Source organism: Streptomyces sp. NPDC041191 (assembly GCF_055591945.1).
This window is the reverse complement of sequence record NZ_JBVIZC010000013.1, coordinates 111,751-209,846: the sequence shown is the minus strand read 5'-3', so window position 1 is coordinate 209,846 and position 98,096 is coordinate 111,751. Positions and strand designations below refer to the sequence as shown.

The 98,096-nt window shown below is 74.6% G+C and carries 85 protein-coding genes and 3 pseudogenes (1 of these 88 running past the window's edge); 42 read left to right on the top strand and 46 right to left on the bottom strand.

What is annotated here, in order from left to right; all coding sequences use genetic code 11:
• Positions 1-86: 86 nt before the first annotated feature.
• Positions 87-338, top strand: a complete 252-nt coding sequence (locus ACZ6AQ_RS25535; protein WP_468762658.1) for a transposase — start codon at positions 87-89, stop codon at positions 336-338.
• On the opposite strand, the gene ACZ6AQ_RS25530 is transcribed toward ACZ6AQ_RS25535, so the two are convergent.
• A complete protein-coding gene (locus ACZ6AQ_RS25530; protein WP_468762656.1) occupies positions 313-2,025 on the bottom strand; it encodes an eCIS core domain-containing protein in 1,713 nt (570 codons plus the stop codon). The genes ACZ6AQ_RS25535 and ACZ6AQ_RS25530 overlap by 26 nt on opposite strands.
• Before the next feature lie 102 nt (positions 2,026-2,127).
• Positions 2,128-2,613, bottom strand: a pseudogene (locus ACZ6AQ_RS25525) (IS5/IS1182 family transposase); the annotation flags it as partial.
• Between the two features lie 271 nt (positions 2,614-2,884).
• Here ACZ6AQ_RS25525 and lepB point away from each other — a divergent pair.
• Entirely contained in the window at positions 2,885-3,493 is a 609-nt protein-coding gene (gene lepB, locus ACZ6AQ_RS25520) for a signal peptidase I (protein ID WP_468762627.1), read from the top strand.
• Positions 3,494-3,540: 47 nt separating this feature from the next.
• Here lepB and ACZ6AQ_RS25515 read toward each other — a convergent pair whose 3' ends face one another.
• Positions 3,541-4,146 (bottom strand): TetR/AcrR family transcriptional regulator, encoded by a 606-nt coding sequence (locus ACZ6AQ_RS25515; RefSeq protein WP_468762625.1) that lies wholly within the window; start codon positions 4,144-4,146, stop codon positions 3,541-3,543.
• Between the two features lie 188 nt (positions 4,147-4,334).
• On the opposite strand from ACZ6AQ_RS25515, the gene ACZ6AQ_RS25510 reads away from it, so the two are divergent.
• From ACZ6AQ_RS25510 to ACZ6AQ_RS25485, 6 genes are all read left to right on the top strand, one after another.
• Positions 4,335-5,015: a DUF6230 family protein gene (locus ACZ6AQ_RS25510; RefSeq protein ID WP_468762623.1), complete on the top strand. Its 681-nt coding sequence runs from the start codon at positions 4,335-4,337 to the stop codon at positions 5,013-5,015.
• 103 nt (positions 5,016-5,118) lie between these two features.
• Entirely contained in the window at positions 5,119-5,613 is a 495-nt protein-coding gene (locus tag ACZ6AQ_RS25505; protein ID WP_468762622.1) for a DUF6114 domain-containing protein, read from the top strand.
• Positions 5,610-6,395 (top strand): DUF6230 family protein, encoded by a 786-nt coding sequence (locus ACZ6AQ_RS25500; protein ID WP_388692404.1) that lies wholly within the window; start codon positions 5,610-5,612, stop codon positions 6,393-6,395. Before ACZ6AQ_RS25505 ends, ACZ6AQ_RS25500 begins: the two co-directional genes overlap by 4 nt.
• Positions 6,389-6,775, top strand: coding sequence for a DUF6114 domain-containing protein (locus ACZ6AQ_RS25495; RefSeq protein WP_468762620.1), 387 nt, complete (start codon positions 6,389-6,391; stop codon positions 6,773-6,775). The genes ACZ6AQ_RS25500 and ACZ6AQ_RS25495 overlap by 7 nt, the downstream gene beginning before the upstream one ends.
• Before the next feature lie 83 nt (positions 6,776-6,858).
• Positions 6,859-7,440 carry a hypothetical protein gene (locus ACZ6AQ_RS25490; RefSeq protein WP_468762618.1) on the top strand — a complete coding sequence of 194 codons (582 nt, stop codon included), beginning with the start codon at positions 6,859-6,861 and terminating at the stop codon, positions 7,438-7,440.
• On the top strand, positions 7,437-8,204 hold the full coding sequence (locus tag ACZ6AQ_RS25485; RefSeq protein WP_468762616.1) for a DUF6230 family protein: 768 nt from the start codon (positions 7,437-7,439) through the stop codon (positions 8,202-8,204). Before ACZ6AQ_RS25490 ends, ACZ6AQ_RS25485 begins: the two co-directional genes overlap by 4 nt.
• Positions 8,205-8,286: 82 nt before the next feature.
• Here the strand turns inward: ACZ6AQ_RS25485 and ACZ6AQ_RS25480 are convergent, their stop codons facing one another.
• Positions 8,287-10,476: an MMPL family transporter gene (locus tag ACZ6AQ_RS25480; protein ID WP_468762614.1), complete on the bottom strand. Its 2,190-nt coding sequence runs from the start codon at positions 10,474-10,476 to the stop codon at positions 8,287-8,289.
• A gap of 305 nt (positions 10,477-10,781) precedes the next feature.
• Positions 10,782-11,273: a MarR family winged helix-turn-helix transcriptional regulator gene (locus tag ACZ6AQ_RS25475; protein ID WP_468762612.1), complete on the bottom strand. Its 492-nt coding sequence runs from the start codon at positions 11,271-11,273 to the stop codon at positions 10,782-10,784.
• Positions 11,274-11,401: 128 nt separating this feature from the next.
• On the opposite strand from ACZ6AQ_RS25475, the gene ACZ6AQ_RS25470 reads away from it, so the two are divergent.
• The 4 genes from ACZ6AQ_RS25470 to ACZ6AQ_RS25455 all read left to right on the top strand — a co-directional run bounded on the left by ACZ6AQ_RS25470 (position 11,402) and on the right by ACZ6AQ_RS25455 (position 16,497).
• On the top strand, positions 11,402-13,018 hold the full coding sequence (locus ACZ6AQ_RS25470) for an SDR family oxidoreductase (RefSeq protein ID WP_468762610.1): 1,617 nt from the start codon (positions 11,402-11,404) through the stop codon (positions 13,016-13,018).
• 217 nt (positions 13,019-13,235) lie between these two features.
• Entirely contained in the window at positions 13,236-14,609 is a 1,374-nt protein-coding gene (locus tag ACZ6AQ_RS25465) for a cryptochrome/photolyase family protein (protein WP_468762608.1), read from the top strand.
• A gap of 188 nt (positions 14,610-14,797) precedes the next feature.
• The gene (locus ACZ6AQ_RS25460) at positions 14,798-15,514 is read left to right on the top strand and encodes a sigma-70 family RNA polymerase sigma factor (protein WP_468762605.1); all 717 of its coding nucleotides are present in this window, start codon (positions 14,798-14,800) and stop codon (positions 15,512-15,514) included.
• 287 nt (positions 15,515-15,801) lie between these two features.
• Entirely contained in the window at positions 15,802-16,497 is a 696-nt protein-coding gene (locus ACZ6AQ_RS25455; RefSeq protein ID WP_468762602.1) for an alpha/beta fold hydrolase, read from the top strand.
• A gap of 33 nt (positions 16,498-16,530) precedes the next feature.
• Here the strand turns inward: ACZ6AQ_RS25455 and ACZ6AQ_RS25450 are convergent, their stop codons facing one another.
• On the bottom strand, positions 16,531-17,574 hold the full coding sequence (locus ACZ6AQ_RS25450) for a MerR family transcriptional regulator (RefSeq protein WP_468762600.1): 1,044 nt from the start codon (positions 17,572-17,574) through the stop codon (positions 16,531-16,533).
• Positions 17,575-17,612: 38 nt separating this feature from the next.
• Positions 17,613-18,335: an adenosylcobinamide amidohydrolase gene (locus tag ACZ6AQ_RS25445; protein WP_468762598.1), complete on the bottom strand. Its 723-nt coding sequence runs from the start codon at positions 18,333-18,335 to the stop codon at positions 17,613-17,615.
• 319 nt (positions 18,336-18,654) lie between these two features.
• Between ACZ6AQ_RS25445 and ACZ6AQ_RS25440 the strand changes: the two genes are divergently transcribed.
• The 3 genes from ACZ6AQ_RS25440 (at position 18,655) to ACZ6AQ_RS25430 (ending at position 22,439) form a co-directional block, all read left to right on the top strand.
• On the top strand, positions 18,655-20,109 hold the full coding sequence (locus ACZ6AQ_RS25440) for an MFS transporter (protein ID WP_468762596.1): 1,455 nt from the start codon (positions 18,655-18,657) through the stop codon (positions 20,107-20,109).
• Between the two features lie 302 nt (positions 20,110-20,411).
• Positions 20,412-21,398, top strand: a complete 987-nt coding sequence (locus ACZ6AQ_RS25435) for an alpha/beta fold hydrolase (RefSeq protein ID WP_468762594.1) — start codon at positions 20,412-20,414, stop codon at positions 21,396-21,398.
• Positions 21,399-21,617: 219 nt separating this feature from the next.
• Positions 21,618-22,439, top strand: coding sequence for a DUF1963 domain-containing protein (locus tag ACZ6AQ_RS25430; RefSeq protein ID WP_468762593.1), 822 nt, complete (start codon positions 21,618-21,620; stop codon positions 22,437-22,439).
• 167 nt (positions 22,440-22,606) lie between these two features.
• Here the strand turns inward: ACZ6AQ_RS25430 and ACZ6AQ_RS25425 are convergent, their stop codons facing one another.
• The 4 genes from ACZ6AQ_RS25425 to ACZ6AQ_RS25410 form a co-directional block, all read right to left on the bottom strand.
• Positions 22,607-23,083 (bottom strand): IS5 family transposase, encoded by a 477-nt coding sequence (locus tag ACZ6AQ_RS25425; RefSeq protein ID WP_468762591.1) that lies wholly within the window; start codon positions 23,081-23,083, stop codon positions 22,607-22,609.
• A gap of 56 nt (positions 23,084-23,139) precedes the next feature.
• Positions 23,140-23,799, bottom strand: coding sequence for a rhomboid family intramembrane serine protease (locus tag ACZ6AQ_RS25420; RefSeq protein WP_468762589.1), 660 nt, complete (start codon positions 23,797-23,799; stop codon positions 23,140-23,142).
• A 435-nt stretch (positions 23,800-24,234) separates the two neighbouring features.
• Positions 24,235-25,401: a serine hydrolase domain-containing protein gene (locus tag ACZ6AQ_RS25415; RefSeq protein WP_468762587.1), complete on the bottom strand. Its 1,167-nt coding sequence runs from the start codon at positions 25,399-25,401 to the stop codon at positions 24,235-24,237.
• A 2-nt stretch (positions 25,402-25,403) separates the two neighbouring features.
• The gene (locus ACZ6AQ_RS25410) at positions 25,404-25,985 is read right to left on the bottom strand and encodes an NADPH-dependent FMN reductase (RefSeq protein WP_468762585.1); all 582 of its coding nucleotides are present in this window, start codon (positions 25,983-25,985) and stop codon (positions 25,404-25,406) included.
• Between the two features lie 102 nt (positions 25,986-26,087).
• Here ACZ6AQ_RS25410 and ACZ6AQ_RS25405 point away from each other — a divergent pair, with 102 nt between their 5' ends.
• Complete coding sequence (locus ACZ6AQ_RS25405) at positions 26,088-26,708, top strand: TetR/AcrR family transcriptional regulator (protein WP_468762583.1); 621 nt, start codon at positions 26,088-26,090, stop codon at positions 26,706-26,708.
• Positions 26,709-27,033: 325 nt separating this feature from the next.
• Here the strand turns inward: ACZ6AQ_RS25405 and ACZ6AQ_RS25400 are convergent, their stop codons facing one another.
• A complete protein-coding gene (locus tag ACZ6AQ_RS25400; RefSeq protein WP_468762581.1) occupies positions 27,034-27,912 on the bottom strand; it encodes an alpha/beta fold hydrolase in 879 nt (292 codons plus the stop codon).
• 137 nt (positions 27,913-28,049) lie between these two features.
• On the opposite strand from ACZ6AQ_RS25400, the gene ACZ6AQ_RS25395 reads away from it, so the two are divergent.
• Positions 28,050-29,987, top strand: coding sequence for a BTAD domain-containing putative transcriptional regulator (locus ACZ6AQ_RS25395; protein WP_468762579.1), 1,938 nt, complete (start codon positions 28,050-28,052; stop codon positions 29,985-29,987).
• A gap of 177 nt (positions 29,988-30,164) precedes the next feature.
• Positions 30,165-30,305: pseudogene (locus ACZ6AQ_RS25390) on the top strand (VOC family protein); the annotation flags it as partial.
• Between the two features lie 272 nt (positions 30,306-30,577).
• On the opposite strand, the gene ACZ6AQ_RS25385 reads toward ACZ6AQ_RS25390, so the two are convergent.
• Positions 30,578-33,034, bottom strand: a complete 2,457-nt coding sequence (locus tag ACZ6AQ_RS25385; RefSeq protein WP_468762577.1) for an ABC transporter permease — start codon at positions 33,032-33,034, stop codon at positions 30,578-30,580.
• Positions 33,028-33,765, bottom strand: coding sequence for an ABC transporter ATP-binding protein (locus ACZ6AQ_RS25380; protein ID WP_468762575.1), 738 nt, complete (start codon positions 33,763-33,765; stop codon positions 33,028-33,030). Before ACZ6AQ_RS25380 ends, ACZ6AQ_RS25385 begins: the two co-directional genes overlap by 7 nt.
• Before the next feature lie 199 nt (positions 33,766-33,964).
• On the opposite strand from ACZ6AQ_RS25380, the gene ACZ6AQ_RS25375 reads away from it, so the two are divergent.
• The 3 genes from ACZ6AQ_RS25375 (at position 33,965) to ACZ6AQ_RS25365 (ending at position 36,499) form a co-directional block, all read left to right on the top strand.
• Positions 33,965-35,236, top strand: coding sequence for a sensor histidine kinase (locus ACZ6AQ_RS25375; protein WP_468762654.1), 1,272 nt, complete (start codon positions 33,965-33,967; stop codon positions 35,234-35,236).
• Positions 35,236-35,868 (top strand): response regulator transcription factor, encoded by a 633-nt coding sequence (locus tag ACZ6AQ_RS25370; RefSeq protein WP_468762573.1) that lies wholly within the window; start codon positions 35,236-35,238, stop codon positions 35,866-35,868. The genes ACZ6AQ_RS25375 and ACZ6AQ_RS25370 overlap by 1 nt, the downstream gene beginning before the upstream one ends.
• Before the next feature lie 223 nt (positions 35,869-36,091).
• A complete protein-coding gene (locus ACZ6AQ_RS25365) occupies positions 36,092-36,499 on the top strand; it encodes an ATP-binding protein (RefSeq protein WP_468762571.1) in 408 nt (135 codons plus the stop codon).
• A 205-nt stretch (positions 36,500-36,704) separates the two neighbouring features.
• Here ACZ6AQ_RS25365 and ACZ6AQ_RS25360 read toward each other — a convergent pair whose 3' ends face one another.
• The 3 genes from ACZ6AQ_RS25360 to ACZ6AQ_RS25350 all read right to left on the bottom strand — a co-directional run bounded on the left by ACZ6AQ_RS25360 (position 36,705) and on the right by ACZ6AQ_RS25350 (position 37,980).
• Positions 36,705-36,878, bottom strand: a complete 174-nt coding sequence (locus tag ACZ6AQ_RS25360; RefSeq protein WP_388692368.1) for a CsbD family protein — start codon at positions 36,876-36,878, stop codon at positions 36,705-36,707.
• A gap of 411 nt (positions 36,879-37,289) precedes the next feature.
• Positions 37,290-37,559, bottom strand: coding sequence for a GlsB/YeaQ/YmgE family stress response membrane protein (locus ACZ6AQ_RS25355; protein ID WP_388692366.1), 270 nt, complete (start codon positions 37,557-37,559; stop codon positions 37,290-37,292).
• A 34-nt stretch (positions 37,560-37,593) separates the two neighbouring features.
• The gene (locus tag ACZ6AQ_RS25350; protein WP_468762569.1) at positions 37,594-37,980 is read right to left on the bottom strand and encodes a zeta toxin family protein; all 387 of its coding nucleotides are present in this window, start codon (positions 37,978-37,980) and stop codon (positions 37,594-37,596) included.
• 401 nt (positions 37,981-38,381) lie between these two features.
• On the opposite strand from ACZ6AQ_RS25350, the gene ACZ6AQ_RS25345 reads away from it, so the two are divergent.
• The 7 genes from ACZ6AQ_RS25345 to ACZ6AQ_RS25315 all read left to right on the top strand — a co-directional run bounded on the left by ACZ6AQ_RS25345 (position 38,382) and on the right by ACZ6AQ_RS25315 (position 44,382).
• The gene (locus ACZ6AQ_RS25345; RefSeq protein WP_468762567.1) at positions 38,382-39,227 is read left to right on the top strand and encodes a HipA family kinase; all 846 of its coding nucleotides are present in this window, start codon (positions 38,382-38,384) and stop codon (positions 39,225-39,227) included.
• Positions 39,224-39,607 (top strand): DUF3037 domain-containing protein, encoded by a 384-nt coding sequence (locus tag ACZ6AQ_RS25340; protein WP_468762565.1) that lies wholly within the window; start codon positions 39,224-39,226, stop codon positions 39,605-39,607. Before ACZ6AQ_RS25345 ends, ACZ6AQ_RS25340 begins: the two co-directional genes overlap by 4 nt.
• Before the next feature lie 179 nt (positions 39,608-39,786).
• Positions 39,787-40,548, top strand: coding sequence for a 3-oxoacyl-ACP reductase FabG (gene fabG / locus ACZ6AQ_RS25335; protein WP_388692316.1), 762 nt, complete (start codon positions 39,787-39,789; stop codon positions 40,546-40,548).
• A 28-nt stretch (positions 40,549-40,576) separates the two neighbouring features.
• Positions 40,577-41,344, top strand: a complete 768-nt coding sequence (locus ACZ6AQ_RS25330; RefSeq protein ID WP_468762563.1) for an SDR family oxidoreductase — start codon at positions 40,577-40,579, stop codon at positions 41,342-41,344.
• Between the two features lie 148 nt (positions 41,345-41,492).
• A complete protein-coding gene (locus ACZ6AQ_RS25325) occupies positions 41,493-43,073 on the top strand; it encodes an ABC transporter substrate-binding protein (protein ID WP_468762561.1) in 1,581 nt (526 codons plus the stop codon).
• Between the two features lie 82 nt (positions 43,074-43,155).
• The gene (gene ung, locus ACZ6AQ_RS25320; RefSeq protein WP_468762559.1) at positions 43,156-43,839 is read left to right on the top strand and encodes a uracil-DNA glycosylase; all 684 of its coding nucleotides are present in this window, start codon (positions 43,156-43,158) and stop codon (positions 43,837-43,839) included.
• Positions 43,840-43,944: 105 nt separating this feature from the next.
• Complete coding sequence (locus ACZ6AQ_RS25315; protein ID WP_388692472.1) at positions 43,945-44,382, top strand: hypothetical protein; 438 nt, start codon at positions 43,945-43,947, stop codon at positions 44,380-44,382.
• 808 nt (positions 44,383-45,190) lie between these two features.
• Here ACZ6AQ_RS25315 and ACZ6AQ_RS25310 read toward each other — a convergent pair.
• Complete coding sequence (locus ACZ6AQ_RS25310; protein ID WP_468762557.1) at positions 45,191-45,718, bottom strand: DinB family protein; 528 nt, start codon at positions 45,716-45,718, stop codon at positions 45,191-45,193.
• 147 nt (positions 45,719-45,865) lie between these two features.
• On the opposite strand from ACZ6AQ_RS25310, the gene ACZ6AQ_RS25305 reads away from it, so the two are divergent.
• Positions 45,866-46,771 (top strand): Gfo/Idh/MocA family protein, encoded by a 906-nt coding sequence (locus ACZ6AQ_RS25305; protein ID WP_468762555.1) that lies wholly within the window; start codon positions 45,866-45,868, stop codon positions 46,769-46,771.
• Between the two features lie 84 nt (positions 46,772-46,855).
• On the opposite strand, the gene ACZ6AQ_RS25300 is transcribed toward ACZ6AQ_RS25305, so the two are convergent.
• Positions 46,856-47,728, bottom strand: a complete 873-nt coding sequence (locus tag ACZ6AQ_RS25300; protein ID WP_468762553.1) for an undecaprenyl-diphosphate phosphatase — start codon at positions 47,726-47,728, stop codon at positions 46,856-46,858.
• A 216-nt stretch (positions 47,729-47,944) separates the two neighbouring features.
• Positions 47,945-48,640 (bottom strand): annotated as a pseudogene (locus ACZ6AQ_RS25295) (TVP38/TMEM64 family protein); the annotation flags it as partial.
• A 341-nt stretch (positions 48,641-48,981) separates the two neighbouring features.
• On the opposite strand from ACZ6AQ_RS25295, the gene ACZ6AQ_RS25290 reads away from it, so the two are divergent.
• The gene (locus tag ACZ6AQ_RS25290) at positions 48,982-49,827 is read left to right on the top strand and encodes a spermidine synthase (protein ID WP_468762551.1); all 846 of its coding nucleotides are present in this window, start codon (positions 48,982-48,984) and stop codon (positions 49,825-49,827) included.
• Here the strand turns inward: ACZ6AQ_RS25290 and ACZ6AQ_RS25285 are convergent.
• Together ACZ6AQ_RS25285 and ACZ6AQ_RS25280 are read right to left on the bottom strand one after the other, a co-directional pair.
• Positions 49,789-51,195, bottom strand: coding sequence for an MFS transporter (locus ACZ6AQ_RS25285; protein WP_468762652.1), 1,407 nt, complete (start codon positions 51,193-51,195; stop codon positions 49,789-49,791). The genes ACZ6AQ_RS25290 and ACZ6AQ_RS25285 overlap by 39 nt on opposite strands.
• 101 nt (positions 51,196-51,296) lie before the next feature.
• Positions 51,297-52,397: a DUF8017 domain-containing protein gene (locus ACZ6AQ_RS25280; RefSeq protein ID WP_468762549.1), complete on the bottom strand. Its 1,101-nt coding sequence runs from the start codon at positions 52,395-52,397 to the stop codon at positions 51,297-51,299.
• A gap of 107 nt (positions 52,398-52,504) precedes the next feature.
• Here ACZ6AQ_RS25280 and ACZ6AQ_RS25275 point away from each other — a divergent pair, with 107 nt between their 5' ends.
• Positions 52,505-52,960: a DUF4442 domain-containing protein gene (locus tag ACZ6AQ_RS25275; protein ID WP_468762547.1), complete on the top strand. Its 456-nt coding sequence runs from the start codon at positions 52,505-52,507 to the stop codon at positions 52,958-52,960.
• 237 nt (positions 52,961-53,197) lie between these two features.
• On the top strand, positions 53,198-53,857 hold the full coding sequence (locus ACZ6AQ_RS25270) for a DedA family protein (protein WP_468762545.1): 660 nt from the start codon (positions 53,198-53,200) through the stop codon (positions 53,855-53,857).
• Positions 53,858-53,954: 97 nt separating this feature from the next.
• Here the strand turns inward: ACZ6AQ_RS25270 and ACZ6AQ_RS25265 are convergent, their stop codons facing one another.
• Positions 53,955-54,482: a gamma carbonic anhydrase family protein gene (locus ACZ6AQ_RS25265; protein ID WP_468762543.1), complete on the bottom strand. Its 528-nt coding sequence runs from the start codon at positions 54,480-54,482 to the stop codon at positions 53,955-53,957.
• 135 nt (positions 54,483-54,617) lie between these two features.
• On the opposite strand from ACZ6AQ_RS25265, the gene ACZ6AQ_RS25260 reads away from it, so the two are divergent.
• Entirely contained in the window at positions 54,618-55,376 is a 759-nt protein-coding gene (locus ACZ6AQ_RS25260) for an acyltransferase (protein ID WP_468762542.1), read from the top strand.
• A gap of 394 nt (positions 55,377-55,770) precedes the next feature.
• Here ACZ6AQ_RS25260 and ACZ6AQ_RS25255 read toward each other — a convergent pair whose 3' ends face one another.
• A complete protein-coding gene (locus ACZ6AQ_RS25255) occupies positions 55,771-56,211 on the bottom strand; it encodes a CoA-binding protein (RefSeq protein WP_468762540.1) in 441 nt (146 codons plus the stop codon).
• A gap of 192 nt (positions 56,212-56,403) precedes the next feature.
• Between ACZ6AQ_RS25255 and ACZ6AQ_RS25250 the strand changes: the two genes are divergently transcribed.
• The 3 genes from ACZ6AQ_RS25250 to ACZ6AQ_RS25240 all read left to right on the top strand — a co-directional run bounded on the left by ACZ6AQ_RS25250 (position 56,404) and on the right by ACZ6AQ_RS25240 (position 61,398).
• Complete coding sequence (locus tag ACZ6AQ_RS25250; RefSeq protein ID WP_468762538.1) at positions 56,404-57,030, top strand: YigZ family protein; 627 nt, start codon at positions 56,404-56,406, stop codon at positions 57,028-57,030.
• 148 nt (positions 57,031-57,178) lie between these two features.
• Complete coding sequence (locus ACZ6AQ_RS25245; protein ID WP_468762536.1) at positions 57,179-58,357, top strand: exonuclease SbcCD subunit D; 1,179 nt, start codon at positions 57,179-57,181, stop codon at positions 58,355-58,357.
• Positions 58,354-61,398: an AAA family ATPase gene (locus ACZ6AQ_RS25240; RefSeq protein WP_468762534.1), complete on the top strand. Its 3,045-nt coding sequence runs from the start codon at positions 58,354-58,356 to the stop codon at positions 61,396-61,398. The genes ACZ6AQ_RS25245 and ACZ6AQ_RS25240 overlap by 4 nt, the downstream gene beginning before the upstream one ends.
• Before the next feature lie 108 nt (positions 61,399-61,506).
• Here ACZ6AQ_RS25240 and ACZ6AQ_RS25235 read toward each other — a convergent pair whose 3' ends face one another.
• Both ACZ6AQ_RS25235 and ACZ6AQ_RS25230 read right to left on the bottom strand, forming a co-directional pair.
• Positions 61,507-63,207: a DUF885 domain-containing protein gene (locus tag ACZ6AQ_RS25235; protein WP_468762532.1), complete on the bottom strand. Its 1,701-nt coding sequence runs from the start codon at positions 63,205-63,207 to the stop codon at positions 61,507-61,509.
• Positions 63,208-63,240: 33 nt separating this feature from the next.
• Positions 63,241-63,750 carry an Lrp/AsnC family transcriptional regulator gene (locus ACZ6AQ_RS25230; RefSeq protein WP_388692256.1) on the bottom strand — a complete coding sequence of 170 codons (510 nt, stop codon included), beginning with the start codon at positions 63,748-63,750 and terminating at the stop codon, positions 63,241-63,243.
• Between the two features lie 60 nt (positions 63,751-63,810).
• Here ACZ6AQ_RS25230 and ACZ6AQ_RS25225 point away from each other — a divergent pair, with 60 nt between their 5' ends.
• Complete coding sequence (locus ACZ6AQ_RS25225; protein ID WP_468762530.1) at positions 63,811-65,028, top strand: trans-sulfuration enzyme family protein; 1,218 nt, start codon at positions 63,811-63,813, stop codon at positions 65,026-65,028.
• On the opposite strand, the gene ACZ6AQ_RS25220 is transcribed toward ACZ6AQ_RS25225, so the two are convergent.
• From ACZ6AQ_RS25220 to ACZ6AQ_RS25195, 6 genes are all read right to left on the bottom strand, one after another.
• Complete coding sequence (locus ACZ6AQ_RS25220; protein ID WP_468762651.1) at positions 64,949-66,352, bottom strand: GNAT family N-acetyltransferase; 1,404 nt, start codon at positions 66,350-66,352, stop codon at positions 64,949-64,951. The genes ACZ6AQ_RS25225 and ACZ6AQ_RS25220 overlap by 80 nt on opposite strands.
• A 98-nt stretch (positions 66,353-66,450) precedes the next feature.
• Entirely contained in the window at positions 66,451-69,168 is a 2,718-nt protein-coding gene (locus ACZ6AQ_RS25215; protein ID WP_468762528.1) for a DUF7824 domain-containing protein, read from the bottom strand.
• Between the two features lie 255 nt (positions 69,169-69,423).
• The gene (locus ACZ6AQ_RS25210) at positions 69,424-71,013 is read right to left on the bottom strand and encodes an alkaline phosphatase D family protein (RefSeq protein ID WP_468762526.1); all 1,590 of its coding nucleotides are present in this window, start codon (positions 71,011-71,013) and stop codon (positions 69,424-69,426) included.
• A 117-nt stretch (positions 71,014-71,130) separates the two neighbouring features.
• Positions 71,131-72,576, bottom strand: coding sequence for a MocR-like pyridoxine biosynthesis transcription factor PdxR (gene pdxR, locus ACZ6AQ_RS25205; protein WP_468762524.1), 1,446 nt, complete (start codon positions 72,574-72,576; stop codon positions 71,131-71,133).
• Positions 72,577-72,661: 85 nt separating this feature from the next.
• Positions 72,662-73,549 carry a tetratricopeptide repeat protein gene (locus tag ACZ6AQ_RS25200; protein ID WP_468762649.1) on the bottom strand — a complete coding sequence of 296 codons (888 nt, stop codon included), beginning with the start codon at positions 73,547-73,549 and terminating at the stop codon, positions 72,662-72,664.
• 326 nt (positions 73,550-73,875) lie between these two features.
• Entirely contained in the window at positions 73,876-74,298 is a 423-nt protein-coding gene (locus ACZ6AQ_RS25195) for a CHAT domain-containing protein (RefSeq protein ID WP_468762647.1), read from the bottom strand.
• Positions 74,299-77,373: 3,075 nt separating this feature from the next.
• Here ACZ6AQ_RS25195 and ACZ6AQ_RS25190 point away from each other — a divergent pair.
• On the top strand, positions 77,374-77,817 hold the full coding sequence (locus ACZ6AQ_RS25190) for a hypothetical protein (RefSeq protein ID WP_468762522.1): 444 nt from the start codon (positions 77,374-77,376) through the stop codon (positions 77,815-77,817).
• On the top strand, positions 77,814-78,722 hold the full coding sequence (locus tag ACZ6AQ_RS25185; protein ID WP_468762520.1) for a hypothetical protein: 909 nt from the start codon (positions 77,814-77,816) through the stop codon (positions 78,720-78,722). The genes ACZ6AQ_RS25190 and ACZ6AQ_RS25185 overlap by 4 nt, the downstream gene beginning before the upstream one ends.
• 1,150 nt (positions 78,723-79,872) lie before the next feature.
• On the opposite strand, the gene ACZ6AQ_RS25180 is transcribed toward ACZ6AQ_RS25185, so the two are convergent.
• Positions 79,873-80,703 carry an alpha/beta fold hydrolase gene (locus ACZ6AQ_RS25180; protein WP_468762518.1) on the bottom strand — a complete coding sequence of 277 codons (831 nt, stop codon included), beginning with the start codon at positions 80,701-80,703 and terminating at the stop codon, positions 79,873-79,875.
• Between the two features lie 213 nt (positions 80,704-80,916).
• Here ACZ6AQ_RS25180 and ACZ6AQ_RS25175 point away from each other — a divergent pair, with 213 nt between their 5' ends.
• The gene (locus ACZ6AQ_RS25175) at positions 80,917-81,837 is read left to right on the top strand and encodes an RNA polymerase sigma-70 factor (protein WP_468762516.1); all 921 of its coding nucleotides are present in this window, start codon (positions 80,917-80,919) and stop codon (positions 81,835-81,837) included.
• 94 nt (positions 81,838-81,931) lie between these two features.
• On the opposite strand, the gene ACZ6AQ_RS25170 is transcribed toward ACZ6AQ_RS25175, so the two are convergent.
• Positions 81,932-82,654, bottom strand: a complete 723-nt coding sequence (locus tag ACZ6AQ_RS25170; RefSeq protein WP_468762514.1) for a S1 family peptidase — start codon at positions 82,652-82,654, stop codon at positions 81,932-81,934.
• Between the two features lie 379 nt (positions 82,655-83,033).
• Entirely contained in the window at positions 83,034-84,824 is a 1,791-nt protein-coding gene (locus ACZ6AQ_RS25165) for an amidase (RefSeq protein ID WP_468762512.1), read from the bottom strand.
• A 316-nt stretch (positions 84,825-85,140) separates the two neighbouring features.
• Here ACZ6AQ_RS25165 and ACZ6AQ_RS25160 point away from each other — a divergent pair, with 316 nt between their 5' ends.
• Positions 85,141-85,881, top strand: coding sequence for a GntR family transcriptional regulator (locus tag ACZ6AQ_RS25160; protein ID WP_468762510.1), 741 nt, complete (start codon positions 85,141-85,143; stop codon positions 85,879-85,881).
• A 59-nt stretch (positions 85,882-85,940) separates the two neighbouring features.
• Here ACZ6AQ_RS25160 and ACZ6AQ_RS25155 read toward each other — a convergent pair whose 3' ends face one another.
• The 4 genes from ACZ6AQ_RS25155 to ACZ6AQ_RS25140 all read right to left on the bottom strand — a co-directional run bounded on the left by ACZ6AQ_RS25155 (position 85,941) and on the right by ACZ6AQ_RS25140 (position 90,355).
• Positions 85,941-87,098, bottom strand: coding sequence for an ROK family transcriptional regulator (locus ACZ6AQ_RS25155; protein ID WP_388692468.1), 1,158 nt, complete (start codon positions 87,096-87,098; stop codon positions 85,941-85,943).
• 325 nt (positions 87,099-87,423) lie between these two features.
• Positions 87,424-87,921 carry a G/U mismatch-specific DNA glycosylase gene (gene mug, locus ACZ6AQ_RS25150; protein WP_468762508.1) on the bottom strand — a complete coding sequence of 166 codons (498 nt, stop codon included), beginning with the start codon at positions 87,919-87,921 and terminating at the stop codon, positions 87,424-87,426.
• Between the two features lie 62 nt (positions 87,922-87,983).
• Complete coding sequence (gene purB, locus ACZ6AQ_RS25145; protein WP_468762506.1) at positions 87,984-89,426, bottom strand: adenylosuccinate lyase; 1,443 nt, start codon at positions 89,424-89,426, stop codon at positions 87,984-87,986.
• A 146-nt stretch (positions 89,427-89,572) separates the two neighbouring features.
• Positions 89,573-90,355: an SGNH/GDSL hydrolase family protein gene (locus ACZ6AQ_RS25140; RefSeq protein ID WP_468762504.1), complete on the bottom strand. Its 783-nt coding sequence runs from the start codon at positions 90,353-90,355 to the stop codon at positions 89,573-89,575.
• A gap of 64 nt (positions 90,356-90,419) precedes the next feature.
• On the opposite strand from ACZ6AQ_RS25140, the gene ACZ6AQ_RS25135 reads away from it, so the two are divergent.
• The gene (locus ACZ6AQ_RS25135; protein WP_468762502.1) at positions 90,420-91,439 is read left to right on the top strand and encodes a maleylpyruvate isomerase N-terminal domain-containing protein; all 1,020 of its coding nucleotides are present in this window, start codon (positions 90,420-90,422) and stop codon (positions 91,437-91,439) included.
• A gap of 59 nt (positions 91,440-91,498) precedes the next feature.
• Here the strand turns inward: ACZ6AQ_RS25135 and ACZ6AQ_RS25130 are convergent, their stop codons facing one another.
• From ACZ6AQ_RS25130 to bioB, 7 genes are all read right to left on the bottom strand, one after another.
• The gene (locus ACZ6AQ_RS25130; protein WP_468762500.1) at positions 91,499-92,518 is read right to left on the bottom strand and encodes a hemolysin family protein; all 1,020 of its coding nucleotides are present in this window, start codon (positions 92,516-92,518) and stop codon (positions 91,499-91,501) included.
• The gene (locus ACZ6AQ_RS25125; protein ID WP_468762498.1) at positions 92,515-93,855 is read right to left on the bottom strand and encodes a hemolysin family protein; all 1,341 of its coding nucleotides are present in this window, start codon (positions 93,853-93,855) and stop codon (positions 92,515-92,517) included. Before ACZ6AQ_RS25125 ends, ACZ6AQ_RS25130 begins: the two co-directional genes overlap by 4 nt.
• A gap of 201 nt (positions 93,856-94,056) precedes the next feature.
• Positions 94,057-94,479, bottom strand: a complete 423-nt coding sequence (locus ACZ6AQ_RS25120; protein ID WP_388692218.1) for a GNAT family N-acetyltransferase — start codon at positions 94,477-94,479, stop codon at positions 94,057-94,059.
• 92 nt (positions 94,480-94,571) lie between these two features.
• Positions 94,572-94,916, bottom strand: coding sequence for a VOC family protein (locus tag ACZ6AQ_RS25115; RefSeq protein WP_388692214.1), 345 nt, complete (start codon positions 94,914-94,916; stop codon positions 94,572-94,574).
• A 143-nt stretch (positions 94,917-95,059) separates the two neighbouring features.
• Positions 95,060-95,776: a dethiobiotin synthase gene (gene bioD / locus ACZ6AQ_RS25110; RefSeq protein ID WP_388692212.1), complete on the bottom strand. Its 717-nt coding sequence runs from the start codon at positions 95,774-95,776 to the stop codon at positions 95,060-95,062.
• A gap of 22 nt (positions 95,777-95,798) precedes the next feature.
• On the bottom strand, positions 95,799-97,079 hold the full coding sequence (locus ACZ6AQ_RS25105; RefSeq protein ID WP_468762496.1) for an adenosylmethionine--8-amino-7-oxononanoate transaminase: 1,281 nt from the start codon (positions 97,077-97,079) through the stop codon (positions 95,799-95,801).
• Positions 97,072-98,096, bottom strand: partial view of a biotin synthase BioB gene (gene bioB, locus ACZ6AQ_RS25100; RefSeq protein ID WP_468762495.1) — the 3' portion only. It continues 328 nt past the right edge of the window; the window shows 1,025 of its 1,353 coding nt (coding positions 329-1,353); its start codon lies off the right edge, out of view; its stop codon occupies positions 97,072-97,074. Before bioB ends, ACZ6AQ_RS25105 begins: the two co-directional genes overlap by 8 nt.

Here is a 98,096-nt window from a genome sequence, read left to right as displayed (position 1 = left end):
CAACACCAACCCCCAACTGCCCTGGTCCTTCCTCACCCACACCGGCCTCACCCTCCACCCGCCAACCCCACCCAACTAACGAAAAGATCAGTAAGTGGACGTTCCGGACCGGGGCGGCCCGGCGGGATGTGCCCGAGCGCTATGGCCCGTGGGCCGCGCTGCATACGCGTTTTCGCAGGTGGTCGGCGGACGGGACGTTCGGCCGGACGCTGCGGGCCGCTCAGACCGAGACCGAACCCTCAGCCGAGTGCAAGGTCACGAAGATGGCCGCCCCCGTTCCGAGCGATCACTCGAACAAGTGGTCAGCCGTCCCTAGAAATTACCGAAATTATCCCTGAAATGTTCCGGCATTTCCTCTCTGTGCTTCTGTGCACTGTCATTGAGGGTTTTTCCTGCGTTTTCGTAGGTCTGCTCCAGGCTCTTTTCGACTTTCTGCTTGACGCGCCCGTATATCACGGGGTGGGTCTCCCTGAGTTCTTCCAGTTTCTGGGCGGCCTTGACGCCCTCGTTGACGACCGATGCGGCTCCGACCGCCGCGGAACCGACCCTGACCGCTGCCCCGAGCCCAGGATTGATAACAGTTGCCAGCACCCCCAGTGTCCCCGATGTCAGGACACTGCCGGCAACCGCCCCCCCTGCGCTCTGCTTGACTCTGTCCATCCCTTCGTTGGCCTGCCTGCTGAATTTCGATCCCCCCTCCTGGCTTCCGTAGGAAGCGGCATCGGCTATGAGTTTTTGCAGTTCGTCCTGTCCGTTGATCATGGCGTAGAGGGCGAACTTTCCGCCTTCCGGGAGGTTGTCGGAAAGTTTCTTCAGCTCTTCCTGTGTCGGAATCTTCATATTGCCTTGAAGTGCGTCGGCCCGGTCTTTAAGTGCTTTTTTCGCTCCCGATTCAAATCCTTCGGCGAATGAGAGATTCTCCGTTTTCTTTTCTATTTTATCTCCCACCGCGCCCAGTATCTTGTCTGCTATTCCCAGCCGACTGGACCCCTGTGGCGAGGTTTCATCAGAATTCCAGTCGCGCCTAGAGGGGCGTTTGGCTATTTTATCGCAGATGGCTGCAGCGAGAGCCTCTGCGCCGGCCTTGTCGTCGCTGTAGGTGAGCACTGTCGCACTCTCCACCATGTCACGCATGACGGCTTTCGCTTCATACCCTATTTCCGCTCCCCTGGAGGGGGTGAGGGGTTTTCCTTCAGAGGCGGCGACGCGTGCAACTATCGAAATTTCGTAGGAGTTGAGGAATGCCTGGACGGCTGCTGCGCTTTCCAGGCTCCGCGGGTCCTGAAGATCTTTCGGATCGTTGAGTTCGATCTTCCGCTGGATCTCTGGAGTCTCGTTGGCGGTGACGTAGGCGCTTGTCTTCGGCTGGATTGATGAGGCGTCCCGCTGAACTGGTGCCGGATTGTTCATGACCCGGTGTGCGTTGGATTCGGCTTCTTTTTCGTAGCGGTCTGACGGGTCACTCACCTTCAGCCCGTTTCCCTGGTCTGTTCCTGCGACGGGGCCTTGGCGTTGTTGAATGACGTGAGTGAGTTCATGGGCGAGGGTGTGCTTGTCTCCTCCGCCGTCGCCGAGGACGATGTTGTTGCCGCTCGTGTAGGCGCGGGCGCCGATTTCGCCCGCAGAAGCGCGGGCGGCGCTGCTGTCGTGGATGCGGACGTCGGAGAAGTCGGCACCGAGGCGGGCTTCCATTTCGTCGCGGAGCGGGGCGTCCATGGGGCGGCCGCTGCCTGCGAGGACGTCGTGGACGGCGGACCGCTGTACAGCGGCGGGTGCCTGTTCGGCGGCGGTCCGTCGGTGTTCGCAGCCGGCGCCGTGCACGTGCTGTTCGGCGGCTTGGTCCTCGCGCTGGACGGGTGGTTGGGCGTAGGGATGTCCGGAGAGCTGGAGCATGTGGAGGACGGCGGCGTTGCCCGCAGTGCGCTGAAGGGCGAGAAGTCCTGCTGGGCTCGTGCGGGCCGATCTGGCAGGCGCCGGGGACTTGAGGCCGTTTGCCTGCTCTTGGTGGTGTTCGTGCTGTGTCAACGGGGCGCCTTTCAGGAAGATGGGACGTGTTCCACGAAACCTGTTCGCAGCGTGTTCCCGACAGGACCGGAAGGGCAGTACTCGGGGCAGTGAGCCTTTTCGGCGTGGGTGCTTCGGGGTGAGGACGGCCGTGGCGGCGACGGAGACGCGGTTCGGGCCGCGGCGGACCCGGCGGAGGATGCGCCGGGACTTCAGCCTTGCGATGCTTCGTTCGACCGGTGCTCGTACCGCTGACAGGGCTCGGCCGATCGTCCGCTGGGCCGTGGTGAGGTCCCGCCCGGGAAGCCGTCCAATCGGTGTGGTCACCCAGGAGCCGGCGCCGGTGCGGGCGCGGTCGGCGAGGGGGCCGTCGAGCAGGAGGCGATCCGGATCCGTCTCCGGCAAGACCCGCGGCGGTCCGGGCGCCCGCCGGGACAGGTGGCCGACGACCGCTGCGGCGTGGGCACGAGCGGTGCCGACGGATATGCCGAAGCCGGCGGCGATCTGCGCGAGTGGGCCATGGCGGCGGAGGTGGTCCGGGCCGTCGAGGGTCCGCCGGTGGGTCGGGAGTTCGCAGCGGCGGTCACCCTCACGGGTGACGATGAGCATGGTGACCCGCTCGACCGGGGCGTGAGGAAGGCCGAGCGACGGCCGGATCAGGACACCGGCACCGCTCCGTCCGGGACGGCCCGTACGGGTGCCGGTCCCCGGGGCGGGCCGGTCGCCCTCCGGGTCGGCTCCCTGGTGGGACCGGTCGTCGTGGTCCCGGACGACCGTGGTCAACAACCCTGAGCGGTACGGTCACAGCCGATCACCGCCCGCCGTCCTACCGTCCGGCCATGACCGAAACCGACCGGCCTTCGTCCTCCGGTCCCCGCCGATGAGCGCGCGCCGGGCGGTCGGAGCCGTCCTCGGGGCCGGGGCCGTGCTCTGCCTCCTCGCGGGCGTCGCCGTCACCGCCCTCGGCATCCGGGTCGACGGCTCCAGCATGGCCCCCACCCTTCACCGGGGGGACCGCGTCCTCGCCGTCCCGGGCTCCGCCGGCGAGGCGCGCCGGTTCGACGTGGTGCTGCTGCGGGCCACCGGGAAGGACGCCCTCCTGGTGAAGCGGGTCGTCGCGCTCCCCGGCGACCGGGTCGCGATCGTCTCCACGCCGGACGAACCCTTCCAGGTCCTCCTCCAGGAGCGGGGCACCGGCCCGGTCCACCGGGTGGTGTCCCCCCGCTGGGCGGCGCAGGCCCGCCGTACGGGCCCCTGCTGCACGGCGGAGGGCACCCGTTCGGCGCGGGCCGAGCTGCGGACCGTGCCCGAGGGGGCGTTCTTCTACCTGGGCGACAACCCCGATCTGTCGGACGACTCGCGGGCGTACGGCTGGGGCCGGATCGACCGGATCGAGGGCCGGGTCGGCGTGCGGGCCCACCCGCTCTCCTCGTCCCCGGGCATCGACGGCCGGCCCGTCCTGGAGGAGTACGGGAGGGCGGTGCCATAGGGGTGTTCCGGAGGCTCCGCCTCCCGGCGCCGGTTCCGCGGCGCGCCCTACGCCGGGGGCACCTTCTCGTGGCCCGTGCTCAGGGCGACCCGGACCACGGTGTCCGCGATCCTGCGGGCCGACGCCTCGGGGGACGAACCGGCCTGGACGATGTGACTGGCGGTCAGCCGGACCGCCGCGTCCACGGCCAGTTCGCGCGCCACCGGGCCGATGCCCGGCCACGCCTCCGCGACGTACGCGTCGACCATGGCGGTGGCCGTGGCGAACGCCGACGCGGACCGGGTCGTGAGGTAGGGGAGGAGCCCGTCCTCGCCGGTGCTGGTCAGCATGGCCTTGATCAGGGGGTTCCGGGCGGCCAGCCGGAGCGTGAAGCCGACGGCGGCCTCGACGGCCGCCCGCAGGTCGTCCCGGTGCGCGTCCAGGCCCGCCTGGATGCCGACGAGGCAGCGTTCCAGCTCGCGCTGGAACAGGGCTTCGCCGACGGCTTCCTTGGAGGCGAACTCCGAGTACAGCGTCTGACGGCTGACGCCGACCGCGCCGGCCAGGTGTGCCATGCGCAGCTTGTCGAAGCCACGGTCCGCGACCGCCTCGTACGCGGCGTCGAGCAGGCGTTCGCGCAGCAGTGTCCGGACCGTCTCCCTGAAGCGTGGCATCGGCCAAGCGTAGTCCAGGGGGAATTCTCCCCAAGATTGTCCGGACTGTTGACACTCGGTACATGACTGTCCAATTCTCGAACACGCAGCCGCAAAGTGTCATCCGTCTCCGACCATCCGGCCGAGGACGCACGGCTGTATTCGCACCCCACCCGCGCGCCGTGCGCGGGACGACGGTTGGAGAGCACATGCAGGAAGAGAGCAGAGGGGTCACCCGCTGGCGCAGATCGGCGTTCCTGGCCCTGCCGGCGACCGTGGCGGTCGCCGCCATGGCCACCGCCATGGTGCAGGGCGCCCTCGCCGCGAACCTCTCGCTGACGAGCGTCCCCTTCACCCTCAGCTCCAAGACGGTGGCCGCGCCGCAGGGCATCGGCGCGGTCATGCACACCATCGACGCGGGCGGGCCCAAGGGCGCCGCGCAGGTCGGCATCGCCAAGGCGGGACTGGACGGCATCTGCGTCCACGCCGTCCAGTCGGTCAACCTCCCGGTGGTGGGCAGCCTCGGCACCTGGTCGCTCAACATCTCCTCGCCGGCCGCGGCCACCCCGCTCACCAGCGACCAGCTCGTCGCGGGCTCCGGGCTCCAGGCGAACAAGCTGATCCTCGACGCCCAGGCGCTCAAGGCGTCCACGGCCACCCTGAACGCGAGCGACGCCACCCCGAACGTCATCGGCGCGGCCGCCGACGGCGCCGGGATCAAGGCCACCGGCATCAACGACGGCACCCCGGGCCAGTTCGGCCTGGACGCCACCGGCGGCCGTACGGACATCAAGAACCTCAACGCCGACGCCAACGGCGCCACGATCGCCGGTGCGATCACCCTGCCGGACCTGGCGATCGGCATCGCCCACGGCGACAAGGGCTGCTGAGCCGGACCGCCCGCGCGGCGGCGCCGCGCACCGGGGCCCCGCGCCTCCCGAAAGGCACGGGGCCCCTCCCCACCCCTCCCCGACCCACCGCTGCGAGGTCCCCATGAGCACCGATCCGCCGTCCGAGCCGACCGAAGGGACCGCCCCGGACGCGCCCCGGCCGCGCGGCGCGCGCGCGGCGTTCCGCACCTGGCGCCGCACCCGGCCGTTCTGGGCGGCCGTCTGGACCGGGACCGGCGGCTTCGTCATCTTCTTCCTGCCGATGGCCCCCCTCGGCAAGATCCTCCAGGTCGGGGTCGGCGGGATCGCGGGCATGGCGGGCGGCGTCGTCCTGATGGCGATGGCCCTGCTCATCCTGCTGATGCCCAGCCAGCGCCACACCGCCGGCGTCCTCGCGGTGATCGCGGGCGTCGCCTCCTTCCCGCTGTCGAACCTCGGCGGCCTCTTCGTCGGCATGGTCCTCTCGGTCCTCGGCGGCTCCATGGCCTTCGGCTGGCTCCCCGAGAAGCCCGCCAAGCGGCGCGGATTCCTCCGCCGCACCCGGACGGCCGACCGAACCCCCGTACCCCCCGTGTCCGTTGGGAGCGGCTCCGCATGAACCACCTCTTCTCCGGCGCCCGTGAGCTCGGCAAGTCCGTGACCCGGATGCGCACGAGCGGTGTCCGCGCCGCCGCCGACTGGAACACCCGGATGCTGGCCGAGGCGGCCGACGGCACCCGCCGCGGCACCCGCTGGGGGCGCGGCGCGTTCGCCCTCGTCCCCTCGGTCCTCGCCGTCGGCGCCCTCGGCACGGCGCTCGCGCAGGGGGCGCTCGCCGCCAACTTCAGCGTCACCGGCGAGCCCTTCACCCTGACCTCCAACGGCGTCCAGGGCAGCGGCTTCGGCGCCATCGTCAACACCCCGGCCGTCGGACGCCCGGACGGCACCACGACCACCAACACCGCCATGGCGCGCGTCGGTTTCGCCAGCGCCGGGCTCGCCGGACTGTGCGGCATCGTCCACCAGAAGATCGCCGGGCTCCCGTACTCGCTGCTCCTGACCGGCGGCCAGAAGGTGACGGCCGCCCCGCCGGCGGACTTCACCACCGACATCGACGCGTCGAACCTCTACATCCAGGCCACCGAACTCCAGGCGTACGGCCCCACCACCCTCCAGAACGCGGTGCTCGGCCAGTCCGCCGACCAGGTCACCGTCGCCGGCAAGCCCCTCACGGGCGCGCTGCCCGGCGGCTTCGGACTCGGCTCGGCGGGCGGCGAGGGCGGCAGCTCCATCAAGCTGCACGGCCTGAACGCCACCGCGTACGACGCCGAGATGGCCGGCGCGCTGGTCCTGCCCGACCTGAAGATCAGGGTCGTCCCCGGATCGGCCACGACGTGCTGAGCCGGGCGAAGGCCGCGTGGGCGTGGTTCGGGGCCTTCCGCCGCACCAGGCCCTTCTGGGGCGGGGTGTGGATGGTCGCCGGGGGCTGGACCGTCCTCAAGTTCTCCCTCAGCTCCCTGCAGCTGATCGTGAGCACGGGCTTCGGGGGGATCGCCGGCTACCTCGTCGGTGGCGGGATGATCCTGTGCGGCCTCATCCCGATGGCGCTGCCCGGCCAGCGGTACACCTTCGGGCTCATCGGCGTGGTCCTCGCGGTCGTCTCCCTCGTCGTCTCCAACCTGGGCGGGTTCCTGGCCGGCATGACGCTCGGCGTCCTCGGCGGCTCCATGATGGTCGGCTGGGGTGCCAAACGCCCGCGCCGCAGGGCGGTGGAGGGGTGACGGCCGGGGAGCGCGCGGTACGGGAGGGACGCGCGGCGCGCCGGACGCGGGGCACGCGCGGAGCGCGCCGCAAGGCCCTCGCGGTGACCACCACCCTGGTCCTGGCGGTCACCACCGCCGTCTGGTCGGGACAGCCGAGCAGCGCCTCGGGGGCCAACGCCGCCGTCGAGCCGATGGGCGTCCCCTTCCTGCCCTCCCCGGACCCGCTGCGCGTCACCATCGACAGCATGGTCGCCGTGTCGATGACGGTCGACAAGAACGTCACCATCCGGCTCTCCGACGGCACGACGCGGACCACCACCAAGTACACGTTCACCAAGCTCAAGATCCGCTCGCACATGAACGTGGTCCAGCGGGCGAACGGCCACACCGTCACCATCGACGTGCCGGGGGAGGGCTCGCTCGGCGGTTACGACAGCGCGGGGAAGCCCGAGACGACGACGATGTGGGGGAACATCACCAACGTCTGCGTCCGCGTCCTCTTCAAGATCTGCGGGGTGCAGGGGCTCCTCGACTTCTTCGGCTCCCTCATCCCGCTGACCGCCGGCGCCGAGGACTTCGCCGGCGACATCTACGCGATCCGGACGGTCGACGACCACGCGGCCCTCGACTCCACCGACAACCCCGTCCACCTCCCCGGAACCATCACGGTGACCACCCCATGAACCCCGAAAGCCGCAGCCCGGAAGAGCACGCCCCCGTTCCGGAGGGGCCCGCGGAGGACGAGCGCGCGCGGGAGGTCTCCGCGCGGGAGGGCCGCACCCACTGGCGCCGGACCCTTGCCGTCGCCGTGCCCGCGCTCCTCGTCGCGGGCGGCGCCGGGACCGCGATGGCGAGCGGCGCCCTCGCCGTCGGCCTCCGGATCCAGGACCGGCCCGTCGACTTCACCACCAGCAGCCTGTACGGGACGCAGTACGGCGCCGCCGTCGTCGACCAGGCCGTCGTCAGGCCCGACGGCTCGGCCGGAACCGTACGGGTGCTCCGCATGGGCTTCGCGGACGGGATGATCAACGGCCTCTGCCTGAGCCAGAAGCAGCAGATCGGGGGAGCCACGTACACCCTGATGCTCACCCTCGGCGACGACAACCCGGGCTCCTGGGAGATCAGGACGAAGAACACCGTCCTCGACCTCAAGAACGCCACCGGCGTCCTCGACATGGACGGGATCGTCGACCTCAACACCAACGGCGCCGACGTGAAGACCGTGAAGGACGCCTCCGGGGCGTACGTGGTCAACCCGCTCGACAGCCCGCAGCACCGCTTCGGCATCCAGGCCCGCTACGCCAAGTTCGACAGGATCGTGGGCACCGCCCAGGACTTCCAGCTCCCGGGCCTCCTCACCACGCCCGGCCTCAAGCTGAGCGTGCGGCCCGGCGCGGTCGCCTGTCCGGCCCCGCCGGCGCCCACCGGGACCCCCGGCACGCCGTGAGCCGGTGCGGGCCGCTCCCCGCCGGCCCCGTCGCGTGCCGGGCCGTGCCCGGACCGGCCGGAGCCCCGCCGGTCCGGCCGGTTCAGCCGTCCTTCCCGGAGGACGCGGCGGGTTCGCGGCCGGGGGCCGGGTCCGCCGGGACGCGGCTGAGCGCACCGGGCCACCACGCCTTCGGACCGAGGTCCCGGACCAGCGCGGGCACCAGGAGCGAACGGACCACCAGGGTGTCGAGCAGGACGCCGAAGGCGACGATGAACGCGATCTGCGCGAGGAACGCCAGCGGGATCACGCCGAGCGCGGCGAAGGTCGCCGCGAGCACCACGCCCGCCGAGGTGATCACGCCGCCGGTGGCGGTCAGGCCGATGCGGACGCCCTCGCGCACCCCGTGGCGCAGCGACTCCTCACGGACCCGGGACATCAGGAAGATGTTGTAGTCCACGCCCAGCGCGACCAGGAAGACGAAACCGTACAGCGGGACGGAGGAGTCCGTTCCGGTGAAGCCGAGGACGTGCTCGAAGACGAGCGCCGAGACACCCAGGGTGGCGGCGAAGTTGAGCGCCACCGTGGCGACGAGGAGCAGCGGCAGCACCAGGGAGCGCAGCAGCGCCACCAGGATGACCAGGATGATCGCCAGGACCACCGGAACGATGAGGGCGCGGTCCCGGGCGGCGGTGCGCTGGGTGTCGTACTGCTGCGCCGTCGAACCGCCCACCAGGGCGTCCGCCCCGGGGACCGCGTGCACGGCGGTACGGAGGCGGGCGAGCGTCTCCCGGGCCGCGTCGCTGTCGGCCGCGTCGGCCAGGGTGGCGTCGATCCGGACCCGGCCGCCGGCCACGAGCGGCTCGCCGGGGGCCGGGCGGCCCGACGCGTCCACCGGGAACGCCGAGTCGACGCCCTCGACGTCCTTCGCGGCGGCGGTCACGCGGGAGGCCGCTCCGGCGTCGGCGATGATCACGGCGGGGTTGCCGGCGCCGCCGGGGAAGTGACGGCCCAGGGTCTCCTGCGCGGCGACGGACGGCGCGTCGTTCACGAAGATCTCGTCGAAGGGCACGCCCCGGGAGTTCAGCGTGGGCGCGAAGGCGGCGCAGGCCAGGAGCCCGACGAGGGTGACCGCCCACACCTTGCGGGGAGCGCGGTCCACCACGGCGGCGATCCGGGTCCAGAGGGCGTGGCCGCCCCCGAGCCTCCTCCCGGTGGTGCCGGTGGGGGCGTCGGGACCCGTGTCCGCGCCTGCGGGGAGGGTCTTCGGGCGGGCCGGCCAGTACGCGGCGCGGCCCGTGAGGACCAGGGCCGCCGGGAGGAAGGTGAGCGCGCCGAGGACCGCGCAGACGATGCCGATGGCGCCGACGGGGCCGAGCGCCCGGTTGTTGGACAGGTCGCTCGCGAGCAGGGCGACGAGCGCCAGGGCGACGGTCGCGGCGCTCGCGACGATCGGTTCGACGGAGCGGCGCAGGGCCTTGCGCATCGCGGCGAACCGGTCGGCGCCGGGGACGGCGAGCTCCTCCCGGTAGCGGGCGGCGAGGAGCAGCGCGTAGTCGGTCGCGGCGCCGATCACCAGGATCGAGAGGATGCCCTGCACCTGTCCGTCCACCCTGACCAGATCGGCGTCGGCGAGCACGTACACGATCGCGCAGGCCAGGCCGAGGGCGAACACCGCGCCCAGGATGATCATCAGGGGCAGCAGGACGCTGCGGTAGACGACGAGCAGGATCAGCAGGACCGCCGCCAGGGCGACGCCGAGCAGGAGCCCGTCGATGCCGGAGAAGGCGTCGGAGAGGTCGGCCTGGGTGGCGGCGGGGCCCGCGAGCCACACGGTCGTTCCCGGGACCGGGGCCGCCGCTTTCCGCACCGTGTCGAGCGCGTCCGGCAGGGCGTCGCCGAGGTCGGGCCGGAGGGGGACGACGGCCCGCAGCGCCTTTCCGTCCTCGGACGCCAGGGCGGGGGAGGACGGTCCGGCGATCCCCGGGCGGCCGGCGAGCGCGGCGAGGGCCCGCGTGGCGTCGGTGGCCGAGCCGGGGGTCAGGGTCCCGCCGTCCTTCGCGGTCCACACCACGATCGCGGGCACGGACTCGGACGCGGAGGTGCGGAACGCCTTCTGCTCCTCGGCGACCCGGGTCGACTCGGCGCTGCGCGGCAGGAAGGCCGCACGGTCGTTGGTGGAGACCTCGCCGAGCCGGCCGGCGAACGGCCCGAGCCCGCCGCCCACGGCGAGCCAGACGACCAGAAGGGCCAGGGGCAGCAGGAAGCGGGTCCGGCGGAGGGCGCGGGGCATCGGGTCTCCGAACTGTTACTCGGCCATGAAGTATCTCAATGATTGAGAGAAGTATGCACGGCCCCGGTGCGGGGCTCACGGACGCCTACCCGGAACGGGCGGTCGCACCCCGGGCGGGACCTCTCGACGGTGCCTTCGGGGGAAGGGGGCCGCGCGGACGCACCGGTCCGGCGGTTCCGCCGCCCGACGGTTCCGGTGACCGAGTGACCGGGTGATCGGCTGATCGGATGACCGGGTGGTCCGGTGGCCGGTCGGCCCGGTGGCCGGTCGGCCCGGCGGTTCCGCCGCGGGTCCTCCCGGCTTCCTCAGCGGCGCGGTACGCGCAGGGCGCCCAGCTCGTCGTTCAGGACGTTCAGGAAGCGCAGGACCACCGCGAGCTCGTCGGCGTCGAACCCCTCCCGCGCCCGGGCGGTCGCCTCCGCGAGGGGCAGGAAGTACCGCCGGGCCGCCGCCCTCGCGCCGTCCTCGTACCGCACGTGCACCACGCGGCGGTCGGAGCTCTCCCGGGTCCTGCGGATGTGCCCGGCCTTCTCCAGCCTGTCCAGGCAGGCCGTCACCGCGCCGGAGGTGAGCCCGAGATGCTTCCGGAGCCGCCCCGGCGTCAGCGGTTCGGGGCTGTCCAGGACGACGGCCAGCGCCTGCACGTCCGTGGGGTGGAGCCCCTGCGCCTGGGCGAAGCCGTGGACGAGACGGTTGATCTCGCCCTGCGTCCGCCGCAGCGCGACGGCGAAGCCGTGCAGGTCGGCGACGGTGCTCTGCGGAGCGGCGGAAACGTCTCGGTCTTCTTCGCGGGCCACGCGTTCAGCCTATAGACCACCCTCTCGCGCATCCGTCCGGGCCGGGACGGGGGAAGAATCGGCGTGGCGCCCGCTTCCCGCGGACGCCGCGGCGAGCCCGCCCCCGGGACGGAACGGAGCACCCCACCATGGCGACGCATCCCAGGGCCACGCCCGGTCCGGACCCCGGTCCGACAGCCGGCCGTGCCCCGGCCCTCTGCCTCGTGACCGGCGCCGGGGGCTACATCGGCGGCCGGCTCGTTCCCGAACTGCTCGACGCGGGCCACCGCGTGCGCTGCCTCGCCCGCACCCCCGCCAACCTCCGGGACCTTCCCTGGGCGGACCGGGTCGAGATCGTCCGGGGCGACGTCACCGACGCCACGACCCTGCGGCCCGCCTTCGAAGGCGTGGAGGTGGCCTACTACCTCGTGCACTCCCTCGGGTCCGGCCGGGACTTCGAGGAGACCGACCGGCACGCGGCCCGCACCTTCGCCGAGGAGGCCCGCGCCGCCGGCGTCCGCCGCATCGTCTACCTGGGCGGCCTCACGCCGAGGGACGTACCCGAGCACGCGCTCTCCCCGCACCTGCGCTCGCGGGCCGAGGTCGGCCGGATCCTGCTCGCCTCCGGCGTCCCCACGGCCGTGCTGCGGGCCGCCGTCGTCATCGGTTCCGGGTCCGCCTCCTTCGAGATGCTCCGCTACCTCACCGAACGCCTCCCCGTGATGCTGACGCCCAGCTGGGTCAGGACCCATGTGCAGCCCATCGCCGTGCGCGACGTGCTGCGGTACCTCGTCGGCAGCGCGGGCCTGCCGGCGGACGTCAACCGCGCCTTCGACATCGGCGGGCCGGACGTCCTCACCTACCGGGACATGATGATCCGGTACGCGAGGGTGGCCGGTCTGCCCCGGCGCCTCATCGTGTCCGTGCCGATGCTCACCCCCCGCCTGTCCAGCCACTGGATCGGCCTCGTCACGCCCGTGCCCGCCGCCCTGGCCCGGCCGCTCGCGGAGTCGCTGCGGTACGAGGTGGTCTGCGCCGAGCACGACATCGCGGAGTACGTCCCGGGCCCGCCGGGCACCCCGATCTCCTTCGACCAGGCCCTCGACCTCGCCCTGCGGCGCGTCCAGGAGGCCGGGGTCACCACGCGCTGGTCCTCCGCCTCCTTCCCCGGAGCCCCCAGCGACCCCCTGCCCACCGACCCCGACTGGGCCGGCGGCAGCCTCTACACCGACGAACGCGAACGGACCGTCGAGGCCGCCCCGGACACCCTCTGGAAGGTCATCGAGGGCATCGGCGGGGAGAACGGCTGGTACTCCTTCCCGTTGGCCTGGGCCGTACGGGGCTGGCTCGACCGGCTCGTCGGCGGAGTGGGACTGCGCCGGGGCCGCCGCGACGCCCAGCGGCTCCGGGTCGGCGACGCGCTCGACTTCTGGCGGGTGGAGGAGATCGAGCACGGGAAACTGCTCCGGCTGCGCGCCGAGATGCGGCTCCCCGGCCTCGCCTGGCTGGAGATGCGCTCCGAACGCGACGAGGAGGGCCGCACCCGCTACCGCCAGCGCGCCCTGTTCCACCCGCGCGGTCTCGCCGGGCAGCTCTACTGGTGGAGCGTGGCACCGTTCCACGCCGTCGTCTTCGGCGGCATGGCGCGGAACATCGCCCGTACGGCGGAGCGCACCGCAGGCGGCGCGTCCGTGCCGCCGCGCGCCGGAGGCGTGCCGGCGCACACCGGAAACGCGCCGGGCGCCGCCGACCCGCCGCGTCCGTGAGCACGTCCGCGCCCCGGTCGTACGGCACGTCCGCGCGCCGACGGGGCGGCGCGTTCCCACTCCGACGGGGCGGCACGTCCCCGCCCCGGCCGCACTGCGCATCCGCGCACCGGCCGGACGGGGAAGACAGGCGGCACACCCGTACGACCGCCCCAGCCCGCCGCGTGCCCGGCCCCGCGTGGGGCCGCCCGGCGGTCGAGCTCCAGGAACAGGCGCCATGACCGTCTCCGTCGTCCTCTTCACCTCCGACCTCCGTTTGCACGACCACCCGCCGCTGCGGGCCGCCGTGGACGAGGCGGACGAGACCGTCCCGCTGTTCGTCCGCGACCCCGCCGTCGACCGGGCCGGGTTCGCCGCTCCCAACCGGCTCGCCTTCCTCGCCGACTGCCTGACCGACCTCGACGCCGGGCTGCGCGAACGCGGCGGCCGGCTCGTGGTGCGCCGCGGCGACACCACGGCCGAAGTGTGCGCGGTGGTACGGCGGTCCGACGCCGACGAGGTCCACATGGCGGCGGACCACTCGGCCTTCGCCCGGGCCCGGGAGGCACGGCTGCGGCACGCCCTGGAGGCGGACGGACGCCGGCTCTACGTGCACGACGCCGTGACCACCGTCGTGCCGCCCGGCGAGGTCACCCCGCAGGGCTCCAACCACTTCGCGGTCTTCACCCCGTACTTCCGGCGCTGGTCCGGCGAACCGCTCCGGTCGCCCCTGGCGGCCCCCCGGACGGTACGGGTGCCCGCCGGCCTCCGCTCCGGGGAGCCGCCGTCGCGCGCCTCCGTCGCGGGCGTGTCCGAGGGCCTGGCGAGGGGCGGGGAGACCGAGGGGCGGCGCAGGCTCGGAGCCTGGCTCTCCCGGCACGCCGACGCCTACGGGACCGGCCACGACGACCTCGCCGGCGACACGACCTCGCGCCTCTCCCCGTACCTCCACTTCGGCGCCGTCTCCGCCACCGAGGCCGTCCACCGGGCCCGGCGCCGGGGCGGTCCGGGCGCCGAGGCGTTCGTACGGCAGCTGTGCTGGCGGGACTTCCACCGCCAGATGCTCGCCGCGCGGCCCCGGGCGGCCACCGAGGACTACCGGCCCCGGCAGGACCGCTGGCGGCGCGGCGAGGAGGCCGAGGCGGACCTGAGGGCCTGGAAGGAGGGCCGGACCGGCTACCCCGTGGTGGACGCGGCCATGCGCCAGCTCGCCCACGAGGGCTGGACGCACAACCGGGGCCGGCTGCTCGCCGCCTCCTTCCTCGCCAAGACGCTCTACCTCGACTGGCGGGAGGGCGCCCGGCACTTCCTCGACCTCCTGGTGGACGGGGACGTCGCCAACAACCAGCTCAACTGGCAGTGGGTGGCGGGGACGGGAGCCGACACCCGGCCCCACCGGGTCCTCAACCCCGTCCTCCAGGGCAAGCGGTACGACCCCGACGGCGTCTACGTCCGCCGCTGGGTCCCGGAACTCGCCGGACTGCCCGGCGCGGCGGCCCACGAGCCCTGGAAGCCGAAGCACCGTGACCGGGTCGCGTACGACTACCCCGCGCCGCTCGTGGACCTCGCCGAAGCCGCCGCCCGCTTCCGGCGCGCGCGGGGCCGGGAGTGAGGGACCGGAAACAGGGGCGTGGAGGGCCGGGACCGGGGTGCGGGGAGGAGAACGGCGGCGGTTCGCACGGCCGTTCCTCCTTCACGCGTGCGATACGACGCACAAACGACGCGAGTTGATCCACTTCGCCGGTCGGCCGGACGCTGAGGGGGCCGGGAGCACGGAGCCCCGGGAGGAGGAGGTCCGCCATGCCCGCAGCCCGCACCGCCGCCGGTCGCCCCGTGTCCGGGGGCACGAGCACCCCCGCCTCCGGGGGCACGAGCCCCTCCGCCCCCGTCTCCCCGGACGGCCCCCCTTCCCCGGGGGCGGGAGCGGGGACCGCCGCCCCTCCCGGCGGAGAAGCCACGCCCGTCCTCCCCTCGGACAGGGAGATCGGCCTCGGGCTCGCCCGGGGCGACGAACACTGCCTCGCCCTCGCCCACCACCGCTGGGCCCGGCTCGTGCACGTCCTGGCCTCCCGGGCCCTGGGCGATCCGCGCGAGGCCGAGGACATCACCCAGCAGGTCTTCCTCGCGGCCTGGCGGGGCCGCGCCGGCTACCACCCCGAGCGCGGTTCCGTACCCGCCTGGCTCGTCGGCATCACCCGGCGGAAGATCGCCGACGCCCTCGGCGCCCGCACCCGCAGGCTCGACCTCGTCGCCGCGGCCGGTGCGGCCCTGCCGGTGTCCGACGGCGTCCGGGAGGGCCCCGAACACGTCCTCGACCGGCTCGTGGTCACCCGCGAACTCGCGCGCCTGCCGCGCGTCCAGCGCGACGTCCTGACCCTCGCCTTCTTCGCGGACCTGACACAGACGCAGATCGCCCGCCTCACCGGCATGCCCCTCGGCACGGTCAAGAGCCACGCGCGCCGGGGCCTGCTGCGGATGCGCCACAGCCTCGCCGTCGCCGGGACCACCGCCGCCTGAACCCGGACCCTTCGGACACTCCGCACCCCCGGCGCCCCGGCCCCGGCACCCGGACCGCCCGGACCCGGGTCCCGGGCCGCGCCCGGCTCCGGTCCCCGAAGCGCCCCCGGGCCCCGCCGCCCGGCGGGCCCGTACCCGACGGCCGGTGGGACCTGGCAGACTGCGGCCCTCACGGTCGCCTCCCCTCGTCATGAGCGGACCGCTCATCCCGGGAAGCGGCAACGACTCCTGGAGGTCCCCATGGCGCAGCGACCCGGACACGCGGCCCACGAGGCCCGCACGAACGGGTGCTCCCCGCCGCCGTCGCGCCGCCGCGCGAGCGGAACGGCCGCGCGGTGAACGGCTGTCGCACCCCGCGCGCCGAGGCCGCGACCCTCCTCGCCCGCAGCGCCCCCGCCACCCCCACGGCGGCCGTCCTGCTGCTCCACGGGGGCCGCGAGGACGGCCCCGAGCCGCCGCCCGCCCTCAACCTCCCCGCGCTGCGCATGCGTCCCTTCGCCACCGCCGTGACCCGCGCCGTGCGGGGCCGGGCCGTGCTGGTCGCCGAGGTCCGCTACCGCCACCGGGGCTGGAACGGCGCGCGCGCCGACGCCGCCAGGGACGCCGAGGTCGCCCTGGCCGGCCTCCGGGAGTGGATCGGCCCCGTGCCCGTCGTGCTCGTCGGCCACTCCATGGGCGGGCGCGCCGCGCTCCGTGCCGCGGGCGACCCCGCCGTACGCGGAGTCGTCGCCCTCGCGCCCTGGTGCCCGTCCGGCGAACCCGTCGACCACCTCGGCGGCCGGCGCCTCTACCTGCTCCACGACGAGACCGACCGCGTCACCTCCGCCCGGGAGTCCTGGGACTTCGTCCGCAGGGCCAGGGCGGCGGGCGCCGACGCCGTGGGCATCCCGATGCCGCTCGGCGGGCACGCCATGCTCCGGGGGGCCGGTCTCTGGCACCGCCGCGCGGCCGAACTCGCGGCGGCGCTGCTCTCGCACGGCTGAGGACCGCCCCGGTGCCGGGGCGCCGCCCGCGCGTCACGCCGGGGAGGGGGCCCGCGTCCCCGCGGGGTGGCGGGAGAGCGCGTCGAGCGCTTCCCGCAGGCCGCCCGGCCGCAGCATCCCCGGCTCCACGGCGCGGCCCGCCCAGCCGGGGCCGGCGAGGAGGACCAGGGGGTGCGTCCGCGCCCCCTTCACGCCGAACGAGCTGCCGGCGACGTGCCGGGCGAGGGCGTGGTGCGCGGTGGAACGCGCCTGCGACCAGAGCACGACGGCGGCCGGGCCCGTGCGCCGTACGGCGGCGTCGAGTGCTTCGGCGGGGACGGCCGCGCCGAACATCCGGTGCGGCAGCCCGCGTTCGGCGAGTCCCGCGGCCAGTGCCTCCAGCGGGAGGGTGTGCTGCTCGCCGGGGACGCAGGCCAGGAGCACCGGCGGTACGGAGGCGACGGGCCCCGGTCCGGCGGGCGCGACCCGCCGGAGCGCGGTCGACACGTGCCAGGACAGCAGGTGCTCCACCTCGACGTAACGGTCCCCGGACGACTCCCACTTGCGCCCCACCGCGTGCAGGGTGGGGGCCATCACCTCCTCCCAGGCGGTGACGAGCCCGTGGTCCGCGACGGCGTCCCGCAGCAGGGCGTCGAGCGCCGGACCGTCCAGCCGGACGGCGGCCCTGGCCAGCCCCCGGCACTCCCGCCGCACGGCGCCGAGCGGCAACCCGTTCCCGGAGCCGGGCCGGCGGACCCGTTCCGCTCCGGGAAGCGGCTCGGCCCGGACGTCCGGCTCTGCATGGGGACGGGGGAGGGGCGCCCCGGACCCGCCGGACCCGCCGGACCGCCCGGTCCCCGTCCTGGCCGCCCGCGCGGTCCGGGCCGCCTCGGCCGGCGGGGCTCCCGAAGCCGTCAGCCGGCACATCTCCTCCAGCATCGCGACGTCCTCCGGCGTCCAGCGCCGGTGCCTCCCGTCCTCGCGGGCGGCGGGGCCGATCCCGTACCGCCGGTCCCACGAGCGCAGGGTGGTCGGCGACACCCCCAGGCGCCGTGCCACCGTTCCGGTCGTGATCCCGTACGCCACCGTGTCGGTCATGCGATCAGGTTACGACGCACAAACGGTGCGAGCGGATCTCAGACGGCGGATCCGGGAAGTCCGGCGGCCAGGGCGGCCGCACAGGCGTCCCGGGTCGCCCGGTGCACGGCGCGGGCCAGCCGCGCGCCCCAGAGCGAACGCGGCCCCGCGAACGGCTCGGCCCCGCTCCCGACCGCCGAGGGGGCGGCCACGCAGACGGCGTCCGTCGGGGTGCCGGAGGCGTCGGCGCCCAGGTCAACCAGGGCCTGGGTCTTCGCCTCGGTGGCGGTGATCACCGCGTTCACGAGGGCGGCGTCCGTGAGCGGCACGGGCAGCGACACGATGATGTTGATGGTCCCGGGGCGCGGGACCGCGACCCCGCCGGTCCCCGGCGCGGCGGCCCAGCCGCGCACCCCGATCCCGGCCGTGACCACGGCGTGCGCGCCGCCGTCCTCCGCGTGGCACCGGTCCGCGACCGGGGCCGCCGTCATGAGGCCCACGCCCGCGCCCGACAGGCCCGCGCCCGCCGCCAGTTCACGGAGGTGGGCGACCGGGTCGAGCCGGTCGTAACCGGGCGGGACCTGGGCGTTGAGCACCCACTCCCGCTCACCGATCCCCCCGCCGAGCACCGCGCTCGACACCATCCGCACCCCGGGCCCGGGGGCCCAGACGAGCAGGGGCCACTCCCGGCCCCGTTCCACGTGGCCGAGCAGGGCGGCGTCGGCGACCGAGGGGCGGGCGGGAAGGGCCGAGGGGCGGGCGGGAGGGGCCGGGGGGAGCACGCCCCACCTTAACGCGGGGCTCTTTCCCACTCGAACGGGTGAACAGCCGTCCGGACCTTCCGGAGCGGCCCCCGGCCCGCGTCGCCCCGTCGTCCGCGTCGGCGGGCCCGGGGAAGAAGTCCGCCGGCCGCCGGGACGCTGGGCCGGCCGGGTGAGCCGACGCCCGGGACGGCCGCGCGCATCCACGGACGGACGGGGCAAAGAAGAGGAATCGGGAACCCATACGCCGGGTACCCGGCTCTCCGCAGGCCGGGGAGGCGCACCAGGCCCGTGTCGCGCGCCGTCCCCCGGGCCGTACCCGAAGGAACGAGGAGCACACGTGGCCCAGGAGAAATCGGCTCAGGCCGCGCCCCAGCAGCGGGAGGAGGGGGACCCGAACCGGTGGAAGGCGCTCGCCGTCTGTCTCGTGGCGGGGTTCATGACCCTGCTCGACGTGTCGATCGTGAACGTCGCGCTGCCCTCCATCCGCACCGGACTCGACACCCCCGAGTCGGACCTGCAGTGGGTGCTCTCCGGGTACGCGCTCGCCTTCGGGCTCCTCCTCATCCCGGCCGGACGGCTGGGCGACGCGCGCGGCAGGCGCAGCGTCTTCATGGCGGGACTCGCGCTGTTCACGCTGGCCTCGGCCTCCTGCGGAGCGGCGCAGACGAGCCTGTGGCTGGTGATCTCGCGGCTGGTGCAGGGGATGGCGGGCGGGCTCCTCTCCCCCCAGATCTCCGCCCTCATCCAGCAGATGTTCCAGGGCCGCGAGCGCGGCAGGGCCTTCGGCATGTTCGGCACCGTCGTCGGCATCTCCACGGCGGTCGGCCCCCTCCTCGGCGGGCTGCTGATCCAGACGGCGGGCGCCGAGGAGGGCTGGCGCTGGGTCTTCTACGTCAACCTCCCGATCGGGATCGTGTGCCTGTTCCTCGCCCGGCGGCTGCTGCCCGACACGCCGGACGCCAAGCCGGTGCGCCTGCGCCGCCTCGACCCGGTCGGCGTCCTGCTCCTCGGGGCCGCCGTGCTCGCCCTGCTGCTGCCCTTCGTCCAGTCGCAGCAGTGGCACGGGAACGCGAAGTACCTGCTCGTCCTCGTCGCCGCCGCGCTGCTCGCGGTCTTCGCCGGGTGGGAACGCCGCTGCGCGCGGGCGGGCGCCGAACCCCTCGTCGACCTGGAACTCCTCCGCGTCCGGTCCTACTGGCTCGGCTCCCTGCTGATCCTGCTGTACTTCGCCGGCTTCACCTCGATCTTCTTCGTCAGCACGCTCTACCTCCAGAGCGGACTGCACTACACCGCGCTCCAGGCCGGACTCGCCATCACCCCCTTCGCCGTGGGATCGGGCGTCTCGGCCGGGATCGGCGGCCGGCTCGTGGACCGCTTCGGCCGGCCGCTCGTGGTCCTCGGCCTGACGATGGTGGCGCTCGGCCTCGCCGGGACGGCGTTCGCGGTGCACCAGGTGCCCGGCAGGGGCGCGGGCTGGGCGATGCTGGCCCCGCTGCTGCTCGCGGGGCTCGGCAGCGGCCTGGTGATCGCCCCGAACCAGACCCTCACCCTCTCCGAGGTGCCGGTACGCCGCGCGGGCAGCGCGGGCGGCACCCTGCAGACCGGCCAGCGGGTCGGTTCGGCGATCGGCATCGCCGCGGTCGGCTCGGTCTTCTTCGCCCAGGTCACCGAGGAGGGCTGGGCCACCGCCTACGACCACGGCCTCCTCGTCTCGATCGCCTTCGTCGTGGCCGCGCTCGTGGTCGCCGTCGCCGACGTGGTGGCGGGACGGCGGTCCGCCGCGCGCGGCTGAGCCGGACGGCCGGGGCGGGGCCGCCGTGTCGTCGCGGAAGCCCGGCGGCAGCGCGCGGCCAGGTCGCGGGGGCGGGTGCCGTGCCGGTTCGCCCGGGAGACGCCGTACTCCTTCGGCCACCGCGACGGCACCTCCGGGACGGGCACGCGCCGGCCGCCGCCTTTCCCGCTCCTCCTCCCCGGTGCCGCTCCACCGCCCCGTTCCCCGAAGTTGCCAGGACGGCAAGGACGATCGCGCCGGACGGGTGCCCCACCGCATGATCGGTGGGCAGCCGCGTCCATCCGCGAACCGAGGAGAAGCCCATGCGACCCGAGCCGACCGCCGGACTCCGCCACCGCACCGTCGAGTCCCCGGCCGGACGCCTGCACCTGGTCGAGCAGGGCACCGGCCCGCTGGTCCTGCTCGTGCACGGCTTCCCCGAGTCCTGGTACTCCTGGCGCCACCAGCTCCCGGCCCTCGCCGCGGCCGGCCACCGGGCGGTGGCGATCGACGTGCGCGGCTACGGCCGCTCCTCCAGGCCGGAGGCGACCGACGCCTACCGGATGCTCGACCTGGTGGAGGACAACCTCGCCGTCGTGCGCGCCCTCGGCGAGGAGAGCGCGGTGGTCGTCGGCCACGACTGGGGCTCCAGCATCGCCGCCGCCTCCGCCCTGCTCCACCCCGGGGTCTTCCGCGCCGTCGGCCTGCTGAGCGTCCCCTACGCGCCGCCCGGCGGCCCGCGTCCCACCGGCGTCTTCGACCGGATCGGCGGCCCCGAGCAGGAGTTCTACGTGTCCTACTTCCAGGAGCCCGGTCGCGCCGAGGCGGAGATCGAGCCCGACGTCCGGGGCTGGCTCGCGGGCTTCTACGCGGCCCTGTCCGCCGACACCATGCCCGCCCCGCACGAGCCCGACCCCCACTTCGTCACCCGCGGCGGCCGGCTGCGCGACCGCTTCCCCGCGGGCGTCCTCCCGGGCTGGCTGGGCGAGGACGATCTCGACGTCTACGCCGGGGAGTTCGAGCGCACGGGGATCACCGGAGCACTCAACCGCTACCGCGCCGTGGACCGCGACTGGGAAGACCTCGCCCCGTACCGCGGGGCCCCGATCGAGCAGCCGTCCCTGTTCGTCGGCGGCGCCCTGGACGCCTCCACCACCTGGATGTCCGACGCCATCGACGCCTACCCCACCACCCTTCCCGGCCTGTCGGCCTCCCACCTCCTGGACGGCTGCGGCCACTGGATCCAGCAGGAGCGCCCCGACGAGGTCAACCGCCTGCTGACCGACTGGCTCGCCACCCTCCGGGGCTGAGGCGGGCGGGCCCGGCGCGGTGCCGCGGCGGCCGTGCGGAGTACGGCGCGCGGGCCGGCCGGGGAGGGAGAACCGTACGGACCCGTCGGCCGCGCCGGGGAGCCCGCCCACGGCGGGTCCGGAAGGTGCGGGAGCAAGGGGCGGGAGCGCCAAATCGCTGTGACCATCCACGGGTTGGCCCCCGCCGGTGCCCGTCCACGAGCCCGTTAGGGTGGCCCGGTGACCGACACGAGCGTGGACAGAGCGAACCGTTTCCGGGCCGAGGCGGCTTCCGGGGGGCTGCCCCCGGAGGAGGTGGAGGAATGGATACGCGGCGCCCTGCCGGCGGTGTACGTCGCGGAGGGCGGCGAGGGCCCCCTCGTGGCCCGGATCGGCGGTGACCCCCTGCTGCCGCACGGCGTGCCGAAGCCGTCCGACCCCTTCGTGGCCTCCGTCGACCTCGCGGCCCTCCCGCCGGACGCGACCGGCCTCCCGCTGCCCGCCGACGGCCACCTGCTCCTCTTCTCCGGCGTCGACGTGCACAGCGTCGGGGGACAGGTGTCCGACGCGGTGCTGTACGTCCCCGCGGGCACCCCGACGGCGCCGGACCCTCTCGCGCACACCCGGCGCGAGCCGTACCGCCCCCGTGAACTGCGGACGGTCTGGTACCAGCCGAGCGCGCGGATGCCGGAGAGTTTCGCTCTCGACAGGTGGGGCGACTTCCCCGAGGACGAGCAGTTCGAACTCGCCGACGAACTCGGCGACGCCTGGGCGCGCGGGGGCGGCCACCGCCCTCCCTGGACCCTGCAGATCGGCGGCCACCCGGTCTCGCCCCAGAACGACCCCGTCCACTACGCCCGTGGTCCCGGGGAGACCGGCCCTGCCGGGCAGGACGGCGCGGCCCCCGGGGAGGGCTTCGGCGACTGGACCCTCCTGGCCACCTGGAGGTGCGGCGACGACGTCACGGAACTGGACTCCGGCGTCGCCCACTGGGTGATCCGCCGCCGGGACCTGGCGGCCCGGCGTTTCGACCGGGTCCACCGCTACGTCGAAATGGCCTGACCGGGCGGGGCGGGAACGGCCGGCCCCCCGGGGCAGTCCTCGCCGTCGAGGAACGCGAAGGCGGGCCATGACGAGAGCGAAGGCGGGTGCGTCACCGGCCTGCCCGGCGGTGAGCACGAAGACCAGCGGTCGGCAGTCGGCATCGGAGGCCGGGTGGATCTTCGTCGTCAGCCCGCCGCGGGACCGGCCGATGTCGTGGTCTGCCGGTTCGCCGGCGGAGGCCCCTTTTGACGGGCCCCAACCGCGTGTTGGTGTGCGCGCACGATGGTGGAGTCCACTGAGACAGCCCAGTTGAGGTCGGCGTCGGCGTCGGCCTGGGCGACCAGCGCGGTGAACACCCGCTCCCACGTGCCGTCGGTGGCGCACATCCGCAGCCGGTTGCAGACGCCTCGCCAGTCACCGTACTTCTCCGGGAGGTGGATCCACGGCGATCCCGTCCGGATCTTCCAGGCGATCGCGTCGATCACTTCTCGGTGATCCCGCCACCGGCCACCCCGCCGTGGTGTCCGATCCGGAAGTAACGGCTCGATTCGCGCCCACTGCGCGGCAGCCAACGGCACACGAAGAACAACGACGGGCGGGGCTGGTTGGAACGGCGGTTCCCGTCGCCGCTCGAAGGGGCGGTGCCAGTGGCCGGTTGCCATTTCCCGCAGGCGGCCGATTCCTGGGGAACTGTCCGGCCGCCAGCCGTCACGCCGAGTCAGGCCGCCAGGGGCGAGCGGGCAGGAGTCGCCCGTCCGACTCCCAGCGCGCTGCCGACAAGAAGGCCCACGCCGTGGTTGTTGGCGAGGAGGCAAAGGACAAGACCTGCGGCGGGGATGAGGAGCGCCACCCGCCGCAGGGCGACGACGCTGCCGCGCGCCGCGTACCAAGTGGCGAGCGCGCCCACGAGGCCGCAGATCGCCACGGAGTCCCCGCCTCCTTGGAGGCTCCAGCCGGCCATGCTCACCGCCTGCGCCGTCACGCCGCTTGTCGTAAAGACCAGCAACGTCCGCCAGGAGCCGAACTGCCGCTCGGCGAGCGGAGCGACAACCGCGAGCGCGGCCAGGTTGAACAGGAGTTGGAACCAGCCCGATGACTGCACCGTCAAAGCGGTCACGGCTCGCCACCACGCACCATGAGGGTGTCGTTCGAGCGCATCGATCATGGAGGGGGCGGCCGTCTGGGCCACGCCGAGCACCACCATGGTGGCCACCAGCCCCGCGGCGGCTCTCGGGACAGGCTGCCGCCACGCCCGCAGCAAGGCCAGGGGAGGATGCATCTCCTCGCAGCCCTCCGTGGCGAGCGTCGCCAGGAGTTGGAGGCCCGACACGATCACGACCACCGCGCACCCATAGAGCAACACACTGTGCATGTTCATGATCGAACCCTGTCAGATGGTGAGCCTGGCCGGGTGCGGTCGGCGACACAAGCCGGGCACGGAGGAGGAGACGATTCGGCGGTCGCGGCCGAGGGGACGGCCGTCAACGGACACTCCCTTCAGTGCGGGTTGGGCAGGTTCTCCACTGCCGCACGCGGATACCGCTCCTGCCCAGCTGCATCGGCACACCAGCGCATGTTTCGGTGTGTGCATCGACGCCGTCATCGAGCGGGTACGAACCCACTGTCAGCTGCCGCCCCTGGACAGCGCCCGTTGTCCCTGACCGGTGCTGCTGGTGGTCGCCGGGCGCTTCGAGCGGACGCCGGGCGGGGAGACGGCGGCACGGTCGGCGGGTACGGCGGCGAAGGAAGCCGTCGGCGGACGCAGTTGATGCCGGAGGCGGGCCGCCTCGATCCGGGCGGCCCGCCCCCGCACTCAGCGCCGCAGCGCCGCGACGCTGCTCGTCACGGCCGCGACCAGCTGCCGGTTCTCGGCGGCGCCCCCGCCCCCGCCGTACGCGAACCGCCGCCGCGTGTAGCTGTACGCGATCCCGCTGTCCGGGTCGGCGAGGGCCTGTGCACCGACCGCCCCGCTGTGGCCGAAGGCCCGGGTGCCCAGGCCCGGATAGCGCTGGTGCTGGGCCTCGAATCCGAGCAGGAAGTGCCCCTCCTCTCCGGTGACCAGGTCCACCCCCGGCGTGTGCGGGGTGGTGAACTCCGCGAGCGTGCCGGCGGTGAGCAGCGGCGGGCGCCCGTCCACCGGCGAGATCGCGGCGGCGTAGAGCTTGGCGAGGCCGCGCGCGGTGCCGACGCTGCCGGATGACGCCGGCCCCTGTGCCCGTACGGACCGGATGCCGGCGAAGTCCGCCAGGTCGGTGGGCGGGTCGGCGTGCAGGTTGAAGGCGATGCCGGTGAGCGAGTCCGGCGCCGGGGCCCGCGCGTCCGCCTGCGCCTGCTGCTCGGGCGGCAGCGGCTGTACGGACAGGTGGCGCGGCTCCTCGGCCTCCGGCAGCCCGAGGTAGAAGTCCAGCCCGTACGGCTCCCGCAACCGCTCGTCGTACAGCCGCTGCAGGCTCTTGCCCGTGACCCGCCGCGCCACCTCACCGATGAGGGCGCCGATGGTGAAGGCGTGGTAGCCGTACCCCTCCTCCGGTGTCCAGTACGGGCGCGCCTCCGCGAGGCGTTCGGCGAGCCGCTGGTCGTCGGCGAGCTCCGCGGTACTGAAGCCCTCCGGGACGCCGATCAGGCCGGCCCGGTGCGAGAGGAGCTCGCGGATGGTGAACCCGCCCTTGCCCTCGGCGGCGAACTCGGGCCAGTAGCGCGCGACCTGCCGGTCCAGCTCCAGCGCGCCGTCCTGCACCAGCAGCGCGGCCAGCAGATGGGCGGCGCCTTTGCCGGACGAGTACAGCGCGAGCAGCGAGTCCCCGGTCACCCCGGGCCCCGTCCAGAGATCGACGACGTCCCGCCCGTGCAGCCGCACGGACAGTTGCGCGCTCAGCCCGGGCTCACCGGCCGCGACGGCGCCGAAGGCGTCCCGTACCGCGCTGAACTCCTCGGCCGCGGTGCCGTGCACCACTGTCGTGCCTGTTGTCGTGATGGTCATCGTCAGGCCCCCGCCGGCTGCCGGTCCGCGGCCTTGGCCACCAGGGCGCCGAGCAGGTCGGACAGCAGCTCGCGGGTGACGGGGTCGGCCAGCCGGCCGGACCCGTCGAAGCGTTCGTGCGAGCGGAAGACCATGACCTCGGGCTTGACGACCGGATCCGAGTTGGTCCACACGAACACCTGCCGCAGCGCCAGCTGGGCCCGTACAGAGCCGAAGGCCGACGGGGACGCGCCGACGATGGCGACCGGCTTGCGGTGCAGCGGCAGGCCCTCGGTGCCGGTCCAGTCGGTGCTGACCCAGTCGACGGCGTTCTTCAGCACGCCGGGTATCGAGTAGTTGAACTCGGGGGTTGCGATCAGCAGGGCATCCGCGGCGGTGATCCGCTCGCGCAGCTCGCGGACGGCGGCGGGGCGCGCGTCCGGGGTGTCCAGGTCCATGTCGTACGGGGGGATGGCGCGCAGCCCGCCGTAGATGTCGACGGCGACACCCTCGGGAGCGAGCTCGGCGGCGGCGCGCAGCAGCGCTGTGTTGTGGGAGCCGGTGCGCAGACTTCCGGAGAGGGCAAGGACGTTGAGGTGATTCACGGCAGGCTGCTCCGTCGGGTCGGTGTCACTCGAACAGAACTGGACTGTACGGCACAGTCCAGTTGTACTCAAGGGTCCACTTCGGCTGCTAGGCTGACTCCGATGAACGAACGCACCCACCCCTCCGGCGACCGCGCCGCCCGCAAACGCGCGGCGATCATCGGCGCCGCGCGCGCACAATTCCTCGAGCACGGCTTCGCTGCCGGCGTCGATCAGATCGCCGCTCAGGCGGGCGTGTCGAAGATGACGGTGTACAACCACTTCGGCAGCAAAGAGGACCTCTTCGCCGACGTGATCGGCGACGCGCTGGAGCAGGCGCTGGGCACCACCGCCGAGGAGATGAGCCGGCAACTGGAGGCCGACGACGGCATCCGCGAGGTCCTGATCGCCACCGCCCGCGGCTGGGTGCAGGGCATCGCCCAGGACGACGTCCTGCGGCTGCGCACCCTGATCGCCGCGGAGACCCGCCGCTTCCCCAGCCTGGGACGCGCCTGGCGCGAACAGGGCCCGGAACGCTTCGCGGAGCCCCTCGGCACCGCGCTGCACGCCACGCCGGAGCTGGAGATCCCCGACCTGGAGGTCGCGATCATCCAGTTCTACGCCCTCGTGCTGTACCCGCACGTCGTCCACAGCACATACGGCGACCGCCTGTCACCGGACCTGACGGAGCGGCTGATCGAGCGGGGCGTGGACATGTTCCTGTCGTACTACCGGGCGGGTTAGGGCCTTTCTCCCGGATCTTGCCGGGACCCGCGCCGCACGGCACGCACCCTCGCTGTACGCCGCTCCCGGACGGGTGGTGCTCCCGCAGGACCGGGGACAGCCCACGCCGAGGCCACGCACCCGTCGTCGCTTCTACGCCACAGTCAGGTCCTACGCCCAGCGGCGCCCGGCACCCGACACCACCCCGTGCCGGCCAACAAGATCCCGAAGAGCGGGAAGGGCGTTGCCGGGTCTTCAAGGGCGTTACCGGATCTTCGCGGACCCGGCACTTCTGCCTGGTGTTCGGGCGCCACGGGGTGCCACACACTGATCCAAACGACAGGCCCTAGCGGAGCAGCAGGTCGCGGATCGCCCCCGTGATCTCGTCGGGCGCCTCCTCGGCCATGAAGTGCCCCGCCCCGGTCAGCCGGTGGTCCAGGTCCGGCGCCCACGCGCGCCAGAGCGCGGCGGCGTCGTAGCCCAGCCGCGCGCCCCAGTCCTGCTGGACGACCGTCACGGGCATGGCCAGCTGGGAACCGGCGTCCAGGTCCGCCTGGTCGTGGGCCGGGTCGATGCCCGCCGAGGCCCGGTAGTCCGCGACGATCGACGGCACGGCCGCGGCGCTCGCCCGCAGGTACGCGGCCCGGACCGGTTCCGGCACGGCCGCCGGGTCCCCGGCCCAGGCGTCGAGGAAGGAGCCGAAGAAGGCGTCCGCGCTGTTGGCGATCATCGTCTCCGGCAGACCCGGCGGCTGCGCCATGAGGAACAGGTGGTAGCCGACCGCCGCCGGGACACCGTGCAGGACGTTCCACATGTCCAGGGTCGGCACGACATCGAGGATGCCCAGGTGGGTGAGGGTCTCGGGATGGTCGAGTCCGGCCCGGAAGGCGACCAGGGCGCCCCGGTCGTGGCCGACCAGGGCGAAGCGCTCGTGACCGAGCGCCGCCGCCAGGGCGACGACGTCGGCGGCCATGGCGCGCTTGGAGTACACCTCGGGGCCGGTGGCCGCCGGCTTGTCGCTGGCGCCGTAGCCGCGCAGGTCGGGACAGATCACCGTGTGCTCGCCGGCGAGCCGCTCGGCGACGTGCCGCCACATCAGGTGGGTCTGCGGAAAGCCGTGCAGCAGCACGACCGGGCTGCCGCCGCCGCCGACGGCGGCGGCCAGTTCCACCCCGTCGGCGCCGGGCAGGCGGACGTGGTCGAAACCGGGGATGGCGAGCGTCATGGAAGGCCCTTTCCTGGGGTCGGAGGACCGGCGGGAGCCGCGGTCCGGGAGCTGACGGGGTCAGCGTGGCCGACGGCGATCAGCAGCCGATCAGCACGCTTCGACGCGGGCGGCCCGCGGAACGGAGGATGGAGGGCATGCGAATCGACGTACTCGGTGCCGTGCGGGCCCTCCACGACGACGGCACCCCGGTCGACCTGGGCGGACCCCGCCACCGTGAGGTGCTCGCCCGGCTCGTCGCCGCCGGGGGACGGATGGTCGCCACCGACACCCTCGTGGACGACCTGTGGGCCGAGCCGCCGGCGCGCGCCGTGGGCGCGTTGCGCACGTTCGTCGCCGCGCTGCGCCGTGCCGTCGAACCCGAGCGGCCGCCCCGCACGCCGCCGCGCGTCCTCGTCACGGAAGGCCCCGGCTACGCGCTGCGCCTGCCGCGTGAGGACGTGGACGTCCACCGGTTCGAGGACGCCCTGGCCCGCGCCCGGCGTACCCCCGAGGCGCCGGCCGGCCTCGACGCGGCCCTCGCGTCCTGGCGCGGCCCCGCCTACGCCGACGTGACCGGCTCCGCGTGGGCCCGGCGCGAACAGGCCCGGCTGGAGGAGCTGAGGCTGGAGGGGGTGGAACTGCGCGCCCGCCTCCTCCTCGACTCCGGTTCGGGAGCCGAGCTGGTCGCCGAGCTGGGCGCCCACGTCACCGAACACCCCTGGCGCGAGCCGGCCTGGGAACTGCTGGCCCGCGCACTGCACCGGGCGGGCCGCCGGGCGGACGCGCTGGCCACCCTGCGCCGCGCCCGCACGATGCTCGCGGACCAGCTCGGGCTCGATCCGGGAGCCGGCCTCCGGCGCCTGGAGACGGACATCCTCCGCGGAGCCACGACACTCCAGCACGCGCGCACCGTCTGGACCGCGGGCGTACGACTCGGCCCCCGCACCACCGTGGAACTGGCGCGCACCCTGGCCCTGGCGGGGGGCGACGCCCTCGTCCACTCGCGGAGCGACCGTCTCGCCGCCGTCCGGGCGGCGGAGCGCACCGGGGACGCCGCCCTGACCGCCCGCGTCATCGGCGCCTACGACGTGCCCGCCCTCTGGAGCCGTGCCGACGACCCCGAGCAGTCCCGCGCCGTCGTCGCGGCGGCCGAGCGTACGCTCACCGCGCTCGGCGCGGACGGCCCCGCCGAACTGCGTGCCCGCCTGCTGGCCGCCGTCGCGGTCGAGAGCCGCAGCGCCGGTCTGTCCGCCGCCGAACGGAGGCGCGCCGAACAGGCGGCGCGCGAGGCCGCGGCGCTGGCCCGGGAGCTGGGCGATCCCGCCCTGCTGGTGTTCGCCCTCAACGGCGTGTTCCTCCAGTCCTTCACCCGGCCCGGACTCGCGGCGGCACGGGACGCGATCGGCTCCGAGATCCTCGCCCTGGCCACCCGGCACGAGCTGCCGGACTTCGTCGTGCTCGGCCGTCTCATCCGCCTGCAATCCGCTTCCGCCGCCGGTGACCTGGACGCCGCGACCGCGCACGCCGGGGCCGCCGAACGGCTCGCCGTCAGCACCGAGGCGTCCCTCGTCCCCGTCCTCACCGGCTGGTTCCGGGCGCGGGCCACGGCCGCCCGCAGTACCGAACCGGGCGGGCCGTCCGCCGCCACGGCCGCGGCGCACTACCGCGCCGCCGAGGACGCCCTCGCCGGGACAGGGGGCATGCCGGGGCTGCACCGGGGCCTGTTCGCCCTCGCCCTCCTGGGCCTTCGCCTGCTGCACGACCGTCCCGCGCCCACCGGTCCCGCCCTCGACTGGGGCCCGTACCACCCCTGGGCGCGGCCCCTGGTGCTGCTCGCCCGAGACCGGGTGGAGGAGGCCCGCGCCGCCCTGATCGCGGCGCCCGAACCGCCCCTCGACCACATGCAGGAGGCCCTCTGGTGCCTGACCGCCCACACCGCCGCCCGTCTCGGTGAGCGCCCGGTCGCCGCCCGCGCGGCGACGGCCCTGCGCCCCGCCCGGGCCGAACACGCGGGCGGGGCGAGCGGGCTGCTGACGCTGGGGCCGGTGGCGCGGTATCTGGCGGAGGCGGAGGCGTGCGCCGGCGAGGGGTGACCGGCGTCGTCCACGACCCCGTTCCCCCACCCCTCCACCCGCTCACCCCCTCGGCCGGGCAACACGGCTTCCGGCCCGGCCGGCGCTCTCGCGGACCGTCTCGCACGGCTCCGTTCGCGGGAAGTCCGGCCGGGACGGTGAAGCCGCCCGCGCCGCCCGGCCCGGTGCGCAGACGGCCGCCCGGGGCGGGTCGGGGCCGCGGTGGAGCGGCTGGTCGAAGCCGGTGCCACCGTGCTGGAGATCAAGGACGAGCCCGCCGTGGGGCTGTACGCCGTGGCCGTGCGGGACCCGGAAGGCAACGAGTTCGACGTGGTCTGAGGGCCGTTGCGGTGGTGCCGGTCGCCACCGTCCGTCCACGGCTGCGACCGGCACGGCCGCCTCGTACCGGGCGGCGATCTCGCCGTAGCACGTAGCACGTAGCACGTAGCACGTAGCACGCAGCACGCAGCACGCGGCGGCGGCGCGGACCGGCCCGGGAGAGGCCGCGGACCTCGCGGCACGGCATCCCGGGCCCCACCGTCAACAGGAAGGGCCCCTCCGCCCGCGGTCCACGAGGTCCGCGGCCGGGCGGCCGGGCGTCGGCACAGCGGTCACTCGCGTGCGCCCGTCGGCTCCGTCGCCCCGCGGCGCAGGGAGAGCGCGGCCGGAACGACCGCCGAGCCCACGGCGAGCACCGCGCAGGCGCCCAGAACCCCCGCGAGCGTTCCCCAGGGGATCTCGATCGACGTCCGCACCGAGAGCAGGCCCAGCGCTCTCCACATGCCCACCAGGTTGAGCCCGGCGACCAGCGCTCCCAGCAGTCCGCCGACCACGACCACCGTCAGCGCCTCGGCGCTCACCAGCCGGAGCACCTGCCCTCTGGTGGCGCCGGCCAGCCGCAGCACGGCAAGCTCGCGGACGCGGTCGGAGGTCGCCATGAGCATCGTGTTGGCCAGCGAGATACCGGTGTAGAGGAGGGCGATCCCGAGGACCAGGAAGAAGCCCGTCCGGGTCGTCCGGCCGGTCTCGGGGTACGCCGCCCGCACCCAGGCGTCCCCGGTGAGGACCTCCCCGCCCGAGGCCCGCACCGCCCGACGCAGATCGGCGGCCACGGTGCCCGCGTCGCCACCGTTCGCGACGCGTACGTCGACCCGGTCGACGGGCGCCGCGAGGGCGTTGCGCGGGGTGACGTAGACGCCGTTGTCGCCGGTGCCGACGGTCATGACCGCGGCGATCTCCAGCGACTTCCTCGTGCCGTCACCGAGCCACACGTCCACCCGCTCGCCCACGGTGTGCTTCTCCCACTCTCCGTTGACGATGATCGAGTCGTCGTCCAGGTCGCGCACCGTCCCCGCCGCGAGCGGGAGACGCGCCGTTGCCGCCAGCGGTCCCGGCTCGACGGCCCTCGCGTCGGACCTGATGAGCGCCACGCCGTCCTCCAGGACGTACACGGCGCTCGACGAGCTCGGCGAGATGTCGGCACCGGACACGGCCCGAAGCCGCCGCAGCGTCGCCCTGTCGAAACCGGCGTCGCCCGGGGGAGTGACCACGAAGTCGGCGGCCGTCCGCTCGCGCACCTCGTCGGCCTTCGCCCCGTCGAGGGTGGCGGTGGCGCCGAGCAGCGAGCCCGCCAGCGCGACCGTGACCAGCACGGGCGCCGCGACGGCGGCGGTGCGGCGGACCCCGGCGGCGGCGTTCTCCCGCACCAGCATCCCCCCGGCGCCCGGCAGTTGGGCCGGCAGCCAGGCGATCGCCCGGGTCAGCGGCCGCACCAGCACCGGCGCGAGCAGCGCGACCGCGGTGATCAGCAGCATCGGGCGGCTCACATAGGTCTTGCGCCGCAGCAGGTCGCCCGGGTCCGTCACCAGCGCCAGGGCCGGCGTCACCGCGGCGGTGATCAGCAGGGCGGCGCAGAACAGCCAACGGACCCGGGTCATCGGGCGGGTGTCGACCGACGCCTCGCGCAGTGCCTCGGTGGGACCGGTGCGCCCGGCCCGCCAGGACGCGGTCAGCACGCCGCAGAGGGCCATGAACAGGCCCGTCCAGAACGCCATGTGGTACGGCCAGGTGTAGTCGCCGATGGTGAACCAGCGGGGCGCGAGGCCCTCGCCGACCGCCCACCCGGCGAGTTCGGGCGCTCCGCGGGAACCGAGCGCACAGCCGGCGGCCGAGGCGAGCACGCCGACCGCGAGCGCCTCGTACACGACCATGCGGCGGATCTGTCCCGGGGTCGCCCCGGCGGTGCGCAGCAGTCCGAACTCGCGGCGTCGCTGGGCCACCGCGAACGCGAAGGTGGAGGCCACCACGAACACCGACACGAACCCGGTGACGCCGCCGGCCGTGCCGAACATGGCGTTCATCGCGGTGAGGGCCTTGACGTCCCGGTCGGGGTCGGCGTCGGCGTACCGGCGCGCGTCCCCGGTGAGGACCCGGACGCCCTCGCTGCCGCGTACCGCCTCGCGCACGGCCGCCGCGTCGGCGTCGACCACCAGCTGGAGGCTGCGCGGCGACAGTTCGGCGGCGCGGGTGCCGGTGTAGAACACGGCGTTCTCGAAGCCGAGCCCGGCCACGGTGCCGACGACGCGCACCGTGCCGCCGTCGGTCCGCAGCCGGGTGCCCGGGCGGGCCCAGTCACCGCTGACGACGACCTCGTCCGCGGCCCGGGGCGCGCGTCCCGCGTCGAGGTGGTACGGCGCGAAGGCCGCCGTGGACCAGGGGTGGCCCACCAGATCGGGGGGCCCGCCCCCGGCCCGCACGGCGAACGACCGGTCCTCGACGACGGTCCCGAGGGCCCGCAGCTTCGCGACGACGTCGCCGGGCACGGCTCGCGGCTGCGCGAGCTTCTGGGTGCGGTCGCCGATCGGGGTGGACACCTCCAGGGTGTCCCGGCCCTTGACGACGACCGGCGCGGCGGCGAACCGCTCGGGTCCCCGGTCGGGAGCGTCCAGCGAGGACGCCAGGGCCAGCCCCATCACGGCGATCAGGGCCACGCCCAGGGAGAGGGCGACGAAACTGCCGACGAAGGTGACCCAGCGCGTGCGCAGGGCAAGCAGCGTGGTGCTCAGCACGGCGCCACCTCGAGCTTGGCCATGCGCGCCGCGATGTCCTCGGCGGAGGCGGCGGTCAGCTCACCGTTGACCCGGCCGTCGACGAGGAAGACGACGCGGTCGGCGTAGGAGGCGGCGACGGGGTCGTGGCTGACCATGATGACCGTCCGGCCGTCCCGATCGACCATGCCGCGCAGCAGGGCCAGCACCTCGCGGCCGGTCCGCGAGTCGAGCGCGCCGGTCGGCTCGTCGCCGAAGAGCACGTCGGGGCGGGTGATCAGGGCGCGGGCCAGGGCGACCCGCTGTTGCTGGCCGCCGGACATCTCCGTCGGCCGGTGCCGGGCCCGGTCGCCGAGTCCGACCTGTTCGAGCACCTCGCGCACCTGTGCCCTCTTCGGGCGGCGGCCCGCCAGCCGCAGGGGCAGGGCCACGTTCTGCTCGGCGGTCAGCGAGGGCAGCAGGTTGAAGGCCTGGAACACGAAGCCGATGCGCCGGCGGCGCAGCAGGGTCAGCCTGGTCTCGCTCAGCGTGGTCAGTTCGGTGTCGCCCACGGTGACCGAGCCCGACGTGGGCCGGTCCAGGCCCGCGGCGCACTGCAGCAGGGTCGACTTGCCGGACCCGGACGGGCCCATCACGGCGGTGAAGGTCCCCCTCGGGAAGGCGAGCGACACCTCGTCGAGGGCGGTGACGGACGTACTGCCCGAGCCGTACCGCCGACTCACGGAGCACAATCGGATGGCGTCGTTGGTCATGTGTCCCCCACCAGTACTTTCCCCTGGGCGTCGTCGGTGCCTCCACTCAACCCGTGAAGCCTCTCGTGACGCAGTACGGCCAGGACGAGACCCGGGGTAGGGCCAGGCATACCTCCGATACGGGCCCCGGGCCGATGGCAGGGGACCGGGGGAGCCCCTTACGGTCGTGCCCATGCACTCTCGGAACGTGTGGCAGGCCATGTCCCGGCCGGGCTTCCTGCTGTCGGCCTGGCCATGGCGCTCCGCCGCGTACCTGCTGACCGGCGCGGTCACCGGCGTCGCCACCCTGGTGGGGATCGTGGTGATGGCCGCGGTCTGCGGTGTGCTCGTCTTCGTCCTGGTGGGGCTGCCGCTGCTCGTCCTGGTCGCCCTCAGCGGGATCCCGGTGGCCGAGGTGGAGCGGCGCAGACTGCGCCTGGTCCACCGCGACCCGGTCTCCGGCCCGCACCAGGTGCCGGCCGCGCCGGGACTGCGGGCCTGGCTGACCACCCGGCTGCGCGAGCAGGCGACCTGGCGGGAGCTCGGCTACACGCTGTTGTTCGCCGGGCTGCTGTGGCCGGTCGACGCCCTGGCGATCACGGTCGCCCTGCTCTGTCCCCTGTCCGTGGTCTCCACCCCGCTGCTGATGGCCACGGTCGGCGACGGCCACGAGGCGAAGGTGCTCAAGCAGTGGACGGTCACCACCTGGCCGGCCGCGTTCGGCGTCGCCGTTCTGGGCCTGCTCCTGATGATCCTCTGCGGGTACGTGCTCGGCGTCACGGCGGGCGCCCGCGCCGAGCTGGCCCGGCTGCTGATCGCCTCCCGCGAGGGAGAGCTCGGCGCCAAGGTGGTCGAACTGGCCCGCTCCCGCGTCCGGTTGGTCGAGGCGTTCGAGGCCGAGCGGCGCCGCATCGAGCGCGATCTGCACGACGGCGCCCAACAGCGTCTCGTGGCCCTCACGATGGCCCTCGGACTGGCCCGCCTCGACACCCCGCCCGGTCCGCTCGCCGACCACCTCGCCAAGGCCCAGGAGGAAGCGGGCCGGGCGCTCGCGGAACTGCGCGAGCTCATCCACGGTATCCACCCCAAGGTCCTCACGGACTACGGTCTTCACACCGCGGTCGCCGATGCCGCCGACCGCTGCGCGATCGACGTCGACGTCGACCTGGAACTGCCGGGCCGGCCGGCCCGGGCCGTCGAGTCCGCCGCGTACTTCGTGGTCTGCGAGGCGCTGGCGAACGTCGCCAAACACAGCGGGGCCGACCGTGCACGGGTGAGCGGCGGTCATCGCGACGGACGCCTGTTCCTCGAAGTGCGGGACGACGGCCGCGGCGGCGCGGACGCCGCGGACGGCAGCGGCCTCACCGGCCTCGCGGACCGGGTGTCCGTCCTGGATGGCAGACTCGCCCTGACCAGTCCGTCGGGCGGACCGACTCTGTTGCGTGTGGAGTTTCCTTGCGAGTTGACCGAAACGGCCGATCGCTCCGCGTAGTGCTGGCCGAAGACAGCGTGCTGCTGCGGGAAGGGCTCATCGGTCTGCTCGGCCGCTGCGGCCACGAGGTGGTGGCGGCCGTCGGGGACGCACGGGCACTGGTCGCGGCGGTCGAGGAGCACGTCCCCGACATCGTGATGACGGACGTACGCATGCCGCCCGGTTTCCAGGACGAGGGCCTGCACGCGGCAGTACGGCTGCGCGCGAAGCGTCCCACCCTCCCGGTCCTGGTCCTCAGCCAGTACGTGCAGCGCACGTACGCCGCCGAACTCCTGGACTCCGGCGACGGATCGGGCGTCGGCTATCTGCTCAAGGACCGAGTGGGCCAGGTCGAGGAGTTCGTGGAAGCGCTGCACAAGGTGGCGGACGGCGGAACGGTGGTCGACCCCGAGGTGGTGCGCCGGCTGCTGCGCCGCCGCCGCGATCCGCTGGAGCGCCTCACCCCGCGCGAACGCGAGGTGCTGGTACTGATCGCCGAAGGCAAGTCCAACGGCGCGATCGCCAAGAAGCTGGTGGTGTCCGAAGCCGCCATCGGCAAGCACATCAGCAACATCCTCACCAAGCTGGACCTGCCCCCGGCGGACGAGACCCACCGCAGGGTCCTTGCCGTCCTCACCTACCTGCGGGCATGAACCGCCGGGGACACCGGGCCCCCGTGCCCGGTTGCCGAGCAGGCCGAGCGGGGCGGCTCCGGACACGGCGGTCACCACGGCTTCGGCGGCGTGATCGGTCTGCCCCGATTCAAGGGTCATTCGGTCGGGTAGCCGCGCTGCGTGAGCGAGAAGGAGGACGGGTCCAGTGGAACGTGATACCGGTGGTGAAAGCGGTGCCCAGCCTCCGGCGGAGGAGGGTCTGGTGCGTGCCGACTACACGCTGGAGGGAGGGGGCAGCCGCATCGCGGCCGCACGTCGCCATGCCGCGGCCTTCCTGGAGAGGATCCGCACCGAGTACGGCCTGCCGGTGTCGCAGCGTGTGCGGGACCTGACCGAGCTGGTCGTCAGCGAACTGGTCACCAACGCCCACAAGTACGCCCTGGGGCCCGTCCTGATGCAGCTGCGCATCGGCGCCGGCGGTGTGGACGTCGTGGTGTGGGACAGCAATCCGGCCGTTCCGGTGGTTCGCGCCGCCGACCCCGGCAGGGTGGGCCAGCACGGTCTGGAGATCATCAAGAAGGTCGCCGAGAAGCTGTCCGTCGAGCGGGACCCGGCCGGCAAGCGCATCACCGCCCGCCTCGCCCTGGCCGACGTCTCCGGCGCGGCGTAGAGACCCCCGTCCGATTCGTTTTTCCACGGTTCCGGCGCACGGTCGGCATCCGCGCGAACGGCGACGAAGCGGCGCCGGGCGGGATCGGCGGGAGGACGAACAGCGCAGCAGGGTCGCCGGGGCGGAACGGTTTCGGCGGAGACCTCGACGAGCGCGCGGAAGGCCCCCACCCGGGGAGAGAGGGTGGGGGCCCGTCCTGCACGGCTCAGTCGGTGAGCGCGTCCTTGATCTTCTCCTTGGCCTCACGGGCGTCGCCCTTGGCCTGGTCGGCGCGGCCCTCCGCGGTCAGCCGCTCGTTGCCGACCGCCCTGCCCGCCGTCTCCTCGACCTTGCCCTTGGCCTGCTCGGCCTTCGCCTGAACCTTCTCGTCCCCGGCCATGACATCCACCTTTCGCTTTGCGGAATCCTCTTCCCGCCGTCCGCCTTACCGCCCGCCGCTCCGGCAAACCTCCGTGTGCACGGCGACCGCACCACTTGAATGAGTGCAGGCCGGCACGTTCTCCCCGCCCCGTCAGAAGTTCGCGGTGCCGACCCGCCGGGACAGGGGCACAGGGGCACAGGGGCACAGGGGAAAGCCGACACCAACCGCAGCGGGTCGCGCTCGGCGAGGCGATGGCCTACGGGCGGGAACGGCCGTCGTTTCCTCGTCAGGCATCCCCGGCGTGCCGAACAAGGCGACGATCCGGCCCCTCCACGGCCGGGGAGAAGAAGGCCCGGGCACGGCGAACGGCTCCGTCCCGGACGAAGGGACGGAGCCGTTTCACAGGTGGTGCGGTTTTCGAGAGACCACTCAGGCGTGTCGTCGGTTGCCGGTGACGAGGCGGTAGAGGGCCAGGAGGATGACGGAGCCGATGATGGCCGCGATCCAGGTGGAGAGGTCGAAGAAGCCGTCGATGGAGTCGACGCCGAAGATGACCTTGCCGAGGAAGCCGCCCAGCAGGCCGCCGGCGATGCCGATCAGGATGGTGATGATGACGCCGCCGGGGTCCTTGCCCGGCATGATCGCCTTCGCGATGAAACCGGCGATGAGGCCGATGAGAATCCACGCGATGATGCCCATGATGCGTCTCCTACCTGCTCGTATAAAGCCTGTGTCAAGAGAGCGTTTGCGCGATCGGAAGGCTTTCAAACCTGCCGTTCCCCATTCTCTGCGCGCGCCGGCGGCGCAGGCGGTCGTCGCCGCCCTGCTCGCCGACGCCGACGGGGCCACCCGCGCCACGGTGCGCTCCCTGCACGACGCTCGCGTCGCGGCGCACCACGAAGACGCTGTGGGCCAGGGGCCCGGCGTCCGGGGCCCCGGCGGCGCGCACGCTGCCGTGGTGGCAGGCGTCGTGGACCGGGACGTCGATCTTCCGGCCCCGGCCGAAGGCTTCGTGCTGCTGGAGGTAGCGGTCCAGCGCGCCCTTGCGGCTCTCGGCCTCGTGGACGGCGACGATGGGCGCCTCCCCCCCCCGGTACCCGGCGGCCAGGAGACGCGCCACGGGTTCCTCCGTCACATCGACGTGTTCCCGCCGGTAGAGGTGGAGCCGCCGTGGGGGAAGCCGGAGGGGAGAGGAAGAAGTTCTCCCCCCTGCTCACCACGCGCTTCGGCACACCTGCGCCTCGACCGTGCCGGAAGCCGGAGAGTTCGTTGTGCCCCTTGCTCGGTGGCTCGGACATTCCTCCCCGGCGATCACCCTCGGTTACTATGCTCACTTCGTGCCGGAGGCCGGCAGTAAGCGGCGCGGCGCCGTCGACGGTCTGCTGGGGGAGCGGGGAGGCCGGCGCGCCGGCCGAAACTCCCCAGCTTCTCCCCAGCCCCGTCGACCGGCGATTCCCGCCTCTCAGCTCCGGAGAAGTCGTCCGTGGATTGCAAGGTTGAAGAGATGGGTGGCTTGAGAAAGTGTTGGAAGAGGTCGTAGCGACCCGCTATGTCACGCCCCTGCGTGAAGGCGGCTCGCTCCCCGGGATCGTCGAGGCCGACGACCTCGGCACGTACGTCGTGAAGTTCACCGGCGCGGGCCAGGGGCGCAAGACCCTGGTCGCCGAGGTCGTCTGCGGGCAGCTCGCCCGCCGGCTCGGGCTGCGGGTGCCGGAACTCGTCGGCGTCCAGCTCGATCCGGTCATCGGGCTCTCCGAACCCGACCAGGAGGTGCAGGAGCTGCTCAAGGCGAGCGGCGGGCTCAACCTGGGCATGGACTTCCTGCCGGGTTCGCTGGGCTTCGATCCGCTGGCGTACGAGGTGGACTCCACCGAGGCGGGGCGGGTCGTCTGGTTCGACGCGGTGATCAACAACGTCGACCGGTCCTGGCGGAACCCGAACATGCTCGTCTGGCACGGCGACCTGTGGCTCATCGACCACGGCGCCACCATGATCTGGCACCACAACTGGCCGGGTGCCGCCGCCTCCGCCGCGAAGGCGTACGACGCCTCCGACCACGCGCTCGCCCCCTTCGGCCCGGACATCGCCGCCGCCGCGGCCGAACTCGCGCCGCTCGTCACCCGCGAACTCCTCGAAGAGGTCACCGCCGACGTGCCCGACGCGTGGCTCGTCGACGAGCCCGGCTTCACCGGTCCGGAGGAGGTGCGCGCCGCCTACGTCGAGGCGCTGCTGCCCCGCGCCGCGACCATCCACGAGCGGATCACGCTCGGGCCGCGCACCGAGAGCCGCCCGCAGCGGCCGCCCGGCTGGCTCGCCGAACGCCTCGTACCCCGGCCGCACCCCACCGAGAAGGACAGCACCACGTGAGCGACCGCGACGTCTTCGAGTACGCGCTGCTGCGCGTGGTGCCGCGGGTCGAGCGCGGCGAGTGCTTCAACGCGGGCGTGGTCGTCTACTGCCGCGCCCGCTCCTTCGTGGCCGCCCGTACGCACCTGGACGAGGCCAAACTGGCCGTGCTCGACCCGGCGGCCGACGTGGCCGGCGTCCGGGCCGCGCTGCGCGCGGTCGAGGGGGTCTGCCTGGGCGGGGACGCCGCCGGCCAGGCCGGGAGCGACGACGCGGGACGCCGTTTCCGCTGGCTGATCGCGCCGCGCTCCACGGTCGTGCAGCCGGGGCCGGTGCACACGGGCCTCACCGCCGATCCCGAGGCCGAGGTGGAACGCCTGCTCGGTCTGCTGGTGCGCTGAGCGCCCGCCCCGGGCCGGGAGTGGCCAGGTGCACCCGGTGGGCCGTTGACACCGGGTGCCAGGGCTTCTAGCGTCTCGTCTGCGGACGATACTAAGCGGTCGCTCATGTGCGGGACGCAGGAGCGGACGTCCGGGCCCGGCCGCCACCAGGGACGATCCAAGGGCGAGGAGAACCAAGCATGTCCACCACCGAGCAGCGCGTAGCCGTCGTCACGGGCGCCGCGCGGGGCATCGGCGCGGCCACCGCGCTCCGCCTCGCGGCCGAGGGCCGCGCCGTCGCCGTACTCGACCTCGACGAGGCGGCCTGCAAGGACACCGTCGAGAAGATCACCGCCGCGGGCGGCACCGCCCTCGCGGTCGGCTGCGACGTCTCCGACGGCGCCCAGGTGGAGGCCGCCGTCGCGCGCGTCGCCGCCGAGCTGGGAGCGCCCACGATCCTCGTCAACAACGCGGGCGTGCTCCGTGACAACCTGCTCTTCAAGATGTCCGAGTCGGACTGGGACCTCGTCATGAACGTGCACCTGAAGGGTGCCTTCCTGATGGCGAAGGCGTGCCAGAAGCACATGGTGGACGCGGGCTTCGGCCGGATCGTCTCCCTCTCCTCCTCCTCGGCGCTCGGCAACCGGGGCCAGGCCAACTACTCGGCCGTCAAGGCCGGTCTGCAGGGCTTCACCAAGACCCTCGCCAAGGAGCTCGGCAAGTTCGGCATCACCGCCAACGCCGTCGCCCCGGGCTTCATCGTCACCGAGATGACCGCGCAGACCGCCGAGCGCGTCGGCATGGGCTTCGAGGAGTTCCAGGCCGCCGCCGCCACCATGATCCCGGTGCAGCGGGTCGGCCGTCCCGAGGACGTCGCCAACGCCATCGCGTTCTTCACGGGCGACGACGCCGGCTTCGTCTCCGGCCAGGTCATGTACGTGGCCGGCGGCCCGCTCAACTGACGGCCGGCCGGAACAGGAGGAGGAGAGCGTGAGTACACGGGAACGGCCGGAGCTGTCCGGCAGGGTCGCCCTCGTCACCGGGGCGAGCCGGGGCATCGGCTACGGCATCGCCGAGGCGCTGGTCGCCCGCGGCGACCGGGTCGTCATCACCGGGCGCGGCGAGGAGGCGCTCAAGGAGGCCGTCGAACGGCTCGGCGCGGACCGGGTGATCGGCGTCCCCGGCAAGGCCCACGACGACGCCCACCGGGCCGCCGCGGTCGAGGCCGCCGTGGACGGCTTCGGCCGGCTGGACTTCCTCGTCAACAACGCGGGGACGAACCCGGTCTTCGGCCCCCTCGCGGACCTCGACCTCGACGTGGCCCGCAAGGTCTTCGAGATCAACGTCCTCTCCGCGCTCGGTTTCGCGCAGCGGAGCTGGCACGCCTGGCAGAAGGAGAACGGCGGGGCGATCGTGAACATCGCCTCGATCGCCGGCGTCTCCGCCTCGCCCTTCATCGGGGCGTACGGGATGAGCAAGGCCGCGATGGTCAACCTGACCCTCCAGCTCGCGCACGAGTTCGCCCCGGTGGTGCGGGTCAACGCGATCGCCCCGGCCGTGGTGAAGACGAAGTTCGCGCAGGCGCTCTACGAGGGCCGCGAGGCGGAGGCGGCCGCCTCGTATCCGCTCGGCCGGCTCGGCGTGCCCGAGGACATCGGCGGCGCGGCGGCCTTCCTCACCTCCTCGCAATCGGAATGGATCACCGGTCAGACGCTCGTCGTCGACGGCGGTATTTTCCTGAACGCCGGAGTCGGCTGACCGATAATCGGACACTTTCCGGAATTCGTGTCCGGATTGGGGCCGGTTCCCCATCGAATGCCTCAAGTGCCCCGTCAGGCTCGAACATTGACCTGGCGGGGCGCTGCGGTATCGTCGGCCGACCCCAGGCTGAACGAGGAGCGTGCACGTGTTCAACCGGACCAGTCTGCAGGCGGCTGCAGCCCTTGTGTCCATATCCCTGATATCCGGATGCGGTGTCTTCTCCGACAGCGAATCCGCAGGGAACCAGAGGATCGTCGTCGGCACGACGAGTTCGCCCTCCACGCTTGATCCAGCCGCATCCTGGGACAACGCGTGGGAAATGTTCCGGAATGTTTTCCAGACACTGGTGAGTTTCCCGACGGGCAGCACCCTTCCGCAGGCGGACGCCGCCGAATGCAAATTCACCGACACCTCCAGCCGGGTCTTCGAGTGCAAGCTCCTGGAGGGCCTGACGTTCTCCAACGGGCACAAGCTGGACGCCAAGGCCGTGCAGTACTCGATCGAGCGCATCCGCACGATCAACCACAAGGGCGGCCCCAACGGCATGCTCGGCTCCCTCGACAAGATCGAGACCGTCGGCGACCGCACGGTCGTCTTCCGGCTCAACAAGCCGGACGCCACCTTCCCGTTCGTCCTGGCCACCCCCGCGATGTCCATCGTGGACCCGGCCGACTACCCGGCCGACCGGCTCCGCGCCAAGGACGGCAAGGTCACCGGATCGGGGCCGTACGTCCTCGACTCGTACTCCGAGCGCAAGACGGCGGAGCTGACCAGGAACCCGACGTACAAGGGCTTCGCCGACCGCAAGAACGGCGGCGTGACCATCAAGTACTTCGAGGAGTCCGAGGCGATGGTCGCCGCGCTCCGGAAGAAGGAGATCGACGCCACCTACCGCGGCCTCACCGCCGAGGAGGTCGTCTCCCTCCAGGACGACAAGCCCGAGAACAAGGGCCTGCAGATCGTCGAGTCGACCGGCGCCGACATCCGCTACCTGGTCTTCAACGCCCAGGACCCCACCGTCGCCAAGCCCGCCGTCCGCAGGGCCATCGCCCAGCTCGTCGACCGCGACGAACTGATCAACCGGGTCTACCAGGGCACCGCGGAGCCCCTGTACTCCATGGTGCCCAAGGGCGTCGCCGCCCACACCACCAAGTTCTTCGACCACTTCGGCGCGCCGAGCGTCGAGAAGGCCACCCAGATCCTCCGCGACGCCGGCATCACCGAACCCGTCCCGCTGACCTTCTGGTACACCACCGACCGGTACGGCTCCTCCACGGCCGCCGAGTTCGCCGAGCTCAAGCGGCAGCTGGAGCGGTCGGGACTCTTCAAGGTCACCCTGCACGGCAAGCCCTGGACGGAGTACCAGGCGGCCTACCAGAAGGGCGAGTACCCCGTCTTCGGCCGCGGCTGGTTCCCCGACTTCCCGGACCCGGACAACTTCGTCGCGCCCTTCGTCGGCAAGGAGAACGCCCTCGGCACGCCCTACCTGAGCCCCCGGATCACCGACGTGCTGCTTCCCCGGTCCCGCCGCGAGAGCGACCGCGCGACCGTCACGGACGAGTTCGTGGCGGCCCAGGAGATCATGGTCCAGGACGTCCGGCTGCTGCCCCTGTGGCAGGGCAAGCTCTACATCGCGGCCGGCGAGGACATCGGCGGCGGCGAGCGCGCCCTCGACCCGCAGACGGTCATGCAGCTCTGGGAGCTGAGCCGACGCGCCAGCTGGTAGGAGAGCCCGCGGGGGGTCACTGTCAGTGGCCCCCGGTAGGTTCGGGGACGTAGACAGGAACGTCCACCGGAGGTTGTTGACCGTGACCGACACCAGCATGCTGCCCGAGTCCTGGCGGGGTGTTCTCGGCGAGGAGCTGCAGAAGCCGTACTTCGCCCGGCTCGCCGAGTTCGTCGAGGAGGAGCGCGCCAAGGGACCGGTCTTCCCCCCGAAGGACGAGGTGTTCGCCGCCCTCGACGCCACCCCGTACGACAAGGTGAAGGTCCTGATCCTCGGTCAGGACCCCTACCACGGCGAGGGCCAGGGCCACGGCCTCTGCTTCTCGGTCCGCCCGGGCGTGAAGACCCCGCCCTCCCTGCGGAACATCTACAAGGAGATGCACGCCGAACTCGGCCTCCCGATCCCGGACAACGGCTACCTGATGCCGTGGGCCGAGCAGGGCGTCCTCCTGCTCAACGCCGTGCTGACCGTCCGCGCCGGCGAGGCGAACTCGCACAAGGGCAAGGGCTGGGAGAAGTTCACGGACGCGGTGATCACCGCCGTCGCCGCGCGCCCGGACCCGGCCGTCTTCGTCCTCTGGGGCAACTACGCGCAGAAGAAGCTGCCGCTCATCGACGAGGAGCGGCACGTGGTGGTGAAGGGGGCCCACCCCTCGCCCCTGTCGGCGAAGAAGTTCTTCGGGTCGCACCCCTTCACGCAGATCAACGAGGCCGTGGCGGCGCAGGGCCACGAGCCGATCGACTGGCGCATCCCGGACCTCGGCTGAGCCTCGGTCCGATCCGGACCGGGTGCGGCTAGCGTCGGTCCTTCCAGTGGTGGTCTTGTGGAGGTCGCGGTGACCGGGCAGCAGCAGGTGTCGGACGACGGGGTCATGACCAGCATCGGGCAGGCCCTGATGCTGCTCCACGGCGGCGACCGCGAGGAGGCCCGCAACCGCTTCACGGCGCTGTGGCAGCGGATCGGCCCGGACGGGGACCCCCTGCACCGCTGCACGCTCGCGCACTACATGGCGGACGCCCAGGACGACCCCGAGACCGAGCTGGCCTGGGACCTGCGGGCGCTGAGCGCGGCCGAGAGCCTCCCGGAGGAGCGGCTCGCTGCCCACGACCCGACGGTCGCCCTCCGGGCGCTGTACCCGTCGCTCCACCTCAACCTGGCCGCCGACTACGTCAAGCTCGGCAGGCCCGACGCCGCCCGCACCCACCTGGACCGGGCACGGGCGGCGTCGGACCACCTGGACGACGACGGTTACGGGAACGGGGTGCGGGCCGCGATCGAGCGTCTGGAACTGCGGCTGCGGGAGGAGTGAGGCGTCGGAACGGGCCGGGCCGCCCCGGACCTTCCCGGAGGCCGCTCCCGGGTCCCTCCGCAGGGCACGGCCCGCCACTCACCGGCCGTACGTCCCGTGCCTCACCGGGCGTACACCCCGTGCCTCACCGGCCGTGGGCGCCGAGGCAGATCCCCGGCCGGTCGCCGCCGGGCCTCCACCCGCCGTACCGGTCGCCCGGAGCGCAGAGACCGGGCAGGGCCGTCCTTCCCGGCAGGGTCGGCAAGCCGTGGAGGTCCGGTGGGTTCATCCGGTCCGGGAGGACCGGCCGGTCCGGGAGGGCCGGCCGGCCCGGAGGGTTCAGCGGGGTCGGCCGGGCCGCCGGACGCGGCTGTTCCCGCTGTCGTGGTACGACGCCGGGGCGGAGCGCCTCCCGGCCCGACGGGGCCGTCGTCCGCGGCTGCCCCCCGGCTGTCGGGGCCGGCCGGGACGCGGCGGGGGACGGGAGAGCGGGGAGCGCCGCTTCTAGGGCCTCGCGGGCCGGGCCCCCGAGGAGCTGCGGTGCCGCGGCCTCGCCCGGGCGTAAGGTCCCCGCCGGGGCGGTGACGGGAGCGGGCGCCGTCGGAGCGGCCACCGAGACGCACCCCGTCAGGGCGGCCACCGCCGCTCCGGCCAGGATCTTCGCTGTGGTTCGGGTTCCATGCACCCGCGCCACTCTGCTGTCCCCGCGGGGACTTCGCGCCCCTACCGGCGGGGAATGCCCCGCACGGGTGAGCCGCCGGACGCCCGCCCTTGACCCGCCCGGCGGTCCCGGAGCGGGAGCCGCGCCGGTACGCGCGGGCCCGTCCCCTCAGTCGCCGGTCGCGCCGTCGATCCGCTCCCGGATCAGGTCCGCGTGGCCGTTGTGACGGGCGTACTCCTCGATCATGTGGAGGTAGATCCACCGGAGGTTGAACTTCTTCCCCGAGCGGTGCTCGCCCGCGCCCAGGTCGTCCAGCTCCCGGCCGGCGGCCAGGGCGCGCGCGTGGGCGATCTCGGCCTGCCAGGCCGCGTGGGCCTCCTCGTAGGTGTCCCCGTCCGCGACGTGGATGTCCCGGTCCTCGTCCTCCTCGGTCATGTAGAGCTCCTCCACGTCCTCGCCGGCCAGGATGCGGCGGAACCAGTGGCGCTCGACCTCGGCCATGTGCCGGGCCAGGCCCAGCAGGCTGAGGCCGGAGGGCGGGACGGAGAGGGTGCGCAGCCGGACATCGTCCAGCCCCTCGCACTTCCCCGCGAGGGTCGCGCGATGGAAGTCGAGCCACTGTTCCAGGGCCTCGCGTTCGCCCGTGGTGGTGCCCGGGGCGACGCGCGGGACGGTTTCGATGTGATCGTTGGTCATGGGGGCATCGTCCTCCACGATCATGGCCGGGGCCAGCGATTTGGGCGGTGCCCGGCCCCGGCCGGCGGACCGGTCCCGCCCGCGTAAGCTGACCGGCGCGAACGGCCCGTACGGCCGGGACCGGCGAACGACGACAAGGGAGAACCCGTGAAGGTTGGCTGCATCGGACTCGGCGACATCGCGCAGAAGGCGTACCTTCCCGTCCTCGCCACCCTTCCCGGCGTCGAACTGCACCTGCAGACCCGTACCCCCGCGACCCTGGAGCGGGTGGCCGACACCCTGCACCTGCCCGCCGGCCGGCGCCACCGCGACCTCGACTCGCTGCTCTCCGCCGGACTCGACGCCGCCTTCGTGCACGCGTCCACCGCCGCCCACGCCGAGATCGCCGAACGGCTCATCGAGGCCGGGGTCCCCACCTACGTCGACAAGCCCCTCGCGTACGAGTACGCCGACTCAGAGCGGATCGTGGAACTGGCCGAGAAGCGCTCGGTCGGCCTCGCCGTCGGCTTCAACCGGCGCCTCGCCCCCGGCTACGCCCAGTGCCTCGACCACCCGCGCGAGTTGATCCTGCTCCAGAAGAACCGGGTCGGTCTGCCCGAGGACCCGCGCACGCTCGTCCTCGACGACTTCATCCACGTCGTCGACACCCTGCGCTTCCTCCTGCCGGGCGAGATCGAGCACGTCGACGTGCGGACCCGGGTCCGCGACGGGCTCATGCACCACGTGGTGCTCCAGCTCTCCGGCGACGGCTTCACCGCCATCGGCATGATGAACCGGATGAACGGCTCCACCGAGGAGATCCTGGAGGTCTCCGGCCAGAACACCAAGCGGCAGGTCCTCAACCTCTCGGACGTCGTCGACCACAAGGGCCAGCCGACCGTGCGCCGGCGCGGGGACTGGGTGCCCGTGGCCCGTCAGCGCGGCATCGAACAGGCGGTGCTCGCCTTCCTCGACGCCGTGCGCGAGGGCCGGGTGCTCAGCGCCCGCGACGCCCTGCTCACCCACGAACTGTGCGAGCGCGTCGTCCGCGAGGCCCTGGTCCAGGCGTCCTGACGAGGACGCCGTTCCGGCCGGGGAGCACGAGCGGGGCGCCCGGCGACGGGGAACGTCGCCGGGCGCCCCGCTCCGGACGGCACGTCAGCCTGCGGACTCGCCCGCGTGCGGGCTCAGGACATCCGCGCCCACCAGCGCGAACAGCAGGATGCCGAGCAGGATGCGATAGATCACGAACGGCATGAAGCTCTTGGTGGTGATGAAACGCATGAACCACGCGATCACCGCGTATCCGACGGCGAAGGCGATGACCGTCGCGAAGATCGTCGGCCCCCAGGAGACGTGCCCCTCGCCCGCGTCCTTCAGCTCGAACACGCCCGAGGCGAGGACCGCCGGGACCGCGAGCAGGAAGGAGTAACGGGCCGCCGCCTCGCGGGTGTAGCCCATGAGGAGGCCGCCGGAGATCGTCGCGCCCGAGCGGGAGACGCCGGGGATCAGGGCCATCGCCTGGCAGACGCCGTAGATCAGGCCGTCCTTCACGCCGAGGTCCTTGAGCGTCTTGCGCTCGGGGGGCACCCGGTGACGGCCGCCGGTCTCGTCCCGGGCGGCCAGCCGGTCCGCGATGCCGAGGACGACGCCCATGACGATCAGGGTGGTGGCGATGAGCCGCAGATCGCGGAACGGGCCCTCGATCTGGTCCTTGAGCGTGATGCCGAGGACGCCGATCGGGATCGAACCGACGATCACCAGCCAGCCCATCCGGGCGTCGTGGTCCGCGCGCATCGACTTGTCGGTGAGGGAACGGAACCAGGCCGAGACGATCCGCGCGATGTCCTCGCGGAAGTAGATGAGGACCGCCGCCTCCGTGCCGATCTGGGTGATCGCGGTGAACGCCGCACCCGGGTCCTGCCATCCGGCGAAGGCCGCGGTGAGGCGGAGGTGCGCGCTGGAGGAGATGGGAAGGAACTCCGTCAGCCCCTGGACGAGTCCGAGGATGAACGATTCGAACCAACTCATGGGGCTAGGGCCGTCCCGTTATGTACGTGTGCGGTCAGAAGGTCGTGCGCAGCGTACCTTCCCCAGGTGACGGGAGCCCGGGTAGGGCGTGTCCGTGAAGTGGCGCTCCGCGGGACGTCCGGGGGCCCGGCCGTCCGGAGTGCCGCGGCCCCGCCCTCGGCGGACGGCGCCCGCCGGTTCCGGCTCGGGTACGGCGTCCGGGACGGGGAGCGGGGCCCGCAGACCGTGCCGTTTGCGCCAGGCCACCACCGCCGCGACGAGCCCCGACACGACGATGAAACCGGCCGGGAGGAGAAAGGCCGGCGAACCGGGCGAACCGGCCTGGGCGCCCGCCACCACGTACGCCGCCGTGTTCGGGACCGTGCCGAGCCCCGTCGCCACGAGGAACGGCACGTACCCCATCCGGGAGACCGCCGCGCAGTAGTTGGCCGCCGCGAACGGCACCCCGGGGAACAGCCGGATCGCCAGCATCGAACGGAACCCGTGCCGGCTCAGCTGCCCGTCCGCCGCCGTCAGCCAGCGGCCCCGCACCAGCGGCCGCAGCGCGTCCTGTCCCAGGTACCGGCCGAGGGTGAACGAGATCCCGGCGCCGAGCACCGTCCCCGCGACCGCCCCCGTCAGGCCGGCGGCCGAGCCGAAGAGCGCGCCCGCCGCCAGGTTCAGGACCGGACGCGGCACGAACGCCGCCGTGCATACTCCGTACGCCAGACCGAAGAGCAGCACCGCGTCCGCGCCGTCCGCCCGTGGCGTCCGGCCCGGGGCCAGCAGGCGCTGCGGCTCGTAGAGCACCACGAGGGCGGCCGCCGTGAGCAGCAGCAGCGCGAGCACCGAGAGGCGCGAACGGGGGGAGAGGAGGACCCGGAAGCCGCGGGCGGCGAGGGAGCCCGGCGGCCGGGAGGCGGGAGCGAGCATTCGGGGAGAGTAACGGACGGGCGCGTAGGGGCGCCGTAATGTGCGTCATGTCCGTCCGGGCCTGACCCCGGAGCACGGAGGCTCCCGGCGCCGGGACGGGCGTGCGGACCGGCGGCGGCACCCCCTCCACGGCCGGCGCCCACCTCGCCGCCGGGTACGAGAAGGGCGTCATCGCGTCCGACGGACGCGGGAACAAGGTGCTCGCCCCGCCGGACCCGCGCCGGACGTGCCCGGGTTGTCCGCCCCGGGGAAGCCGTCGCCGCCGTCCGAAAACGGCCGCCCCCGCCCGCCCGGCCCCCGGACCGTCCGCCCGCCCCGCCCCGCCCCGTCACAATGGGAAGGTGAACGAGCACATCCCCGTCGTACGCGAGGTCGACCACGGCACCGCGCGTCTCATGCCCGACGTGGACCGGGAGCGGGCCTGGCTCCTGACGGTCGACGGCGCGCCCCAGTCGTACGTGGACCTGGACGATCCGGCACACCTGGAGTTCGAGTACGCGCGCCGGCTCGCCCACGTCGTGGACGGCGCGGCGGCGGAGGGCGAGCCGCTGGACGTCCTGCACCTGGGCGGCGGGGCGCTCTCCCTGCCCCGGTACGTCGCCGCCACCCGGCCCGGCTCGCGGCAGGACGTGGTCGAGGCGGACCGGGGGCTGCTCGCGCTGGTCGCGGAGCACCTGCCGCTGTCCGGGGCGTCGGGGATCACGGTGCACGGCGCGGACGCCCGGCGCTGGCTCGAAGCGGCCCCCGCCGCGTCGGTGGACCTGATCGTGGGGGACGTCTTCGGCGGCTCGCGCGTACCCGCCCACCTCACCTCCGTCGAGTACGCGCGCGAGGTCGGGCGCGTCCTGCGGCCCGGCGGCGTCTACGCGGCCAACCTGGCCGACGGCGCGCCCTTCGCCTTCCTCCGCTCCCAGCTCGCCACCTTCGCCACCGTCCTCCCCGAGCTCGCGCTCGTCGCCGAGCCGGGCGTCCTGCGCGGCCGCCGCTTCGGGAACGCCGTCCTGGTCGCCTCCGCCCGCGCGCTCGACACCGCCCGCCTCGCGCGCCGGGCCGCGGCGGACGCGTTCCCCGCGCGCGTGGAGCACGGGGACGCGCTCGCCCGGTTCACCGGGGACGCGGAGCCGGTCCGGGACGCCGGGGCCGTGCCGTCACCCGTTCCCCCCGCGGGTGCCTTCGGCATCGGCTGAGGCCGGCCGCGGGGCCGGGAGGGCGCCCGAGGCGGACACGGGCCCGGGAGCGGACACGGCTCCGGGAGCGGACACGGACCCCGGGGCCGCGCTGCTCCCCGGCGCCTCCCGGGTCTTTCCGGCGTGCGGGCGCCGGGTCAGGTTCCGTACGTCCGGCACGAACAGGACGAGGGCGGTGACGAGGACCATCAGCGCCGCCGCGCCCCACAGCGCCCCGCTCCGGCCGAACGCGCCCTCCGCCGGGCCCGTGAGCGCCGTGGTCAGCGGCAGCAGGGCCGTCGAGCCGAACCAGTCGTAGGCGGAGACCCGGGACAGCTTCTCCTCGGGGATCTCCTGGTGCATCGTCGTCATCCACGAGACCCCGAAGACCTCGATCGCCACGCCGCTCACGAACATCGCGGCCGTCAGACCGGCCGGGGACAGCGGCACCGCGAGCGCCGCCGAGGGCAGCGCGATCGGGAAGACGCACAGCGTCCCCACGAACAGCATCCGGCGCGGCTTCCACCGGGTCATGAGGACCGCGCCGGCGACCGTCCCCACGCCGTACGCGGCGAGCGCGAAGCCCCAGGGGCGCGCGCCGCCCAGCTCCTCCCGGGCGACCATCGGCCCGTACACCGACTCGACCGCGCCGATCAGGCCCACCACCACCGAGAACTGGGCGACGATCGACCACAGCCAGGGCCGGCCGACGAACTCCTGCCAGCCCTCCCGCAGGTCGGAGAGGAGCCCGCCGCCCGGAGCGCGCGCGGGGACGTTCCGCACGTCGAGGAAGGCGCGCAGTCCGCCCGCGACGGCGAAGGCGAGGGCGTCGATCGCGAGGACCCAGCCCGGCCCGACGAAGGCGACGAGCGCGCCGCCGAGCGCGGCGCCGCCGATGGAGGCGCCGTGCATCGCCATCCGGAAGACGGCGAACGCCCGAGCGGCCTGTTCCCCGCCGACGGTGGACAGGAGCATGCCCTCGGCCGCCGGGTTGAAGAACGCCTGGCCGGTGCCGCAGAGCGCGGTGAGCACCATCATCTGCCAGATGCGGGCCTCGCCGGAGAGCACCAGGGCGGCGAAGACGGCCTGCGACACGCAGTTGAGGGCGTTGGCGGCGACCATGACCCGGTGCCGGGGCAGCCGGTCGGCGACGGCGCCGCCGACGAGCAGGAAGAGGACGAGCGGCAGGAAGCGCGCCATCGCCACGAGGCCCACGTCGCCCGCGTCGCCGCCGGACTCGAAGACCGCCCAGGTGGTGGCGATCAGCGCGCCGTGCGTGCCGAGGTTGGTCACGACCGTGGCGGCGGTCAGCAGGAGGTAGTTGCGGCCGGCCCACTCGGGGCGGCGGGAGCGCGGCGGGGTGGAACCGGGGGAGGCGGCGGATGACATCACCCCGGGACTATCCCCGGCCCCTCCCCGAAGTGCCAAACGGATATCGGGGCGGGCCGGGCGCGGTCACCGGGAGGGGCCGTTCCCGGTGACCGCGGTGGTCAGGAGTTCTCGGCGAGCCGGACCGTGGAGAGGATCTTCTGGATCGTGGCGTCCGGCAGCTCGTCGCCGACGCCGTCGGCCGCGTTGAGGATCCAGGTCGAGAAGTCGCCCTTCGCGTTCTTGAACGAGAAGGCGATCGCCTTGCCGTCCGACTCGCACTTGTTGCGCTTCTTGACGTTCGGCGCCGTCGCCGTCGACACGCTGCCGGTCAGGCCGGAGGCCGTCGTGTACGGAACGGCCTTGGTGATCTTGATGGTGTTCTTCGGCATGTGCTGCGCGTAGCCGCCCCACACCCACGTGCCGGCCTCGCTGTACGCGGCCTCTTCGGTGTTCTTGGCGCCCTGGCCGCCCTTGGTGCCGGCCGACGCCAGGCTCCAGCTCTCCTCCCGGCCGTCCTTGTTGGTGTCGTAGGTGCACCACTTGCCCTTGAGGTGGGTGGGCCCCGACATCGTGACGAGCGGGCTGCCGTCGCCCTTCGCCTCGTCCTCCAGGAAGCTGGCCGTCCCGGGCTTCATGACGTCCCATTCCGGCGGGACGTCGAAGAGGGTCCCGTACTTCGGGTTGTGGACGACCTTCCAGCCGGGAATCGTCGGCTGCCGCGCGGCGCCGTCGCGCGGGTTGTCCAGCTCGGTCGACGGGCTCGTGTCGGGCGTCGGCCCCGTGGGGGCGGTGGCCGTCACGGACGGCTTCTTGTCGTCGGCGACCGGCTTCTCGCCGTCGTCCCCGCCGAGCGTGAGGAAGGCGGTGACGCCGGCCGCGACGACCACGGCGGTCGCGGCGGCGATCACCACGAGGGTCTTCCTGTTCCCGCCGGGGCCGCCGGGCTGTCCCGGGCCCGGCATCGCGTACTGCTGCGGCACGGTCGGCTGCTGGTACGGGTTCGGGTACCCCGGCTGCGGGCCGTACGCCTGCTGCGGGTGGCCCGGCGGGACCGGCGGCTGCTGCGCGTAGCCGGGCTGCGTCGGCGGCTGCGGGTACCCGGGCTGGGCCGGCGGCTGCTGGTACGGGTTCGGCTGCTGGTACCCCGGCTGCTGGTAGGGATTCTGACTCTGGTCCTGCGGGTTCTGCTCGCCCCCGGGCGGCTGCTGTCCTGGCCACATGGCCAGTAACCATAGAGGTGCGGCGGCCGTCCGGCCATGTCCGCCCCCGGGCCGGGGGCCCCGGGGGGGATGGCCAAGGCTGCTACTGGCGGGTAACATCGCGGGGCATGAGCGCAGACCAGAAGTCCGTGGGCGAGATGCTCGCCGCCACGGTCCCCATGGCCGGAACCCTGAACCTGGAGTTCCTGGAGACCACCGCCGAGCGCGCCGTCGTGCGCCTGCCGGACCAGCCCGCCTACCACAACCACGTCGGCGGCCCCCACGCCGGAGCGATGTTCACGCTGGCCGAGTCCGCCAGCGGCGCCATCGTGCTCGCCGCCTTCGGCGACCAGCTGACCCGCGCGGTCCCGCTCGCCGTCAGGGCCGAGATCGGCTACCGGAAGCTGGCCATGGGCGTCGTCACGGCCACCGCCACCCTGGGCCGCCCCGCCGCCGAGGTCGTCGCCGAACTCGACGCGGGACAGCGGCCGGAGTTCCCGGTGCGGATCGACATCACCCGCGAGGACGGCGCCGTGACCGGCGAGATGACCGTCGTGTGGACCCTGCGCCCGAACAAGGCCTGACCCGCGCCCCGGCCCGCCGCCCCCGCACCCCTCCGGGTACGGGGGCGGCCGTGTGCCGTACGGCGCCCGGCGCAGGGGCCGGAGGCGGGCCCGGGACCGGGGTCGGAGGCCGCCTGGGCCGGGGCCCGCGCGGTCCGACCGGGTAGGCTGCACCGGCGTGCCCGACGCGGTGCGCGCCGGTGCGGCCCCCGACCACGGGCCTGTCACGGCAGGGCAGTCGAACGGGAGGATGCCGCGTTGCACGTCCAGGAGTGGCTGGAGACGATCCCGCCGATCGCCGTCTACCTCCTCGTGGGGGTGGTGATCGGCCTGGAGAGCCTGGGCATCCCGCTCCCCGGCGAGATCGTCCTCGTCAGCTCGGCGCTGCTCGCCTCGCAGCACGGCGACATCAATCCGTACGTGCTCGGCGCCTGCGCCACCGCCGGTGCCATCATCGGGGACTCGATCGGCTACGCCATCGGCCGCAAGGGCGGCCGGCCGCTGCTCGCCTGGCTGGGGAAGAGGTTCCCGAAGCACTTCAGCGAGGCCAACATCGGACTCGCCGAGAGCTCCTTCCAGAAGTGGGGCATGTGGGCGGTCTTCTTCGGCCGCTTCATCGCCCTCCTGCGCATCTTCGCCGGACCGCTCGCGGGCGTGCTCCACATGCCGTACTGGAAGTTCCTCGTCGCCAACGTCCTCGGCGGCATCCTGTGGGCCGGCGGCACCACGGCCGTCATCTACTCGGTCGGCGTCGTCGCCGAGGCGTGGCTGAAGCGCTTCTCCTGGCTCGGCCTCGTCCTCGCCGTCCTGATCGGCCTCGCCTCGATGCTGCTCGTCAAGAACCGCGCCAAGAAGGCGGCCGCGCAGCGGGCCTCCGCCTCCGAGCCGGAACCGGAGCCCGTCCCGGCGACGGACTGAGCGGTACGGAGGCGCCGTACGGCGAGGAGACGGAGCGGAGGGCGGCACCCCGGCCGGGGTGCCGCCCTCCGCTCCGTCGTTCCCGACCGCGTCCCGCTCAGTCCCCGAACGCCTCCGCGTGGTCCCTGGCGAGGTGCAGGTACATCTCGGCGTTGAGCCGGATGCCCGCCTTCTCCTCCTCGGTCAGCGGACGGCGCACCTTCGCGGGGACGCCCGCGACCAGCGAACCCGGCGGGACCTCCATGCCCTGCGGGACGAGCGCCTGGGCGGCTACCAGCGAACCGGCCCCGATCCGGGCGCCGTTGAGGACCGTGGCGCCCATGCCCACGAGGACGTCGTCCTCGATGACGCAACCGTGCACGGTGGCGTTGTGGCCGATCGTCACCCGGGCGCCGATCGAGACGGGGAAGCCGGGGTCGACGTGGACCGTGCAGTTGTCCTGGACGTTGGAGTCCTCGCCGACTTCGATCGGACCGCAGTCCGCCCGCAGCACCGTGTGGTACCAGACGCTCGCGCGCGCACCGAGGGCGACCTCGCCGAGGACCACCGAGGTCGGGGCGGTGAAGGCGGTCGGATCGATCCGCGGCTCCTTGCCGCCCACACCCCTGATCAACGCCTCTGTCATGATTCCTCGCTCCTGATCGTCGGCCGTCGTGTCGCGCCCGGGTCGCCCCGCGGGCCGCAGCCTATGCCGCGCCCATGACGGACATCACAGCGCCCGGCGCCGAACGGGTCGGCGGGGGCCGACTACCGTGTCCGGGTGCCCAGGAACAGAAACACGTTCTCCTCCCTCGCCGCCTGGCGGCGCCGGGTCGTCGCACACGCCCTCCAGGGCGGCTGGCGCTGGGCGCAGCGGGCCGGGTCCGTCACCGCCGAGCACCCCGGGAGGCTGCGCTTCCGCCGGATCGGCGAGGGCACCCGGCTGGCCTTCCCGCAGGGCACGGTCTTCGGCGAGCGGTGGATCGAGATCGGCGGGTGCTGCATCATCGCCGAGCAGGTCACGCTGACGGCCGGAATGCTGCCGGACCTCGACCTCGGCACGGAGACGGTCCTGACCCTCGGCGACGGGGTCGTCCTCGGCCGGGGCAGCCACGTCATCGCCGACGCGAAGGTGACGATCGGCTCCGACACGTACTGCGGTCCGTACGTCTACATCACCTCGACCAACCACAGCTACGACGACCCGGAGGAGCCGATCGGCCGGCAGTGGCCCCGTTCCGCGCCGGTCTCGGTGGGGCCCGGCTGCTGGCTCGGCACGGGAGCGGTGGTCCTCCCCGGCGCGCGCATCGGCCGGAACGTGGTCGTCGCGGCGGGCGCGGTGGTGCGCGGGGAGGTCCCGGACCACTCGGTCGTGGCCGGCGCCCCGGCGAAGGTGGTCCGCAGGTGGGACCCGGAGAACGGCTGGCAGCCCCCGCTCCGCACCCCCGCCCCGGTCCCGATCCCGGAGGACGTCACCCCCGAACAGCTCGCGGCGCTCGCGGAGTGGGAGATCGCGCAGGCGGGCACGGCGGCGTCCTGACCGGGCCGGACGCGGCCGCGCCCCGGCACGGAGGAGCGAACCGGGGCGCGGGACGGACCGCTTCCGGCCGGTCGGCGGGTTCCCGGGTGGTCGCGCGCGGGGCTTCGGCGGACCGCGTTCCGTCCCACCGGGCGATGACGACGTGCAGGGCGTATCCAGCTGCGGAGTGTCGTGCGTGACGACGCGGTGTCCCCGTGGACACCCTTGCGCGGCGCGGGCCCGGGGCCCGTCCGCCGTGCGCCTTGCCCGGGGTCGTCAGGGCGTGCGATCCCGGAGGACTTCGTTCGGCATGGTCACCGCCCGGACGCCGCAGGAGGCGCACGGCGGACGGGCCCCGGGCCACCGTCGCCGCGTGAGCGGGGACCGCCGGCCCCGCCGACCGGAAGGGCGCCCTCTAGCCCAGGCGCGGGATCTCGATGGCGGGGCAGCGGTCCATCACCATGTCCAGGCCCGCCCCGCGGACGCGGGCGAAGGCGGCCTCGTCGACCACGCCCAGCTGGAACCAGACCGCCTTGGCGCCGATCGCCACCGCCTCGTCGGCGATTCCGCCCGCGAGGTCGGCGTTGACGAAGACGTCGACGACGTCGACCGGGAACGGGATGTCCGCGAGGGACGCGTAGCCCCGCTCGCCGTGGACCGTCTCCGCCTTCGGGTGGACCGGGACGATCCGCTTCCCGAAGCGCTGGAGGACGGCCGCGACCCCGTGGGCCGCCCGCGCCCGGTTGTCCGACAGGCCCACCACCGCCCAGGTGTCGCCCGTGGACGTCAGGATCCGCCGTACCGCCTCCGACGCGGAGTACTCGGCGGGACCGGTGGTCGTGCTGTCGGCGCTCATCGTCTCTGCTGCCTCTCCTCCGCGTGATCCGTCTCCCGGGGAACGAGCCGCGCCGCCCCCTGATTCCCGCCGCCCCCCGATTCCCGACGCCCCCGGCCGACCGGCCTCCTGCGGAGGTCGCCGTCCCCGGCCGGTCGCCGCCCCGGACCGGCCGCCGGGGAGCACCGGGCCGGCGGAACGTAGGCTGGCCGGATGCAGGAGCAGTACCGCACTCCGGCCCGCGAGGGCGTGCACGAGACCGAGATCAACCGCTCGCGCTTCCTCTGCGCGCTCGCGCCCGTCGCCGACGAGCGGGAGGCGCAGGAGTTCGTCGCGCGCGTCCGCGCGGAGCACCCGACCGCCACCCACAACTGCTTCGCCTACGTCCTCGGCGCCGACGCCTCCGTGCAGAAGGCCAGCGACGACGGCGAACCGGGCGGCACGGCGGGCGTCCCCATGCTGCAGATGCTGCTGCGCCGCGACATGCGGTACGCCGCCGCGGTCGTCACCCGCTACTACGGCGGCGTGAAGCTCGGCGCGGGCGGTCTGATCCGCGCGTACGGGGGAGTGGTCGGCGAGGCCCTCGACGCGCTCGGCACCGTGACCCGGCAGCGCTTCCGGCTCGCCACCGTCACCGTCGACCACCAGCGGGCGGGCAGGCTGGAGAACGACCTGCGGGCGACGGGCCGCGCCGTCCGCGACGTGCGGTACGCCGACGCCGTCACGATCGAGATCGGCCTCCCGGACGCCGATGTCCCCGCCTTCCGCGCCTGGCTCGCCGCCGCCACGGCGGGCGCGGCCGTGTTCGAGCTCGGCGGCGAGGCGTACGGCGACGTGTGAGGGGCGAGGGGGCGGGGGTGACGGGCGGTCCCGGGCCGCCGGGCGACGAGGACGGCCGCGCCCCCGCCCCCGCTCGGGATAGCGTGGTGGACGCACACGACGGGAACCGGCGGCGAGGAGCGGCACACATGCGGGGTGGGACGGCATCGTGAGGCTCCTGCACACCTCGGACTGGCACCTCGGCCGGTCCTTCCACCGCGTCGGACTCCTCGGCGCCCAGGCCGCGTTCCTCGACCACCTCGTGGCCGCCGTCCACGAGCACCGGGTCGACGCCGTCCTCGTCGCCGGGGACGTCTACGACCGGGCCGTGCCCCCGCTGCCCGCCGTCGAACTCTTCGACACCGCCCTGCACCGGCTCGCCGACGCCGGGGTCCCCACCCTCATGATCTCCGGCAACCACGACTCGGCCCGCCGCCTCGGCGTCGGCGCCGGGCTCATCGAACGGGCCGGCATCCACCTCCGCACCGACCCCGACGGCATCGGCACCCCCGTCGTCCTCACCGACGCCCACGGCGACGTCGCCCTCTACGGCCTGCCCTACCTGGAGCCCGCCCTCGTCCGCGAACGGCTCGGAGCCGCGAGGACCGGCCACGAGGCCGTGCTCACCGCCGCCATGGACCGGGTCCGCGCCGACCTCGCCCGGCGGCCCGCCGGCACCCGCTCCGTCGTCGTCGCCCACGCCTTCGTCGCCGGCGGCGCCCCCAGCGACAGCGAGCGGGACATCACCGTCGGCGGCGTGTCCGCCGTCCCCGCCGGGATCTTCGACGGCGTCGACTACGTCGCCCTCGGCCACCTCCACGGCAGCCAGGCCCTCACCCCCCGCGTGCGCTACTCCGGCTCCCCCCTCGCGTACTCCTTCTCCGAGGCCCGCCACCGCAAGACCATGTGGCTCGTCGATCTCGGCCCGGCCGGACCCGACGGCGCGGAACTCGACGCCGAACGCCTCGACTGCCCCGTCCCCCGCCCCCTCGCCCGGCTCCGGGGCCGTCTGGACGACCTCCTCGCCGACCCCGCGCTCGCCCGCCACGAAGGGGCCTGGGTCGAGGCGACGCTCACCGATCCCGTACGGCCCGCCGACCCCATGAACCGGCTCGCCGCACGCTTCCCGCACACCCTCAACCTGGTCTTCGACCCCGAGCGGACCGGGGGCGACTCCGGCGACTCCTACGCCCGGCGGCTCCGGGACCGCAGCGACCGGCAGATCGCGGAGGACTTCGTGGCCCACGTACGCGGCGGCGCGGCACTCGACGGAGCGGAACGGGCCGTCCTGTACGGCGCCTTCGACGACGTACGGGTCGGCACGGCCGAACGCGAGGCGGGCCGGTGAGGCTGCACCGCCTGGAGATCACCGCGTTCGGCCCCTTCGGCACCACGCAGACGATCGACTTCGACGCCCTGTCCTCCGCCGGGCTCTTCCTGCTCCACGGACCGACCGGCGCGGGCAAGACCTCCGTCCTCGACGCCGTCTGCTTCGCCCTCTACGGAAGCGTGCCCGGCGTCCGCCAGACCCCCGGCGCCACCCTGCGCAGCGACCACGCCCCCGCCGGCACGTCCACCGAGGTCCTCCTCGAACTGACCGTGGGGGAGAGGCGGCTGGAGATCACCCGCCGCCCGGCCCAGCAGCGGCCCAAGAGGCGCGGCACCGGCTTCACCACCGAGAAGGCGCAGACCTGGCTGCGCGCGTACGATCCCGCCACCGGCACCTGGACCGGCCTCAGCCGCTCCCACCAGGAGACAGGCGAGGAGATCACCCAGCTCCTCGGCATGAGCCGCGAGCAGTTCTGCCAGGTCGTCCTCCTCCCGCAGGGCGACTTCGCCCGCTTCCTGCGCGCCGACGCCGAGGCCCGGGGCAGGCTCCTCGGCCGCCTCTTCGACACCCGGCGCTTCGCCGCCGTCGAGGAACGCCTGGCCGACCTGCGGCGCGTGACCGAACAGCGGGTGCGGGAGGGGGACGAACGGCTGCTCGCCCTCGCCCACCGCATGGCCCAGGCCGCCGGCGGCCTGGGTGCGGCCCGCACCCCCGTCGAGGAACGGCCCGGAGATCCCGGGCTCGCCGCATCCGTCCTCACCCGGGCCGCCGTCGCCCGCTCCGAGGCGTACGAGGCCCTCGACGTCGCGGGCGTGCGGCTCGCCGCCCGCGAGCGCGCGCGGGACGCGGCGCGCGCCGCCCTCGACGCGGAGAACGACCTCGCCGCCCGCCAGGCCCGCCACGCCGACGCCCTCCTGCGCCGCGAACGGCTCACCGGCCGGGCGCCCGAACGCGACCGCCTCCGGACCGCCCTCGACCGGGCCCTCAGGGCCGACCGGGTCGCCCCCGCCCTGGCCCTGCGCCGGGACGCCGAGCGCGAGCACGCCACCGCGCTGGCCGCCCTCGAACGGACCCGCGCCCTGCTGCCCGCCGACCTCGCGGACGCCGGGACCGAACAGCTCTCCGCCCTGCAGAACAGGCTCCGCGGCGAGCTCGGCGGACTCGAATCGGCCCGCCGCGCCGAGCGGCGCGCCGCCGTCGTCGCGGAGGAACGGGCCGTCCTGGCGCGGGAGGCGAGCGCCGACGAGGACGTCCTGCGGGACGCGGCCGACCGGCTGGCCGGCTGGGAGCCGCGCCGCGCCGCGCTCGCCGGGCGCGTCGAGGCCGCGCGGGACGCGGTGGCCCGCGCCGAGCACCTCGCCGGACGCCTGGAACCCGCCCGTCGCCGGCTCGCCGCGGCCCGCCGCCGCGACGCCCTCGCCCGGGACGCCGGGGCGGCCGAACTCCGCCTCGCGGAGGCGCGCGAGCGGCGGAACGACGCCCACGAGGCATGGCTCGACGTCAAGTCCCGCCGCCTGCAGGGCATCGCCGCCGAACTCGCGGTCACCCTCGCCCCGGGCGACCCCTGCCAGGTCTGCGGCTCCACCGTCCACCCGGCCCCCGCCCGCACCACCGCCGACCACGTCGACCGCGCCACGGAGGAGGCCGCCTACGCGGCCCACACCGCGGCGGAGGAGGCCCGCGCCTCCGCCGAGCGCGCACTGGCGGTCGCCCGGGAGTCCTGGGCCGCGGCCCGCGCGGAGGCCCGGACCGGCCCGGACGGCGACACGACCGCCGCCGACCCCACCGTCGAAGAACTCGCCGGTGAGGTGGAGGAGCTGGCACGGCTCCACGCCGAGGCCCACGCGCTCGCCGGACAGGCGCACGCCGCGCGCGAGGCGCTCGCGCGGGCCGAGCGGGAGCACGAGGAACGGACGGGGGCGCAGCGGGAGGCCGAGCGGCGGGTCGCCGCGCGGACCGCGCGGTGCGAGGCCCTGGACCGGGAGCGGGCCGAACTCGACGAGGAGGTCGCCCGGGGGCGCGGCGCGTTCGCCACCGTGGCCGAACACGCCGCCCGCCTGGAGCGGCGGATCGCCCTCCTGGCCGACGCCGCCGGCACCGTGGCCTCCGCCGACCTCGCCGCCCGGCGGCTGAAGGAGGCCGACGACCGGCTCGCCGACGCCGCCTACCGCGCCGGCTTCACCACCCCCGACGAGGCAGCCGCCGCCCTCCTGCGGGAGGAGGAGCGCCGCGACCTCCAGCGGCGTCTGGACGCCTGGCAGGCGGAGGAGGCCGTCGTCGCGGACCGGCTCGCCGAACCGGGCACCGCGGCCGCCGCCGCGCTTCCGCCCGCCGACCCCGCCGCCGCCGAGGCCGCCCACGCGGCGGCGGAACGCGCGCTCCGCGAGGCCGACTCGGCCCTGGCCGCCGCCCGCGAGCGGGTCACCGGCCTGGCCGGACTCTCCCGGCGGGCCGCCGCCGAGGTCCGCGAGCTGGGACCGCTCCGCGAGGAGTACGAGCGGGTGGCCCGCCTCGCCGGACTCACCGCCGGCACCTCCGCCGAGAACGAGCGCCGGATGCGCCTGGAGTCGTACGTCCTGGCCGCCCGGCTCGAACAGGTCGCCGCCGCCGCCACCGCCCGCCTCCGGCGCATGTCCTCGGGCCGCTACACCCTCGTCCACTCCGACGCGCGGTCCGGCGGCAAACGGGCCGGCCTCGGGCTGCACGTGGTGGACGCCTGGACCGGCAGCGAGCGCGACACGGCCACGCTCTCCGGCGGCGAGACCTTCTTCGTCTCGCTCGCCCTCGCCCTCGGCCTCGCGGACGTCGTCACGGACGAGGCGGGCGGGGTCCGGCTCGACACCCTCTTCATCGACGAGGGCTTCGGAAGCCTCGACGAGCAGACCCTCGACGAGGTCCTCGACGTCCTGGACTCGCTCCGGGAACGGGACCGCAGCGTCGGCATCGTCAGCCACGTCGGTGACCTGCGGCGGCGCATCCCCGCCCAACTGGAGGTCGTCAAGGCGCGGCACGGGTCGGCGGTGCGGCTGCGGACCGGCGGGGACGCGCTCGACGGCTGAGGACGCGCCGGCCAGTGGCGCCCGGGGAGCGCGCGACGGTCGGGGAGGAAGGACGGCGGGGGAGTCCCCGGCCGCTCGGGCGAACGGCCGGGGATTCCCGCTCCCGCCTCAGAGCCGTGAGATCTCGTCCACCAGGTCGTCCAGGCCCAGCGGCCCCTGGGAGAGGGCCGCCATGTGCCACGCCTTCGCGTCGAACGCGTCGCCGTGCGCCGCCCGCGCGTTGGCCCGGCCGAGGAGCCAGGCGCGCTCGCCCAGCTTGTAGCCGATGGCCTGTCCGGGCACCGAGAGGTAGCGGGTCATCTCGCTCTCCACGAAGGCCGGCGGGCGGCTGCTGTGGAGCTGGAAGAACTCCTGGGCCAGCTCCGGGGTCCACCGCTCGCCCGGGCGGAAGGGCGAGTCCGCCGGGATCTCCAGACCCAGGTGCATGCCGATGTCCACGATGACCCGGCACGCGCGCATCATCTGGCCGTCGAGGTATCCCAGGCGCCGTTCCGCGTCGGGCAGGAAGCCGAGTTCGTCCATCAGGCGTTCCGCGTACAGCGCCCAGCCCTCCATGTTGGCGCTGACCTTGCCGATGGTCGCCTGGTAGCGGGAGAGCCGGTCGGCGACGTGCACCCACTGCGCGGACTGGAGGTGGTGTCCGGGCACGCCCTCGTGGTACCAGGTCGACACCAGGTCGTACACCGGGAAGCGGGTCGTGCCGTCCACGGGCAGCCAGGTGCGGCCGGGCCGGGAGAAGTCCTCGGACGGGCCGGTGTAGTAGGGCGCGGCGGCGCCGCCGGGCGGGGCGATGCGGGACTCCACCCGGCGCACGCGCTCGGCGAGTTCGAAGTGGGTGCCGTCGAGCGCCTCGACGGCCTCGTCCATGAGCCGCTGGAGCCAGACCCGGACCTCGTCGACGCCCTCGATGTGCGCGCCGTGCTCGTCCAGGTGGGCGAGCGCCTCCCACGGGTCCGCGCCGGGCAGGATGCGCCCGGCCTCGGTCCGCATCTCGCCGAGGATGCGGTGGTACTCGGACCAGCCGTACGCGTAGGCCTGGTCGAGGTCCAGGTCGGTGCCGTTGAAGAAGCGCGACCAGCGCCGGTAGCGCTCGCGGCCCACCGTGTCCGGCGCGCCGGCGACGGCCGGGGCGTACACGTCCCGCATCCAGTCCCGCAGCGCCACGACGGCCGAGGTGGCGGCCCCGGCCGCCGCCGCCAGCTCGGCGCGGAGGCCGCCGGGGAGCGTGCCGGGCCCGGCGGCGAACTCCTCGAACCAGCCGGGTCCCCCGCCCTCGCCGCCCGCCCATTCGGTGAGCTGGCCGACGAAGGTGGCGGTGGCGCGCGGCCCCGCGTACAGCCTGCGCTCCAGGCCGAGCGCGAGCGAGGAGCGGTAGCCGTCGAGGGCGGCCGGGACCGCGCGCAGCCGGGCGGCGACCGCCGTCCAGTCCTCCTCGGTCTCCGTCGGCATCACGGTGAAGGCGATGCGGACGCTGTGCGCGGGCGAGCGCATGTTGCTGACGGCGCGCAGGTGCTCCTCGCCCTCGTGCACGGCCAGTTCCGCCGTCAGGCGTTCCCGCAGCAGCCGCGCGCACCGCCGCTCGGCGTCGTCGTCCGCGCCCGGCGCGCGCTCGGCCCCGTCGAGCCGGGCGAGCGTGCGGCGGGCGAGAGCGGCCACGGCCTCCCGGCCCGCCGGCGAGAAGTCGGGCAGCAGTCCGGCGCTCTCCCTGACTCCCAGGTACGTACCGGTGATCGGGTCGAGGGCGATGAGTGCGTCGACGTGGTCGTCGGCGACCTGGCGGGGCAGCGGGCTGCTGGGAATCTCTGGCATGGAGGGCATCCTGTCGCCTCCGGCGGGCCCGCGTCATCCTCGGCCGGGCTCGGTCGGCCGACATGGGGCCCCCGCGGGCGGGAGGAGCGGTCCGCACTCCCACTGCTGGAAGATCAGCCGGGTCTCGACCCGGGCCACCTCCCGGCGGGAGGTGAACTCGTCCAGGACGAGTCGTTGCAGGTCGGTGGGGTCCGCCACGGCCACGTGCACCAGGTAGTCGTCGGGCCCGGTGAGGTGGAAGAGCGCCCGGGACTCCGGGAGCGCCCGGATCCGTTCGACGAACGGACCGATCAGTTCCCTGCGGTGCGGACGGACCTGGACGAGCAGGAGCGCTTCGAGGCCACGGCCGAGTTTGGCCGGATCCAGCCGTAGTTGATGTCCGAGGACCACTCCCGTGCGCCGCAGCCGTGCCACGCGGTCCAGACAGGTGGAGGGAGCGACGCCGACCTCGGCGGCGAGGTCGCGGTAGGTGGTCCGGGCGTCGTTCTGCAGGAGGCGAAGAATGTGCAGATCGACCGTGTCCAGTACGACGGAATCGGCCATCGGGCGAACGTAGCACGGCGATGTCCCGCTACCGCCCGGTATCCGTTCACAGTGCCGCCCATGGACGTCATGGATCACGGTCCCTCGGCCACCCCGAGGGCCCTCGCCACCGAAGCCGTGCACGCCGGCCGCGAAGACCTCGCCGCGCTCGGACTGCACGCCCCGCCGCTCGACCTGTCCACCACCTATCCCTCGTACGACGCCCGCGCCGAGGCCGCCCGGATCGACGAGTTCGCCACCACCGGCGCCCGGCTCGACGGCCCGCCCGTCTACGCCCGGCTCGACAACCCGACCGTCGCGCGCTTCGAGGAGGCGCTCGCCCGCCTGGAGGGCACCGAGTCGGCCGTCGCCTTCGCCAGCGGCATGGCGGCCCTGACCGCCGTCCTGCTCGCCCGGGCGAGCCAGGGCCTGCGCCACGTCGTCGCGGTCCGCCCGCTGTACGGCTGCAGCGACCACCTCCTCGACGCCGGTCTCCTCGGCACCGAGGTGACCTGGACCGACCCGGCGGGCATCGCGGACGCGATCCGGCCCGACACCGGCCTGGTCATGGTCGAGACGCCCGCCAACCCCACGCTCGCCGAGGCCGACGTCCGGGCCCTCGCCCACTCCTGCGGCTCGGTGCCGCTCCTGGTCGACAACACCTTCGCCACCCCCGTCCTCCAGCGGCCGGCCGGACAGGGCGCCCGGATCGTGCTGCACAGCGCGACCAAGTACCTGGGCGGCCACGGCGACGTCATGGGCGGGATCGTGGCCTGCGACGAGGAGTTCGCCCGCACCCTCCGCCAGGTCCGCTTCGCCACCGGCGGAGTGCTCCACCCGCTGGCCGGCTACCTCCTCCTGCGCGGCCTGTCCACCCTGCCGGTGCGGGTGGGGGCGGCCTCCGCGACGGCCGCGGAGCTGGTGCGGCGGCTCGCCGCGGACCCCCGGATCACCCGCGTCCACTACCCGCGGATCGGCGGCGCGATGGTCGCCTTCGAGGTGGCGGGGGACCCGCACGACGTGATCGCCGGGGTGCGGCTGATCACCCCGGCGGTCAGCCTCGGCAGCGTCGACACCCTCATCCAGCACCCGGCCTCCATCAGCCACCGGATCGTGGCCGAGGGGGACCGGCGCTCGGCGGGCGTCAGCGACCGGCTGCTGCGCATGTCGGTCGGTCTGGAGGACGTCGAGGACCTCTGGCAGGACCTGACGCGGGCGCTCAGCGCTCCGCCGGCCGGGCCTCTCCGTGCCGCGGGGTCCGCGCGTCCGGACGCGGTGCCGGGGACAGCCGGGCGGTGATCACCAGCGTGCCCTCCTCGATCTGGTAGTCCAGCGGCAGGTCCAGCGCCCGCATCGCGGCCACCATCCCCGTGTTGGACGCCTGGGTCACGGCGTACACGCTGTCGCAGCCGGCCTCCTCGGCCATCGCCACGAGCCGACCGAGGAGTTCGGAACCGATGCCGCGCCGCTGCCAGTCGTCCTCGACGATCAGCGCGACCTCGGTCTCGTCCCCGTCCCACAGCAGGTGGCCCAGGGCGACGAGGCGGCCGGAGGCGGTCCGTACGGCGAGGGTGCGCCCGAAGCGGGGGCTGAGCAGGTGGTCGAGGTAGCGGTCGGCGTCGCGGACCGGACCGTGGTAGCGCAGGCCCAGGGTGCGGGCCGAGCAGCGGTCGTGCATGGCCCGCGCGGCGGCCAGGTCGCGCCGGTCGGCGCGGCGGACGGTGATCTCGTTGCCCCCGGGCAGGGTCAGGACGTCCCGGACGCGCGGGACGCGCGGGCCGAGCCGGGCGTCGAGCTCGACCAGGGCGCGGGCCCGCGCGAACTCGGTCGGGGTGAAGGGCAGATGGGGGCGCTCGACCACGAGCGTGCCGCCGTGTGGGTCGCGCAGCCGCATCACGGTCTCCTCCAGGACCCCTTCGACCGGGACCTGTTCACCGGTGGGGCGGCCGGCGAGGGAGACGGCCGGTACGGAGTGGAGGGTGCAGCGGCCGAGGAGTCGGCGCAGCGCGAGCGGCAGTTCGGCCGCGTCCAGCGCGGTACGGGTGGCGAGTTCGAGCACCCGGGTGGGCGTGTCCACCAGATCGTGGGCGTCGGCCCGTTCGGTCCAGGTGTCCCGCCCCCCGGCGGCCGAGGTCTCGTGGACGAGGGTCCGGGCGGAGAGGCCGGCGGGGGCGCGCAGCAGGAACTCGTCGGCCGTGCCGTCGGCCAGCGGGTGCGTCTGGAGGGTGAGGATGTCCACGCCCAACCGGGCGAGGGCCGTGCACAGGGCGGCGAGGCTGCCCGGGGTGTCCGCGACGGTGGTGCGCATCCGCCACAGCGTGGTCCCGCCCGGCGTCCCGGACTCCTCCGGGACGCCGGTGTCCGGCTCCGGCCGTGTGGCGGGGGAGCGGCCGGGCGGACCGGCGGGTGGGGCGTGACCGTGCCTCCGCGCCCACCAGGTGTGGAAGGCCGCGGTGGCGACCAGCGCGATCGCCGAGAACACCAGCAGGTAGGGGCCGTCGGGTCCCTTGACCACGGTCTTGGCGATCGTGTCGGCCGCCACCACGGCGGTGAACAGGCCGGCCAGCTCGATCAGGTCGTGCCGCCAGTGGTGCGGGCGGCGGGTGCTCTTCGAGGACGTCACATCGGTCATGACCTCACTGTGGCCCAGCGGTGTTGCGTGATCGCGAACGCTCTGTGACTGATGGGTTAAGTGCCCGGCTGGTGCCGTGAAGACCGATTTCAGGCCGTTTCTGCCAGGGGTTGATCGGTCCCCTGCCGGAGTGCGTTCAGCAGCCGCCCGGCCTGGGCCACCAGCCGCGAGGAACCCCGCGCCGAGGCCGCCCCCTCCAGCCCGGCGAGCCCGCCCCGCGCCCCGCACCGCTCCACGCAGTCCGCCGCGACCGCCAGCACCTCCCCGAGCCCCCGCACCGGCCTCTCCGCGCCGAGCAGCTCCGGCAGCATCGCCTCCAGGACCGTCCAGACCGTCCCGTACGCCCCGGTGGCGGAGGCCGTCCGGAGCGCGTCCGTCAACCGGTTCGGCTTGAGCGACCCCTCCGCCACCAGCCACGCCAGCTCCGTCCCGAGCGCCCGGCCGTTCAGCTCGCCCCGTGACGCCAGGACGAGCAGCGCGTCCACCGCGCGCAGCCGGTCGTCGGCGTCGACGCAGCCCAGCCCGAAGGCCAGGGCCAGGTGCACCGCACGGCCGACCGGCCCCCCGGCCTCGGCCAGCCCGGTCAGCGGCTCGGTCGCCCCGCGCTGGTCCCCGTCGACGGAGTGCGCCGCGGCCGGGAGCAGACAGGCCGCCAGGACCTCGCGGTCGGCCGGGAGCACCGGGGCCCACTGCGCCCGGTGGTCGATCCAGTGGCGGCAGCGGCGGGGGGTCTCCCGCAGGGCGCCGCCCAGCCAGTGGAAGGCGGCCGGGAACTCCTCCCGCACCACGGCCCGCTCGCCGAACCCGACCACGATCCGGTCGGTCAGCCGCCCCTTCCCCGAGGACCGCCGGTCCCCCCGGGGGAGGAACCGCACGGTCGCCCCCGGCGCGTCCTCGTCCCGCAGCCGGGCGGCGAGCCGCAGACCGGCCTCCGTGCCGAGCGCCGCCGCCTCCCCGGCCGCCCGCCCCGCCGCCGGATCGGCCCGCAGGACCCGGAGCAGGGCCTGGGCCAGATCCACCGGGGCCGGCTCCACGCCCGCGTCCCGGTAGGCCCGCAGCCGCTCCACGAGGACCGGCGGGTCGATCCCGCCCGTGTGCAGGGTCGGCGTGGCGAGCAGGAACGGCAGCTCGTCCGTGCCGATCAGCGCGGCGGCCTCCCACAACCGCGCGTCGAGGATTCCCGACAGGCCCTCGTGGGCGCAGGAGTCCCGGCCGGGCACCTCCGCCCGGCGGGCGCCGATCACCGACCGCTCCACCGCACCGAGCAGCGCCGCGAGCACCACGTCGATCCCGTGGGTGGGGTGCGCGAAGCGGTGGACCGTCTCCCCGGACGCCTTCGGGAACGCCTTCCGCACCGCCTCCACCGCCGCCGCCCGGTCCCGGTGCGCGTGCCGCACCAGGCCGTCGAACGCCCGCTCGAACGCCACGGGGTCCTCCATGAGGTCCTTCGCCACCAGCTCCTCCACCAGCTCCGCGACCGTGGACGCCGCGGGCGCCACCGGTTCCGGTCCCGGCACCGGCGGCAGGATCTCCTCGTACGGCCCGGTACCGGCCTCCGCCAGGGCGTCCCCGAACACCTCCGCGGCCGCCCGCCGGTGCGCCGGTCCGAGGAGCCCGGCCGCCTCGGCCAGCTCGCCCCGCACCTCCGCGTCCACCGCGGACAGGTACCTGCCCACCAGCTTGAGGGCCCGCTCCCGGACGCCGGTGTCCTCGTGCCCGAACGCCTCCGCGACGGCGGGCAGCAGCTCCCCGGCCGCCCCCGGATCCCGCGTCAGCACCCGGCCGACCAGCGTCAACTGCGCCCGCACCAGCTTCTTCTCGGTCCGGAAGAGCACCGCGTCCGTCATCTCGGCCAGCGCCCCGACCGGCAGCGTCCCCGCCGCGGCGAGCCCCGCGAGGACCTCCTGCGCGTACCCGGCCACCGGCGACGGCGCGTCGGCCGCCATCCCGACCCAGTCCGGGACCCGCTCCCGCAGCTCCTCCCCGGTCGGCGCGAGGAGCCGCAGCACCTCCAGCGGGAACCGCAGGTCCCGCACCCGCCCGCCGCGCAGCAGCCGGGACACGCACAGGTCCACCACCCCGGCCCGGTCGAGCACCCCCTCCGCGACGAGCGTCGTGATCGCCGTGGGCCAGTGCGCCGGCGCCTCCGGGCCGGCCGGCCGGGCCAGCCGGTCGGGGGTCTCGCCCATCGCGAGCGCGTGCGCCACCAGGACCGGGGTCTGCGGGTCCTCGCGGAGCCGCTGGAGGAGCTTCCCGTCGGTGATCCTCCGCGTCCACCCCAGGACGTAGCCGTCGGTCGCCGGCACCGGGCACCCGGAGCGCACCACGAGACCGTGGATCAGCTCGTAGCCGCTCTCCGCGACGGCCCGCCGCCCGGCGAGCCGCTCCGCCACGTCCGCCATCCACGCCGCGTCCCGGCCGGCGACCACCGACAGGACCAGGGCGCCGTGCCGGGGGCCCCACCCCGTCAGGTCGCGTCCGCCGAGCCAGGCCGCGGTCGCCGCCGCACCCGTGTGGCACCCGGCCCCCGCCACGCACAGGGCGCGCCGGACCCGGCCCGCCTCGTCCCCCCGCTTCCCGTCCCAGGCGCGCACCTCGGAGCGCAGCGCCTTCAGTCTCCCGAGGGCCTTCCTGCGGGCGGCGGCGTCCAGTGGCTCCAGGAGCTCCGGCACCTGGTGGGCCCGGCCGGCGCGCACCGCGTCGAGCAGCGCCTCGACCGCCGTCTCCGGGCCGGGCGGCCGGCCGGAGCCCGTGGACACCGGTGCGGACGGGCGTGCGCAGGCGGGCGTCTGTACGGATCGCGTCATGGGAAAAACCGTAGGACCCGCCACTGACAACGGCCCTGAACAGGGATTTTCGCATCGAGGGCCACCCCCGGCCCGGTGCCGTGCGACGGCCTCGCGTCACCGGACGCCACGGTGTCGTCGAACGACTCCGCGTCACCGGACGACCTCTGTCGCCGAACGGCCCCGCGTCACCGGACGACCCGTGTCGCCGAACGGCCCCGTGTCGCCGAACGGCCCCGCGTCGCCGGACGCCCCGCGTCACCGGACGTCCCCGTCTCACTGCCCGACGAGCCCCGGCCGCAGGACCTTGGTGAACAGGACCTGCCCGCCCTCCGCCCGCAGGCGCACGGTCAGGTCCCCGCCGTGGCCGTCGATGGAGACCTCGCCGAAGTACTGCGGGCTCTCCATCGGGGACACGTTCCCGCGTTCGGGCGCCCGTACGAACACCCGGTCCGGGCCGAAGGTCCCGTCCAGCGCGTTCGCCGGGAAACCGCCCGCCGCCAGCGGCCCGGACACGAACTCCCAGAAGGGCGCGAAATCCTTGAACGCGGCCCGCTCCGGCGCGTAGTGCTGCGCCGAGGTGTGGTGCACGTCCGCCGTCAGCCACACCGTGCCGGTGATCCGCCGGTGCTTGACGAACCGCAGCAGCTCCGCGATCTGGAGCTCCCGGCCCAGCGGCGCGCCCGGATCGCCCTGCGCGATCGCCTCGAAGTCCGCCGCCCCGTCCGGGACGACCAGGCCGAGCGGCATGTCCGCCGCGAGCACCTTCCACACGGCGGTGGAGGCGGCCAGCTCCCGCTTCAGCCAGGCCAGTTGCTCCGCGCCGAGGATGCCGGTGGTGTCGTCGGCCTGCCGGCCCGGCGAGTTGGCGTTCCGGTACGAGCGCATGTCGAGCACGAACACGTCGAGCAGCGGCCCGTACCGCACCACCCGGTACATCCGCCGCTCGCGCCCGCCGCGCGCGTGGAGGGTGGAGACCGGCGTGTACTCGGCGAAGGCGCGCGCCGCCCGGGCGGCGAGGACGTCGACGTCCTTCTCCGTGTAGCGCGGGTCGTCCAGGATCTGCCCCGGGTACCAGTTGTTCCGCACCTCGTGGTCGTCCCACTGCACCACCGACGGCACCCGCGCGTTGAAGGCCCGGACGTTGTGGTCGAGGAGGTTGTACCGGAAGTTGCCCCGGTACTCGGCCAGGGTTTCGGCGACCTTCGACTTCTCCGGCGTCGTGACGTTCCGCCAGACCCTCCCGTCCGGCAGGGTCACGCTCGGCTCGATCACCCCGTCCGCGTAGACCGAGTCGCCGCTGCACAGGAAGAAGTCCGGATCGAGGCGCCGCATCTCGTCGTACGCCCGGAAGCCCCCGACGTCCGGGTTGATGCCCCAGCCCTGCCCCGCGACGTCCCCGGACCACAGGAAGCGGACGCCGTCGCGGCGCCGGTCCGGGGCCGTGCGGAACGTGCCGACGACCGGTTCGCCCGTCCGGCGCGGGTCGTCGGGGTCGGCCAGGGTGACCCGGTAGTGGATCTGTTCGCCCGCCGGCAGGCCGCGCAGGGCCGTCGTGCCGGTGAAGTCCGTGCCCGCGCCGACCAGCGGTCCGCGGTGGCGGCGTGCCCGCCGGAAGGACTCGGTCGCGGAGGTCTCGACGATCACGCGGGCCGGCCGGTCGGAGCGCACCCACACCAGGCCGGAGGAGGTCGTGACGTCGCCCGTCTGCACGCCCCACGCGGCCCGGGGCCGCCCCGAGAGGGCGAACGCGGGGGCCGCGAGACCGGTGCCGCCGAGGGCGAGCGCGGCCGAGGCGGCCAGCGAGCCGCGCAGGACGCCGCGCCGGGCGGGGGAGGGGACGGGGTCGGACACGGGGTGGGACATGAAGGGCCTCCGGGCGGTCGGTTCCGGTCACGGGCGGTACGCCCCATGCCTAACGGCCGGGGGCGGCGCCCGCGCGAACCCCGCGTGAACAGATCGCCCGCGAGGGCCCCGGCCCCCTCACGGACGGCCCGGTGCCGCCCCTCCGTCGGCCCGGGGCGTCCCGCCCACCGCTCCCGCCATCCGCCCGACCCCCTCCGCGACGACCGGGGGCGGCAGGTGCGCGTACCCGATGACGAGCCGTACGGCCCCGTCCGGCGGCCGCGCGGTGCCGTACTCCTCCAGGGTCCGCAGCGCCACCCCCGCCTCCGCCGCCCGGGCGAGGAAGCGTTCCGTCGGCCCGAAGCGCGCCGGTACGCGCGCGATGACGTGCAGACCGGCCGCGATGCCGCTCACCTCGGTGCCGGGCAGGTGCCGGGCGAGCGCGGTGATCAGCGCGTCCCGCCGCTCCCGGTAGGCCCGCTGGCAGCGGCGCAGCTGCCGGTCGTACCCGCCCCGTGCCACGAACTCCGCCAGCACGGCCTGGTCGAGCACCGGGTTGCCCAGGTCCATCGTCCGCTTCCGCTCCACCACCTCGTCGACCAGTTCCTCCGGGACGAGCATCCAGCCGAGCCGCAGTCCGGGCGCCAGCGACTTGCTGACCGACCCGGTGTAGACGACCCGCTCCGGATCGAGGCCCTGGAGCGCGCCGACCGGCGCCCGGTCGTACCGGAAGTCGCCGTCGTAGTCGTCCTCCAGCACGTAGCCGTCGACCGTCCGCGCCCAGTCGAGGAGGGCGGCGCGGCGCTCCGCCGACCAGCCGATCCCGGACGGGAACTGGTGCGAGGGGGTCACGACCACGGCCCGTACCCCCGCGGCGGCGAGCGGCCCCGGCCGCAGGCCCTCCCCGTCCAGCGGCAGCCGCACCGCCTCCATGCCGGTCGAGGCGAACAGCCGCCCGTGCTCCGGACTGCCGGGGTCCTCGACGCCGATCGCGCGCAGCCCCCGCGCCCGCAGGACGAAGCCCAGGAGCGTCGACGCCTGCGCGACGCCCGAACAGACCACGAGCCGTTCCGGATCGGCCACCACGCCCCGGCGCCGCGCCAGCATCCCGGCCAGCTCCTCGCGGAGTCCGGGCAGTCCGCGCGGGTCCGGGTAGCCGAGCGCGGAGTGGGGGAGCCGCGCCAGGACCGACCGCTGCGCCGCCGCCCACGCGCTCCTCGGGAAGAGCGAGAGGTCCGGCGTCCCGGGGCGGAAGTCCACCCGGACGCCCGGCGTTCCGGCGGCCGGGTCGCGGGCCCCGCGCACGGCCGCCCGGGCGGCGCCGCCCACCCAGGTCCCCGCGCCCCGGCCGCTGCGCAGGTAGCCCTCGGCGGTCAGCTGCTCGTACGCCTCGGTGACCAGGCCCCGGGAGACGCCCAGGTCGGCCGCGAGTTCACGGCTGGACGGCAGACGCGTCCCGGCCGCGAGCCGTCCCGAACGCACCGCCTCGCGCAGCGCCTCCTGGAGCGCCCGTCCCCGCCGCCGCGCCGGTGCTCCGGCGGCCGGAAGCAGCAGCTCCCACGCGGGCTGCCCCTGGGTCCGCATACGGAATGTAATGTCCTGTTCCCTCGTCATGGTCCGGGCCTTCCGGAAACCGCGCGGTCCGGGCCCTCCCGGCGGTCCCGCCCCCTCACGGGGACCGGTCCCGGCGGGACCGCCGCGGCACCGGATTCTCCCGCAGCCAGTCGAGGCGCTCGACCGCCTTCCGGGTCAGGGGGTGGTGCGGACCGAAGACACGGGCGTAGTCGTCGCGGCAGCGGGCGAGGAGCCGCGCGGCCTCGTCGTGCTCGCCGTCGTCGATCAGCACGTTGGCCAGGTTGTCACGGGCGTGGACGGTGTCCGGATGGCCGTCCCCGTGCTTCCCGGACACGGCCGCGAGGATCTCGCGCAGGATCGCCGCCGCCTCCGCGTACCGCTGCCGGGCGTGCAGCACGGCCGCGAGGTTGTTGCGGGAGGCGATCACCTCCGGATGGTCCGCGCTCCTGGTCCGTCGCTGGACGGCGAGCACGTCGCTCATCACCGCCTCCGCCTCGTCGAGGCGGTCCAGCCGGCACAGGGCGGCGCCGAGGTTGGCCCGGGCGGAGAGGCCGACGGGGCCGTCCTGTTCGCCGCGGCGCTCCAGGCGGGCGAGGAGGTCGCGCAGGGCCGGTTCGGCCTCGTCCCAGTGGCCGCCCCTGCACAGCGCCGCGGTGTGGAGCCCGGCGTCGGCCAGCACCGCCGGGGCGTCCGGCCCGAGCAGCAGGGTCCTGCGGTCCAGCACGTCCCGGTGGAGCGCGACGGCCTCCGCCTCCCGGCGCAGGTCCTCAAGGACCCTCGCCAGACCGCTCGCGGCGTCCAGGGTCCGCGGATCGCCGGGACCGAACAGCTCGCTCCGGCTGGTCCACACGCTGCGCCAGACCTCCTCCGCCTTCACGAAGTCGCCCATGTCCCGGAGGAGGCCGGCCAGGTCGGCGGCGGTCGTCAGGGTCTCCTCGTGGACGTAACCGAGCGTCTCCGCCTGGAGGCGCACCAGGTCCATGAACCGCTCCCGGGCCTCCTCGCGGCGGTCCTCCCTCCGTGCCAGCGCCCGCGTGTACGCGCGGAAGGCGAGCAGGGTCTCGGGGTGGGCGGGGCCCAGGCGTTCGTAAGTGGCGTTGGCCTTCATCCCGAGGAACTCGTGCGGCGGGAGGCCGACCCGGACGATCTCCTCCTCCCGTCCGTCCTCCCCCACCATCGTCACGACCAGGTCCGCCGCCGAGGGCGGCTTCCTCCCGGCCGGGGACGGCTCGTCCCGTCCCTCGTCGTCGTTCCGCTTCCTGCGCCATCGGGGGGCCATGTCGTGGTGGGTTCCTTCCCTCGGGTTCGTCAGGCTCCGGAATGCACGTGAGCCGTCCACAGGCTGGGGCTGTCCCGGAACGCGTCGCGGCACTGCCGGACCGCCCGGTGCAGCGCGAGGGCCGCCCGGCCGGCGTCGAGCTCCCCGGCCCCGGGGTCCCCGTCGCCGAGCAGATGGCGGTAGAGGCTCCTGGTCACCCGTCCCGCCACCGCGTCGTGGACCGGCCACAGGGTGCCGATCACATGCGGGTAACCGGCGATCCGGAAGGCGGAGGTGATGTGGAGGGACTCGTCCGCGAGCTGTTCGGAGCCCCGCGCGGTCTCGCAGGCGGACAGCACGGCGAGCGTGGCGTCCGGCAGTTCCAGACGGGAGACGTGCTGGACCGTCAGGGGGTTCTCCCGGTGGTCGTGCACCAGGAGACGCGCCCGGGACGGGTCGTCCGGGTCGCTCACCCCGTGGCAGGCGAAGTAGCACGTACGGATGCGCGGGCAGCGCGCTCAGGACGCCGGCGAACGTCGCCCCCGGGCCGGAGACGACCCGGGTGGGCAGCAGCGCGCCCAGCTCCCTCACCTCCCGGCGGACACCGCCGAGCGGGCGCGTTCCGGGGGCGTCGGGCACGGCCACGACGAGCAGGGGGCCGCCGGGGCGCCGGGCCGGCGCGCGCCGCCGCGCGTAGGCCAGCGCGCGGACGGTCGGCGTGTACGACGAGACCACCAGGTCGAGGACGGCCCGGGGGCGGGGTCCCGGCGGGTCGCCGTGGTGCCCGGCCGCGTGCAGCGGCAGCGCGGTCAGCGCGCCGACCGGCGACCACCACAGCCGGGGCCAGTCGTCGCCGGCCGGCGCGTCGAGCAGCCCGAGCCGGCCGAGGACCGGTTCGGCCACGTGGTCCCAGGTCCAGGCGAGCACGTCCGCGACGGCCTTCTGGGCGCTCCGCTCCCCGGCCGGCGAGGTCGCGGCGGCGAGCGCCGCGTCGAGCCGCGCCACCTGCTCCGCCACCGCCCCGGGGCTCACGCGCGGCAGCGGCACGGCCCGCACGCCCCCGGGCAGCAGGACCAGCGCGTCGCTGCGGTAGACGCTGGAGTACGCCATGACCACGGGACCCTGCCCGGCGCACGCCAGGATCTCGTCGTACGCCGGGGCGCCGAGGAACCCCTCGAAGCCCGGCAGTGCGCGGATCTCACCGACCAGCCGCTCCCACCGGGCCGCGAGGGCGTGCCGCGCGTCGGAGCCGGGGTCGGCGGCCTCCTGGTCGGCGGCCTCCGACTCCAGCGCGTCGATGCGGTCGCGCATCCGCGCGAAGCGCCCGGCCGCCTCCGGGTGCGCGGCCCGCAGCCGCTCCAGCTCGGCGCGCGCGGCGATCGTCTGACCGAGCAGGACGCCGCGTCCCTGCTCCAGCAGCAGCACCGCGTGCTCGGGCCTCCCGAGCTGCACGGCGCACGCGGCGGCGTCGGCGGCCAGCCCCTGGACACCGCCGAGCCGGTGCTGCCGGTCACCGCGCAGCAGCCGCCCGGTCAGGCCGAACGGCAGCAGTGAGAGGGCCAGTTCGAATCCGGCGAGGGCCTCCTCCCACCGGCCCGCGTCACCGGCGGTCGCGCCCCAGTCGCAGGCGGCGCGGATGCGGTCGGCGACCGGGAGGACCGCGTCCGTGGCGACCCGCCGGTACGCGTCCTCGGCCGCGCGGAGGACGGCGGGGTCCCCGTGCGCCGCGTGCAGCGCCCGGAGCGCGGAGGCGTACGACTGGAGGTACCCGGCGGTGCGGACGGAGCCGGGGGGCGACGCGTACACCGCGCGGCCGAGCGTGGCCACCGCCCGGTTCAGCAGCGCGTCGTCCCCGGCCGCCCGTGCCTGGGTGAGCTGCGCGAGCCCCAGGTTCTGCAGGTGGCTCGCGTGCTCCGGTTTGCCGTAGGCCGTCGCCGCCACGGCCCGGCCGAGGACGGCGACGGACTCGTCCAGGTCGGCCGGGTCGCCCCGGGCCTGGTAGCGCTTGTGCAGGGCGTTGCCGAGGTGGTTCAGCCGCGTGGCGAGGTGGGCGCTGTCCCCGGGGGTCCGGTCGAGGACCCGCCGGGCCACGTCCACGGCCTCGGCGGCGGCCGCGGCCTCCCCCGTCCGGTCGTACCAGGTCTGGAGGATGACGCCGAGGTTGGCGAGGTCGGTGCCCGGGACCGTGGGCGACCGGGAGGAGCGCGCGGCCGACCGGGCCAGTCCGGTGGCCTCCCGCAGGACCGCGAGGTCGCCGGTCCGGTGGTAGCGCTCGCGCAGGACGAGCGCCAGGTTCGCGACGCGGACGAAGCGGTCCGGGTCGACGGAGGGCGATTCCGCGACGGCTTCGCGCAGACGGCTCACGGCCTCGTCCAGCAGCGCCACGTCACCGGTGTGCTCACCGAGCCGGTGCGCGGCGTTGCCGAGGCTGTTCAGCCGGGAGGGGCGCGACCGGTCGGCCGGGTCCGTGGCCCGTACGGACGCGCGCAGGAGCGCGACCGACTCGCGCAGCGGACCGGTCTCCCCGGAGTGTTCGGCCGCGAGCCTCAGGGCGATCCCCAGCACGGCCAGGCCGTGGGCGTGCTGGGGATGTCCGGCCGGCGCCGCCGCGTGCGCCGTCCTGGCCGCCGCGACCATCGCCTCGACGTCGTCCGCCGACCAGGTCGTCTCGGCCTGCCTGCGGAGGGTTTCGGCGAGCTGGAGCAGTACCGGCGCGTACTCCGGCGAACCGGGCGGCGTCGCGGCCACGACGGCCCGCAGGAGTCCGGCGGCTTCGCGCGGGGCGGAGGGCGTTCCGTCCGTCCCGGGAGTACGGCCCAGGGCCAGCGCCAGGCCGTGCCGGACGGCGGCGATGTCCGCCGTGTTGTGCGGGTCCCCGGTGAGAAGCAGGTCCAGGGCGCGGCGCAGCAGTCGCACGGCCTCCGCCGCCCCGGCCCCGTCGCCCGTCTCCGCGGCGCGCTCCGACAACAGGGTGCCGAGTCTGTCGAGCGTCAGCGACGGCTGCTCCGTCCCGTCCGGGGGCATCCCGGCGGCCCTCCGCAGGACGGTGATCGCCGCGTCCCTGTCCGCGGGGTTCCGGTCGAGGCCGAACCGGTCCGCGAGCGCGCACCCCAGGAGGCGCAGGTCCTGTTCGAGGGGGGCGTTCCCGGCCGCCAGCAGGTGCCCCAGGCGGATCGCCCCGTCGAGGTCGGGGCGTTCCCGGAAGGACCACCAGCGCTTCGTCAGGACGGTGCGCAGCGCCTGGAGCCAGGACACCCGCGCGTTCCCGGTCGCGGGTCCCCCGTCCAGGGCGGCCCGGCACGTCCCGACGGCGGCGTCCAGCCAGGCGCGCTCACCCGTGCGGTCGAAGAGCCCGACCAGCGCGGCCACCTGCCCGATGGTTCCTCCGGCCGTTCCGTGCGCCTCCGACATCACCGACCCCCCCCGGGTGTCATGTCTCGTCACGGGCTCTCGACGAAGGGAACCCCGTACCCGATCGTACCCAAGTACCTTGCCGCGCAGGCTCGTTATACTGCGCGAGCGGTCGGCCGATCCACGGAGGTGCGGCAGTGAGCGGACTCGGCGACGGCGCCGCGGAAGACGGCGCCGACGCGGCGGCCGGCGGGACCGGACACGAACGGCTGGCGGCGCTCTGCCACCGGCTCGCGTCCTCGCCGGGCATGCCGGGACTCGGCGCGGAGGGAGACCGCCTGGTCGGTGACATCGTCGACCGGGTGCGGAACGGGTCTTCCCCCGGGGAGCTGGAGGACGCCTTCGACGAACTGGAGGACCGGCTCCTCGCGGCCGGTCACAGCGCGGGCCTCGGCTCCTACCGTACGGACGCCCCGCCCGCCTACCGGAGCTACCCGGGCTCCGGCCGCCCCGGGCTCCACGTCCTCGCCTGTCCGCGCGGTCACTGCGCCCGCGTCGAGGCACCGGCGTCCGAAGGCGGCGGGCCGCCGGTCTGCCACGTCTTCGGCGGGCCGCTGCGCGAGGTCGGACTGCGTCCGTGAACGCGTTCCTCGGCGCGCTCGGCGGGAGGCTCGCCGAGCGCTGGATGGCGCTCCTGGCCGTCCCCGGCCTGGTGTACCTCGTGTCCGTGGCCGCGGCGGTCACCCTGGGCCAGAGCCACTGGCACGACGCCGGGCGGCTGCGGGCGCGGCTCGACTCCCTGGCGGCCGCCCCCGGCGCCCACGGCGTGGGGTCCCTCGCGGTGGCCGCGGTCGCCGTGCTGGCCGGGGCCGCGATGACCGGAGCCGTCGCCCAGGCCGTCGGAACGCTGGTCGAGAAGGCATGGCTCGTCGACGCGCGGGGGCCGCTGACCCGCCGTCTGGCCGGGCGCCGGGCGCGCCGCTGGCGGGAGGCCGACGCCGGGTACCGGGCGGCCCTGGTCGCCGCGGGCCGTGCCCGGATCGGCGGTGCGGCCGACGCCGATGTCCTCACGGAGCGGGCGGAACTGTGCCGCGCCGCCCGTGACCGGATCTCCCCGGTTCCGCCCCGGCACCCGTTCTGGACCGGTGACAGGGTCACCGCCCCGGACCGGCGCGTCCGGCGCGCCTACCACCTGGACCTGACCCTCGCCTGGCCCCATCTGTGGCTCCTCGCCCCCGACTCCGTCCGGGCCGAACTGGCCGCCGCGCGCACGGCCCTGAGTGCGGCGGCCCGCCTCACGGCCTGGGGCCTGGCGTACCTCCTGCTGTCCGCCTGGTGGTGGCCGGCGGCTCTGATCGGCGCGGCCACGGTGGCGACGGGCGTGGCCCGCGGCCGCGCGGCGGCCGCCGCGTTCGCGGAGCTGGCCGAGGCGCTGGCCGACCTGCACGGCAGGGACCTGGCGGTGGCCGTGGGGGTGGAGTGCGAGGGGCGCTTCGGCCCCGCGGTGGGGGAGAAGGTGACCCGGCTGCTGGGCAAGCCGGACTGACGGAGCGCCCGCAACGGGGACCGGCCGCCGGCACGGCGATCGGCCCGGCCGCCGGGGGGAGCACCGGCCGGGGAGGAGTACCGGCCGGGAAGGAGTACCGGCCGGGAAAGACTGTCCCCGAGGGGACACCGGCCCGGAGGGGAGGGGCCGGGGGCGCGGGCCCGCAGGAGCCGGCCGCCCCCCGTCGCCCCGCCCGAAGTGGTCCCCGATGCCGCCGCGGAAGTGGACCTCCACCGGGACCGCGCGGATTCCTAACGTCGGGACCATGAACGCGAACTCCCTGCGCGGGGTCCTGATCGTGACCCTCGCCTACGCCCTCGTCGGCGCCTCCTTCACCGCCAACAGCCTGCTGGGCGCCTATCCGTACGCGGGCGGACAGGCACTCCGCTACGGCGCCGCCTGTCTGCTCCTGCTCCCGCTGCTCGGCCGCGGCGGCCTCCTCCCGCTCCGGCTCCTGACCCCCCGCCACTGGGTGCGGATCGCCGCCCTCGCGGCCGTCGGCATGGTCGGCTTCAACCTCGCGGTCCTGGCCGCCGAGCGGACCGCCGAGCCGGCCGTCCCGGGCGTCCTGGTCGGTTGCGCGCCGGTCGTCGTCGCCGTCCTGGTCCCGCTGGCCGAGGGGCGCAGGCCCGCCCGCGCCGTGCTGTACGGGGCGCTGCTCGTCGCCGCCGGCGCGTTCACCGTGCAGGGCTGGGGGCGTACGGACCCCGCCGGGATCGGCTGGTCGGTGGCGGCGCTCGCGGGCGAGGTGGGGTTCACGGTGCTCGCCGTCCCGGTGCTGCGGCTGCTCGGCCCGAAGCTGCTCACGGCGACGGTCTGCGGGGTCGGCGCGGTGGAGTCGGCGCTGTGCGGCCTGGCCGTGGACGGCGCGGACTTCGTACGGACGCCGACGGGCGCGGAGGCGGGGGCCCTGGTCTGGCAGGCGGCCCTGGCCACGGTCGTCGGGTTCGTCCTCTTCTACGGGGGCGTCCAGCGGATCGGCATGGAGCGCGCCACCCTCTTCACCGGGGCGATCCCGGTCGCCGCCGCGCTGAGCGCCGCCCTGGTCGCGGACGCCGCCTTCGGTCTTCCGCAGGCCGCCGGCAGCCTGCTCGTGGGGGCCGGTGCCGCCCTGGGCACCGGCCTGTTCACCCGTACGGGCGGGCCGGTCTCAGCGGCTGCCGTCCAGGATGACGCGTGCGACGAGAGCCGGGTCGTCGTTCATGGGCACGTGGCCGCAGCCGGGCAGCCGGACGAGCCGCGCGCCGGGCAGGACCCGCTTCGCGCGGACGCCCTGACGGTGCGGGAGCAGCCGGTCGCGGCTTCCCCAGGCGACGGTGACGGGCACCGAGGGAAGGTCGTCGCGCCACCGCACGGAACGGCCCGCCGCCAGGGTCTGGTGGAAGCCGGTGGCGCCGCGCAGCGCGAGGGTCTCGGCGACGGCAGCCTCGGGTGAACGCCGTGCGGGCCGGGCGTAGATGGTGCTGGTGAGGGCGGTGCGTCCGGCGGCCGTACGGGAGAGCCGCTCGATCACCGGGACGGGCAGCGACAGGGCCGCCCCGCGCATGGCCCGCAGCGTCCCGAAGGCGTACCGCCGCTCGGCCTCCGTCCAGAAGCCGGCGGGGGAGAGGGCGGTGACCGAGCGCACCAGCTTCTCCCGGCCGAGTCCGAGCGCGAGCAGTCCGCCGAGCGAGTTCCCGGCCACGTGCGGGCGTTCGACGCCGATCGCCTCGCAGAAGGCACCGAGGACGGCGACCACGGTGGGCAGTTCGTAGGCGCAGCCCTCCGGCAGGCCGTCCGAGGCGCCGAAGCCGGGCAGGTCCACGGCGATCACGTCCCGCTCGGTGGCCAGGACGTCGAGGACGGGCTCCCACGCCTGCCAGTGGTGTCCGATGCCGTGGAGCAGGAGGAGCGGATCGCCCGCGCCCCTCCTCTCGTACACCAGGGACGTGCTGCGGGGACCCGTGGGGGTCTCGGTCGTGAACGTGATCCGTGCGGGCATGCGCACTCCCTGTCGTGACACTCTTGGACGACCTGTCAGTAAGAATTACCGGTCGGTAGCCAGGAGTTCAAGAGGCAGGGGTCCAAGAGCCGGGAACGCGGTCGCGGGGCGGGGGCCGCCGGTCGCGGACGCCGGGGGAGGACGGACGGGACCGCGCCGCCCTCACGGCCGGACCGGCTGGACAGGGCGGGACCGGTGGGCTGGGATGGGCGGGTGCCCACCGACACCCCGACAGGCAGCCCCACCGACGCCTCGACAGGCAGCCCGACCGAACTCTTCGAGGAGCACCGGCCGGTCCTCCTCGGCGTCGCCTACCGGATGCTCGGCCGTGTCGCCGACGCCGAGGACGTCGTCCAGGAGGCGTGGCTGCGCTGGACCGCCGAGGACCGGACCGCCGTCCGCGAGCCGCGCGCCTTCCTCGTACGGATCACCACCCGCCTCGCCATCGACCGGCTGCGCCTCGCCCACGTCCGCCGCGAGACCTACGTCGGCCCCTGGCTGCCCGAGCCCGTCGTCACCGACTTCGGCCCGGCGGCCCCCGACACCGCCGAGCGCGCCCTGCTCGCCGACTCCGTCTCGCTCGCCGTCCTCGTCGTCCTCGAATCCCTCTCGCCCCTGGAACGGGCCGTCTTCGTGCTGCGCGAGGCGTTCGGCTTCCCGTACGGGGAGATCGCCACCGTCCTCGACCGCTCCGAGCCGGCCGTGCGCCGGCTCGCCGGGCGGGCCCGGCGCCACGTGGACGAGGGCAGGCCGCGCTACGACGTCGATCCGGCCGAACGCCGCGACCTCACCGAACGGTTCCTCGCCGCCGCGGCCGGCGGCGACCTCGGGCGGCTCCTCGCCCTGCTCGCCCCGGACGCGCGCCTCGTCGGCGACAGCGGGGGCAAGGCCAGGGCGCCGCTGCGGGTCATCGAGACCGCCGGCAAGGTCGGCCGCTTCCTCGTCGCCGTGTTCGGGAACGCGGAGCCCCGGTACGACCTCCGTCCGGTCGAGCTCAACGGAGCCCCGGCCCTGGTCGTGTTCGCCGGCGGACGTCCCGACACGGTGATCCAGATCGAGGCCAGGGACGGTCGCGTCCAGACCGTCCACATCATCCGCAACCCCGACAAGTTCCTCGGTCTCGCAGGACTCTGACGGCTCGTCGGCAGAACGAGGGAAGGGCCCCCACCGCGCCGCGCGGTGGGGGCCCTTCACCCGTCAGCGGGTCGGGAAGGGGTGCGGGCGGGCGTCACACGCCCGCGATCGACCGGATCCAGGAGCGGTACGCCGTCACGTTGGTGTACGCCGTGGTGGTCTGGCGGTCGCTGGTGGAGGCGACGCCGACCTGGACGCCGGCGGCCGTCATCGGACCGCCGGAGTCGCCGCCCGCGGTGATGCCGTCGCCCCGGCGGGCGCAGATCGCGGAGCCGCCGTAGGCGTCGGTGCAGCCGCCGGTGACGGTGACGTTGGCGACCTTCAGGTAGCGGGACTGGCAGGTGGCCTCCGAGCCGCACTGGGACGTGGCGCCCCAGCCGTACACCTGGACGTTCTGGCCGACGCGCACGGTGCCCGGCTGCCCGAGCGTCGCGTAGGTCGCCTGCACGGAACGGTCGAGCCGGACGAGGGCCAGGTCCGCGCTGTGCGTGTAGGTCTGGACGCCGTTGGCCGTGGTGCCGCCGCTGTACTGGTCGAGGCTGCCGATCCGGAACGAGAGCCCGCCGCCGGTGACGCAGTGCTTGGCGGTGAGGATCCAGGTCGGGGCGATGATCGTGGCCGAACAGGTCTCCCGGCCGTTCGAGAGCAGCCGGGCCGCCCACGGGGCGTTGGAGGCGTAGCCCCCGCCGATGATGGGCTGCACGGCCTGCGTGGCCGGGGCCGCGGGCGCCGGGGCCGCGCTCGCGGTGGGGGAGAGGAGGGCGAGGACGGAGACCGCCGCCGCCGCGAGGGCGGGCAGGAGCCGTGAAGAGCGCATGGTTCCTCGATTCGGAGGGGCGCGCCGGGTGGGCGCGCGCGTGGGGGGCGTGCGGCCCGCGAGGAGCCGCGCGCATGCCGGAACGCCGCCGGCGGGGCGGTGATTCGGCATGGACATGCCCCATGATTCCGAAGCGGGGGACGGGCGGGGTAATGCCACTTGGCCATAACGTGGCGCTCTCCCCGAGAGCACCGGACGCCCCGAGCACCCCGTGCGAGGAGTGTTTCGCGCGGGGTGCGAAGACGGCGCGTCGGAGACGGACCCACCGGGACGGAGACGGCGCGACGGACCCACCGGGACGGGAGACGGCGCGACGGACCCACCGGGACGGGTCCGGCCCGTGAAGGCCCGGCCCGGCGGGTCCGCCGCCCGCGTCCTCCTACGCGGAGGGGCCGGAGGGTCCGGAGGAGCCCGGCGCGCCGGCCGGCAGCGTGGGCAGGTACCGGGGCGCCCGCCACGCGTCCAGCCGCCGTTCCACCGCCGCCCCCAGCGAGAGCAGCTCCGCGTCCCGGTGGTCGCCCGCCATCAGGAGCAGGCCGACGGGCAGCTCGCCCACGAAACCGGCGGGCACCGACAGCGACGGGTAGCCCGCCACGGCGGCCGGGGTGGAGGACGGGATCACGTCGTTGTCGCCCCGGGCGCAGTCGGTCGTCCACGCGGGCGGGTTCGTCGGGGCCGCGAGGGCGTCCAGACGGTACGCGGCCAGCGTCTCGTCGATGGACCGCCGGGAGAGGTCCTTCAGCTCCGCCCGCGCCGCCCGGTAACCCGGGTCCGTCGTCGGCGGCGCGGCCAGCGCCTGTTCGAACAGCTCCTGCCCCGCGAAGCAGGACCGCTCGGCCGGGTGGGCGCGGTTGAAGGCGATCAGCCCGGCGAGGTCCCGCGGCCCCCCGCGCGTGGCGAGGTAGGCGTCGATGTCCCGGTGGAACTCGGTCAGGAGCGCCGGGAACTCCAGCTCGGCGAGCCTTTCCTGGTACGGCGGCACCACCTCGACCACCTGCGCCCCCGCCTCCCGCAGCCGCGCCGCCGTCCGGGTCATCAGGGCGTCCACCCCTGGCCCGAGCGTGGGGAGCCGCCACAGCCCGATCCGCTTGCCGCGCAGCCCGGCGGGCCGCGTGGCCGCCTCGGTGAGGCCGGGCGAGCCGGGCCGTACGGTGTCGCGGCCGCTGAGCACCGCCAGGGTGAGCGCCGTGTCGGTCACGTTGCGCGCCATCGGGCCGGCCGTGTCCTGCTCGGCCGAGATCGGGACCACGCCCGCCGGACTGACCAGCCCCAGGCTGGGCTTGTGGCCGACCACCCCGTTCATCCCGGCCGGGCACACCACGGAACCGTCCGTCTCCGTGCCGATGGCCACCTGCGCGAGCGAGGCGGCGATCGCGGCGCCCGACCCCGACGAGGACCCGCAGGGGTTGCGGTCCAGGACGTACGGGTTGTGCGTCTGGCCGCCCGTCGCCGACCAGCCGGACGTCGGCCGCACCGCCCGGAAGTTGGCCCACTCGGACAAGTTGGTCTTCCCGAGGATCACCGCGCCCGCCGCCCGCAGCCTCGTCACCAGCGCCGCGTCCCGGCCCGGCGGGCTCCCGGCCAGGGCGAGCGATCCGGCCGTCGTCGACAGGCCGCGTGTCTCGACGTTGTCCTTGACGAGGACGGGAATGCCGTCGAGCGGGCCGCGGGCCCTCCCCAGCCGGTGCCGGACGTCACTGGCGGCCGCCTGCAGCAGGGCCGTCGGGTCGGTGCGCAGGATCGCGTGGATCTTCGGGTCGACGGCCTCGATCCGGCGCAGGTACGCCAGGGTCAGCGCCGTCGAGGTCAGCGAGCCCCGCTCCATGCGCTCCCGCAGCGCGAGGATCGTCGCCGTGTCGAGGTCGAACCCGAGCCCGCGCACGGCGGACGGGCCGGGGATCGCCGCCGGGCCGCTCCCTCCCGGCCCGGCCGCGACCCCCGCCGGACCGTAGGACCCGGTCCCGGGTCCGAACGCGCCCCCCGCCCCTCCGTGCCACCCGGTCCCGGTCCCGGCCGCGATCCGCGCCGTCCCCTCCGTCACGGGCGGGCCGGTCGCCTCCGCGCCCCGGGCGGGCGCGCCCACCGCCAGGGGCGCCGCGACGAGGGCGGCGAGCAGGACCGCCGTTCCCCGCCGCCCCGTGCTCCTCGTGGCCGTGCTCTCTCTTCTCATGGCGGGCAAGCCCACTACGCGGACGCCCGCCGCACAAGACCGCCTCTCGGTGGCCGCCGGCGTCCCCCGCCGCCCGGCCGCACGAACCACGGCCTTCCCGCCCCGGAAGAGGGGGTTTTCCGTCACCGGAGTGCCACGGGGGTGCGAACGTCCTGTGAACGATCAAGACTGGGAGCCGCGTCCCGGGGTTTTGGCGGGAGGATTGGTCTTGACCAAGGGGGTGGCGCGTCTTATGGTCGCAGAGTTAGTGCAGGAACCTTTAATAAACAAGGGCGCGGAAAACGCCGCGGGACACGGCGAATTGCGGAGGATCAGGGTGGGGACCACGCAGCTGGCATCGGTGGCGGAGCCGAAGTACCAGCACCTCAAGACAGTCATCGGCGAAGCGCTCGACTCGGACTTCACGGTCGGGGAGATCCTGCCCAACGAGCGCGAGCTGGCGGCGCGCTTCGGCGTCGCCCGCGCCACGCTCCGGCAGGCCCTGGAGCAGCTGGAGCTGGAAGGACGCCTCCAGCGCCGCCGGGGCGTCGGCACCACGGTCGCCCCGCCGCGCGTCGGCGTGGACGTCTCCACCGCCCAGCACGGCTGGCCGGGCGCCGGGGACGAGGCGTGGCAGTCCCTGGACTCCGCCTCCGACGTCGCTCCGCCGGCCGTCGCCCGCCTCCTGGAGACCGGTGGGAAGGAGCGGACCCATGTCGTCCGCCGCCTCCGGATCACCCAGGGCCAGCCGGTCGCCGCCGAGCTGATCTACGTGCCGGCCGCCTCCGTCCCGGGCCTCGGGGCCGTCGACGTCCCCGCGGGACCGGCCCGCGCCCGCGCCGTGCTCCGCGAACTCCGGCGCCTCGCCCTCGACGGCCAGGACCGCTCCGTCGAACTCGGCTCCGCCCGCGCCGACGACGCCAGGGAACTGGACCGGCTGCCGGGCGCACCCGTCCTCGTGGTGACCACCCGCTACCTCTCCGGGGGCCGTACCGCCGCCGTCTCCGTGGCCACCTACCGCGCCGACACCTGCCGCCTCACCTTCGGCGACTCCGGCGACCTGGTCATGGCCTCGTAGCGTCCGGCCACGGCCCGCGCGTCCGGCGACACCGGGTGCCGGCCCGCCCCTCCGGCGGTTCAGCGGCGGGCCGTCACCGTGCCGTCGACCGCGAACAGCTGCTCCTCGACGTGGTCGAGGGCGAGCCGCAGCGCCCCCGTGCCCACCGCGGCCTCGCCGAGCAGGGAGAGCACCACCCGGGGCGGCCGCAGGCAGAACCGCGCCAACTCCTCGCGGAGCGGCGGGAGCACCCCGTCGAGACCGGCCGCCCAGCCGCCGATCACCACCAGTTCGGGGTCGATCGCCAGGACGAGCGCCGCCACGTCGTGCACGAGCCGCTGGATGAACCGCTCCACCGCCGCCCCGGCCCGCGCGTCGCCCTCGCGCGCCAGCGCGAAGACCTCGGCGACCGCCTGCTCGTCCAGCGGGTGCAGCGGTTCGTCCGTCGTCGAGAGCAGGTGCTCGGGGGTGACGCCCCGGCCGAGGAGGTGCAGGGCGCCGATCTCCCCGGCCGCCCCGCCGAAGCCCCGGTGCAGCCGGCCGCCGATCAGCGAACCGGCCCCCGGGCTCAGCCCGGCCAGGACGAACACGATGTCGTCGGAGTCGGTCGCGGCACCCTTCCAGTGCTCGGCGACGGCCGCCGCGTTGGCGTCGTTCTCCACGATCACCGGACAGCGGAAGGAGCGCCGCAGCCGCTCACCGAGGGCCAGGCCCGTCCATCCGGGCAGCGCCGTGCCGAGCCGTACCGTTCCGTCGGCCTCCACGATGCCGGGCGACCCCACGCCCACGGCCCGCAGACTGGACCGGGCGACCCCGGCCCTGCGCAGCACGTCCGCGACGACCGCGCGGACCCGGTCCAGCCGCTCGTCCGCCGGCGCCGACTCCGACACCTCGCGGGAACCGGCGCCGATGATCCGCCCGTCCAGACCGGAGAGCAGGGCGGCGACCCGGTGCGGGCCGATCTCGATGCCGAGCAGATGACCGGCCTCCGCGCGGAAGCGGAACCTCCGCGCCGGGCGTCCCTGGCGCCGGGCCTCGCCCTCCTCGGGAGCCGACTCGACGACGAGTCCGCCCTCCATGAGCCCCTCGACGACCCCCTCGACGGTGGGCCGCGACAGGCCGGTGACGCGGGTCAGATCCGTGAGCGTGGGCGCGTCGGCGCCCCGCAGCGCATGGAGTACCACCGCGGAGTTGATCCGCCGCAGCAGAGACGGGTCTCCGCCGGTCAGCCGCCCCACCGTGTGTCCTCCCAGCTCGCGCACCTCTCAGGCGGATGGTACTCAATGGGTCCGGCCCCGGGGAGGGTCGCCCCCGTCACGCTTGAGTGACGTTCCGGAGCGGATGCCCACCGTCGGCGGCGGGGAAACCACGGCGTCCGCGACCGGCTCCACGGCCACGGTGCGCACCCGGCGGGGCCGGCGGCCGGCGAGGGGCGGCAGGACGGCGGCACACGGGGCGAGGGGATCGAGGGCGCGAAACGGAAGGGACACGACGGCCGTCCCGCCCACCGCGCCGGACCCGACCCCGGCGGGTCCGGCGCCGAATCCCCGGAGCCGGACCGTCCTACGCGTCCGGCTCCCGCGCGGCCTCGCGGAGCCGGGCGAACTCCTCGGCCATCGCCGCTGTCGACCAGTGGGCGTTCAGACCGCTCGGGCTGGGCAGCGCCCAGATCCGGGTGGTCCCGATCGTCCGCTCCTGCGGTCCGACGACCGCCTTCGGCTCGTCGAAGGCCGCGCGGTACGCCGTGACGCCGGCGATCGCGAGCCAGCGCGGCTCCAGCCGCTCCACCCGCGCGGTCAGCAGCCGTCCGCCCTCCAGGTACTCCTCGCGGGTCAGTTCGTCGGCCCGCGCGGACGGCCGCGCCACCACGTTCGTGATCCCGAGGCCGTACGTCAGGAGTTCCTCCTGCTCGTCCGGCCGCAGCTGTCTCGGTGTGAACCCCGACAGGTGCAGCACCGGCCAGAACCGGTTGCCGGGCCGGGCGAAGTGGTGGCCCGACGCCGCCGTCATCAGACCCGGGTTGATCCCGCAGAAGAGCACCGACAGGCCGGGCGCGACCACGTCCGGGACGACGCGGTCGCGGGCGGCCTCCAGCTCCTGCCGGGTGAACCGGGCGGACGGGGTCAGAGGATCGCCCCGGGGGTGTAGGCGGCGGCCTCCGGGTGCTGCTTGAGGATCTCCTCGACGCGGGAGACCACGGAGGCGACCTGGTCGGCGGCGGCGCCGGTGAAGGACAGCTTGTCCGCCATCAGCTCGTCGAGCTGGGCCCGGTCCAGCGGGATGCGCTCGTCGGCGGCCAGCTTGTCGAGCAGCTCGTTGCGCTCGGCGCCCCGCTCGCGCATGGCGAGGGCGGAGGCGACGGCGTTCTCCTTGATGGCCTCGTGGGCGACCTCGCGGCCGACCCCGGCGCGCACGGCGCCCATGAGGACCTTGGTGGTCGCCAGGAAGGGCAGGTAGCGGTCGAGTTCGCGGGCCACGACGGCCGGGAAGGCGCCGAACTCGTCGAGCACGGTGAGGAAGGTCTCCAGGAGGCCGTCCAGGGCGAAGAAGGCGTCCGGCAGCGCGACCCGGCGGACCACGGAGCAGGACACGTCGCCCTCGTTCCACTGGTCGCCGGCCAGCTCGCCGGTCATCGAGGCGTAGCCGCGCAGGATGACCATGAGGCCGTTGACGCGCTCGCAGGAGCGGGTGTTCATCTTGTGGGGCATCGCCGAGGAGCCGACCTGGCCGGGCTTGAAGCCCTCGGTGACCAGCTCGTGGCCCGCCATCAGGCGGATCGTCTTGGCGGTCGAGGAGGGCGCGGCGGCCAGCTGGACGAGGGTGGTGACCACGTCGTAGTCGAGCGAGCGCGGGTAGACCTGGCCCACCGAGGTGAAGGCGTGCGCGAAGCCGAGGTGCTCGGCGATCCGCCGCTCCAGCTCGGCCAGCTTCCCGGCGTCGCCGCCGAGCAGGTCCAGCATGTCCTGCGCGGTGCCGACCGGGCCCTTGATGCCGCGCAGCGGGTAACGGCCGAGCAGCTCCTCCAGGCGGGCGTACGCCACGAGCAGCTCGTCCGCCGCCGTCGCGAACCGCTTGCCGAGGGTGGTGGCCTGCGCGGCGACGTTGTGCGAGCGGCCGGCCATCACCAGCTCCGCGTACTCGGCGGAGAGCCGGCCCAGGCGGGCGAGGACGGCGACCGTGCGGTCCCGCATCAGCTCCAGGGAGAGCCGGATCTGCAGCTGCTCGACGTTCTCGGTGAGGTCGCGCGAGGTCATGCCCTTGTGGACGTGCTCGTGACCGGCGAGGGCGTTGAACTCCTCAATGCGGGCCTTCACGTCGTGCCGGGTGACCTTCTCGCGCTCGGCGATGGAGGCGAGGTCGACCTGGTCGAGGACGCGCTCGTAGTCGGCGAGGGCCTCCTCCGGAACCTCGATCCCGAGGTCCTTCTGCGCGCGCAGCACGGCGAGCCACAGCCGGCGCTCCAGCCTCACCTTCTGCTCGGGGGACCAGAGGACGGCGAGCTCCGCGGAGGCGTAGCGGCCGGCCAGAACGTTGGGGATGCGGGGCTTCGCAGTCACAGCAGTCACGTGGACAGAGTTTACCTGGCGGTTTCTGCAGGTCGGCGCCGCCGTTCGATGTGGAGCTTGCTACGAGACGCGGGTCACGCGCCCGCGCCCCGCGCCCCCTCCGGGCGCACCCGCAGGGCCCCTCGCGTCCCCTCCGGCCGCCCCGGTCAGGGGCCGGCCGGGGGCTCGTACGGGAGGAGTTCCGGGCGCTTGGGCGGGCGGCCGTCGCCGGAGGAACGGCCGGTCAGCCGCCGCCCGATCCAGGGGCCCAGGTGCTGCCTGGCGAAGCGGGCGTCGGCGACCCGCCGACTGGCCCAGGGGGTCCGCGCGGCCGGCGGCAGCGGCGCCCGCCAGTCCTCCGCCGGCTCCAGGCCGAGGGCCTGCCACACGGCCTCGGCGACCCGCCGGTGCCCCTCGGCCGTCAGGTGGAGCCGGTCCACGTCCCAGAGCCGGGGGTCCCCGAGCGACGGAGCCCCGTACAGGTCGACGACCAGGGCCCCGTGCCGGGCGGCGAGCGCGTCGATGTGGGCGAACAGCTCCTCCATCCGGGGCCGGAAGCGCTCCATCACGGGACCGTTCCGGCCGGGGCTGCGCATGAGGACCAGCTGTCCGCAGGCGGGTGTGAGGCGTTCCACTGCCTCGGTGAGGAGGTCCCGCACCCGGACCATGTCGACCTTGGGGCGCAGGGTGTCGTTGAGGCCGCCGACGAGGGTCACCACGTCGGCCTCCATCGTTGCGGCCGGGCCGACTTGCTCCTCGACGATCTGCCGGATGAGCTTGCCGCGCACGGCGAGGTTCGCGTACCGGAAGCCGGGGGAGCGGGCGGCGAGCCGGCCGGCCAGGAGGTCGGCCCAGCCGCCGTAGGAGCCGTCGGGCCTCAGGTCCGACATACCCTCTGTGAAGCTGTCGCCGAGGGCGACGAAACTGTTGTACGTGGCATTGATCTCCATGGCGGAGCGATCATACCGCGCGGTATGCCGGTCATGCCGTGGGGAACCCGGGAGGGGAAATCCGATGAGCGACGCGCTGCTGAGCGCCCTGGCCGAGGCCCTGGCCGGCCTGGTGACGGCCGTCGAGACCCGCGACGGCGAGGTCCTCGATCCCGGCACGGCGGTCACGTGGCTGGAGAACGCCGGGCGCCCCCTTTCCGGGCTCACGGCGGCCGACCGGCGGACCCTCGACGGGCTGCTCCGCGCGGTGGCCCTGCGCGAGCCCGAGGGTCCCCGGCGGGACGGGCTGCTCAAGGTCTCCGAGGCCCTCGGCCTCACCGGCGACCCCCACGCCGCCGTCTGCGAGGCCGTCCTGGACCACGCCCGGCGCTTCGCCGCCGTCGTCCGCGACGCCGACCCCGCGCTTCCCGTCCCCGGCTGCCCCGACTGGACCCTCGCGGACCTCACCCGGCACGTCGGCACCGTCCACCGGTGGGCCGAACACCTCGTACGGACCCGTCCCGCCACCCGCGTCCTCGCCGGGGACGTCCCCCTCGGCCTGCCGGACGACCCCGCCGCGTACCCCGGCTGGCTCGTCGCGGGCGCCGCGCGGTTCGCCGCCACCGCCCGCGACGCCGACCCGGACGCCCCGGTCTGGTCCCCGGGCGCGGACCCGCACGTCCGCCACTACCCCCGCCACGTGCTCTTCGAGACCCTCGTCCACCTCGCCGACGCCGAACGCGCCGTCCACGGCCGGGTGGGACCCCTCGACCCGGACACGGCCGCCGCCGCCGTCGACCACTTCCTCGCGGACGCCCCCTACATCCCCCGGATCGCGGAACCCCTCTCCCAGCTCGGCCGGGACGGAGCGGTCCTCCGGCTCACCGCCCGGGACGCCGGCGCCGTCTGGACCCTCGCCCTGGGCGGGGGCGGCTTCACCTGGGCCCGGGGGAGCGACGGCGCGGAGCCGACGGCCGCCGTCGAGGCGGACGCCGGGGAGCTGCTCCTGCTCCTGCACCGCAGGTACGGGGCCGGCGACCCGTGCTTCGCGCACACCGGCGACCGGGGCCTCCTCGACGACTGGCTGGCCGCCACCGCGCTCTGAACGGGCGCGAGGGGCCCCGGGACGGTTCCCGGGGCCCCTCGTCCTCTTCCGCCGGCCGGCTACGGCGCCGCCGGGCGTCCCACCAGCTCGCGCAGGACGTCCTCCATCGCCACGAGGCCGGCCGGTCCGCCGTCCTCGTCCAGGACCGCCGCCAGGTGCGTCCTGCTGCGGCGCATCGCGGTCAGGGCGTCGTCCAGCGGGGTCGCCGCCCGGACCCGGGCGATCGGCCGCAGCGCCGCCGCAGGGAACGGCAGGTCGCGCGGCGTGGCGTCCAGGGCGTCCTTGACGTGCAGGTAGCCCAGGATGCGCCGCTCCTCGTCGACCACCGGGAAGCGGGAGAAACCGGTCCGGGCGGACAGGGCCTCCAGCTCCTCGGGGGTGGTGCCGATCCGCGCGTACACCACCTTCTCCGAGGGCATCACCACGTCCCGTACGGGACGGCGGCCCAGTTCCAGGGCGTCGTGCAGCCGCTCGGCGGCCCGGTCGTCCAGGAGTCCGGCGTCGCCCGCGTCGGTGACCATCCGGGCCAGCTGGTCGTCCGAGAAGGTCGCGGACACCTCGTCCCTGACGTCCACCCGCAACAGCTTGAGCAGGGCGTTCGCGAAGGCGTTGATCGCGAAGATCACCGGCCGCAGCGCCCGCGCCAGCGTCACCAGGGGCGGTCCGAGGAGCAGCGCGGAGCGCGAGGGCTCGGAGAGCGCGATGTTCTTCGGCACCATCTCGCCGAGCAGCATGTGCAGATACGTCGCGACCGACAGGGCGATCACGAACGAGATCGGGTGCACCAGGCCGTGCGGGACGCCGACCGCGTCGAAGACCGGTTCGAGCAGGTGCGCGATGGCCGGTTCCGCGACGATGCCGAGGACCAGCGTGCACAGGGTGATGCCGAGCTGCGCCGCCGCGAGCATCGCGGAGACGTGCTCCAGCCCCCAGATGACGCTGCGCGCGCGCCGGTTCCCGGCGTCCGCGAGGGGTTCGATCTGACTGCGGCGGACCGAGATCAGGGCGAACTCGGCGCCGACGAAGAAGGCGTTGACGACCAGGGTGAGCAGACCGACCAACAGCTGGATCACGATCATCGGCCGGCCTCCCCGGACTCGTCCCCGGCGGTGGGCACGGGGGCGTGCAGCAGTACGCGGGCCGCGCGCCGGCCCGAGGCGTCCACCACGTCGAGCCGCCAGCCGGCCAGCTCCACGCCGTCACCGACGGCGGGGATGCGGCCCAGCTCGTGGGCGACGACGCCCGCGAGCGTCTCGTACGGCCCGTCGGGCACCTTGAGGCCGATCGTCCCGAGCTGGTCGGTGCGGGCCGCGCCGTCGGCCGACCAGAGCGCGCGCCCGTCCGCGTCCTCACCGGCCGGCGCCAGGTCCGGCGTCTCGTGCGGGTCGTGCTCGTCGCGCACCTCGCCGACGACCTCCTCGACGATGTCCTCCAGGGTGACGACACCGGCCGTGCCGCCGTACTCGTCGATGACGACCGCCATCGTCTGCTTCCCCGACAGCCGGTCGAGCAGCCTGTCCACGGTCAGCGTCTCGGGGACGAGCAGCGGCTCGCGCAGCAACTCGACGACCCGGCGGCGCGGCCTCTCCGCGACCGGTATCGCGAGCACGTCCTTGATGTGGGCGATGCCGACGACCGCGTCGAGGCTGCCCCGGTAGACGGGGAAGCGGGACAGGCCGGTCGCGCGGGTCGCGTTGGCCACGTCCTCGACGGTGGCCCCCGCCTCCAGGGCGGTGACCTGCACGCGGGGCGTCATCACGTTCTCGGCGGTCAGCTCCGCCAGGTTGAGGGTGCGGACGAACAGCTCGGCCGTGTCCGCCTCCAGGGCCCCCGCCTTCGCGGAGTGCCGCGCCAGCGCCATCAGCTCCTGCGGGGAACGCGCGGAGGCCAGCTCCTCGGTCGGCTCCATGCCGAGCCGGCGCAGGATGCGGTTGGCGGTGTTGTTGAGGTGGCCGATCAGCGGCCTGAAGGCGGCCGTGAACACGCGCTGGGGGGTGGCCACCACCTTCGCCACGGCGAGCGGCGAGGAGATGGCCCAGTTCTTGGGAACCAGCTCGCCGACCACCATCAGGACGACGGTGGACAGCGCGGTGCCCAGGACCAGGGCCACCGAGGAGGCCACCGAACGGGAGAGGCCGAGGGCCTCGACCGGACCCCGGATCAGCTTGGCGACCGACGGCTCGGCGAGCATGCCGACCACCAGATTGGTGACGGTGATGCCCAGCTGGGCGCCGGAGAGCTGGAACGTCAGCGACCTGACGGCCTTGAGCGCGCCCGCCGCGCCGCGTTCGCCGCGCTTCGCCGCGGCTTCGAGTTCGCCGCGCTCGACCGTGGTCAGCGAGAACTCGGCCGCGACGAAGGCGCCGCACGCGAGGGAGAGGAGGAGCGCGAGGAGGAGCAGAAGCACTTCGGTCATCGGTTCACCTCCGTCCCATGATCGGCCAAGGGGGGAAGGTCCGCTCGACGTCGGTCGGCGGGACCGGAACGGGGGAAACGGTGGGGATCAGTGCTACTGGGGGGCTCGCCCATGGGCGGACGCTCACACCTTTCGATCGAAGGAACGGGACACCATGGTAAAGGAAAGGCAAAGTGCGGTGGTGGTCGCCCCCGGTCCTCGTCAACCGAGCGGTTTCACCCAGCGGCGCCACTGCTCCTGGCGCTCGTACCCGGCCGACGCCCAGAGCATCCGTCCCGTTCCGTTCGCCTCCAGGACCATCGCGTCCGCCCGCCGTCCACCGAGTGAGGCGAACCGTTCCTCCGCCGCCCGCAGAAGCGCGGTGGAGACGCCCCGGCGGCGGTGCGAGGGCAGGACGGCGAGCCGGTAGAGGGAGGCGCGCCAGCCGTCCCAGCCCGCGATCACGGAGCCCACGATCCGTTCTCCCTCCAGCGCGAGGAGGAGCGCTCCGGGGTCGTGCTCCACGAGCCGGGTCACGCCCGGCAGGTCGTCCGAGACGGAGGTCCCCTCGGCCGACTCCCGCCAGAAGGCCAGAACGGCCCCGGCCTCGGTGACGGTGGCGGCGCGTATCCGCAGATCGATCATGGCCGGATCCCATCACGGGGCCGCTCGGCCCCGCCAGGGGATTCCACGGGACGGGACGGGGCCTCACCGGCGCGCCACCCCCGGCGCACGGGTCAGTCCGACACGAAACAGAACTCGTTCCCCTCCGGGTCCCGCATCACCTGGAAGGTGCCCTGCGCGTCGGTGACCGGATCGCCGACGCGGACCGCGCCCAGGGGCAGCGCCTCCTCGGCGGCCCGCACCGGTTCCTCCACCCTCAGGTCGAGGTGCACCCGGTTCTTCACCGCCTTGCCCTCCGGCACCCGCTGGAAGGCGAGGCGGGCGGAGCCCGGCGGGTCCACGAAGGACCAGTCGCCGCTCCGGTCGACCGGGGTCCCGCCGAGGAGCCCGGCCCAGAAGCGGACGAGGGCCGCCGGATCGGCGCAGTCGAAGACGATCTCCTGTACGTGGGCACGCATGGGTCCACCCTAGGGAACCGGCGCCGCCACCGCCCTGCGACACGGACCGCGGTCCCGTCCGGCCGTACGGGCGCGGACGCCCCGCCGGCACGGCCGGGACCCGCCCGCGCGGCCCCGCTCCCGCCCGTACGGCCCCGCCCCGCTCAGCCCCCGGCCGCCGCCGCGAACGCCGTCGCGTCCCACGTTCCTCCCAGGGCGGGTCCCAGCCAGCCTTCCGCCGCCCGGCGGAACTCCGCCGGGGCGAGGGCCCCGGACCCCTCCGGCACGGCTCCGAGCAGCGGCGCGCCCGCCGCTTCCGGCAGGTCGGCCAGGTTGCAGCGCGCCGCGAGGTCCGGCGCGGCGGGCCAGCTGCCGATCACCACGCCCAGGTGCCGGATGCCGCGTGTCCGCAGCGCTTCGGCGGTCAGGGCCGTCGAGTTGAGCGTCCCGAGCCCGGCCGGGGCCACCACCAGGACCGGCGCGCCGAGCAGCGCCGCCGCGTCCGCGAGGGTGCCGCCCTCCTCGTCGAAGCGGACGAGCAGCCCGCCCGCCCCCTCCACGAGGACCAGGTCGTGCCCGGCGGCCAGCTTCCTGGCGGCCTCGGCGACCTCCCCGGGCCCGACCGGCGCGAGTCCGGCCCGCCGGGCGGCCGTGCCGGGGGCCAGCGGCTCCGGGAAGCGGCCCAGTTCGGCCGAGGCCGCCGCGCCCGAGAGCCGTACGACCTCGTCCGCGTCGCCCCGCTCGTCCGGCCCGATCCCCGTCTGCGCGGGCTTCAGGACGGCGACCGAACGCCCGGCGGCGGTCGCGACGGCGGCCACGGCCGCGGTCACGACCGTCTTGCCGATCTCGGTCCCCGTACCGCTGACGACGACGATTCCCACGGTCCGCTCCTCTTCCTTCTTCTCAGCCCGCCGCGGCGGCGGCCCGTACCGCCGCGCAGATCCGGGCCAGGTCCTCGTCACCGGTCACGTACGGCGGCATCGTGTAGACCAGGTCCCGGAACGGGCGCAGCCACACGCCCTCCCGGACCGCCGCGCGCGTCGCCGCCGCCATGTCCACCTCGTGGTCGAGCTGGACGACCCCGATCGCGCCGAGCACCCGCACGTCGCGCACGCCCGGCAGGCCGGCGGCCGGGGCCAGTCCGTCGCGCAGCCCGGCCTCGATCCGCTCGACCTCGGCCTTCCAGTCCCGCGAGAGCAGCAGGTCGATCGAGGCCAGGGCCACCGCCGACGCCAGCGGATTGCCCATGAAGGTGGGCCCGTGCGCCAGGACCGGCACCTCGCCCCGCGAGATCCCGTCGGCGACCCGGCTCGTGCAGAGCGTGGCGGCCATCGACAGGTAACCGCCCGTCAGCGCCTTGCCCACGCACATCACGTCGGGGGAGACCCCGGCCGCGTCGGCCGCGAACAGCGTGCCCGTCCGCCCGAAACCGGTCGCGATCTCGTCGAACACCAGCAGCACGCCGTGCGCGTCGCACGCCTCGCGCAGCACCCGCAGGTACGCCGGGTCGTGGAAGCGCATCCCGCCCGCGCCCTGCACCACCGGCTCCACGATCACCGCGGCCAGCTCGTGCGCGTGCCGCCCGATCCCGGTCCGCAGCAGTTCCGCGTACGACTCCTCGTACGCGGCCGGCGGGGCGTCCGTGAACACCTGCGGCTGGAGGACCCCCGACCACAGCTCGTGCATCCCGCCCTCGGGGTCGCACACCGACATCGGCTGCCAGGTGTCCCCGTGGTAGCCGCCGCGCCAGGTGAAGAGGCGTCGTTTCTCCGGACGGCCCAGCGAACGCCAGTACTGGAGGCACATCTTGACCGCCACCTCGACGGCGACGGACCCCGAGTCGCTGAGGAAGACGTGCCGCAGCGGCCCGGGGGTGATCTCCACCAGCCGGCTCGCGAGCCGGACGCCCGGCTCGTGGGTGAGCCCGCCGAACATGACGTGGCTCATCCGGTCGAGCTGACCGCGCACCGCCTCGTTGAGCACGGGGTGGTTGTAGCCGTGGACCGCCGCCCACCACGAGGACATGCCGTCCACCAACTCGTCCTGCCCCTCGACGGGTTCGGCGAGCCGGAGGCGCACCCCGGACGCGGACGCGACGACCGGTGGGTCCGTACGGCCCGGCATGGGGCCGTACGGGTGCCAGACGTGCGCCCGGTCCAGGGCGAGGAGTTCGTCGTTACGCATTCGGGGCGAGGTCCGTCCCGGCTCCCCGGCGGCGCACCGCCACCAGATCGGTCCGGGCACCGCCCGGCGCGGTCCCGTCCGCCGGGGCCTCCGCGGCCTCCGCGGTCTCCGCGGTCTCCGCGGTCTCCGCGGTCTCCGCGGTCTCCGCGGTCTCCGCGGTCTCCGCGGTCTCCGCGGTCTCCGCGGTCTCCGGGAACGGGGCGTCGTGTCCGCCGCACGGACCGCAGCCGCCGCCCCCGTGCGAGCCGCAGCCGCCCGCGTCCTCCGCCGGGGCGCCCGAACCGCAGCCGCCACCGGCCTCCGCGCCCGAGCCGCAGCCGCCGGCCGCCGCGAGCGCGTCCGCGCGGTGGGCCGGCAGCGTCGGCGTGCCCGCGCCCTCCACCTCGAAGCCCGCGTCCGCGATCATCTCCAGGTCGGCCTGCCCGGCCTGGCCCTCGCTGGTCAGGTAGTCGCCCAGGAAGATCGAGTTCGCGATGTGCAGCGCGAGCGGCTGCAGCGTGCGCAGGTGCACCTCGCGCCCGCCGGCGATCCGCACCTCGACGTCGGGGCAGACGAACCGGACCATCGCCAGGATGCGCAGACAGCGCTGCGGCGTCAGGTTCCACTCCTTGGCGAGCGGGGTGCCCTCGAACGGGATGAGGAAGTTGACCGGCACCGAGTCCGAGCCCAGCTCCCGCAGCGCGTACACGACGTCGACCAGGTCCTCGTCGGCCTCGCCCATGCCCGCGATCAGACCCGAGCAGGCCGAGAGCCCGGCGGCGTGCGCCTTGCGCACGGTGTCCACCCGGTCCGCGTACGTGTGGGTCCTGGTGATCCCCCCGTACGTCGCCTCGGACGTGTTCAGGTTGTGGTTGTAGGCGTCGGCCCCGGCCTCCCGCAGCCGCTCCGCCTGGCCGTCCGAGAGCAGACCGAGGCAGGCGCACACCTCGACGCCCTCGTTCTCCTCCTTGATGGCCTCGATGGTCCTGCCGACCCGCTCCACGTCCCGGTCCGTCGGGCCGCGCCCGCTCGCCACCA

Bases quoted from the DNA above. Each gene is read 5' to 3' on its own strand.
- lepB (WP_468762627.1), top strand. From the start codon at position 2,885: ATGAGCGCGCGCCGGGCGGTCGGAGCCGTCCTCGGGGCCGGGGCCGTG.
- ACZ6AQ_RS25515 (WP_468762625.1), bottom strand. From the start codon at position 4,146: ATGCCACGCTTCAGGGAGACGGTCCGGACACTGCTGCGCGAACGCCTG.
- ACZ6AQ_RS25510 (WP_468762623.1), top strand. From the start codon at position 4,335: ATGCAGGAAGAGAGCAGAGGGGTCACCCGCTGGCGCAGATCGGCGTTC.
- ACZ6AQ_RS25505 (WP_468762622.1), top strand. From the start codon at position 5,119: ATGAGCACCGATCCGCCGTCCGAGCCGACCGAAGGGACCGCCCCGGAC.
- ACZ6AQ_RS25500 (WP_388692404.1), top strand. From the start codon at position 5,610: ATGAACCACCTCTTCTCCGGCGCCCGTGAGCTCGGCAAGTCCGTGACC.
- ACZ6AQ_RS25485 (WP_468762616.1), top strand. From the start codon at position 7,437: ATGAACCCCGAAAGCCGCAGCCCGGAAGAGCACGCCCCCGTTCCGGAG.
- ACZ6AQ_RS25480 (WP_468762614.1), bottom strand. From the start codon at position 10,476: ATGCCCCGCGCCCTCCGCCGGACCCGCTTCCTGCTGCCCCTGGCCCTT.
- ACZ6AQ_RS25470 (WP_468762610.1), top strand. From the start codon at position 11,402: ATGGCGACGCATCCCAGGGCCACGCCCGGTCCGGACCCCGGTCCGACA.
- ACZ6AQ_RS25465 (WP_468762608.1), top strand. From the start codon at position 13,236: ATGACCGTCTCCGTCGTCCTCTTCACCTCCGACCTCCGTTTGCACGAC.
- ACZ6AQ_RS25460 (WP_468762605.1), top strand. From the start codon at position 14,798: ATGCCCGCAGCCCGCACCGCCGCCGGTCGCCCCGTGTCCGGGGGCACG.
- ACZ6AQ_RS25450 (WP_468762600.1), bottom strand. From the start codon at position 17,574: ATGACCGACACGGTGGCGTACGGGATCACGACCGGAACGGTGGCACGG.
- ACZ6AQ_RS25435 (WP_468762594.1), top strand. From the start codon at position 20,412: ATGCGACCCGAGCCGACCGCCGGACTCCGCCACCGCACCGTCGAGTCC.
- ACZ6AQ_RS25425 (WP_468762591.1), bottom strand. From the start codon at position 23,083: ATGGCAACCGGCCACTGGCACCGCCCCTTCGAGCGGCGACGGGAACCG.
- ACZ6AQ_RS25420 (WP_468762589.1), bottom strand. From the start codon at position 23,799: ATGAACATGCACAGTGTGTTGCTCTATGGGTGCGCGGTGGTCGTGATC.
- ACZ6AQ_RS25415 (WP_468762587.1), bottom strand. From the start codon at position 25,401: ATGACCATCACGACAACAGGCACGACAGTGGTGCACGGCACCGCGGCC.
- ACZ6AQ_RS25405 (WP_468762583.1), top strand. From the start codon at position 26,088: ATGAACGAACGCACCCACCCCTCCGGCGACCGCGCCGCCCGCAAACGC.
- ACZ6AQ_RS25400 (WP_468762581.1), bottom strand. From the start codon at position 27,912: ATGACGCTCGCCATCCCCGGTTTCGACCACGTCCGCCTGCCCGGCGCC.
- ACZ6AQ_RS25395 (WP_468762579.1), top strand. From the start codon at position 28,050: ATGCGAATCGACGTACTCGGTGCCGTGCGGGCCCTCCACGACGACGGC.
- ACZ6AQ_RS25380 (WP_468762575.1), bottom strand. From the start codon at position 33,765: ATGACCAACGACGCCATCCGATTGTGCTCCGTGAGTCGGCGGTACGGC.
- ACZ6AQ_RS25375 (WP_468762654.1), top strand. From the start codon at position 33,965: ATGTCCCGGCCGGGCTTCCTGCTGTCGGCCTGGCCATGGCGCTCCGCC.
- ACZ6AQ_RS25360 (WP_388692368.1), bottom strand. From the start codon at position 36,878: ATGGCCGGGGACGAGAAGGTTCAGGCGAAGGCCGAGCAGGCCAAGGGC.
- ACZ6AQ_RS25355 (WP_388692366.1), bottom strand. From the start codon at position 37,559: ATGGGCATCATCGCGTGGATTCTCATCGGCCTCATCGCCGGTTTCATC.
- fabG (WP_388692316.1), top strand. From the start codon at position 39,787: ATGTCCACCACCGAGCAGCGCGTAGCCGTCGTCACGGGCGCCGCGCGG.
- ACZ6AQ_RS25315 (WP_388692472.1), top strand. From the start codon at position 43,945: ATGACCAGCATCGGGCAGGCCCTGATGCTGCTCCACGGCGGCGACCGC.
- ACZ6AQ_RS25310 (WP_468762557.1), bottom strand. From the start codon at position 45,718: ATGACCAACGATCACATCGAAACCGTCCCGCGCGTCGCCCCGGGCACC.
- ACZ6AQ_RS25300 (WP_468762553.1), bottom strand. From the start codon at position 47,728: ATGAGTTGGTTCGAATCGTTCATCCTCGGACTCGTCCAGGGGCTGACG.
- ACZ6AQ_RS25285 (WP_468762652.1), bottom strand. From the start codon at position 51,195: ATGTCATCCGCCGCCTCCCCCGGTTCCACCCCGCCGCGCTCCCGCCGC.
- ACZ6AQ_RS25280 (WP_468762549.1), bottom strand. From the start codon at position 52,397: ATGTGGCCAGGACAGCAGCCGCCCGGGGGCGAGCAGAACCCGCAGGAC.
- ACZ6AQ_RS25275 (WP_468762547.1), top strand. From the start codon at position 52,505: ATGAGCGCAGACCAGAAGTCCGTGGGCGAGATGCTCGCCGCCACGGTC.
- ACZ6AQ_RS25265 (WP_468762543.1), bottom strand. From the start codon at position 54,482: ATGACAGAGGCGTTGATCAGGGGTGTGGGCGGCAAGGAGCCGCGGATC.
- ACZ6AQ_RS25255 (WP_468762540.1), bottom strand. From the start codon at position 56,211: ATGAGCGCCGACAGCACGACCACCGGTCCCGCCGAGTACTCCGCGTCG.
- ACZ6AQ_RS25250 (WP_468762538.1), top strand. From the start codon at position 56,404: ATGCAGGAGCAGTACCGCACTCCGGCCCGCGAGGGCGTGCACGAGACC.
- ACZ6AQ_RS25235 (WP_468762532.1), bottom strand. From the start codon at position 63,207: ATGCCAGAGATTCCCAGCAGCCCGCTGCCCCGCCAGGTCGCCGACGAC.
- ACZ6AQ_RS25230 (WP_388692256.1), bottom strand. From the start codon at position 63,750: ATGGCCGATTCCGTCGTACTGGACACGGTCGATCTGCACATTCTTCGC.
- ACZ6AQ_RS25225 (WP_468762530.1), top strand. From the start codon at position 63,811: ATGGACGTCATGGATCACGGTCCCTCGGCCACCCCGAGGGCCCTCGCC.
- ACZ6AQ_RS25215 (WP_468762528.1), bottom strand. From the start codon at position 69,168: ATGACGCGATCCGTACAGACGCCCGCCTGCGCACGCCCGTCCGCACCG.
- ACZ6AQ_RS25210 (WP_468762526.1), bottom strand. From the start codon at position 71,013: ATGTCCCACCCCGTGTCCGACCCCGTCCCCTCCCCCGCCCGGCGCGGC.
- pdxR (WP_468762524.1), bottom strand. From the start codon at position 72,576: ATGCGGACCCAGGGGCAGCCCGCGTGGGAGCTGCTGCTTCCGGCCGCC.
- ACZ6AQ_RS25200 (WP_468762649.1), bottom strand. From the start codon at position 73,549: ATGGACCTGGTGCGCCTCCAGGCGGAGACGCTCGGTTACGTCCACGAG.
- ACZ6AQ_RS25180 (WP_468762518.1), bottom strand. From the start codon at position 80,703: ATGCCCGCACGGATCACGTTCACGACCGAGACCCCCACGGGTCCCCGC.
- ACZ6AQ_RS25170 (WP_468762514.1), bottom strand. From the start codon at position 82,654: ATGCGCTCTTCACGGCTCCTGCCCGCCCTCGCGGCGGCGGCGGTCTCC.
- ACZ6AQ_RS25165 (WP_468762512.1), bottom strand. From the start codon at position 84,824: ATGAGAAGAGAGAGCACGGCCACGAGGAGCACGGGGCGGCGGGGAACG.
- ACZ6AQ_RS25140 (WP_468762504.1), bottom strand. From the start codon at position 90,355: ATGGAGATCAATGCCACGTACAACAGTTTCGTCGCCCTCGGCGACAGC.
- ACZ6AQ_RS25135 (WP_468762502.1), top strand. From the start codon at position 90,420: ATGAGCGACGCGCTGCTGAGCGCCCTGGCCGAGGCCCTGGCCGGCCTG.
- ACZ6AQ_RS25130 (WP_468762500.1), bottom strand. From the start codon at position 92,518: ATGATCGTGATCCAGCTGTTGGTCGGTCTGCTCACCCTGGTCGTCAAC.
- ACZ6AQ_RS25125 (WP_468762498.1), bottom strand. From the start codon at position 93,855: ATGACCGAAGTGCTTCTGCTCCTCCTCGCGCTCCTCCTCTCCCTCGCG.
- ACZ6AQ_RS25120 (WP_388692218.1), bottom strand. From the start codon at position 94,479: ATGATCGATCTGCGGATACGCGCCGCCACCGTCACCGAGGCCGGGGCC.
- ACZ6AQ_RS25115 (WP_388692214.1), bottom strand. From the start codon at position 94,916: ATGCGTGCCCACGTACAGGAGATCGTCTTCGACTGCGCCGATCCGGCG.
- ACZ6AQ_RS25105 (WP_468762496.1), bottom strand. From the start codon at position 97,079: ATGCGTAACGACGAACTCCTCGCCCTGGACCGGGCGCACGTCTGGCAC.